Raw genomic sequence first — 113,750 nt, 5'->3', positions numbered from 1 at the left:
CTGAAGCCCTGCGCACTGGCAAGATCCCTTCGGGCGAATTCAGCGCCATGTAATTTGCGCGGGAGGTACTGCGGTCGTTGTCACGGCTGCAGCCCGATGCCGAAAGCAAAAGGCCGAGGCCCCGTGGGGGGCCTCGGCCTTTTTGCGTTTGAGAAACGCCCCCAACAACGGTCAAGGAATCAGCGTCACGCCCGTTTTGGCTTGTAGGGCATCAAACGTCACGCCCGGAGCCAGTTCCACCACCTTCAGGCCTTGGGGGGTGACGTCCATCACCGCCAGGTCGGTGATGATGCGGTCGACCACGCCCACGCCCGTCAGCGGCAGCGTGCACTGGGGCAGGATCTTCAGGTCTTCGGTGCCGTCCTTCTTCTTGGCAACGTGTTCCATGAGCACGATCACGCGCTTGACACCCGCCACCAGGTCCATCGCGCCGCCCATGCCCTTGACCATCTTCCCGGGGATCATCCAGTTGGCCAGATCGCCCTTTTCGCTGACCTGCATGGCGCCCAGGATGGACAGGTTGATCTTGCCGCCACGGATCATGGCAAAGCTGTCATGGCTGCCAAAGATGGACGAGCCCTTGATGGTGGTCACGGTCTGCTTGCCAGCGTTGATCAGGTCCGCATCCACCTCATCTTCGTTGGGGAACGGGCCGATGCCGAGCATGCCGTTTTCGGACTGCAGCCACACTTCCTTGTCGGCGGGCACGAAATTGGCCACCAGCGTAGGGATGCCAATACCCAGATTCACGTAAAAGCCGTCTTCGAGCTCATGGGCGGCACGCGCCGCCATTTGGTCTTGACTCCACGACATATGTATTTCTCCAGCTTGTTCGGTGACGGCAGGCTTGCACGCCTGCTTTTCGATAAACGCAGGCTTAAACGCCCGCCTTCTCAGTGATGGTGCGCTTTTCGATGCGCTTTTCCGGGTTCGGGTTGTGCACGATGCGGTGCACATAGATGCCGGGCAGATGGATCTGGTCGGGCACCATGGCACCGGTTTCCACCACCTCTTCCACTTCAACGATGCAGACCTTGCCGGCCATGGCAGCGGCAGGATTGAAGTTACGGGCCGTCAGACGGAACTGCAGGTTGCCCGACTTGTCGGCGCGGTGCGCCTTGACCAGCGCCACCTCGGGCACGAGCGAGCGTTCCATCACATAGGTTTCGCCGTCGAACTCGCGCAGTTCCTTGCCCTCGGCCACGATGGTGCCCACACCGGTCTTGGTAAAGAAAGCAGGAATGCCCGCGCCGCCTGCACGCAGCTTCTCGGCCAGCGTGCCCTGGGGCGTGAACTCCAGTTCCAGCTCGCCGGCCAGGTATTGGCGCTCGAACTCCTTGTTTTCACCCACGTAGGACGAAATCATCTTCTTGATCTGGCGGGTTTCCAGCAGCTTGCCCAAGCCAAAGCCATCCACACCTGCGTTGTTGGAAATCACGGTGAGGTTCTTGACGCCGGAATCGCGCAAGGCGTCGATCAGCGCTTCAGGGATGCCACACAAACCGAAACCACCCACAGCCATAAGCTGGCCGTCTGCAACCACGCCCTTGAGGGCCTCAGCTGCGGAGGGGAATAACTTGTTCACCACGATCTCCTTGTGAATTTGGATGCGCTACGATACTACGTACCCGATTAAGTAGTATCCCGTAAAGACTTGCACTATGGACGTTGCCAATGGACGTTGATTACCGACTCGCTTTTGACATGGCCCCCGTGGGCCTGGTGCTGTCGCGCAACCGCACCATGGTCGATTGCAACCGGCATGTGTGCGAGATGTTCGGCGCCTCGCGCGAGGTGCTCATCGGTCAGTCGTTCCAGATACTTTATCCAAGCGCCGACGAATACGAGCGCCTTGGCGCGCACATGGAACCTATCCTGAACGCCAAGGGCCACTACGCCGACAACCGCATCATGAAGCGTGCCAACGGCGAGGTCTTCTGGTGCCATGTGTCAGGCCGTGCACTCAACCGAGATGCCCCGCATGAATCAGGCATCTGGAGCTTTGAAGACCTGAGTTCGCAACGCCCCGTGAAGGCCGAGTTGACAGGCCGCGAACGCGAGGTGGCCGCGCGCCTGTTGGAGGGACTGACTTCCAAGGAGATCGGCCGGGCCCTGGAGATCAGCCACCGCACGGTGGAGATTTACCGGGCACGCCTCATGCGCAAGTACAACGCATCCACCGCTGCCGACCTAGTACACAAATTACTCGCTGGTTGAGCCCTACTTCGGGCCGTCGATCACGTCAGCAGCTGTGCGAAAAGCCTCGACTGCCGTCGGCAGGCCGCAGTAGATGCTGGCGTGCAGCAACACTTCCTGGATCTCTGCCGCTGTAGCGCCGTTGTTGAGCGCGCCGCGCACGTGGCCCTTAAGCTCATGCTGCTTGCCCAGCGCGGTAAGAAACGCCACCGTGATCAAGCTGCGCGTCTTCATGTCCAGCCCCGGCCGCTGCCATACATCGCCCCAGGCATTGCGGGTGATGAACTCCTGGATCGGCTGGGTGAACGCCGTGGCATTGCCAAAGGCATTGGCGACAAAGTCCTCGCCCATGACCTGCTTGCGTGTGGCCAGACCCTTGTCGAAGTCCTTGGTGGATGGGAGTTGTTGTGTCATGCGGGCTCTCCGGTTCAGTTGGGGCCGCCATCGTAGCCGCAGCGCCTGCACGAAAAACACAAAGCCACCTGCCATGCCCCGGGAAGGGCCAGGCAGGTGGCTTTATCAAAGTGCTGAGCCCCAGGTTTACGCTGCCGCGAGATCAAAGCGATCCAGGTTCATCACCTTGGTCCAGGCGCGGGCGAAGTCCTGCACAAACACGGCCTGGGCATCGCTGCTGGCATAGACCTCGGCCAGCGCACGGAGCACGGAATTCGAGCCAAACACGAGGTCGACCACGGTGCCGGTCCATTTCTTGGCGCCTGTGCTGCGGTCCACCCCTTCCAGCACACCGGTTGCGCTCGCTGACTTCTGCCATTGGGTGCGCATGTCGAGCAGGTTCACAAAGAAGTCATTGCTCAACGTTTCCGGGCGCTGCGTGAAAGCTCCGTGAGGCGCCTGGCCCATGTTGGCACCCAGTACCCGCAAACCGCCGACCAGCACCGTCATCTCTGGCGCAGTCAAGGTCAGCTGGTTCGCGCGGTCAATCAGCAGTTCGGCCACAGCGCCCTCCAGCCCGGGGCGCACGTAGTTGCGAAAGCCATCGGCCACGGGCTCCATCACTTCGAACGATGGCACATCGGTTTGCTCCTGCGAGGCGTCGGTGCGGCCGGGGGTGAAAGGCACGGTCACGTCCTGCCCGCCTCGCTTCGCGGCAGCCTCCACAGCGGCGCCACCGGCCAGCACGATGAGGTCGGCCAGCGAGATTTTCTTGCCGCCCGTCTGCTCGGCGTTGAACGCGCGCTGGATGACTTCGAGCTGGCCCAGCACCTTGGCCAGTTGTGCAGGCTGGTTTACGTCCCAGTCCTTCTGCGGAGCCAGACGAATGCGCGCCCCATTGGCTCCGCCGCGCTTGTCGCCGCCTCGGAAAGTTGAGGCAGAAGCCCAGGCCGTCGATACCAGCTCAGAGATCGAGAGGCCCGACGCCAACACCTTGGACTTGAGTGCCGTGATGTCTTGTTCGTTGACCAGAGCATGGTCCACTGCAGGAACAGGGTCTTGCCAGACCAGCACTTCGGCGGGCACTTCAGGGCCCAGGTAGCGTGCACGCGGCCCCATGTCGCGGTGTGTGAGCTTGAACCAGGCGCGCGCAAATGCGTCGGCAAATTGCTCAGGGTGCTCCAGGAAGCGGCGCGAGATCTTCTCGTAAGCCGGATCAAACCGCAGCGACAGGTCGGTGGTGAGCATCGTGGGTACCAGCTTCTTCGACGCATCGTGTGCGTGTGGAATCGTGGCCTCGGCACCCTTGGCCGTCCACTGGTGGGCACCGGCCGGGCTCTTGGTCAGCTCCCACTCAAAGCCGAACAGGTTTTCGAAGAAATTGTTGCTCCATTGGGTGGGTGTGGTGGTCCAGGTGACTTCCAGGCCGCTGGTGATGGTGTCGCCGCCCTTGCCAGAACCATGGCTGCTCTTCCAGCCCAGGCCCTGCTCCTCGATGCCTGCGCCCTCCGGCTCCTTGCCCACCAGCGCGGCGTCGCCCGCGCCATGGGTCTTGCCAAAGGTATGGCCACCCGCGATGAGCGCCACGGTTTCTTCATCGTCCATGGCCATACGCGCAAAGGTGTCGCGGATGTCGCGCGCGGCGGCGATGGGGTCGGGGTTGCCGTTGGGACCTTCGGGGTTCACGTAAATCAGGCCCATCTGCACAGCAGCCAGCGGGTTGGCCAAGTCACGCTCACCGCTGTAGCGCTTGTCCCCGCCCAGCCAGGTGTTCTCGGCGCCCCAGTACACGTTTTCATCGGGTTCCCACACGTCGGGGCGGCCACCGGCAAAGCCGAAGGTCTTGAAGCCCATGGACTCCAGTGCCACGTTGCCCGTGAGGATCATCAGGTCGGCCCACGAGATCTTGCGACCGTACTTCTGCTTGATGGGCCAGAGCAGGCGGCGTGCCTTGTCCAGGTTGGCGTTGTCGGGCCAGCTGTTCAGGGGCGCAAAACGCTGCTGCCCTGCCCCGGCGCCGCCGCGGCCATCGGCCAGGCGATAGGTGCCGGCGCTGTGCCAGGCCATGCGCACGAAGAGCGGACCGTAGTGTCCGAAGTCGGCCGGCCACCAGTCCTGCGAATCGGTCATCAATGCATGCAGGTCGGCCTTTACGGCAGCAAGGTCCAGGCTCTTGAATTCTTTTGCGTAGTCGAAGCCGTCGCCCATGGGATCGGTGAGCGGGGAGTTCTGGTTCAGGGGACGGATATTGAGCTGGTCTGGCCACCAGTCGGCATTGCCACGGCCCTTGGGCGCAGCAGCCTTGGTGTGGTCAAACGGGCACTTGTTGGTCTCTTGTGTCATGAGGCACTCCTGTTGGCGTTGGTGAGCAGCCGATGTTATGGAGTGCATTTCCGTATGAAAAGGCAATAGTTTTGATTAATTCAATAGTTTTTCTCTAATTTCGGCAAATGCAGCGGACTACCGGCCTCCTTGCACCCACACGTATCGAACAGCACCGAGCGGACCCAGCGGTGCCCCGGCGAGCGGTGGGTGCGTTCATGCCAGGCAGCAGTTTTAACGAAGCCAGGTATGGCCACTGGTGGCTCCAGCACCACCAGCCCGCGAGCATCAGCTACCACCCGCTGGGGCACCACCGCGATCAGGTCGCTGTTGCGCAGGATCTCCGGCAGCACCAGAAAGCTGGTGATCGACAGCACCACCCGCCGTGATCGGCCCAAGCGTGCCAACACCTCATCCGTCACGCCGCAGAAACCGCCACCCGTGTACGAAATGAGCGCATGGTCCAGCGCGCAGAAGCGGTCCAGCGACAGCGCGCCGCCCTTTGCATCCGGGTGCCCGGCGCGCATCACGCACACGTAGCGCTCGTCAAACAGGTGCCGGGCATACAGGTCTGGCGCCGTGTTCTCGGGGCTGATCAGGGCCAGATCGATATCGCCCCGCTCCAGCCGCTCGTACACCGGCAGATGCTGGGCCGGCACCACGGCCACACGCACGCCGGGCGCGTGGCGACGCAGCATGGCCAGGAATGGCACGACCACCGCCTGCAGCGCATAGTCGGTGGATGCGAGCTGCACCGTCATCTGCGCCGTGGCAGGGTCAAAGACCTGAGGTTGCAGCAGCGACTCGATCCCACCCAGCAGTTCCTTGACCGGCGCGGCCAGCTCCTGTGCGCGCAGCGTGGGCGTAATGCCACGCTGTGTACGCACGAATAGCGGGTCATCGAAGCTTTCGCGCAGCCGGGTCAGCATGCCGCTCACCGCAGGCTGGGTGAGCGACAGGCGCTGGGCGGCGCGGGTTACGCTGCGTTCGTCGAGCAAGGCATCCAGTGCCTTGAGCAGGTTCAGGTCCATGGCCCTGATATCAATTGCCATGATTTCAGAAATAAGAACTATCGATTTGGTTTATGGCCGCATCGTACCCACCATCTTCACTCTGCGTGGTCGTGGTGTCTTTGCCCCCGCCCTCAGACCGAAATTCCTTTTCTATTTAACCGACAAGAAAGCAAGCTGCATGTCTGCCCTGTTCACACCGTTCCAGCTCAAAAGCGTCACCCTGCGCAACCGCATCGCGATCCCGCCGATGTGCCAGTACAGCGCGGTGGATGGCTTCACCAATGAATGGCACCAAGCGCATTACGCCGGTCTCGCTCGCGGCGGCGCAGGCCTGGTGATCGTCGAGGCCACGGGCGTATCGCCCGAAGGCCGCATCACCCCGGCCTGCACAGGCCTTTGGAACGACCAGCACGTCGAAGGCATGGGCCGCATCGCCGCCAGCATCAAGGCCGCTGGCGCCGTGCCCGGCATCCAGATCGCCCACGCAGGCCGCAAGGCCAGCGCCCAACGCCCCTGGGAAGGCGATGACCACATTCCCGAGAACGACGCGCGTGCCTGGCAGCCGATAGCACCGTCCGCCATTGCTTACGGCGGCGGTCTGCCCCGGGTACCCCAGGCCATGACACTGCAAGACATTGCCCGCGTGCAGGCCGACTTTGTGGCCGCCGCACGTCGCGCACTGGCCGCAGGGTTCGAGTGGCTGGAACTGCACTTTGCCCACGGCTACCTGGCGCAGAGCTTCTTCTCGCCCCACAGTAACCAGCGCACCGACCAGTACGGCGGCAGCTTTGACAACCGCGCGCGCTTTCTGCTGGAAACCGTGGAGGCCGTGCGCAAGGTGTGGCCCGCGCACCTGCCACTCACGGCACGCTTCGGAGTCATCGAATACGACGGACGCGACGAGGAAACCGTGGCCGAGTCCATTGAGCTGGTGCGCCAGATGCGCGAACGTGGCTTGGATATGGTCAACGTCAGCGCGAACTTCGTGATTGCCGAGACGCAGATTCCCTGGGCAACCCCCGCCTTCCTGGCCCCGGTCGCACAGCGCGTGCGCAGCGAAGCCGACCTGCCCGTGGCCTCGTCGTGGGGCATCGATGACCCGAAAATCGCTGAACGTGCAGTGGCCGACGGCCAGATGGATTTGGTGATGATCGGCCGCGCCCACCTGTCCAATCCGCACTACACCTACCACCTGGCGCAGGTGCTGGGCGTGCAAAAGCCTGAATGGAACACGCTGCCCGCGCCCTACGCGCACTGGCTGTCGCGCTATCGCGGCGCCGCAAAGGTCGCCGCAGCCCAGTAAAGCTCTGAAAAACGCCCTTGCCCTTTGGCCCGACGTTTAGTCCGGGGTCGAGCGGTGCAGGGGTAGCCCCGGCGCATCCAGCTGTGCGTGCAGGATGTGGCCGTGGGTCGAATCGGTCACGAACACCGTTTGTCCGCCCTGCCCGCCATAAGCCAGATTGGTAGTGGAGGCTCCGGCAGGCCCCCGCAGCACCAGCACGGGCTCGGCCCGGTGGTTGAGCACCCACACATAACCCAGGCCCGGGTTGGCCACCAACAGGCGCCCCGCCCCATCCACCGCAAGCCCGTCCGGGCCGCTCGGGCCGTACGACGTGAAGAACTGCCCCACCTTGGCCACGCTGCCATCGGGGAGCAGCGGCACGCGCCACACGCAGTTGCCACGTGTGGCGGCCAGGTACAGCACGCGGCCGTCGGGCGACAGGGCCACGCCATTGGGGCTGGGCACGTTGGCCAGCAACAGGTCGAGCTGGCCATTGGGGCGCAGCCGGTACAGGCGCCCGCTCGGGTCGTGCAGGCCGCTCTGGCCCTGGTCGGTGAAGTACAGGTTGCCGTCGGCGTCGAAGATCAAATCGTTCACGCCCTTGAAGCGTTCGCTGTTGCGGCGCTCCAGGTACGGCGTGACCCTGCCGGTCGCGATATCGACCCGCATCAACCCGTTCTTGTAGTCGGTGATGAGCAGCGTGCCCGCATCCATGAACTTCATCCCATTGGGCTCGCCGTCGTACTCGGCCACCAGCGTCCACGCGCCCTGCGAGTCGATGCGGAAGATGCGGCCCCAGGGGATGTCGGTCACGTACAGGTTGCCCACGCCGTCGAACACCGGGCCTTCGAGGAACGAATCGGTGACAGTGCCGCCCCGGTTGGCATCGGCCCAGGCGCTGCGCTCGGGGCGGCGGAAAGTGTCGGGCATAGAGCTGAAAAACGCCAGCTCGCAGACCGCGGGGGATTGCAGCAGAAACATGGAAGAGGCTTTCGTTGTCAGGAGGTGGTGCCGAAACCATACAGCCGCGCCGGGTTGTCCACCAGGATACGGTCCATCGCGGCATCCGAGCCCGCCCAGGCGCGCAGCAGGTCCACCAGGTCGGCATCGTTCACCGTGCCCGGCGCCTCGGTGGTGTGGGGCCAGTCGCTGCCCCACACCAGGTGACTGGGGGCCGCCCGCACCAGGGCTTGCCCCAGCGGCAGGGTGTCGGCGTAGCTGGGGCCCTGCACGGCAGAGCGCATGTAGGCGCCCGAGAGCTTGACCCAGGTGTTGCCGCTGTCCAGCAAGCGGCGCAGCACGCCAAAGGCTTGGGCCGATGGGCCTTCGGCCGGATCGATGCGGCCCAGGTGGTCGATGACCAGCGGCACCGGCAGCGCCTGCAGCACAGGCGCCAGCGCCACGATCTGCTCCGGGTGCGCGAACACCTGGATGTGCCAGCCATCGCAATCCGCATGCCGTGCCACCTTGCCCGCCAGCGTGCTCAGCATCTGCGCCGTGGTGGTGCCCCACGATTGGAGCGAGACAAAGTTGACCCGCAGCCCGCACACGCGGCGCGCGGCCAGCCGGGCCAGCTCTGCATCGCTCACGCGGGGGTCCACCACAGCCACGCCACGTGCGTCGTCACCCAACTGGTCCAGCGCATCCAGCGTGCAGGCGTTGTCGGTGCCGTAGGTGGATGGCGTGACCACCACCGTGCGGGTGCTGCCCAGGCGCTGCTGCAGCTGCCGATAGGCGGCCACGGGCGCATCGGGCGGCGTGCGCGGCCAGTGGGCAGACGGTGCAAAACGTGCATCGAAGATGTGCATGTGGCTGTCGCACGCGCCGGGCGGCAGCAGGCGCTGCGGGCGGTTCAGGCCCACCGAGTGCGGCACGGGCGTGGTCAGCGCGGGCAAAGACATGGCTCAGTCGAGTTTGATGTTGCCCTTCTTCACCACCTCGCCCCACTTGCTGTCTTCCTTCTTGAGGAAGGCGGCAAACTCCGCAGGCGTGGAGCCGATGGGCTGGGCGCCCAGGTCGGCCAGGCGCTGCTTCACTTCGTCTTCCCTCAGCACCTCTTGCAGGGCCTGCTGCAGTTTGGTGGCCACGTCGGCAGGTACGCCCGCAGGCAGGAACACGCCGTTCCACTCATAGGCCTCATAACCGGGGATGGCCGCCTCGGCCACGGTGGGCACATCGGGCAGGCGCTTGGAACGCTCAGGCGCCGACACGGCCAGCGCGCGCAGCTTGCCGCCCGCCACATGCGGGTAGGTGGCGGCCACGGTGCCGAACATGAAGTCCACCTGGCCCGCAATCACGTCTGTGATGGCGGGGCCACCGCTCTTGTAGGGCACGTGCACCATATCGAGGCCCAGCTTCTGGGCCATCAGCTCCGCCGCTAGGCGCTGCACCGTGCCGCTGCCGCCCGAGGCAAAGTTGATCTTGCCAGGCTGGGCCTTGGCCTTGGCGATCAGCTCGCCCAAATTCTTGTAAGGCGCATCGGCCTTCACGATGAGCACATTGGGCGCCAGCAGCACCAGCGACAGTGGCTGCAGCGCGGTGCTGGCATACGGCATCTTGGGGAACAGGTGCGGGTTGATGGAGTGCGGCGTGGCGTCGTACAGCATGGTGTAGCCATCCGCCGATGCCTTGGCCACAAAACTCGCGCCAATGGTGCCACTCGCGCCCGCCTTGTTGTCCACAATCACGCTGCCGCCCAGCTTGGCACCCAGGCGGGTGGCCACCACGCGGGCCACCGCATCGGCCGCGCCGCCAGGGGCATAGGGCACGACGAGGGTGATGGGCCGCTCGGGGAAGGCGGCGTGGGCCAGGCCTGCAGCCAGGGCGCAGGCGGCGATCAAGGGTTTGAGAAAACGCAACATGAAGTCTCCTTATCTATTCAATCCATGAAGAACAAACAGGTATCGCTGGCCCATGGCCTGCGAAACTGGCGCTGACAAAGCGCAGGCAGCCGTGCAAGGGCCGCCCCGCCGCACTGGCTGCGTCCCCCTTCCCGCATCGCGCAGCGAGGCGAGAGAGAGGGGGGAAGGCGCAAAGCGCCTCAGGGGGGTCAATCCACTTTCAGATCAAGCTCGCGTGCAATCTGCGTATAGGCGGCCACTTCGCGGCCGACCTGGCTGGCAAACGCAGCGCCGCAGGTGGCATCGGCGTCCAGCCCCAGGCCGCGCAACTTGTCGTTGGCCGCAGGGCTTTGCACAAAGTCCCTGGCCACGCGCTCCAGCTGCTGGGCGATGGCGTCGTCCAGCCCCGCCGGGGCCAGCAGGCCATACCAGGCGTCGGCCGAATACTTGCCGCCACCGGCCTCGGCAAACGTGGCCACGTCGGGCAGCAGCGACGACCGCTTGGGCGATGCCACGGCCAGCGCGGTGAGCTTGCCGCTCTTGATCTGCGGCAGCACCGAGCCCAGCGTGGCAAACGAGCTGTCGAGCTGGCCGCCCACCAGGTCCGTGACCACTGGCGCGGCGCCCTTGTAGGGCACATGGTTCAGCTGCAAGCTGTTGGCGCGGGCAAACATCTCGGTGGCAAAGTGGCCTGAGCTCCCCACGCCCGCCGTGCCTGCGGACAGACGCCCCGGCTCCTTGCGCGCACGGGCCATGTACTCAGCCAGCGACTTCACGGGCAGGGCCTGCCCCACCACCAGCACCGTGGGGCTGGTGGCCACGGTGCACAGCGGCTTGAACGACTTCACCGCATCGAACTTCACCCGCCCGGCGTACAGCCCCGGGATCATGGTGTGGTTGGTGGCGCCAAACAGCAGCGTGTAGCCGTCGGCGGGCGCGCTGGCCACCGCCTGGGCGGCCAGGATGGTGTTGGCGCCGGGCTTGTTGTCCACCACAAAGGGCTGGCCCAGCGCGCGGCTGGCGTGGTCGGCAAACGCACGGGCCACCACGTCGGTGGGGCCGCCTGTGGCAAATCCCACCACCAGCTTGACGGGCTTGTGGGGGAACGCAGTTTGCGCCCCTGCTGCACCGGATGCTATACAAACAATAGCTATCAGCGCTTTATGGACGAGCGCAGAGGCCATTTTTCTTCTCAAAATAGTGTGCATGTCTTTGTCTCCATGGGCCGGGGCGCCCTGCCCCGTGCCTTTTTTCTCTTTGCTTTCAGGAAGGGGGCTGGCGTCAGGCCGCAGCCATCGCTGCGCCAGGCACCCGGGCCAGCACGGCCAGCAGGTTCTGCGCCGCGCCCACGCCCATGTTCACGTAGGCATCGCTGGTCACACCGCCGATGTGGGGGCTGAGGATGAAGTGCTTCTCGCCCTGGAAGGGATGGCCCGCCGTCATCGGCTCGACCGCAAAACTGTCCAGCCCTGCCGCCATCACCTGGCCCGAACGCACGGCCGCCAGCAGCGCGGCCTCGTCGATCAGGCCGCCACGCGCCGTGTTCACCACGATCACGCCGCGCTTGCACTGCGCCAGCGTGGTGGCGTTCAGCATGCCCCGGTTCTCGTCAGTCAGCGGGCAGTGCAGAGACACGGCATCGGCTTCGCGCCAGATCGCCTCCAGGCCCACGCTCTGCACATAGTCCGGCAGGTTCTTCGCAAACGGGTCAAAGCCGATCACGCGCATGCCCAGGGCGTCGGCCATCTTGGCAAACCGCAGGCCGATGGCACCCAGGCCCACCAGGCCCACGGTGCGGCCACCCAGCTCCAGGCTTTTGTGCGTGGCTTTGTCCCAGTGGCCCGCGTGCATGCGCGCGTCGAGCTGCACCACCGATTTGGCGCAGGCCAGCAGCAGCGCCAGCGCCTGCTCGGCCACGGCCGCAGCGTTGGCGCCTACGGCGGCCACCACCTCAATGCCCCGGGCCTTGGCCGCCACCTTGTCGATGGTGTCGGTGCCACTGCCGTGCTTGGAGATGACCTTGAGCGCCGGGGCCGCGTCCATCACCGCAGCGCCCACCTTGCCGTAGCGCACGATGATGGCCACGGGGTTGTGCGCACCGCACAGGGCCACCATGTCTTCTTCGGTAGGCGTCTTGCCTGCGTAGACGATGTCGTAGCCCGTGAGCAGGTCCAGGGCTTGCTGCGCCAGATCGGCGCCGGTGACGATGATGGTTTGGCTCACAGCGATTCCCCTTCCTTCAGCACGCCAGCAGCGCGCAGCGCGGCAGGCAGCCATTTCGATGCGGTGTCGCCGCGTGCAATGGCTTCGATGCGGGCGGCTTCGTCGGCCACCTTCTTGTCGGCCAGGGCCAGCATGGCGGGGGCTTTTTCGCGCTCGATCACCACCACGCCATCAGCATCGCCCACGACCAGGTCACCCGCGTTCACCACGGCACCACCGGCGCAGATGGGGTGGTTGATGCGGCCGGGCACGTACTTGGTGGGGCCTGCAGGGTTGAAACCCGCGCTGAACACGGGGAAGTCCAGCTCCAGGATCTCCAGCTTGTCTCGGATGGCGGCATCCACGATCACGCCGGCCAGGCCGCGCTTTTTGCAGGCGCTGAGCATCAGCGTGCCCATCAGCGCCGCCGTCTGGTCGCCCTTGCCGTCGATCACCAGCACATCGCCCGGCTGGGCCAGGGCGATGGCGGCGTGGATCATGAGGTTGTCGCCGGGGCGCACTTCCACGGTGAAGGCCGGGCCCGCCACCTTCATGTTCTGGTGCACAGGGGCCACACGGCCGTGCATGGTGCCGCGGCGGCCTGCCACGTCGGCCAGGATGGCGGCCTGGTAGGTGGCGGCTTTTTGCACTACGTCGGCGCTCACGCGGTCGATGGTGCGGATGATTTCAGGGAGTTGGCTCATGGGGAATCCTTGGAAAGAACGCGGAGATGCTGGGGAGCGAATGGGCGCGGCTGACTGGGATGCGCGTGCAAGGCGCCCATGCCGCAGCGCAACCAGCCCCGGACTCAGCGGCTGGCGAAGTGCAGACGAAATGCGAAGGTGAAGAAGTGGGGCGGGCAGATACGGGGGACAAACCGCTCCCCCCAGCGTGAGCCCGTCAGTCCAGGCTGGCGCCCGAGTCCTTGACGATCTTGGCCCAGCGCGGCACTTCGGCTTTGAGCAGCGCGCTGAACTGTTCGGCGGTGCCGCCCAGCACATCGCCGCCTTCGGAGCGCAGCTTGTCGGCCAAATCGGGTTGCTGCAGTGCCGCGTTGATGGCCTTGTTGAGCTGCGCCAGGATGGGTGTGGGCGTACCGGCAGGGGCCAGGATGCCGAACCAGGTCACGGCCTCGAAGCCCTTGTAGCCCGACTCGGCCAGTGTGGGCACATCCGGCAGTTGCGGCGAGCGCTTGGCCGAGGTGATGGCGATGACCTTGAGCTTGCCATTGCGCACCTGGCCCAGCAGCGTGGGCACCGACGACATGTACAGGTCGATCTGCCCGCCCACCAGGTCCGTCATGGCCTGGGCCGCGCCCTTGTAGGGGATGTGGCGCAGCTTGATGTCGGCGGCGTTTTCAGCCAGCTCACCGGCCAGGTGGGCCACGGTGCCGTTGCCCGAATAGCCCAGCGTGAGCGCGTCAGGCTTGCCCTTGGCGGCCGCCACCACATCGGCGTAGCTCTTGAAGGGTGAGTTGATGGGCGCAGCCATGACGATGGGCGAGGACGAGACGAGCGCCACGGGCACCAGGTCCTTGAGCGGGTCGTACGGCAGCTTGGGGTACAGCGTGGGGTTGATGGCCAGGTTGCTGGTCTGGCCAATGACGAGCGTGTAGCCGTCGGCGGGTGACTTGGCGGCGGCGTCCACCCCCAGGTTGCCGCCCGCGCCGGGGCGGTTGTCCACGATGACGTTCCACTTGTTCTGGTCCGTGAGCTTTTGCGCCACCGTGCGGGCAATCATGTCGGTGCCGCCGCCGGGCGGGAACGGCACGATGAGGCGGATGGGTTTGCTGGGGTAAGCGGCCTGCGCCAGAGCGGCCCCGGTGGGTGCGGCTGCGGCCGCAAAGCCCAGGAAGGCAGCGCACAGGGAGCGCGAAAGCGAAGTGAAGGCGGTCATGAATTTGTCTCCGTTGTGGTGGTTCGTCACGCCGGTCTGCAGGGCCTTTGTTGTGATACGTGTTCTGGTCCGGCGCCGTGGGTGCGACTGTACGCAGACGTTTCAACCCATACAATGCAGTTGCGTACCATGAAACGAATTGCGCCATGAGCAACCACCCCGCCAAGCCCTCCCAACCCCTCGCCCCCGCGCCCCGTCCCATGGCCCCGGCAGATGCAGAACCCGGTGGTGGTGTCATCGCCGTCACACGTGCCCTGCAGGTGCTGGAAGCCTTTGCACTGGGCGAATCCAGCCTGCCCCTGGCCGAGCTGAGCCGCCGCTGCGGCCTGCACAAGACCACCGTGCTGCGCCTGGCGCGCACGCTGGCGCAGTCGGGCTTCATGGTGCAGCGCGAGGATGGCGACTGGCGCCTGGGCCCGGCTGCAGGCTGGCTGGGCGCGCGCTACCAGGCCGGTTTTGACGTGCAGAACGTGCTGGAGCCCGCGCTGCGCGAGCTGACCCTTGCCACAGGCGAAAGCGCCGCGTTTTATGTGCGCGAAGGCAATGTGCGGACCTGCCTCGTCCGTGTGGAAGGCCCGCAGGCGCTGCGCCACCATGCACGCATGGGCGAAGGCCTGCCGCTGGACAAAGGATCGCCGGGCCGCGTGATCCTGGCGTTTTCGGGCGAGCCGGGCAAGGCCTATGAAGAGATCCGAAAAAAGGGCTACCACTGGTCGATTGGTGAGCGAGAACAGGGCGTGGCCACGGTGTCGGCGCCGGTGTTTGGCATGCACTGGCGGCTGATGGGCTCGGTGTGCATTTCGGGCCCGGCATCGCGCCTGCCCGCCGAAAAGCTCGAAGCGCTGGCGCAGACAGTGATGGCTGCGGCCACCCAGTTGTCGTATGCGCTGGCGGGCAATTCGGCCGCGCCCGCCCAGAGTCCGGTGCGAGCGACCCACTGGCACCCCTGAGGCATCCGTGATACTTGCGGCATCCACCACAACAACCCCAGGAGACCGCCGTGAGCCGCTACCCTTTTCCCGACCTGAACACCCTGCCCGAAGACATCCGCGCACGCATCGTGGAAGTGCAGGAGAAGGCGGGCTTCATCCCCAACGTGTTCCTGGCCTTTGCACGCCGCCCGGCCGAGTGGCGAGCGTTCTTTGCCTACCACGATGCACTGATGCTGAAAGAGGAAGGCAGCCTGACCAAGGGCGAGCGCGAGATGATCGTGACCGCCACCAGTGCCGCCAACCAGTGCCTGTATTGCGTGGTGGCCCACGGCGCCATCCTGCGCATCTACGAAAAGAAACCGTTTGTGGCCGACCAGGTGGCCGTGAACCACCGCAAGGCCGACATCAGCCCGCGCCAGCGCGCCATGCTCGACTTTGCGATGAAGGTCTGCCTTGACGCACACGAAGTCGAGGACGCCGACTTTGTGGCCCTGCACGCCCATGGTTTTGACGACGAGGACATCTGGGACATCGCGGCCATCACTGCATTCTTTGGCCTGAGCAACCGCATGGCCAGCTTTACGGGCATGCAGCCCAACCCAGAGTTTTACTTGATGGGACGGGTGCCCAAGCAGAAGTAAGTGCACTGGCGCATTTACTATCAATCTAATAGCTACTAGCGCTTACCCAATAAGCGCTATAGCCCAATTTCATTCAAATTCAATCCGCAGAGACCAGCGCCCGCATCCAGTCCGGCAAGGGCGCTGCCTTCTGCTGCGGGAAGTCCACCCAGATGGTGGTGGCACCACCTGCCGCGCAAATCACGCCGGGCTGGTCCGTGCGCTCCATGGTGCCCCAGGTCTCGAACGTCGTGCGGCCCGGGTCGCTCACGTAGAGCTTGAGCAGCACGTCAGCCGGGTATTCGAGCTGCTTGTAGAAATTGCAGAACGCATTGACGATGACCGGCCCCTGACCGCGCGGATCGGGGTTGCAGCCCACCGACACCATCCAGTCGATGCGCGCCGTCTCCAGGTACCTGAAATACACCGTGTTGTTGACATGGCCCATCGCGTCCATGTCGCCCCAGCGCACGGGGAAGCGCATTTCAAAAACCAGCTTCTTGACTTCGGGGATTTCAATCTTCATGGCTTCGCACACCCGAGGGATCAGACCCCAAAGCCGTCGTCAGCCGCAATCACCGCACCATTGATGAAATGGCTCTGGTCGCTGGCCAGCATCACCAGCAGCGCATCCAGGTCTTGCGCGTTGCCCACGCGCTTGCGGGGCAGCATGTCGATGAGCTTCTTGCCCTGCTCGGTCTGCCAGTGGTGGTGATTGATTTCAGTGTCGATGTAGCCCGGGCAGATCGCATTCACGTTGATGCCGAACTTGCCCCATTCCATGGCCATGGCCTTAGTCATCTGCACCACGGCGGCCTTGCTCATGCAATAGGCGCCGATCTGCGGCAACACCTTGAGGCCCGCCATCGAGGCAATGTTGATGATGCGACCGCCGGTGAAGCTGCCCGGCGCTGCACCGCGGGAGCGGGCCAGCATGCGCTTGCCCACCTCTTGCGCCACAAAGAAGGCACCCTTCACGTTGGTATCGAAGATGAAGTCATAGTCCTCGGGCGTCACGTCCTGGATGCGCTGCGTGGTGCTCACGCCCGAGTTGTTCACCAGAATGTCGATGGAGCCCATTTCGGTCTCGGCATGGGCCACGGCGGCCTTGATGGAGTCGTGGTCGGTCACATCCAGCTCGATCACATGGGCGTCACCGCCCTCGCCTTCGATGCGCGCGCGCAGCTCCTTGAGCTTTTCCACCCGGCGGCTGGCCAGCACGACGCCTGCACCCGCGCGGGCCAGCGTGCGGGCAAACTGCGCGCCCAGCCCGCTGGAGGCGCCCGTGATGAAGGCCACGCGGCCGGACAAGTCGATGCTGTATGCCATTTAGAGTCTCCCTACTGATCAAAATAGAACGGTCGTTCGATTGTCCATATTCCGTGAATACAATCAGTCGCCAGACAGACAGGGCGCGGTCGGCGCTCTGTAGAAAATAATCCATTATCAAACGCCCGACGAGAAGCCCATGACCAACGAAGAAATCCTCGCCCAATACGGCCCCCGTGAATCCATGGAATACGACGTGGTGGTCGTTGGCGGTGGCCCTGGCGGCCTTGCCACTGCGATCCGCCTGAAGCAACTGGCGGCCGAAAAAGGCCAGGACGTCTCGGTCGTGGTGCTCGAAAAAGGCTCCGAGCCCGGTGCGCACATCCTGTCGGGCGCCATCATGGACCCCAAGGCGCTCACCGAGCTGATCCCCGACTGGAAAAAGCGCGGCGCCCCGCTCAACCAGCCCGTCACCGACGACGCCTACATCTTCCTGTCTGAAAAATCGGGCTTTCGTGTGCCCAACATGTTCCTGCCGCCGTTTGCGCAGAACCATGGCAACTACATCATCAGCCTGGGCAACCTGACCAAGTGGCTGGGCGAGCAGGCAGAGGCCCTGGGCGTGGAAATCTTCCCCGGCTTTACCGCCGCAGAGGTCCTCTACAACGATAACGGCTCCGTCAAGGGTGTGGCCACGGGCAATCTGGGCATCGGCAAGGACGGCGAGCCCACCGAAAACTTCCAGCTCGGTATGGAGCTGCTGGGCAAATACACCGTGTTTGCCGAAGGCGCACGCGGCCACCTGGGCAAGCAGCTGATTGCCAAGTACCAGCTCGACAAGGACCGCGACCCGCAGAGCTTTGGCATTGGCGTGAAGGAACTCTGGGAAATCGACCCCAAGAAGCACCAGCCCGGCTTTGTGATGCACACCGCTGGCTGGCCCATGGAGAACGACACCTACGGCGGCGCCTTCCTGTACCACCTGGAGGGCAACAAAGTCGCCGTCGGTTTTGTGACCGGCCTGGGCTACCAGAACCCCTACCTCAGCCCGTTTGAAGAATTCCAGCGCTGGAAGACGCACCCGAACGTCCGCTATTACTTCGAAAACGAAAAAGGCGAAATCACGGCCAAGCGCCTGTCGTACGGCGCGCGCGCCATCAACGCCAGCGGCATCAACGCCCTGCCCAAGACCGTGTTCCCGGGCGGCGCACTGGTGGGCTGCAATGCGGGCTACCTGAACGTGGGCCGCATCAAGGGCAGCCACGCCGCCATCAAGACCGGCATGCTGGCCGCTGAAGCCGCCTACGACGCCGTGGTGGCAGGCCGTCAGCACGACGAGCTGACAGCCTACCCCGAAGCCTTCGAAAAGAGCTGGCTGCACACCGAACTGAACAAGGACCGCAACTTCAAGAACTGGTTCAAGTACGGCCTGACCACGGCCACGCTGATGAACGGTTTCGAACAATTTGTGCTGCGCGGCCACATCCCCTGGACGTTGCACCGCGACAAGCCCGACCACGCGTACCTCAAGCCTGCGGCCGAGTGCAAACCCATCGTCTACCCCAAGCCCGATGGCAAGCTCACGTTCGACCGCCTCTCCAGCGTGTTCATCAGCAACACCAACCATGAAGAGAACCAGCCCGCCCACCTCACGCTCAAGGACGCGAGCGTGCCGGTCAACATCAACCTGGCCAAGTACGCGGGCCCCGAGGCGCGCTACTGCCCGGCGGGCGTTTACGAGTTCGTGCCCGACACCACCAAAGGCGGTGATGCCCAGCGCCTGCAGATCAATGCGCAAAATTGCGTGCACTGCAAGACCTGCGACATCAAGGACCCCACGCAGAACATCGTGTGGGTCACCCCTGAAGGCGGCGGCGGTCCGAACTATGCAGGCATGTGAGCACCATCAAAATTCATAGCACCTTGTGCTTGAAGGGCCTGCGCTGCAGGCCCTTTTTTATTGATGTATCTGGCACTGGCGCTCACGCGGCTGCCCGCGTGAGTTGAAACTGCCCCATCGCACCCGCCAGCCGGTTGGCCTGGTCCTTGAGGCTCTGGGCCGCTGCAGCGCCCTGCTCCACCAGCGCGGCGTTTTGCTGCGTCATGTGGTCGAGCTGGTCGACCGCCTGGCTCACCTGGCCGATCTGCGTGCTCTGCTCGCTGCTGGCCTCGTTGATCTCGGACATCAGCGTGGTCACCCGCTCCACGCTCTGCACGATGTCGCCCATGGTGGAACCTGCGGTGACCACCAGCCGGGCGCCGTCACTCACCTTGTCCACGCTGGTGGAGATCAGCGCCTTGATCTCGCGCGCCGCATTGGCACTGCGCCCTGCGAGGCCCCGCACTTCGCTGGCCACCACGGCAAAGCCGCGCCCCTGTTCGCCAGCGCGGGCGGCCTCCACGGCGGCGTTCAGTGCCAGGATATTCGTCTGGAACGCAATGCCATCAATGATGCCCACGATGTCGGCGATCTTCTTGCTACTGGCGTTGATCTCTTCCATGGTCTTGACCACCTGGCTGACCACTTCGCCGCCTTTGCTGGCCACTTCGGTGGCGTTCAGCGCCAGGGCATTGGCCTGGCGTGTGCTGTCGGCATTGGCGGCCACCATCTGCGCCAGCTGCGCAATGCTGGCCGCCGTCTGCTGCAGGTTGCTGGCGGCATGCTCGGTGCGCATGCTCAGGTCAGTGTTGCCCGCTGCCACCTCCGAACTGGCCACATGGATGGATTCGCCCGAGTCACGCACCTCGGTCACCACGTAGTGCAGCGACTCGACCATCTTGTCCAGCGCCGTGAGCAGCTGGCCAATCTCGTCGGTGCGCTGGGTTTGCATGCGCACCGTCAGGTCGCCCCGCGCCACCAGATCCGCCGCCTCGCAGGCCTGGCGCAGCGGCAGCACGATGGAGCGCCGCAGCAGCCAGCCAAACAGCGCCGACAGCGCCACCACCACCAGCACCGCCACAGCACTGACCCATTGCGCACGGGACGCGTCGGTAATCATGCTGTCACCCGCTTTCAGGGATGACTGCTCGGAGGCTGCGAGCAACTGGTCAATGGAGCGCAGGTACTGGGTCAACGCAGCAGCGTGTTCCTGCAACTCCTTCTGGCTGATGATCTTGGCTTCGAGGGCGTTTTGCACCAGCGCATCCCGCAACACTGCATATTTCTGGCGTTGCTCCTGGGCTTCGGTCCACAGCGGCCCGGCGCTCTCGCTGGAGGACGCCTTGGCCATCGCTTCTTCAATGCGCTTGCGCATCGCGTCTTCAGCGGCGATTTGGCTGCGCATCTCAGCCACCAGCGGGAACACGTCGGACGACAACGTGGCGCGCAATGCAATCTGGCCGATATAGACAGACTGCGTTTTCCAGTCCCGCACCGTGCGCTCAATGGGCAGCTGCTCTGCAGTCAGCAGCGTAGCCTGGCGGCTGGTGTCCTGGCCCGTCAGCCAGGTGGTCGCGCCGAGCAAGGCCACCGCGAAGCCCAGAATGCCAAAGCTGGCCGCCAGCTTCTGCCCCACGCTCAGGGTGCGGCTGCGCCGCGCAGGCTCTGGGCTCTGGGCGGCAGAGTCTGTAGTGGCATGGCTGACATCCGCGTGTACAGGTGCGGCGGAGAAGGTGGCGCCGCCAAGCGCCCCGGAAGTGGCTGGCAAGTAATTCATGAGCGTTCTCCTGGTTCATTTCCCGCACCGTGCGGGGGTGGAAACCAGTGGTGGCAAGCGCTGTGCCCAGTGTGTCCCCGCAGGTACATCGCACACAGCACATGCCCCACTGGGGTCAGCGGCCCATCACGTCACGACGTGACGCATTCGCCAAAGCCGCCACCGCCGGGGGTAGCGATCTCGAACACATCGCCAGGCTCCATCAGCGCCGCGCCGATATGGCCCAGCTCTTCCACCTGGCCGTTGGCACGCAGCACGCGGTTGGCACCGGGCCGGCCGGGCTGGCCGCCTGCCATGCCAAAGGCGGGGTTCAGGCGCCCGTTGGACAAAATGCTGGCCGTCATCGCCTCCAGAAAGCGCACGCGCCGCACGCCACCATCACCACCCGCCCAGCGGCCTGCCCCGCCGGACCCGCGCTGGATCTCGTAGCTGTCGAGCACCACGGGGAAGCGGAACTCCAGCACCTCGGGGTCGGTCAGGCGCGAATTGGTCATGTGCGTCTGGACCACGCTGGTGCCGTCAAACCCGCGCACCGTGCGGCCCGAAGCATCGAACACCGCACCGGCACCGCTGCCGCCGGCAATGGTTTCGTAGTACTGGTACTGCGCATTGCCAAAGGTGAAGTTGTTCATGGTGGGCTGGCTGCCCGCCATCACGCCCAAGGCGCCGAACAGCGCATTGGTGATGCAGGTGGAGGTCTCTACATTGCCCGCCACCACCGAGGCCGGCGGGTTGGGGTTGAGCATGGAGCCCTGCGGGATGATGACCTGCAGGGGCTTGAGGCACCCGGCATTGAGCGGAATATCATCGTCGACCAGCGTGCGGAACACATACAGCACCGCCGCCATGCACACCGCACGCGGGGCGTTGAAGTTGTTGGTCTGCTGCGCACTGGTGCCTGCAAAGTCGATGACCGCGCTGCGCTCGGCCACATTGACCTTGACCGACACGCTGATCTGTGCGCCGTTGTCCAACTTCAGGGTGAACTGCCCGTCTTTGAGCTGCGTGATCACGCGGCGCACCGACTCTTCCGCGTTGTCCTGCACATGGCGCATGTAGGCCTGCACGACATCCAGGCCAAACTGCCCCACCATCTTCGAGAGTTCCTGCACACCCTTCTCGTTGGCAGCGATTTGCGCGCGCAGATCGGCCAGGTTCTGCTGGGGATTTCGGCTGGGGTATGGCGTGGTGCCGCCACCCGTCGTCAGCAGGTTGCGCACCTCTTCTTCCAGAAAGATGCCACGGTCCACCAGCTTCACGTTGTTGATCTGCACACCCTCTTCGTCGATGCGCGTGGAGAACGGTGGCATCGAGCCCGGCGTGGTGCCGCCGATGTCGGCATGGTGGCCCCGGCTGCCCACATAAAAGGTGGGCTCAGCGCCTTCGGCCACATACACCGGGGTGATCACCGTCACATCGGGCAGGTGGGTGCCGCCATGGTACGGGTCGTTGAGCATGTACACATCGCCCGGGTGCATCTTCCCCGCGTTCTCGCGGATCACGGTCTTGATGCTCTCACCCATGGAACCCAGGTGCACGGGCATGTGCGGCGCGTTGGCGATCAGGTTGCCCGTGGCATCGAAGAGCGCACAGCTGAAGTCCAGGCGCTCCTTGATGTTGACCGAGTAGGCCGTGTTCTGCAGCTGCAGGCCCATCTGCTCAGCGATGTTCATGAACAGGTTGTTGAACACCTCCAGCAGCACCGGGTCTACCGTGGTGCCTGCGGCGTACTGCACCTTGCGCGCGGTGACGCGGTCCAGCACCAGGTGATCCAGGTCCGTGAGGCGCGCAGACCAGCCGGGCTCCACCACGGTGGTGGTGTTCTTCTCGGCAATGATGGCCGGGCCTGGGATCACGTCGCCAGGGTGCAGGTCCTCGCGCACCACCAGGGCGGCATCGTGCCATGCGCTGCCCGAGTACATCTTCACCGTCTCGCGCTGTGGGTGCTTGCGATGCGGATGCACGGGAAGGCGCGGCTCGGCGGGGGCATCGCCCGCAATCATGGCCTCGACCGACACGGCCTCCACCACCAGACCCTTGCCGACCATCAGGAAGGCAAAACGCTGGCGATAGGCAGATTCGAAAGCGGCCTGGATGCTGGCCATGTCGCCAAACGGCACCACCAGGGCCGAATCGGTGCCTTCGTAGCGCACGTGCACGTTGTGGCGCACCTGCACCGGGTTGGCGCTGACCTGCTGGCGCTCCAGCTCGGCCTGGGCCGCAGAGCCCAGTGCGTCCAGGCGTTCCGCAATCAGCGGCAGCGATGCGGCGGCCAGCGGCATCTCCACCGCCTGTTCGCGGATCACCGTCTGGTCCGCCAGACCCATGCCATAAGCACTGAGCACGCCCGCCAGCGGGTGCACAAACACACGCGACATGCCCAAGGCATCGGCCACCAGGCAGGCATGCTGGCCGCCCGCGCCACCAAAACACTGCAGCGTGTAGCGCGTCACGTCGTAGCCGCGTGCCACGCTGATCTTCTTGATGGCGTTGGCCATCTGCTGCACAGCGATCTGGATGAAGCCTTCGGCCACTTCTTCGGGCTTGCGCTGGGTCTGCGCAGCAATTTCTTCAAAGCGGGCACGCACCGCATCGGCGTCCAGTGTTTCGTTGGCGGCGGGGCCAAACACGCTGGGGAAGTAACGCGGCTGCACCTTGCCCACCATCACGTTGGCATCGGTCACTGCCAGCGGGCCGCCACGGCGGTAGCTCACCGGGCCTGGGTTGGCGCCTGCGCTTTCGGGGCCCACTCGGAAACGGGCACCGTCGTAGGCCAATACCGAGCCGCCGCCAGCCGCCACCGTGTGGATGCTCATCATGGGGGCGCGCATGCGCACACCGGCGACGTGGGTTTCGAACTCGCGCTCGAACGCACCGGCGTAGTGACTTACATCCGTGGACGTTCCGCCCATGTCAAAGCCGATGACCTTTTCATGCCCGGCCAGGCCCGCCGTGCGCGCCATGCCTACGATGCCACCTGCGGGCCCCGACAGAATCGCATCCTTGCCCTGGAAGGTACCCGCATCGGTGAGGCCCCCCGAAGACTGCATGAAGAACAGCTTGACGCCCGGCATCTCGCTGGCGACCTGCTCCACATAGCGGCGCAGGATGGGTGAGAGGTAAGCATCCACCACGGTGGTGTCGCCCCGGCTCACGAACTTCATCATCGGGCTGGTTTCGTGCGAGGTGCTGATCTGCGTGAAGCCCACCTCTTTGGCGATGCGCTGAGCCGCCTGTTCATGCTGGGTGTAGCGGTAGCCGTGCATGAACACAATGGCCACGCTGCGCAGACCACGTCCGTAGGCGGCCAGCAGGTCGCCGCGCAGGCTGGGTTCGTCCAGTGCCTGCAGCACATCGCCATGGGCGCCCACCCGTTCGCACGCTTCGATCACCTCGGTGTACAAAAGCTCGGGCAACTGGATGTGGCGGTCGAACAAGCGGGGGCGGTTCTGGTAGGCAATACGCAGCGCGTCGCGAAAGCCGCGCGTGGTCACCAGCAGCGTGGGCTCGCCCTTGCGCTCCAGCAATGCGTTGGTGGCCACGGTGGTGCCCATCTTCACGCACTCCACCAGCGCGGGTGTCACGGGCTCGCCGGGCTTCAAACCCAGCAGGTGGCGGATGCCCGCCACGGCGGCGTCCTTGTACTGCTCGGGGTTTTCAGACAGCAGCTTGTGGGTGGTCAGCGAGCCATCGGGCCGCTTGGCCACGATGTCGGTGAATGTGCCCCCACGGTCAATCCAGAACTGCCAGCGGGGAATGTGGGTGGTGGGTGCAAGTTGTGTCATGGTGTGATGGTTTGCAAAGTGAAATGAAAGGGTTCGGTGCTCGCTCAGGCCGCCAGGGCCAGAGGGGAGCGGGCCGGGGAGCGCGGCGCGCGAGCCAGTGCCTCCAGCACCGCGCGCACAGAAGGAATGGAGGGCGCTGTGACCATGGCCTTGTCCGCTCCGCACCAGGGGCGGCCCAGTGCAGCGATCCAGGGCATCACGACATGGATGTCCGAGGGCGGCAGGGTTTGCATGCTGTCCACCACAATGCTCAGCTCCTGCGCCAGGCGCGAGCCCGGTGCAAAGCGCCAGTGGTACTGGCCGCAACCCAGGCGCACCGCGCGGCTGTCTTTTTCGGTCATGGCCACGAGCCAGGGGCAGTGAAACTCCGCGCACGCAGGATCGGGAGGATCGGCCAGACAGAAGCTGTACACGTTTTCATAAGTGCGGCCAAAGCGGCGTACCAGGGTTTCGGCAATGGCGTCGCGGCCGTGGGCCACCGGCGGAAAGTCCATGTCGCCCTGCCGCACGTCCATGCGCAGCAGCGCGCCGCCGGCAAAGGCCCGCTCGATCAGGTGAGGCCGGTTGCCATCCTTGGCCAGCAGATACGTCTCGATGGTGTCGGAAGGGGTTTGCATGGTGATTCCTTGGTGATGCCAACAATGCAATGGCCTAGCGCTGCGTGTAGTACGGGATGAAGAGCTGGTTGGCCTCGCTCCCCACGGACCGCACCCATTCGCGGGAAAACCGTTCGCCCAGGCGTTTGAGTTCGGAGTCCAGCACCGCGGTGGGGGGCTCGACCTTGATGCCTTTGCGCTGCAGTTCGATCACCGACTCCTCGGCCACGGCGGCGCTCATCGCCCAGCCCCGTTTTTCGGCGTCTGCTGCAGCCTGGCTCACGGCCTGGCGCACCGGGGCGGGCAGTGCGTCAAACGCCTGCTGGTTCACGAAGACGATGTTCTTGGGGAACCAGGCGTTGATACCGTAGTATTGCTTGATCTGGCCCCAGACCTGGTTTTCCACCCCGGTCAAGGCCGATGTGATCATCGAATCCAGCTTTCCGGCCGCCAGGGCCTGGTTGACCTCGACCATGGGCACATCCACGGGCGTGGCGCCCAGCAGCTCGGCAATACGCACCGTGCCGGGGTTGTAGGTGCGCATGCGGGTGCCCTTGAAATCCACCGACGAACGCACCGGGATCGTGGTGAACAGCCCCTGCGGAGGCCACGGCACGGCGTACAAGGCTTTGAGCCCCTTGCGCGCCATGTGCACTTCGATCAACGGTCGCTGCACATCCCACATGCGCCGTGCGTCAGCATAGCTGCGGACCACAAAAGGCACGGAATCGCCACCTGCCATGGGGATGTCACGCACCAGGCTCGTCATGATGGTTTCGCCCGCCTGGGCCTTGCCGTCCTGCACCGCCTGAGGAATCTCCGCCAGTTTGAACAAGGCGTTGTTGGCATGCACTTCAATGCGCAATGCACCGGCTGAAGCACGCTCCACGTCCTGCGCAAACTGGACGATATTGCGCGTGTGGAACGACTCCGCCCGGTAGCCCGTGGCCAGCTTCCACTGGGTTTGGGCGTGCAGCACCGGTGCCACGGCAAGCGCGGCCAACAACACGATGGTCTTCATGGTGAGCTCCTGTACGGACTTTTCGGCGAGGGGTGCTGCGGGGTCAGCCCTGCATCTGGCGTGGCAGCCAGAGCACGACGTCGGGCACGAAATACGTCAGGATGACCGCAACGATCATCAATGCGAACAAAGGCAGCGCAGTGCGGGCGATCCAGGTAACTTCGCGTCGCGTCATGCCCTGCAGCACAAAGAGGTTGAAGCCCACCGGCGGCGTGATCTGCGCCATCTCCACCACCAACACGATGAAGATGCCGAACCACACCAGGTCAAAGCCTGCAGCTTCCACCGTGGGCAGCAGCACCGCGATGGTCAGCACCACCATGGAGATGCCATCCAGGAAGCAGCCCAGCAGGATGAAAAACACGATGAGCAGCAGCATCAGCGCAAAGGGCGACAGGTGCAGGGCGCCAATGAACTCGGCCAGGTGGCGTGGCAGGCCGATGAAGCCCATGGCCAGTGTGAGGAACGCGGCGCCCGCCAGGATGAGGCCGATCATGCAGTACACGCGGCAGGCAGCGACCAGCCCGTCCTTGAAGCGCGCCCAATCGAGTGATCCCTCGATCTTCGCCAGAATCAGCGACCCGCCCACACCCAGCGCCGCGGCCTCGGTGGCGGTGGCAATACCGCTGTAGATGGCGCCCAGCACCACCACGATGAGCGACACCACAGGGATCAGGTGGCGCGACGCATAGAGCTTCTGCACAAAGCTCAGGCGGGCATCGGGCGCTGGCACCTTGTCCTTGTTGAACAAGGCCCACACGACGATGTAGCCCATGAACAGTGCTGCCAGCAGCAGGCCTGGAATCACGCCGGCCAGGAACAGCTTGGAGATCGACACATTGGCCGCCACGCCATAGACGATCATGATGATCGACGGCGGGATCAGCAGGCCCAGCGTGCCTGCGCCAGCCAGTGTGCCCACCGAGATGTCTTCGGGATAGCCACGCTGCTTGAGTTCGGGCAGCGTGATCTTGCCGATGGTCGCGCAAGTGGCCGCCGATGAGCCCGAGATGGCAGCGAAGATGGTGCAGCCCACCACGTTCACATGCAACAGGCGGCCGGGCAGACGGTCCAGCCAGGGCGCCAGGCCTTTGAACATGCTGCTCGATAGCTTGCTGCGAAACAGTATCTCGCCCATCCAGAGGAATAGCGGCAAGGCCGTGAGCGTCCAGCTGGAGGTAGACCCCCAGATGGTCAGCATCATGCTGTCGCCCACGGGGCGGCTGGTAAAAAGCTCCATACCGACCAGCGCCACCGCAAGCAGTGACAGGCCGATCCACAAACCCGAACCGAGCACTGCAAAGAGCACCACGATCAGGCCAAAGGCAATGATGACGTCCATGTTGATTTCTCCTGCGGGGGTTACTCGGAACGGGCCGATTCAGACACGGCCATGAAGGCCACGCCCTGAAAGCGCAGGATGAGCGCATGGGCAAACGACAGCGCAAAGCCGATGCAGCCCATGGCCATGCTGATCTGGGGAATCCACAGCGGCGAAGCATCGGCCGCAGGCGAAATGTCGTGCGTGACGTAGGAAATCCACACCGAGCGCACTGCGTAGCAGGCGATATAGGCCGTGAGCACCAGTGCACTGGACAGGCAGAACCATTCAAAGGCGCCGCGCCAGCGTGACGGCAGCCGGTCGAGCAACAGGGTCACCCGGATGTGGTCTCCGTTTTGCAATGTGCCGGGCAATGCAAAGAACAGCGCTGCGGCGATGGCGTAGCCTGCATACGCGTCGAGACCGTCGATGTTGACGTGAATGACCTCGCGGGCAAACACGCCCAGCGTGACTGCGGCGAACGCAGCCAGCATGGACAGGCCGGACAGCAACATCAGCAGCCTGTAGAAATTTCGGACGAGTTTGTCCATGGCGTACTCCGGTAACGCTTGAAAAAAATGAGGGGGAGTGGCGACGAAAGAACTGGGCAGCAGGCGCCTGTGCTACCCCGGCCCCACTGCGGGGGCCCGGAAAACGACGATTACTTCTTGCGGTAGGCGTCGATGATGGCCTGCCCCTCAGGCCCGGCAGACTTGATCCAATCGGCCGTCATGGACTCGCCAATGCTTGCCAGTTCCTTCTTGATGCTGTCGCTGGGCTCGGCCACGGTCATGCCTTTGGCGCCCAGCTCTTTGATGAACTCCTCGTCCACGCGCTCGCTTGTGGCCCAGCCGCGCTCTTCGGCGGCTGCCGCTGCCTTCAGCACGGCGTCCTGCAAAGGCTTGTCGAGGGCATCGAACGCCTTTTGGTTCACCACGGTGGCATTGCGCGGAAGCCATGCGCTGACGGGATAGAAGTGCTTCACCTGCTCATACAGCTTGGATTCCACACCGCTGGCGCTGGACGTCAGGAAGTTCTGCACGGTGTTGGTAGCCAGGGCCTGGCCCAGCTCCGACAGCTGGATCGTCACCGGTTGCGCCTTGAGCAGTTGCGCAATGCGCGTGGTGGCGGGGTTGTAGGCCCGCATCTTGGTGCCTGCAAAGTCCGCGGGCGTACTCACGGGCTTGAGCGAGTAGAGCGACTGGCCGGGCCATGGCACGCTGAACAGCACTTTCACGCCTTGGGACGCGAGCAGCTTCTCCTGGGCAGGCTTGGCGGCCAGATACAGGCGCTTGGAATCGGCATAGCTCGTGGCCAGGAACGGAATCGAGTCCACACCAAACAGCGGGTTCTCGTTGGATGCGCCCGAGAGAATGAACTCGGCCGAAGGCACCTGGCCGGTTTGCACCGCACGCTTGATTTCGTTGGCCTTGTACAGCGAGCCACCGGGGTGCAACACGATCTTGAGCTTGCCGCCCGTGAGCTGATCCACCTCGTTGGCGAACTGCTGCACGTTCTGCGTCTGGAAGCTGTTGGCGCCATAACCCGTGGGCAGGTCCCACTTGATCTGGGCCTGGGCGGCGCAGACGCTGAGGACTGCGGACAAACAAATTGTGATTTTCTTCATGGTGGAACTCCTTGTTGAAAGCGGATCAGAAACTGGCGAGCTGGTGGTTGAGAAGGTCGGTGACCAGCATGCAGCCCGGTGCATGCGTGATGCAGAACGCGGGTTGGGCATTCAAGATGGCCGATTGCGGGGTGACGCCGCAGGCCCAGAAAACAGGGATTTCGCCCGGCATCAGCGCTACGGCGTCCCCGTAGTCGGGATGGGCCAGATCAGCGATGCCGATCAGGGCCGGGTCACCGATGTGCACAGGCGCTCCATGCACGTTGGGAAAGCGAGAAGTGACTTGCACGGCGCGGATCACATCCGCTGCGGGCATGGGACGCATGGTCACCACCATGGCGCCGCCAAAAGGGCCGGCCGGCTCGGTTTGCACGTTGGTGCGGAACATGGCCACGTTCTTGCCTTCGTCGATGTGGCGCAGGCGGATGCCTGCCTCGATCAATGCGGACTCGAACGAAAAAGAACATCCCAGGATGAAGGTGACCAGGTCCGGCCGCCAGAGGCTGGCAATGTCCGCCACCTCCTCCGACATTTCACCGTGGCGCCAGATGCGGTACAGCGGCACATCACTGCGGATGTCGATGTCCTTGCCCAGCGAAGGCAGGGTGAACTGGCCGGGCTCGCTGACCGCCAGCACGGGGCAAGGCTTGGGATTGCGCTGGCAGAACCGCAGAAAGTCACTGGCAAGCACCTCGGGCAGGATGACCACGTTGCCTTGCACATGGCCGTCTGCGAGACCGCTGGTGTGCGATGTCCACAGGCCCTTGCGGATGGTGTCGCGGACGTGGTTCGGATTGCTGGCGCCCTCAGGGCCAAACACCGCGAGCGAATTTTCTTGAGCTAAGTCCACCGTATTTCCTTGCATTGAGAAAAGTCAATTGCATGACGTTGGACGGATTGTGTTGGGGTGTAACTGCGCTGGCAAATTCAAAAAATTTCTCTTAGCTCATCGATTTTTTCGATGCACTTCATTGGGGCGAAGCAAACCAATTTGGTGCTAAGGGTTAACCCTTGGACTTCTATTTAGGGTTAACCCGAGTCCTCGAAAGGAGAATTTGCACAAGCGCAGCCGCACCGAACTGCGCATGTCGCTTCAATGCGAAGTTCTCGGGGCTGCGCCGTAAACGCAGACAGCGCAACCGCAGTGCGCGCAGCGGAAAAAAGGAGCGTGCGTGGTCCCCGCGCTCAGGCGCGGGCCTTGCGGGGCTTGGGCGCTGGGGGTTGCTGCGCTTCGATGAAGCTGAGCGCCGAACGCACGATCGCCTCCATCGCGGGCGAAGACGGGTCTTCGCGGTAGCTCACGTGAATGGGCAGTGGACGCAGCGCAATGTCGCAGGCCAGCGCACGAAGATCCGGGAATGCCAGCATCCTCTGCACCGCCAGGCGCGGCAGCGTGGCAACGCCAAAACCGCCCTGCACCAGCTGCACCATGGCAGAGATTGAGGAAATGGTGTGCACGCAGCGCGGCTCCACCTGCGCCTGGCGCAGCGTGTCCAACAGGTACACATGGGGCTGAGAACCGCGCTGAAAGGTCAGGATGTCGGTGCCGGCAAAGTCTTCTGATGCATAGCGCCGCTTGCGGTGGATCTTGCTGTTGCCGACGAACACCATCTCCATCGGCGTCAGCGCCTGGCTGCGAATGCCTTCGGCCGATGCGGGCAAGGCCGCAAACACGGCATCCAGCGTGCCCCGGCGGATCTGATCCAGCAGCACCGGCGTGGATTCGACCGTGAGTTCCAGCTCCAGCAGCGGGTTGTCCTTGCGCAGTTGTTCCACCCAGGGGATGAGCCACGAGTGGAGCACCGACTCAATGGCGCCCAGTCGAATCGACACTTCCAGCGGGCCGCCCGAGCCCATCTCGGCCTTGAGCTGGCGTTGCAGCTCCAGCATCCGCTTGGCGTACGTCAGAAAGCGCGTGCCCGCCACTGTGAGCTTGAAATGCTTGTCGCGCCGGTCCAGCAGCAGCACGCCCAGTTCTTCCTCCAGCGCCGCCACGCGGCTGGACATGGCCGACTGCGTCAGAAAGAGTTTTTCCGCCGCGCGCGTCACGCTCTTGAGGGAGGCCACCCAGTAAAAGGCTTCGACAAAACGCAGGTTCATGGTGGTGGTTCTCCGGCCTTGCTGGCACGTTGCAAGCTCCTTGGCGGTGCACCGTGGTGGTGCAACATCCCCCAAGCCAGCGCCGAAAGGCGTGGCCATTCTGCCGTTGATCCACGTGCTCCACAGCCTTTGAGCCGCAAAAACAGAGCATCGCCGGGTTTCCTCGATGCCTGCGCAATGGAATTGCGACCGAATGCAAATGCTATAAAAACAATAGCTATTGGCGCTTTACAGATAAGCGCTAGAGTCCAATTTCATTCAAACCCACCCCACAAACAGGGGCAGATCGGCCTTCTTGAGCGTGCGCAGCACGAAGCTGGAGCGGCTGTGCCGGATGCCTTTGATCTTGTAGAGCTTCTCACGCAGCAAGCGCTCGTAGTCGCGCGTGTCCTTCACGACGATGCGCAGCAGGTAGTCGTAGTCGCCCGACACCAGGTGCGCCTCGATCACCTCGGGAATGCTGGCGAGTGTTTCGCCAAATTTTTCGAGCGTGTTGTCGGAATGGCTGTCGAGCGTGACCTGCACCAGCACCGTGTCGGCCAGGTCCAGCGACTGCGGGTTGATGCGCACGGTATAGCCCTGGATCACACCCGCCTCTTCCATCTTCTTGATGCGGCCCCAGCAGGGCGATGCGCTCAGGCCCACGGCCTGCCCGATCTCTTGCAGGCTGGCGCGGGCGTTGCCCTGCAGCACAGCGAGAATTTTTCTATCCAGTCGATCCATCGGATGGATTATTCACCAATATTCGCCAACACAGAAAATTATTCTGCAATTCACTCCATTTGAAGCGAATTCAGCAAATTCATCTCATCCGCCCCGCGCATACTTCTTCCATCAAGGCGCTCTTACCGGAGCGCACAAACTGACAAGGCCCCGGCTGGTTACCGCCAGCACGGGGCCCTTGGCATTTTTTGGCGTCGCCCATGGCCGCCAGAAGCGTCTTGGCTAGCGCCCTGGTGGGTAGTTAATAAGCACGCTTACCAGCACAAACCCCGATGCCTGCGCCGATGCTGCACCGCCATAATTTGGCAGAGGCTGGGGTCCGCTCTGCAAGGAGCAACCGTGCATCCCCACCAACCCAGCCCACCATTAACAGGAGACAGCATGCAACTGACCAAACTCGTCGTCGGCCTGAGCCTTGCGCTCGGCTTTGTGGCCACCGCTGCCGCGCAGACCACCATGCGCATCAGCATCTCGACAGCCCAGAATTCCCACCAGGGGATTGCCATCGACACGTTTGCCAAGGAAGTCGAAAAGCGCACGGCCGGCCGCTATAAGGTACAGACGTTCTACAACGGCGCCCTGGGTGGCGAGCGCGAGTCGATTGAAGCCGTGCAGCTGGGCACGCAAGAGCTGGCCTTCAGCTCCACCGGCCCCGTGCCCAACTTTGTGCCCGAAGCGCGCATCTTTGACGTGCCCTTCCTGTTCCGCGACAAGGCCCATGCGCGTGCGGTGCTGGATGGCCCCATCGGCCAGGAGATGCTGACCAAGTTCGATAGCAAGGGCTTCAAGGCCCTGGCCTGGGCCGAGAACGGCTTTCGCCACATGACGAACAGCAAGCGCTCGGTGAACACGCCTGAAGACCTCAAGGGCCTGAAGATGCGCACCATGGAAAACCCCGTGCACATCGCCGCGTACAAGGGCTTCGGCATCATCACCACGCCCATGGCCTTCCCCGAAGTGTTCACCGCCCTGCAGCAAGGCACCGTGGACGGCCAGGAGAACCCGCTGCCCGTGATCATCTCGGCCAAGTTCGACCAGGTTCAAAAGCACCTGACGCTGACCGGCCACGTGTATTCGCCTGCCATCTTCGTGATGAACAAGGCCTCGTTCGACAAGCTCTCGGCCGCCGACAAGCAGGCCTTCATCGACGCCGCCAAGGAAGGCACCAAGGCCAACCGTGCACGCGTGGATGAAGACGACGCCAAGGGCGTGGCCGACCTGCGCGCCAAAGGCATGACGGTGGTGGACAATCCGGACAAGTCCAAGTTTGTGGCGGCGCTGGCGCCTGTGAACGCCGAGTTTGAAAAACAGTTTGGCAAGGCCACCCTGGACAAGATCCGCGACGTCAAGTAGTTGCATGCGCATCAGCTACTATATTTTTAGTAGCACACAACGCCCGTAGAATAAGCGCTACGGGCGTTTTTTATCTTCAATCTGATTCTCTCCACCGAATCTTCTGAACCCATGGCGTTGTCCGCCCCATGAAAAAAGCCTTTCTGATGTTTGAACGCGGGGCCACGTTTGCAGCGTTGCTCGGCGCGTGCGCCATGCTGGTCATTGCCGCATCGCTGGGCATGTTCCAGATCGTGACCCGCTTTGTGCTGGAGCAGCCCGCCGAGTGGACTGAAGTGCTGATCCGTTTCAGCCTGATCTGGATGGTGTTCCTGGCCATCCCCAGCGCGTTCCGCCAGGGCGCGATGGTCAGCGTGGATGTGCTGTACCGCTGGAGCCCCCCGCGCGTGCGCCGGGTGCTGGACTATGTCGTGGCAGTGGCGGCGCTGGCACTGATTGGCGTGATCGTGTGGTGGGGCTGGGACTATGCCCAACGCGGCGGCGTGCAGTCGATGGCGGGGCTCGAATCCGTCTCCATGTTCTGGGCCTACGTGGCCATGCCGGTGGGTGGCGTGTTCAGCGCCATTGGCATCGTCGGCAACCTGCTAGACCCTCAACGCCTTGAGCTGGAGACCGCGCAATGACGCCCGTCATGATCACCACCATGGTGCTGTGTTTTGCACTCACTGTGTCCGTGGCCGTTTCCATCGGCCTGGCCTCCATCCTGGGCATCCAGGTAGCCAATGCCAACATGCTGATCTCTGTGAAGGAGATGTTTGGCTCCATCAACAAATTTCCGCTGGCCGCCATTCCGTTCTTCATCCTCGCGGGCAACCTGATGGAAACGGGCGGCATATCCCGCCGCCTGGTGGAGTTTGCCAAGAGCATCGTGGGCGGCGTGCAGGGTGGCCTGCCCATGACCTGCGTGCTGACCTGCATGATCTTTGCGGCCGTGTCGGGCTCGTCGGTGGCCACCACATTTGCCATTGGCGCCATCCTGATCCCCGCGCTCATCAAGCATGGCTACCCCACGAGCTACGCCGCATCCCTGCAGGCCACCAGCGCCGAGCTGGGCGTGATCATCCCGCCCTCCATCCCCATGATCCTGTATGGCGTGAGCGCCGAAGTGTCGATTGGCGAGCTGTTCATCGCCGGCTTTGGCCCGGGGCTGCTGATCAGTGGCGCGCTGATGCTTTTTGTCTGGGCGTACTGCAAGTACAAGGGCTGGGGCAAAAACGACGGCGACGGCCGCATGTCTCTTGGCAAGGCCACGCTGCAGGCGGGCTGGGCGCTGCTGATGCCGGTGATCATCCTTGGCGGCATCTACGGTGGCGTATTCACCCCCACTGAAGCATCGGCCGTGGCGGTGTTCTACGCATTGATTGTGGGGGTGGTGATATACCGCGAGATCCGGCTCAAGGACCTGTTTGCCATCCTGCGCAAATCGGCCATCTCGTCCGCAGTGATCATGTTCATCATTGCCAATGCGGGCCTGTTCGCCTTCCTCATCACCCGTGCTGGCGTGCCGGATGCCATTGGCCGCTGGCTGGAGGCGGTGCTGCAATCTCCCACCCTCTTCCTGCTCGGGGTGAACGCGGCGTTGTTCGTGATCGGCATGTTCATCGAGACCAGTGCCGCCATCATCGTTCTGGCGCCCATCCTGGCTCCCGTGGCCATCCACTTTGGTGTGGACCCGGTGCACTTTGGCCTGATCATGGTAGTGAACCTGGCCATGGGCATGATCACGCCGCCGTTTGGCGTGAACCTGTTTGCAGCCTGCACCGTGGCGCGAATATCGCTGGACCGCATCGTCGGGCACCTGATTCCGTTTGTGCTTGTCATCATGGCCTGCCTGATGGTGGTGACCTATGTGCCGCAGTTGTCGCTGGGTTTGCGCGATCTGGTCTACGCAAAGTAGTTAGAATCCCTCGGTCAGGAGAGAGTGCCAAGCCCCACAGGCCACCGCACCGCCGAAGGCGCAGGCAGCAGCCGAACGCTCAGGCAAAAGGACTGACAACCGCCCGCAGTGATGTGGGCGTTCCCTTGCTGGAGAGAGATGGCCCACCGCACCGCGTGTTGAGGCCATCCACCGAAGGAGCAAACCGCATGGCCAGCCAGGGCGCTGCGGTGAATCTCTCAGGTAAAGCGGACAGCAGGGCAAATCCCGTAGCCACCTTGTGGCTGCGGCCCTCATTTGCCCCGGAGTTCCGCCATGTCAGCCACCGCCCCCCTGCTTACCACGCCCCTGAACGCCCTGCACATCGAGCTGGGCGCCCGCATGGTGCCGTTCGCCGGCTACTCCATGCCCGTGCAATACCCCGCTGGCCTGATGGCCGAACACCAGCACACGCGCAGCGCGGCGGGCTTGTTTGACGTCTCGCACATGGGCCAGCTCAAGCTGGTCGGCTCTGACGCCGCAGCGGCGTTTGAAACCCTGATGCCGGTGGACGTGATCGACCTGCCCGTGGGCAAACAGCGCTACGGGCTGCTGCTCACCGACGAAGGCACGGTCATCGACGACCTGATGTTTTTCAACCAAGGCGTGGTGGATGGCAAGCCCACGCTGTTCGTGATCGTGAACGGTGCCTGCAAGGTGGGCGACATTGCCCATATCCAGGCGCGCATCGGCCAGCGTTGCAATGTGATCCCCATGCCCAACCACGCGCTGCTGGCGCTGCAGGGCCCGCAGGCCGTCACAGCACTTGCGCGCCTGGCGCCCGGCGTGGAAAAGCTGGTTTTCATGACGGGCGGCGATTTTTCCATTGCAGGCTGCGACTGTTTTGTGACCCGCAGCGGCTACACCGGTGAAGACGGTTTTGAAATCTCGGTGCCCGCTGCGCAGGCCGACACCCTGGCCCGCGCCCTGCTTGCTCAGCCCGAGGTCAAACCCATCGGCCTGGGCGCCCGCAACTCGCTGCGGCTCGAAGCGGGCCTGTGCCTGTATGGCAACGACATCGACACCACCACCACGCCGCCTGAAGCCGCGCTGAACTGGGCCATCCAGAAGGTGCGTCGCATGGGAGGCGCCCGCGCAGGGGGTTTCCCCGGATCAGACAAGGTGCTCGCGCAGATCGACAACCCCGCCAGCCTGCAGCGCAAGCGCGTTGGCCTCGTCGCGCTGGAGCGTGTGCCCGTGCGCGAACACACCGAATTGCAGAGCGAAGACGGCCAGAAGATTGGCGAAGTGACCAGCGGCCTGCTGGGCCCCACGGTGAACGAACCCGTGGCCATGGGCTATGTCACACCCGCCTTCGCCGCCATCGGCACGCGGGTGAACGCCATCGTGCGCGGCAAGGCCGTGCCCATGGAAGTGCGTGCCATGCCCTTTACCCCCGCGCGCTACTACCGCGGCTGACCGTCTGAAACTGCGCCAGCCCGGCTACAGTCTTGGCTGGCATCGGCACTTTTGTTTGTTTCCCCCCTTTTTTTCTGGAGCCCCCATGACCGTCAAGTTTTCCAAGGATCACGAGTGGATCGACATCTCCGACCACGAAGCCGCCACCGTGGGCATCACGGTACACGCCCAGGACGCGCTGGGCGATGTGGTGTTTGTGGACCTGCCCGAAGTCGGCAAGACCTTCACCCAAGGTGAAGTCGCCGGCGTGGTGGAGTCCGTCAAAGCCGCCGCCGACGTGTACATGCCCGTCAGCGGCGAAATCGTCGAGGTGAACGAAGCCCTGCGCGCCGACCCCTCGCTGGCCAACACCGACCCGCTGGGCGCTGGCTGGTTCTTCAAGGTCCACGTGACCGACATGATGCAATTCGACGCGCTCATGGACGAACCTGCGTACGCAGAGTTCGCCAAGAACGCCTGATCTCCGGATCTTTTGTTCCCCGAGGCCCGGCGCCCTGCCGGGCCAATGTGCCTCCTTGTTGTCCCACGCCGCCGCCGATGACCACCCTCGCCCCCCTGACCACGCTCGCAGCGCTTGAAAACGCCACCGAATTCCTGCCACGCCACATCGGCATCGATGCGGCCGATGAAGCGCACATGCTGTCGGTGATTGGCGAGGCCTCGCGCCGCGCCCTCATCGACTCCATCGTCCCGCGCTCCATTGCACGCAGCAGCGCGATGGACCTGCCCCTGCCGATCACGGAAGCGGCGGCGCTGGCCGAACTCAAGGCGATGGCATCGAAGAACCAGGTCCTGAAGAGCTTCATCGGCCAGGGCTACTACGGCACCCACACACCGGGCGTCATCCTGCGCAACATCCTGGAGAACCCCGCCTGGTACACGGCCTACACGCCGTACCAGGCCGAAATCTCGCAAGGCCGCATGGAGGCGCTGGTCAATTTTCAGACCATGGTCTGCGATCTGACCGGCATGCCGATTGCCAATGCGTCGATGCTGGACGAAGCCACGGCCGCCGCTGAGGCGATGACGCTGGCCAAGCGCTCCGTCAAGAGCAAGAGCAATGTGTTTGTGGTGGCCGGTGATGCCCACCCGCAAACCATCGAAGTGATCCAGACCCGTGCCAAGCCCCTCAATATCGAAGTGGTGCTGGCCAACTCCGCCGCCGAATGGGATGCAGCGCTGAATGGCGAGTATTTCGCCGTGCTGGCCCAGTACCCTGCCACCAGCGGCCGCATTGACGACCTGCGCGCTGATGTGGAGAAGGCGCATGCCAAACAGGCGGCCTTCATCGCAGCGGCCGACCTGCTGGCCCTCACGCTGATCACCCCGCCCGGTGAATGGGGTGCCGACATCGTCGTGGGCACCACGCAGCGCTTCGGCATGCCCATGGGCGCGGGTGGCCCGCACGCTGCCTACATGGCCTGCCGCGACGAGTTCAAGCGCAGTCTGCCCGGCCGCCTGGTGGGCGTGAGCGTGGATACACATGGCAAGCCCGCCTACCGCCTGGCCCTGCAAACGCGCGAGCAGCACATCCGCCGCGAAAAGGCCACGTCCAACATCTGCACCGCGCAGGTGTTGCCCGCCGTGATCGCCAGCATGTACGCCGTGTACCATGGCCCCGATGGGCTCAAGCGCATTGCACAGCGGGTGGCCAGCTACACCGCCATTCTGGCCAAGGGGCTCGCCCAACTGGGCGCACCGGTGCGCCCGCAGGCGTGTTTTGACACGCTGACGCTCAAAACCGATGGCGCTACTAAATCCATAGCTGCTCGCGCAGTACAGCTGGGCGCCAACCTGCGAATTTATTTCGGAAACTACCTGTGCATCTCCTTGGACGAGACCACCACGCGCGCCGACATCGAGCTGCTGTGGAAAGTCTTTGCCCAGGACGGCCAGGCGTTGCCCACGTTCGATGCTTTTGAGAAAGGCGTGGAGTTGCTGATTCCGGCCGAGCTGCGCCGCACCAGCAGCTACCTCACGCACCCGGTGTTCAACACCCACCACTCCGAAACCGGCATGCTGCGCTACATCCGCCAGCTGTCTGACAAGGACCTGGCGTTGGACCGCAGCATGATCCCGCTGGGCAGCTGCACCATGAAGCTCAATGCCACGAGCGAGATGATCCCCATCACCTGGCCCGAATTCGCCAACGTGCACCCCTTCGCACCCGCTGACCAGTTGCAAGGCTACAAGGAGCTGGACGAACAACTGCGCGCCTGGCTGTGCCAGGCCACGGGCTACGCAGGCATCAGCCTGCAGCCCAACGCCGGATCGCAAGGCGAATACGCGGGCCTGCTGGCCATCAAGGCATACCACGAGGCCCAGGGCGATAGCCACCGCAACATCTGCCTGATCCCCAGCAGCGCACACGGCACCAACCCCGCCAGCGCCCAGATGGTGGGCATGCAGGTGGTAGTGACCGCCTGCGACGCCAACGGCAACGTGGACATGGCCGACCTGCAGGCCAAGTGCGAACAGCACAGTGCCAACCTGGCCTGCATCATGATCACCTACCCCAGCACGCACGGCGTGTTCGAAACGCAGGTGAAGGAGCTGTGCGCCCTGGTGCACAGCCACGGCGGCCGGGTGTATGTGGACGGCGCCAACATGAACGCCCTGGTCGGCGTGGCCGCCCCTGGCGAGTTCGGCGGCGACGTGAGCCACCTGAATCTGCACAAGACCTTCTGCATTCCGCACGGCGGTGGCGGCCCCGGCGTAGGTCCCGTGTGTGTGGTGGCCGATCTGGTGCCCTACCTGCCTGGTCATGCTACGGCCGGTGTGGCCGGCGGCGTGGGTGCCGTGTCGGCAGCGCCTCTGGGCAATGCCGCCGTGCTGCCCATCAGCTGGATGTACTGCCGCATGATGGGCGCCGAAGGCCTGCAGGCCGCGACCGAAACCGCCATCCTCTCGGCCAACTACATCAGTGCACGCCTCAAGGATCACTACCCCACGCTGTACGCGAGTGCCAATGGCCACGTGGCGCACGAGTGCATCCTGGACCTGCGCGGCCTCAAGGACACCAGCGGCGTGATGGCTGAGGATGTCGCCAAGCGCCTGATCGACTACGGCTTCCACGCGCCCACGCTGAGCTTCCCCGTGCCCAACACGCTGATGGTGGAGCCCACCGAGAGCGAAACGCTGTTCGAGATCGACCGCTTCGTCGACGCGATGATTGCCATCCGCGAAGAGATCCGCCAGATCGAATCCGGCGCCTGGCCGCAGGACAACAACCCGCTGAAGAACGCACCCCACACGGCCGAGAGTCTGCTGGGCAGCGAATGGGCTCGCCCTTACGCCCGCGAAGCCGCCGCTTACCCGGTGGCCGCCCTGCGCCAGGCCAAGTACTGGTCTCCTGTTGGCCGCGTGGACAACGTATGGGGTGACCGCAATCTGAGCTGCAGCTGCATCCCGGTGTCTGACTACGCCTGAGACACCTGAATTGCCTGAACGCAGTGACCTCGACCACCAGCGCCTGCACTGTCTGCCAGCCGCCTGCGCTGGACGCGCTGGTCCGGTCTGAGCCTGCCCTGGCCGCTCTGTGGCAGGCCCTGCCTCGTCGTCAGTTCGGCGCAGGCACGCTGCTGCAGCCCGCGGGCGAGACCAGCACGCGCTGCTGGCAGGTGCGCAGCGGTGTGGTTCGGCTGTTCTACCTGAACGAACAAGGTACCGAACGCAACCGGTCGTTTCACGGCACCGGCAGCTGGGTGGCTGGCAACCTGCCGCCTCTGGCGCTGCCCAGCCCTTATGCCATCGAGGCCCTGGCACCCGTAGAGGCTGTGGAGCTGGCCTATGCCACCTTGCAGCAGTGGCAAAGCAGCTTTGCCCACATCGGCCCCTTGCTGGAAGAGGCCCTGGGCTATGTGTTTCAGCAGCACGCACAGCGCGAAGCCGAGTTGTTGAGCCACCCGCCCGAGGTGCGCTACCAATCTTTTCTCGCTACACACGGTGATTTGACGCCCCACCTGCCGCAGCACCATGTGGCCAGCTACCTGGGCATCTCGCCGGTATCGCTATCACGCATCCGGGCACGGCTGGGCATGCTGGAAGCGTCACGCGGCGTTTGAGAATATTCAGCGTTCCTGTGGCCACGCGCTGACCGTGCGATCCCGCCCTGGCATCACCACCTGGGGCAAATTTTCCTTGTCCATGAGGGCGTCACCTGCCACCAGCCCGTTCAGATGCAGCAGGTGCGCGGTGATGCCGTACACCTCGTCATCGGTCAGGCTCTTGGGCGCGTGCATCGGCATGCCCCGACGCACATAGTCGAACACCGTCGTGGCATAAGGCCACATCGCGCCCACCGACAACACCTGCAGCGGGTACTTGCGCACGCGCAGGGGGCGCAGCGGGTCGCTCCAGCCGATAAAACCATCTGTGCCCGCCAGCCGTGCGGCAGGCCCTTCGATGCCCTGTGCGCCGTGGCAGGCGGCACAGTGCATGGCATACAGCCGCGCGCCCTGCTCCACGCTGCCCCGGCCCGGTGGCAGATTGCGGCCGTTGGGGAAGACGGTGATGGCATAGCGATCAATGTCGGCAGGCGAGAGCGGTTGGCCTAAGCCGATGACAAGTGGCGGCGCTGCTGGTGCAGGAGCCGCAGCGGATGGCGCCTGGACCTCGCTGGCTCTGCCTGCACTCAGCAGTCCCACCACCATCGCCACGGCCACGCCCCGCCGCAGGGTGGCGCGTGCTGCGGGCAGCAACTGGCTGCACAGGTCTTCACGCATAGACGTTCTCCACGCGGCCATCGGCCTGCACGCGCCAGGCCTGCACCGCGTTGTAGTGGTTGAACGAGTGCATGGCATAGCGCCGCTTCCATTCACTGCGCAGTGGCTGTGTACGACCGTGCTCGTCGGTGGCGCGGCTCATCAGGTCGGCCTTGCGGCCGTTCCACTGCCAGGGCAGCGTGAAGCGCGTAAAGGCCCGGTCCAGTACCGGGCTGTGCAGCTGCGCCGCAGCCCAGGTGCGACCTCCGTCCACGGACACATCCACACGCGCTATGCGCCCCCGGCCCGACCAGGCCAGACCAGCGATTTCGCAAAACCCATGGGGCTCAGGCAAACGCTGCTGGCCGGAGGGGTGCGTGATCACCGACTTCACCTCCATGTGGAACGCGAAGCGCTCGATCCGTCCATCGGCCAGCACTTGCGTGTACAGACCCGACTCGTCCTTGGTGTAGGCGGGCGCGTCGGTCACTTCGAGCCGGTGCAGCCATTTCACGTTGACGTTGCCCTCCCAGCCCGGCATGAACAGGCGCATGGGGTAGCCCTGTGAAGGCCGCAGCCGCTCTCCGTTCTGGTACAGCGCCACCATGCCGTGCTCCAGCAAGGCCTTCAGGGGCAGGCTGCGGCTGTGCGATCCACCGTCGGCGCCTTCGGCCACCACCCACTGGGCACTGTCCTTCACCCCCGCTTCGTTCAGCAGATAGGCCAGCGGCACGCCCGTCCACTCCGAACACGACACCTCGCCCGCAATCTCGCCCAGCGTCTGGTCCAGAGCCGTGGGCGATAGCGCGTTGGCGGCTGAGTTGCCCGCGCATTCCAGAAAATGCACGCGGCTGACCATGGGGTAGCGCAGCAGGCGTTCCAAGTCAAAGCGCAGCGGTTTGTGCACCAGCCCATGCACCTTCAGTGTGTGGCGCTCCGGCGCAATGTCGGGCACGCCGTTGTGGTGCACGGCAAAGTGCAGGCCGCTGGGGGTGATGATGCCGCGCTGGTGCTGCAACGGCGTGCGCCACACCGGAAAGCCTGCCGCAGTGGACAAGGTCCGCTCCACCTGCGCCTCCTGTGCTGCGGGCAGGCCGTACGGCAGATCGGCCCCACCGGGGCGGGTCATCGCATCGGGCAAGCGGGCGGCCAGTGGCTGTGGCGGCGCTGCCTGCGCCACCGCCATACCCACGCCCCCCGTCGCAAGCCCCCCCAAAAAAGTCCTCCGAGCCAGTCCGCTGTGGCCGTTGAATGAACGCATCCGTCATCTCCGCAAAAACAAGCACTCGGCACCCATTGGCCGCAGCTGCAGTGTTGCCATCCGCATGCCGCTGCGCATTAACGTTGGTTAACGCGCCCACAGTGGATTGGCACCAGCCACGGCGCCACGCCCTTTACACTGGCGCGCCGCTCTCAGCCCAACCGTTGCTGACGAGCAAAATGGCGTTCTGACTTTTCCCCCCTTTCTTTTTGTTTCAAGGACTCCCCGTGCGCATTTCTTCCGCCCTTGTGCTCATTGGCCTTCTGGCTGCCCCCTTTGCCTCTGCCCAGGCCGCAGGCCCCGTCACCACGGCCAGTGGCCTGGTTTATGAATCGCTCAAGGACGGCACCGGCGATTCGCCCAAGGCCACCGACACCGTCAAGGTGCACTACAAAGGCATGTTTCTGGACGGCAAGGAGTTCGACAGCTCCTACAAGCGCGGCGAGCCGACGTCGTTCCCGCTCAACGGCGTGATCCCCTGCTGGACCGAAGGCGTGCAACGCATGAAGCCGGGTGGCAAGGCCAAGCTGACCTGCCCGCCCTCCATCGCTTACGGCGCCCGGGGAGCCGGTGGCGTGATCCCACCCAACGCCACGCTCAACTTCGAGATCGAACTCATCTCCATCGGCCGCTGACCCCATGCTGCTCAAGGTCGGTGATCTCGCGCGGCGCACCGGCCTGACGGTGCGCACGCTGCACCACTATGACGAGATCGGTTTGCTCAAGCCTTCAGGCCGGTCCGAGGCGGGCTACCGCCTCTACAGCCAGGCCGATGTGCAGCGACTGCACGGCATCCAGACCATGCGCCAGATGGGCCTGGCGCTCAGCGACATCGGGGCGCTGCTGGCGGGTGACGGCATGGCCCCCGAACGCATCATCGGGCAGCAGATCCGCTCGCTGGACCAGCAAATCGCGCAGGCCACCGAACTACGCGGACGCCTGACCATGCTGAGGGACGGCCTGATGGCCGGTGCCGAGCCAGACATGGGCAACTGGCTGGAGGCCCTGGCGCTGATGACGACCTATGGCAAGTATTTCAGCTCGGCTGAACTCAAGCACATCTTTCAGAACTGGAACCTCATTGAGGCTGACTGGCTGATCGTCAAAGACCTGGTGCGCAGCGCCATGGACCGCCAACTGGCACCCGACACACCCGAGGTGCAGGCGCTGGCCTACCGCTGGATGGCGCTCATGCTGCACTGGATGAAGGGCGATCTGGACCTGCTGGAGCGCTGGGGCCATATGTTCCGCACCGAACCCAGCACCCAGGGGCGCAACCATGCACCGCCGGGTGAAATGATCGAGTACATCGAAACGGCCATCAAGCTGCGCATGGCGCTGCTGGAAAAGTACCTGACCCGCAACGATCTGCGCACACTGGGCCATGTGCCCCATACCGACTGGGCAGCGCTGGAGCAGGACGTTCAGCAGCTTCTGGCCCGCGCCCTTCCTCCCCACCACCCCGATGCGGTGGCTGCCGCTTTGCGCTGGAACGCACTGTTCGACACACTCACGCGGCGCAGCCCCGAGTTGCGCCAAAAGCTGCTCATGGCCTCGGCCAATGAACCGCTGCTGCAGGCAGGCTCGCCCCTGAGTGCTCCCGTGCGCGCCTATCTGCAGGCAGCGCTGGCGCATGCCATGCCAGCACCTGCGGCCGCTGTGGTATCCCCACACCGCTGACAACAACACCGCCCCAAAAAGTCGGAAAAGTGCTTGACCCTCACGCAACGTGAGGCTTCACAGTCGGTCCCTATGAATGGACCGACTCACACCCCAGAATCCGCCGCCCCGGGCCGAAAGCTGCATGCCCTGGACAATCTGCGCGCCGCCATGATGTGGCTGGGCATCGTGCTGCATGTCTCGGTCATTTACATGAGCCGGCCGTCTCCCCTGCCCTGGCACGACGATTTGTCCACGTCGGTGGCCGACTTGCTGGTAGCGGTGATCCATGCGTTCCGCATGCCCCTGTTTTTTATCCTGGCCGGTTTTTTTGTGTCGGCACTGGTGCAGCACCGAGGGCTGGCGGGCATGGTGCGCAACCGGCTGCGCCGCCTGGGCCTGCCTTTTGTGGTGTTCTGGCCGCCCTTGTTGGCGGTCAGCGCCCTGCTGGGCCTGTTGTTCCTGCACCGCATGGCCCATGGCACCTGGGGCGTGGACCGCAGCCTGCTGCCCCACGGCCCCAACGTACCCAAAGGCCCGCCGACCATGCACCTGTGGTTTCTGTGGATGCTGCTGTGGCTGGCCGTGTTCACGCCTGTGGTGTGGGCTGCAGCACGTGCGCTGCCCGGCGGCGTACAAAAAGCCCTGGGGCGCTTCACCGCCTGGCTGGGCGGTTCGGCCCTGGGCATTGTGGCGCTCACACTTCCACTCGCCTGGATCGGCGCCCACTACGACCACGGAATCGTCACGCCCAGCGGTTCCTTTCTGCCTCCCTTGGCGGAATGGCTCCACAACGGGCTGTTCTACGGATTCGGGCTGTGCCTGTATACGCAGCGCATGGACTTGATGGTGCGCTACGCAAGGCACTGGCCCGTGCTGGCGGGTCTGGGGCTCGTGTGCTTCCTGATCACTGCATTCTTGTCGGAAGTGCTGGCCCAGCCTGAGGCTTTGGCCTTTGCTCTGGTCCTGGTCACCGGTGCCTTCACCGAGATCCTGGCCGAGCCCGTCTCTGCCACCCGGCACCTGCAGTTCTGGATGGCACTGGCTTACAACGCCGCGTCCTGGTTGTGGAGTTTTGCGCTGATCGGACTCTTTCTGCGCCACGTCGGACAGCCCCGTGCCTGGCTCGCCTACCTGGCCGACAGCTCGTACTGGGTGTACCTCGTGCACCTGCCGCTGACGATTGGTTTTGGCGCGCTGCTGTATGGGGTGCCGATTCCCGTCCTGGCCAAGATGGCTCTCAATGTGCTGGCCACCACGGCCCTGTGCCTGGCCAGCTACCACCTGTGCGTGCGATTCACTGCCGTGAGCCAGTGGCTCAACGGGCGCCGGCACACCCGCAAATCTTTTGGAGACCCTGTTCATGCGACCTGAAATGCCCCATCACCCTTCGCCCCCCCAACCAAAGAGCGCACCCCAAGACCCACGCGCCGCGCTGTTCAAGGACCCCAACTTTCGCTGGATGACGAGCGGCTCCTTCCTGTCCATGCTGGGCGACCAGTTCACGCTGATTGCACTGCCCTGGCTGGTGCTGCAGATGACGGGCGACACCCTGGTGCTGGGCACCGTGCTGGCCCTCATCAGCGTGCCGCGCGCACTGTTCATCCTGATCGGCGGAGCACTGGTAGACCGCCACTCGCCCAAGCAGGTGCTGATGATCACCAAATACATCAACCTGGTGCTGCTGGCCGTGCTGGCGGGGCTGGTGCTTGCAGGCACCCTGACGCTGTGGATGGTGTATGCGCTGTCGCTGGGCATTGGCCTGGCCACGGCCTTCAGCATTCCTGCCGGCACGGCCATGATGCCGCACGTGGTGGCGCGCTCGCAGTTGCAGGCCGCCAACGGCATCAGCCTGGGCCTGCGCCAGCTGACCATGTTCCTTGGGCCCCTGCTGGCAGGGCTGCTCATTGCGCTGTTTGGTGCGGGCGACGCAGTCAAAGAAGTCGCCAGTGCACCGGCTCATGCCAACGCCACCGGCATCGGCTTGGCCTTCACGCTGGATGCCCTGAGCTTTGCGGTGTCCGCCTGGACGCTGTCCAAGGTGCAGACCCATGCAGGCAACTCGGCCCCGGCTGCCGCACCCCAGGCGGTGCTGGCATCGGTGGCGCAGGGCCTGGTTCACTTCTGGCGCGATGGAGAACTGCGCACCTGCTTTCTCTACTGGAGCGCCATCGCCCTGTTCATCATGGGCCCCATCCACATCGCCATCCCCGTGCTGGCCAGCAGCACGCCAGCGCTGGGCGCGGCAGCGTTCGGCACCATGGTGGGCGCCCATGGCGCGGGCACGCTCCTGGGCATGGTGGTGTCGGGCATGTTGCCGAAGCTGCGTTTTGGCAGCCTGGGCATGACCATCCTGGCGTTCGACGCCATCATCGGTGTACTGTTCATGCCTCTGGGGCTGATCACGGCCGTGTGGCAGGGCGCAACGCTGATGCTGGTCATCGGCCTGCTCGGCGGCTTCATGCAGGTGAGCGTGTTCACCTGGATCCAGCAACGTGTGCCGCCGGCCCTGATTGGCCGGGCGATGAGCCTGTTCATGTTTATCTTCATGGGCCTGGCCCCCATCTCCGCAGCCGTCACGGGCTGGGTGATGAAAAGCATCACGCTGACCCAGCTGTTTGCGGCCAGCGGAGGTACGCTGGTGGTGCTGGCCGCGCTGGCTTTTGTACTGACGCCCATGCGCCGCGTGACGGATGCAGCACCCGCCACACGCTGAGGCTCCCCACGCAAAAAAGGCTGGACCACTGTCCAGCCTTTTTTGTGCCTTAGGAGGAGATCCTCAGACTTCAGTCACGAACTGCTCGCGGGGGCGGCGCACCTTCTTCAGGTTCACCAGCCAGTCGCCTTCATCGGCGCGGTAACCCAGCGGCAGGATCGACACGCTGCGCAGGCCACGTGCCCGCAGGCCCAGGATCTCATCGAGCGCGTTGGGGTCAAAACCTTCCATGGGGGTGGAGTCCACCTCTTCAAACGCAGCGGCGATCAGTGCGGCACTCATGCCAATGTAGGCTTGGCGGGCTGCGTGCTGGAAGTTCACCTCGGCATCGCGCTGGGGGTAGCTGTTCAGCAGCATCTGGCGGTAGTTTTCCCAGCCTTCGTTCTTGAAGCCACGCTGGTCATTGGTCAGATCGAACATCATGTTGATGCGGTCGGCCGTGTAGTTGTCCCATGCAGCAAATACCAGCAGGTGCGAGCCGTCGGTGATCTGGGCCTGGTTCCAGGCGATGGGCTGGATCTTGGCGCGCACAGCGGGATCGGTCACCACGATGATTTCAAAGGGCTGCAGGCCACTGGAGGTGGGCGCCAGGCGCGCGGCTTCGAGAATGCGCTCCACCTTCTCCTGCGGAACCGCCTTGGCGGGGTTCATCTTCTTGGCGGCATAGCGCCATTGCAGTTTGTTCAGCAGGGGTTGGGCAAGGGAGGTGTCGTCGATGGGGTTCATGGCAAAAATTCCTGACAGTCAGTAGCGATCGGGTTGGATCTAAAAAAATGCGGGATGGTGGAACTGTAGGGATCCGAATCTCCTTCGGTAAGCCCCGTGAGAGAAAAGGATTGTTCGCAATTGATCAACAATCGCCCCTTGAAAGAGGCGCTGAAGCCGTTCACCCCGGTCTCTGCGTGTACGAGCCCCCGGGGCCTGCAGGATCCGCAGGCTTGCGGGCGTACACTCGTGGCCATGCTTTCTGGCCCACAGCATTGCGCAGCGCGCGCACTTTCCTCGCGCCAAAACCCCTGGCCGCGCCCCTCCCATGAGTGAACCCGACCTGTCGTTTCTGGACCCTGCGGGGCGGCAGCCCGCTCCCACAGGTCACGCGCCCGGGACTCCCACCCCGCGTGCCACGCCCCCCAGCACAGGAGCCGAGGGCCTGGTGGCTGAGCTGCGCGCCTACCAGGCAGAGCTGGAGAGCCAGAACAAGGTCCTGCGCTACAGCCAGACCGTGGCGGAAAGCGCCTACGAACGCTTCGAGACCCTGTTTGCCAGCGTGCCGCTGGCCCTCATGGTGGTGGACGAACACGACATGGTGGTGCAGGCCAACTCGATGGCGCACCGCTCGTTCCAGCCCACCGAACGCGACCGCCCGCTCACGGCGCTGATGCCCTTTGTGCGCCCGCAGGACGCCCGGCGCGTGCGCGAGGCCTTCGCGCTGGCGCAGGACCTGGGCCGCAGCGAGGTCAAGGAGGTCGTTTTTTCCATCAATGCAGATACGCCCATCACGGGCGACCTGCACATCGCGCACATTGAGGCCCCGCAAAGCAGTGGTCCACCCCTGTCGCAGTTTCTGTGTGCAGTGATCGATCAAGGCCCGCTGCTGGCCGAGCGCCAGGCGCTGCAGCACAGCGCCATTACCCTGCAGCAGCGCAACGAACAGATCCGCGCCAGTGAGAAGCGGCTGGAGGCCATCATCAACTCCGCGCTGGACGCCATCATCTGCGTGGACAAGCACCAGCGCATCACCGTGTTCAACCCTACGGCGGCAGCGCTGTTCCAGTGCAGCGCCAGCGACGCGCTGGGCAGTACGCTGGACCGCTTTTTGCCCGACGCGGCGCAGGCCCTGGCGTTTGCCCAGCTCACCACCCAGGCCTTGCTGGGTGAAATGACGGCGCTGACCGCCAGCGGCAAGGAACTGGCGGTAGAGGTGAGCGTGTCGTTCGAGCGCCATGCCGAAGGCGAAACCACCACCGTGTTCGCCCGCGACCTGACCGGCCGCAAGAAGGCCGAGGCGCACCGCAGCGAGCTGGAAGCCCAACTGCGCGAGTCGCACAAGATGCAGGCCGTGGGCACCATGGCGGGCGGCATTGCGCACGACTTCAACAACATCCTGGGCGCCATCCTGGGCAATGTCGAGCTGGCCAAGGCCGACTGCGCACCGGGTTCACCAGTGCTGGAAAGCCTGATGGAGATCGACAAGGCCGGCCGCCGCGCGCGCGACCTGGTGCGCCAGATCCTCACTTTCAGCCGCAACGAGCCACCGCAGCGCTCCGCAGTGTCGTTGGCCGAAGTGGTGCACGACACCGAACGCCTGCTGCGCGTCACCCTGCCCCCCGCCATCGAGCTGCACATGCAGTTGCAAGCAGGCCTGCCCCCCGTGCTGGCCGATGCCACGCAGGTCGAGCAGGCCCTGCTCAACCTGTGCACCAATGCGGTCCACGCCATCCAGAGCCAAGGCACCGAGCGCGGCAGCATCCATGTGGAAGCCGCTGCCGTGCAGCCCGACCAGCGCCTGAGCGAACGGCTGGGCCTGGCCCCCGTGGACTATGTCGCACTGACCGTGCGCGACAGTGGCCCCGGCATGGACGCTGCCACGCTGGAACGCATCTTCGAGCCCTTCTTCACCACCAAACCCGTGGGCCAGGGCACGGGCCTCGGCCTGGCGGTGGTGCACGGCGTGATGCGCACACATGAAGGCGGCGTGGACGTGCACAGTGCCCCCGGCCAGGGCAGCCGGTTCACGTTGTACTTTCCGGTCGCCCACAGCGCGGCGCAAAGCACCCTGGATGCGCAGCCCACTCAAGCGGTGCAGGCCGCACCAGCATCCTCCGCACCCTCGACGCCTCCCGCCACCGATACCCCCGGCAGCGCACCGCGCAAGAAGCACCACGTGATGTACGTGGACGATGACCAGGCCCTGGTGTTTCTGGTGCAGCGCCTGCTGCGCCGCCGGGGCTATGAGGTCAGCGGCTACACCGACCCGCACGAGGCCACGGCCGCGCTGCGCGCTGCCCCGCAGGCCTTTGACCTGCTGGTCACCGACTACAACATGCCCGGCTTCTGTGGAGTGGACCTCGTGCGCGAAGCCCGCCTGATCCGCCCCGACCTGCCCGTGGCCCTGGCCTCGGGCTACGTCACGGCCGAAATCGAACAGGCTGCGCTGGCCGAAGGCGCACAGGCATTGATCCACAAGCCCAACGACGTGGAAGAGCTTTGCGCCACCGTGCAGCGCCTGGTGGGCGGCGACAGCCATGCCGCAGGCTGAAACCAGCGCGCTGGCTGCGGACACTGCCGGCCTCCCCGCCCCGGTGGCACTGCATGAGGATGCGGACCTGCTCGTGCTCTGCAAGCCCTCAGGCCTGCTGTGCGTACCAGGGCGCGGCCCCGACAAGCAAGACTGCCTGAGTGCCCGCGCTCAGCAGCACTGGCCCGGCGCACTCATCGTGCACCGGCTGGACCAGGCCACCTCAGGCCTGGTGCTGATGGCCCGGCATGCCGAGGCACAACGGCGCCTGAGCCTGGCGTTCGAACAGCGGCAGATTCACAAGCGCTACGTCGCAATCGTGCAAGGCCTGGTGGCCGAACCGACCGGCTCCTGGGCAGACATCCATCTGCCCATCGCTGCCGACTGGGAGCGACGCCCCCTGCGCGTGATTGATGCAGAGCACGGCAAGCCCAGCCACACCCGCTGGCACCCCCTGGACCACAACACGGCGGCAGGAACCACGCGGGTCGAGCTCGAACCCGTCACTGGCCGCACGCACCAACTGCGCGTGCATCTGGCCGCCCTGGGCCACCCGATCCTGGGAGACGCGCTGTACGCCAATGCCGCCACCCAGGCCCAGGCGTCACGCCTGCTGCTGCATGCCGGGGAACTGGCCTTGGCCCACCCCACCACGGGGCAGGCCATGCGGTGGGAGCTGGCAGCTGATTTTTGAAGTTATCTGCCACCCAGCGCTTGACGGGTGTCATTTATAGCTATATTTTTAATAGCAAGCCATGCTCAATGACTGGGCAGCAGGGCCGTCACCGAATGGCTCAATTGTTCCTGCCAGGGCAAAGCGTCCACCACCGTGGACAGCAGTTCCAGGTTCTTGTGCCACCCGGTGTCGTTGCCCGTGGAATACACCAGCATCACGTTGCTGCGGGGCTGGCCCAGCCGTGCCCAGGCAAAGGGCCGTTGCGCTGTCCAGAGACTGATGTGCCAGTCCCAGCCAATGGAAACCACGGGGCAGGACGCGCTCACCCATTCGGTATAGCCGCTGATGGTGGTTTCGCAGCCGCACACGGCGGTGCGCGGCACCACCAGGTCCAGGTCTACCGCCGACATCAGATGGTGGATGGGCAGGGACAGCAACTCGTCAATCGACAGGCGCAGCAGGCCATCCGGCGACACCTGCATGGCGTTCACGCCCGCTCCCCACAGGCCGCCCAGGTTGCAGCCCATCCCAGCTTGGTGCGGTCTGGCTGTGCGCAAGGGCCTACAGCGCCCCCGGGCCGCTGCATCAGCCCAGCAGCCCCAGCATGGCGGCACGCACGGTGGCAGCCGTCTTGTTGGTGGTTTGCAGTTTGGTCACGGCATTCTTGACGTGGAAGTTCACGGTGTTTTCCGACACATCCAGCAGCGAGGAGATGTCGGCAGAGGTCTTGCCGTCGGCGGTCCATTTGAGCACCTCGATTTCTCTGGCCGTCAGATGCGGCTGCATCTCTTCGGCCTGGCGTGTCGTAAAGATGCGCGACAGGATCAGGTGCGCAATGTGCGCCAGCCAGCGCATCTTCATCTCGCTGTGGGCAATCTCGTCGGGTGTCAGGGCATCGGACGAACGCGCCAGCGTCAGCATGCCGCGCACCCCGCCCCCATCAATGCACGATTGCGCCCATCCAAAGCGCAGGCCAAACGATCGCGCGTCCTCCCAGAAATCCTGGGCTGATGCAAACACGTCGTCCGACCAGACCAGCGGGGTCTGCTTGCGGCACCCATGCTGCACCGTGGGGTCCACCTGCACATAGCCCTGCTGCACATACCGCTCCTGCCAGGCCGGCGGGTAGTTGTTCAAGAAAATGGTCTTTGGGTTGGACAGGGGCATGGGTACCCGCAGGCCATAGGCGCAGTACTCAAACCCCAAGGCGTGCGCAGCAAGCTCGATTTTGCAAAAAACCTCTTGCTCAGACTGCGCGCGGTCCATCACCCCCAAAAGATCTTCTTGCCAGCTTGTCATAGGACTCCAACACCGAGCACCACCCCACAGAGACTGACCATCCGCATGCGAATTACGCACCATCAACCGCCGTTACGTTTTTCCACATTCTGGCGGCATTGAAGCCCTTTGGCGAGTTGATTTTGAGAGGGACGGGGTCAGGCAACACCTACCAGAGTTGGTAGTTACAAATATTTTCGGGTGATTTTCTAATGGGGAAAACTCATGAGGGAATCTCCGATGCGCATCACCTCTGGCTGCTCTGCGGAACTGCGTCCACCACTGATGACCCGCATGGCCCGGTACCGGCACCGCGTTTTTGTGGAAAAACTGGGCTGGCAGCTGCACTGCCGCGATGCCCTGGAGCTGGACCAGTTCGACCGGGACGACACCGTCTACGTCATCGCCCAGAACGAAGACGGCGAGGTCATCGGCACCGCCCGGCTTCTACCCACCACCCGCCCCTACCTGCTGGCCGAGGTGTTTCCGCAACTGCTCAACGGTGCCCCGGCCCCCGACGCGCCGGAGGTGTGGGAGCTGTCCCGCTTTGCATCCATGGATTTTTCAGGTCCCACGGGCTCTGCGCTCGACCAGTTCTCCTCGCCCATCACCACCGGCCTGCTGCAGGCGGCCAGCCGGTGCGCCATGGCACACGGGGCCCAGCGCATGGTCACTGTCTCGCCACTGGGGGTGGAGCGCCTACTGCGCCGCACGGGTTTTGAATCGCATCGCCTGGGCCCGCCCACCGTGGTCCAGGGCCATCCGCTTTTTGCCTGCTCCATTCGGTGCAAGTGACAACACGAACCCGCCTGCTGACACGCTCGCCGCCCACAGCCTTTGCCTGACATGACCATGCCGCAGCCTTCTTCGCTCCAGCACCCGGCCCATGGCCCGACCCCTGCGGCTGCGGCTGGTTCTCCAAGCCTGACGCCCCACGGCCTGCGGGTGGTGATCCCGCATGCCGGACGGGTCACAGGCCCCCTGCGCGAGGACCTGCTGCAGCAGCGCCCCGTCACCCTCTGGCTCACCGGCCTGAGCGGCGCGGGCAAGTCCACCCTGGCCTATGCGCTGGAGGAAGAACTGCATGGGCTCGGGTTTGCGAGTTTTGTGCTGGACGGCGACAACCTGCGGCACCGGCTCAACCGCGACCTCGGTTTCAGCGCCGCCGAGCGCTCGGAAAACATTCGGCGCGTGGCCGAAGTCGCCGCCCTCATGAACGACGCCGGGCTGATGGTGTTCACCGCACTCATCTCCCCCCAGCGCAGCGACCGTGCCATGGCCCGTGCGCTCATCGGAGAACACCGCTTTCTGGAGGTGCATGTGAGCACCCCACTCAACGTGTGCGAGGGCCGCGACCCCAAAGGCCTGTACACCCTGGCGCGAGCGGGGCACATCCCACAGTTCACAGGGGTTTCCGCCCCCTACGAGGCACCCGAATCGCCTGATTTCAGCATCGACACCGCCCACCTGAGCCTGCCCGATGCCTGCGCGCAGGTGCTCGCGCTCCTGCGTCAGCGCGGGTACATCCGCTAGGGCTGTCTTTTTTGCACGTTTCTTTCCATGTCTACCGACCACGCCCCAGTCTCCGCCCCGGCGCCAGCCCCCACGGCCCATGGGGTGCACGCCTATGACCTCTTCAACGGTGATGCCGACGGGCTGTGTGCCCTGCACCAGCTGCGCCTGGTAGAGCCCCGCGACAGCTTTCTCATCAGCGGGGTGAAACGGGACATTGCCCTGTTCGACCAGCTGCCCTCGGGGCGGCCACTGCAGGTGACGGCGCTCGACATCTCGTGGGACCGCAACGCGCAGGGTGTGTGCCGGGTTCTCAATGGCGGCGGCAACGTGACTTATTTCGACCACCACAGCGCAAAAACCCTTTTCCGCCACCCGCAACTCACCGCCCACATTGACACCGGCCTGGACGTCTGCACCAGCATCCTGGTAGACCGCCACCTGGGCGGCGTTTTGCGCCAGTGGGCCATCGTGGCGGCCTACGGTGACAACCTGGACGCCGTGGCCGACCGCATGGCGCGCGAGTATGGCTGCACGGCGGCCACACGCGGTGCGCTGGCGCAGCTGGGCTACCTGCTCAACTACAACGCCTATGGCGAAAGCCGCGAAGACCTGCACTTTTGCCCCGTGCAGCTGTACCGGTCACTCCATCGCTTTGAAAGCCCGCTCGACTTCATGGCCAAGGCCTACGAATTCCGCCGCCTGCAAGAAGGCCATGCCAGCGACCAGCAGGCCGTGCAGGACCTGGCCCCCTACACCGCCAACGACCGGGCCACCGTGTACGTGCTGCCCGACCGCGCATGGGCCCGGCGCCTGTGCGGCACCCTGGCCAACCAGCTGGTGGCGCGCAACAACGGGCGTTCGGTCGCCGTGCTCACGCCCCGTTCGGACGGCGACTTTCTGGTGAACCTGCGTATCGGCAGCGCCAGCGCCAGCCGTGCCGACATTTTCTGCAGCCGCTACCCGGCGGGTGGCGGTCGCCATGGCGCGGGCGGCATCGACCGGCTGCCCGACCAGGATATGGATCGCTTCATCAACGAGTTCTTCGCGCACCTGGAGTCAGACACACCATGAACCAGCCAACCCACACTACGCGCCCGCTTCCGCTGTTGATGATTCCGCTTCGGCGCTGCGGCAGCCATGCGCTGCGCCTGCGCCTGAACGCCAGCCCACAGTTCCACTCCCCCTACCCCCTGCACATCGTGGACTTCATGCCCCTGGTGCCGCTGTATGGCGACCTGCGCGACGACAGCGCGTACCGGCAGATGGTCAAGGACGTGGTGGGACTGCAGCAATCCAGCATGGTGAAGTGGCCGGGGGTGCATTTCGACGCCGAGGAGATCTTCACCGCGCTGGAGAACGAACCCCGCAGCGTGCACCGCATTGTGTGGGAACTGCTGCTGCGCAGCGCGGAGCAGCACGGGGCCAGCGTGGCCATGGACAAGTCGCTCGACAGCGTCCACTACGCGCACGACCTGATGGCCCTGTTTCCGGAAATGCGTTTTCTGAACGTGGTCCGCGACCCCCGGGCGCAGGTGGCTTCGATGAACCGGGCGATCATTCACGACTTCGACACCACACTCAACGCCCTGGCCTGGGTCAAGGCCCACGCCACAGGCCGCGCACTGGCATTGCGCTACCCGGACCGCGTGCTCACCATCCGCTACGAAGACTTCCTGGGCGACCAGGAACACACGCTGCGGCGCATCTGCCAGTTCATCGGCATCGAGTTTCTGCCACAGATGCTGGACATCGCAGCATCGCAAGAGGCGCAAGACCTGTCCCGCATGTCCGCCCTGTGGGAGTCCAACTGCTTTGCCCCCCTGCCAGCGAACAAGGACAAGTTCAAGACCCAGCTGCAGCCCCATGAGATCGAGACCATCGAAAGCCTGGCGTGGGAAACCATGCACTACTACGGCTACGAATGCATGACCGAGGCCCAGGCCCTGCCCCCCACGCCCGTGGTGCTGGCGCAGTGCCACCAGCAGTCAGAAAAACGGCGCGTCGAGGCCTGGGAGCAGTTGCTGCGCAGTGCGCCGCGCGACTATGCGGCCCGCCGCGTGCGGGCCGACTACCTGGAGCGCGTGCGCCAGCGCCTGCAAAGCACCAGCTCCCTGGAAACCGGGGCAGCGGCCTTGTCCTGACCAGCGCGACAAACCAACCTGGTCCACAGGCACCCGACCCCAGCCCCTTCACACACCTTCGCCACTGCACCCTCAAGGAACCGCCATGCGCATCAAAGACCTGAAACTGGGCATTCGACTTGGAGTGGCATTCGGGCTGCTGCTACTGATCACCATGGTCATCGCTGTACTCGGCGTCATGAGCGTGACCGCCCTGCAGCACAGCAATGAGCACATTGCCACCTCGGAACTCAAGCGCCAGGGCATCGTGCACCAGTGGCAGACCGACATCCAGATGAACTGGTTGCGCACCGAGGCCTTCCTCAAAGCCAACGACGCCCAGTACGCCGGCAAGCTCAAGAAAGACATGTCTGCCGTGGTCGAGGTGCAAAGCAAGCGCATGCAGGAGGTGCACAGCTACCTGTTGCCCGGCAAGGAAATGCAGCTTTACGACCAAGCTATTGCCGCGCGCGATGCCTACCGCGTCAAGCGCACCGAACTCGTCAAAGCCAAGGAGGCGGGACAGGACGTGGCCGCGCAGGCCGATACCGTGCTGGCGCCCGTCTTTCAGAGTTACGCGGCCGTGCTGCAAGAGCTGACCCACACGCTGGACGAAGGCGTGGCCAGCACCCTGAAGGACACCACGCGCAAGGCCGAGGCCAGCACCGCCTGGGTGAGCGGCAGCACCGTGCTGGCCATCCTGGTGGGGTTGTTCCTGGCCTGGTGGACCACCCGCTCCATCACCGCCCCTGTGCGGCAGGCCGTACAGGCCACCACGGCCATCGCGGCGGGTGACCTGGCCACTCCCATTCCCCAGGGGGCCAAGGACGAGCCGGGCCAGTTGCTCACCGAGCTGGCACACATGCGTGCCAAGCTGGCCGACATCGTGGCCAACGTGCGGCAAAGCGCCGAAAGCGTCTCCACCGCCAGTGCAGAAATCTCGCAGGGCAACCACGACCTCTCAGCCCGCACCGAACGCCAGGCCAGCGCGCTGCAGCAAACCGCTGCTTCCATGGAGGAGCTGGGCTCGACCGTGAAGCAGAACTCCGACAGCGCCCAGCAAGCCAACAAGCTCGCCCGCAATGCCAACGACGTGGCCGTGCAGGGTGGCGAAGTGGTGGCCCAGGTGGTGGAGACCATGAAGGGCATCAACGACAGCTCCAAGAAAATTGCCGACATCATCAGCGTGATCGACGGCATCGCCTTTCAGACCAACATCCTGGCACTCAACGCCGCCGTGGAAGCCGCGCGTGCGGGCGAGCAGGGCCGGGGCTTTGCCGTGGTGGCCACCGAAGTGCGGGGGCTGGCGGGCCGGTCGGCCGAAGCTGCCAAGGAGATCAAGGAACTCATCTCGGCCAGCGTCAGCCGCGTGGACCAAGGCACGGCCCTGGTCGACAAGGCCGGGCAGACGATGACGGATGTTGTCCAGTCGATCCGGCGTGTGACGGACATCATGAGCGAGATCAGTGCCGCCAGCGCCGAGCAGAGCGACGGCGTGGGCCAAGTAGGTGAAGCCGTGATGCAGATGGACCAGGCCACGCAACAGAACGCAGCCCTCGTCGAAGAAATGGCCGCCGCCGCCAGCAGCATGAAGAGCCAGGCCCTGGATCTCGTCCAGCTGGTCTCGGTGTTCCAGTTGGATGCAGCAGGCAGCAGCACCCCGCTGCCAGCCGCGAGTCGGGCGCCCACGCCATCGGCCCACACGGCCCACCCAGCCCTGGCACCGGTTGCACGCGTCGGCGCGCCCCGCGCCATCGCCGCAGCCTGAGGCGCCGCAAGGCAAGGCGATGGTTCAGGGCCTTTTGAGGCCCTGGCGCATGATGATTCTCATTGTTAGCTATACAAAATATAGCAACCAAGACCGCCTCCCGGCGCGACCAACGAACCTACCCTTGCACCTGCCTCGACATCGCCCACTGCACCGCCAAAATGCTGGCCAGCACCACCAGCATGCCCCCCAGCGCCACCCCTGTCATGGCCTGCCCCAGCAACACCCAGCCCAGCAGCACGGCCGTGACCGGACTCAGCAGCCCTAGCGACGACACCGCCACCGACGGCAACCGCGCAATGCCACGAAACCACAGCGCGTAGGCCAACAGGGCACCCGCCAGACTCAGGTAGACATAACCGCCTACCTGCGTGGCCGAGAGCGCGGGCAGCGGCGGGTCGACCACCCAGGCCACGGGCGCCAGCATGATGCCACCCGCCAGCAGCTGCCAGCCCGTGAATGCCAGCACCGGCAGGTCCGACCGCCAGCGCCGCGACCAGAACGTGCCCGCTGCCATGCACACTGTGCCCACCAGCGCCGCAGCCACGCCAACCATGTCCCACCGCGCCCCCGGCGACAGCAGCAGTGCCGCCATGCCCAGCACGCCCAGGGCACCCGCCGCCAACGCCAGGCCGGGCGGACGCCGATGGTCCAGCGCCCAGACCAGCCCCATCACCACCAGCGGACCTATGGCGCCCACCACAGCCGCCACGCCCCCCGGCAACCGGTAGGCCGCAACAAACAGCAGCGCCTGGAAGACCCCGATGTTCAGCGCCGACAGCACCAGCAGGCGCCGCCACCCCACCCAATCGCCCCACGCCGGCCAACGGCGGCACCACAACACCAGCAGCAGGCCTGCAGGCAGCGTGCGCAGCAGCGCCGCAGTGAAGGGCCGGTCGGGCGGCAACAGCTCGGTGGTGACGATGTAGGTAGAGCCCCAGATCACCGGGCCCAGGGCCGTGGTGAGCGCATCCAGCCAGGAAGAGGTACGGTGGTTTTGCATGGCAATCTATCTTCAATTCAAGATAAATAATCCTACCACGCCTGTGCCCTACAATCTTGAATTCAAGATAATTTCATCACCAATACCATGGCCACTCAACGCCAACCCGACGCCGTGGACGCCATCCTGGCCCAGTGGCACCGTGAGCGCCCCGACCTGGACGTGAGCCCCATGGGCCCCATCGGCCGCATCAAACGCTGCGCCGCGCTGTTGCAGCGCAGGCTCGACGAGACCTTTGCCGAATTCGGCCTGAGCTATTGGGAGTTCGACGTGCTGGCCACGCTGCGCCGCAGCGGCGCTCCCCACTGCCTGGCACCGACCACGCTGTTTTCCACGCTCATGGTCACCTCGGGCACCATGACGCACCGCATGGGCAAGCTCGAAGCCCAGGGCTGGATCACCCGCCGGCCCAACCCCGACGACGCGCGCAGCTCGCTGGTACAGCTCACGCCCGAGGGGTTGGCACTGATCGACCGCGCCGTGGAAGCCCATGTGGCCAACGAGCACCGCATCCTGGCGCCACTGAAGGCCGCCGACCTCGCGGCACTTGACGCCCGGCTGGCACTGCTGCTGACGGCGCTGGAGTCGCCCACGGGCCAGTAATTACCCCCGGCCATGGGTACTGCGCAGTAACATGGCGGGATGCCCCAAAACCACCTCACCATCCTCACCGGCGCATCGCGCGGCATGGGCCTGGCCATGGCCCAGCAGCTTTTGAAGAGCGGCAACACCCTGGTCTGCATCGCGCGCAGCACCAACGCCGACCTGGCCATCGAAGCGAAAGCGGCAGGCGTCACCATTGAACAGTGGCAGCAAGACCTGTCGCAGGGCGAACAGGCCGCCCACAAGCTGCAGGCCTGGCTCTCCGCACAAGGCCCACAGGCGTTTGCCAGCGCCACGCTGATCAACAACGCCGGCATGATCCCGCGCATTGCACCGCTGTCGCACAGCGATGTGGACGACCTGGCCACTGCCCTGCGTGTGGGTCTGGAGGCGCCCATGCAGCTGACCGCCGCGTTTTTAGGCGCCACTGACAGCTGGACGGTGCCGCGCAAGGTGCTCAACATCTCCTCAGGCCTGGGCCGCCGCGCCATGGCGTCACAGGCCGCCTACTGCGCGGCCAAGGCGGGCATGGACCATTTCACGCGCTGCGTGGCGCTGGACGAGGCCCTCAAGCCCCACGGTGCCAAGGTATGCTCGCTGGCGCCTGGTGTGATCGACACCGACATGCAGGTCCAGCTGCGCGGCGCCGACCCGGCCGCCTTCCCGGACCGCCAGAATTTCGCCAACCTCAAGACGGGTGGCCAACTCACATCGCCCACCGATGCCGCTATCCGCGTGCTCGCCTGGCTGGAACGCGCAGACTTTGGCACCAACCCGGTGGCCGATGTCAGAGATGCCTAAAGCCCCGAAACTCCTGTTTTTATAGCTGCTCGCGCTTTCTGGATAAGCGCTAGCGGCCAATTTAGCCTCAAATTCATCTGAAAGGACCTCCCCATGACCCGTGAAGTCGTCGTCGTCAGCGCAGTGCGCACCGCCATTGGCACCTTTGGCGGCAGCCTCAAGGACGTGCCTCCCACCGAACTGGGCGCACTCGTGGTGCGCGAATCGCTTGCACGTGCCAACGTGGAAGGCAAGGACGTGGGCCATGTGGTGTTCGGCCATGTGGTCAACACCGAGCCCAAGGACATGTACCTGTCGCGCGTGGCGGCCATCAACGGCGGCTGCGGCGAAGGCACGCCCGCCTACAACGTCAACCGCCTGTGCGGCTCGGGCCTGCAGGCCATCGTCAACGCCAGCCAGTCCATCCTGCTGGGCGACACCGACGTGGCCATTGGCGCGGGCGCCGAGAACATGAGCCGTGTGCCCTTTGCCAGCCTGAACATGCGCTGGGGCGCCCGCATGGGCGACACCAAGATGGTGGACATGATGATCGGCGCGCTGCACGACCCCTTTCACAACATCCACATGGGTGTGACGGCCGAGAACATCGCCGCCAAGTGGGGCATCAGCCGCGAAGACCAGGACAAGCTGGCGGTTGAAAGCCACAACCGCGCCGAACGTGCCACGCAGGCGGGAGTGTTCAAGGACCAGATCGTGCCCGTCACCCTGAAGAGCAAAAAGGGTGACGTGCAATACGCCACCGACGAGCACTTTCGCCCCGGCGCCACGATGGAAGACCTGGCCAAGCTCAAGCCCGTGTTCGTGAAGGAAAACGGCACGGTGACGGCGGGCAATGCCTCCGGCATCAATGACGCTGCCGCCGCCGTGGTGCTGATGGAAGCCGGTGCCGCCAAGGCCCGTGGCGCCAAGCCCCTGGCACGCCTGGTGGCCTACGCCCACGCAGGTGTAGACCCCAAGTACATGGGCATCGGCCCCGTGCCTGCCACGCAGCTGGCGCTGAAAAAGGCGGGCCTCACCGTCAACGACCTTGACGTGATCGAAGCCAACGAAGCCTTTGCCGCCCAGGCCTGCGCAGTGACCAAGGACCTGGGCCTGGACCCTGCCAAGGTCAACCCCAATGGCTCGGGTATTTCGCTGGGCCACCCCATTGGCGCGACCGGCGCGCTCATCACCGTGAAGGCCATCCACGAGCTGCAACGCATCCAGGGCCGCTATGCGCTGGTGACGATGTGCATCGGCGGCGGCCAGGGCATTGCAGCGATTTTTGAACGCATCTGACCTCCCTGCGGGTGGGAACACTGCCATCGCCACCCGCGATGCTGCCACCCGCCATTGGCAAGGCGGGCGCCTCCGGTCATCAGCGATCATTGGCGCCCGCTGACCCAGATCAGCCAGGTGGCGTGTGCCCAGCCACCGCCTGCACATTCCATGAACCGACGGAGACAAACCACACCATGATTCGCACCCTGCTTTCCTTCACCGCGATCGCTTTTGCCGTGGGCGCCACCGCGCACGCGCAGGCACCCGCACCGGCTGCGGCCTACCCCACCAAGCCCATCCGCCTGATCGTGCCCTTCCCGCCCGGCGGCGGCACCGACATTCTCTCGCGCCTGGTGGCCACCAAGCTCACCGAAAGCGCCAAGTGGACCGTGGTGGCCGACAACAAGGCCGGCGCGGGCGGCACCATCGGCATTGGCGAAGCTGTCAAGGCCGCGCCCACGGGCTATGACCTGGTGATGGGCCAGAAGGACAACCTCGTGATTGGCCCCTGGCTGTACAAAAACCTGCCCTGGGACCCCACCAAGGATCTGACCGCCATCGCCCATGTGGCCTACACGCCCGTGGTCATCGCCACCAGCGTCAACTCCAAGTACAAAACGCTGGCCGACGTGGTGGCCGCCGCCAAGGCCTCGCCCGGCACCATCACCTATGGCTCGCCCGGCAACGGCACCTCCATCCACCTGGCGGGTGACCTGTTCGAGAAGGCGGCAGGCGTCAAGCTGAGCCACATCCCGTACAAAGGATCGAACCCCGCGTTGATGGATGCGCTGGCGGGCAACGTGGACCTGCTGGTCTCGTCCCTGCCCTCGGCCATGGGCCAGATCAAGGCAGGCAAGCTGCGTCCGCTGGCCGTCACGTCGGCCAAGCGCAGCTCGTCGCTGCCCGAAGTGCCTACCGTGGCCGAGTCGGGCTTCAAGGACTTTGATGTGAGCACCTGGTACGGCGTATTTGCCCCTGCCGGTACGCCCGCAGCCGTGGTGACCACCGTGAACGCCGAAATCAACAAGCTGCTGGCCACGCCCGACATGAAGGCCGCCATCCAGGCCCAGGGCGCCGAGCCCGAAGCCATGTCGCCCGCTCAGTTTGGCACCCTGCTCAAGACCGACTACGCCAAGTGGAAGGGCATCGTGGAAGCCTCCGGCGCAAAGATTGAGTGACCCCCTGAGGCGCTTCGCGCCTTCCCCCTGAAGGGGGACGCACCCGGTGGCCTGGCGGAGCCAGATCCACGGGTGCACTGGTACGGGGCGTGCCTGTTCCGCGAGCTGTGGGAAGCGGATGCGCAGCGTTGTCGAGAACCGCCATGAAAAACGGCCCCGTAAGGAGCCGTTTTTTTATGGAGCAACTCGCTCAGTCGCGCACCACCAGCACGGGGATATGCACCACACCCAGCACGCGCTGCGTGACGCTGCCCAGCACCAGCTTTTCAAGGCCGCGCCGACCGTGGGAACCCATCACGATGAGATCGGCGCCTGTGCTCTCCAGCGCGCGCAGGATGCCGTCGTGCACGGCATGGCCCTCGCCCACCACGGTGGTCACAGCCACACCGGCTTCGGCCATGGCTTTGCGCGTGGCTTCCAGGGCCGCGTTGGCTTCGGAGGTAGCGGCATTGATGTACTGCGCCTGGCCATACGCAAAATCGGCCCCCACGCCCGTGAAGGGATAGGGGTCTACCACATAGACCGCCGTCACGGCGCTGCCAAAGGTCTTGGCCAGCCCGGCCGCCTTGGACACGGCCAGCATCGAGGTGTTGGAACCATCGACTGGAACCAGAATGTGCTTGAACATGGTGCTCTCCTTGGGTTGATGGGTGAGTCAAGCTTGTGGCCCGACTTCTTGAACCAGAGTGTGAACCGCCACCATACCCCGCATCTTGATTCGCATCAAATCGGCTGCACACATGCGCTGCTGCAGGCGCTTGTGTTCAGGCTGCCGGGGTCTGCCCCACCACGTCCGCCCCCTGAAAGTTGCCTCGGCGGCAGGTGACCACCAGGGTGTCGCGGTACCCGCCTTCGGCCAACGGCTGAATGGGGGTGGACTCGTGGATCATGCGAGCATCGTCCAGCAGCAGCAAAGACCACGACTCGGTCAGCGTAAAGCGCTGGCCGCTCGGGCCTGCGGCCTCGAACACGCGCGTCTCGCCGCCCTTGACGCCCTCGCGCCCCACCAGGAAGACGGCCACCAGGTCCACGCCATCTCGGTGCGCCCCCTCGGGCGTGGGCCGGCCAATGCCGTCGGTGGTGTCGATGCGGAACTGGTGCGCCTCGATGAACCAGGGCACGGGCGCCTCGGACGGGACAAACACGGCATCGGATACCCCGGCCAGCGCAGCCAGCAGCTGCTGCCACACCGGCTGGGCCACGGTGGCAGCCTCCATGGGCGCAAACCAGCGCTCCATGCCGCCATGCAGCGCGTTGTATTCCACAGGTTGCCAGTGCGCCCGGTGCGGTGCCTGCTGCAGTTGCCCGCCCTGCACCACAAAACACGCATGGCGACGGCGCCGGTAGCGGCCACCGTCCTTCAGAAAATCATCGGGCGGCAACGCCGCCCAGTCGCCATTCAGGGCCATCAGCGACGAAAGATCGCAGCCCACCCAGCGGGCCACATCGGCAGGCGACAGAACGGCGTAGCCCGCCTGGCGAAGCTGGCTCGCCACATCGGAGGGAGCCGTGAACGGAGGAGAAAAAGTGACTTGGGCCATAGAAGCCCGAGCTTAACCGCTGGCGCCGCAGGTCTTCTGCGGTGGCTCAAGCAAGATGTGGCAGGGCCTGCCACCTGCGTGGCACCCCGCAGCACTGTGATATCGGCCTTCCCCCTCAGTCGTTAGCCGCTCGCCGTTAGCCTTCAATCGCGGTTGCCGTGGCCCTTGCCGTTGCCATGGCCGCGCCCCCGGTCATGGTCACGGTCGTGCTTGCCACCGTGGCGGTGGTCGTCGTCCCAGCGGCGGTCATCGCGGCCGTGGGCACGGGGTGGAGGGCCACGGCGTGGTGGTGGCTCCTGCACAAAATACACCGGCTGGTTGCAGGCGTTGTAGCGGCCACAGTGTTTGCCCCAGTTCTTGGCATGGCCGGGCGGCACATACAGGTAGATGGGTGCCCGTGGCACCACCACTGCCGGGCGGTGGATGATGACCGGCTCGGCGTAGATGAGCGGCGGCGGTGGCGCATTGCCGATGTTGATGCGGCCGTACACGCCGGGCGCCAGTTCGCCGCCCACGGTGGCGTTGACATAGGCCTGCGCGTGGGCGCCGCCAGCGGCTGCCAGCAGCAGCGCGGCCATCGCGCCAGACAGGAGAAGACGGAGTGAGTGCATCGTGGTCATGGTGGTGTTTTTCATGGGGGACTCCTTGTTTTTGCCAACCGGAGCCGCCACCTGTTGGGCGGCTGCGGTAGGCTGGCCCTGGTTTGTAACAAGGCCTGCCACACCCTACACCGCGCAGGGTGCACAGGATGTAAGGAAATGGCGACAGAACCCCTTGCCGGCCTCGCAGGGGTCAATTTTACAAGCAAAATTTGCACCTAGCGCTTACCTATCAAGCGCCAGCAGCTATCAAAACAGAAGCACCCTCCAACAACAGACGGCCCTACACCACCGCCCCTGCCGGCGCCTCCCGCAGTGCGCTGGCAGGTCCGGGCCGCCCAAACAGGTAGCCCTGCCACATGTGGCAGCCCAGGCTGGCCAACATGTCGCGCTGCTCGCAGGTTTCCACGCCTTCGGCAATCACGCCCAGGTCCAGGCTCTGGGCCAGGGTGACGATGGTGCGGGCAATGCTGGCGTCGTTGGCATCGGTGAGCAGGTCGCGCACAAAACTCTGGTCGATCTTGAGCTGGTCCAGCGGCAGGCGCTTGAGGTAGCTCAGGGACGAATACCCGGTGCCGAAGTCGTCGAGCGAAAACCCCAGGCCCAGCGCCCGCAGCGTGGTCATGCGCTCGACCGTGTCCTCCACGTCGTCAAGCAGCAGGGTCTCGGTCAGCTCCAGCTTCAGGCGCTGCGGGTTGGCCCCCGTCTCTTCAAGCACGCCCAGCACCTCGTCCACAAAGTGCGGGTGGCGGAACTGGCGCGCGCTCACGTTGACGGCCAAGGTCCAGGGGGCGGTGGCCGGGTCTTTTTCCCACTCCACCAGCTGCAGACAGGCAGTGCGCAATATCCACGCCCCCAGCGGCACGATGAGGCCCGAGGCCTCGGCCACCGGAATGAACTCGGCCGGCGACACCAGCCCCCGCTGCGGGTGCTGCCAGCGCACCAGCGCCTCGGCCCCCACCATGCCGTGGGCTTGGCTGATCTGGGCCTGGTAGTGCAGCAGGAACTGGCCGTCACGCAAGGCCTCGCGCATCCCGGACTCCAGGGCCGTGCGCGCCGTGACGGCGGCCTGTGTGCGCGGATCAAAGAACCGCATCGTGTTGCGCCCGGCACCCTTGGCCTGGTACATGGCCATGTCGCCCCGCTTGAGCAGTTCGTCCACTGAGCCCTGCGCATCGGCATACAGCGCCACGCCGATGCTGCACGAGCTGTGGTACGTGTGCCCCCCGAGCGGATAGCCTTGCGCCAATGCGAGCAGCACCGCGCGCCCCACGGTTTCTGCCTGGGCGGCGGCTTCGTGGGCCTGTGGGCTCAGCCCCTCGATCAGCAGCACAAATTCGTCGCCCCCCAGCCGCGCCACGGTGTCGCCGCTGCGCACACAGCCGCCCAGGCGGGCCGCCACCTGGCGCAAGAGCTGGTCACCAAACTCGTGGCCCTGCGTATCGTTCAGATCCTTGAAGTTGTCCAGGTCCACAAACAGCAGCGCCCCGCCCGCACCGGAGCGCGCCGAGGTGGCCAGGCTGTGCTGCAGGCGGTCGTTCATGAGGCGGCGGTTGGGCAGACCGGTGAGCGGGTCGTAGAACGCGAGCAGGCGGATCTCCTCCTCGGCCGCCTTGCGGTGCGAGATGTCGGTCAGCGTGCCCACATAGTGCGTGACCTCGCCTTGTGCAGAACGCACAGCCGTCACCGTGATCCACGCGGGGTACACCTCGCCGTTCTTGCGCCGGTTCCACACTTCGCCCTGCCAGGCACCGGTGCTGCGCAGCGCACTGTGCAGGCCTTCGTAAAACTGCGCATCGTGGCGGCCAGACTGCAGCAATGCGGGGGTCTGGCCCACGAGCTCCTCCACCGTATACCCCGTGAGGCGTGCATACGACTGGTTGGCCTTCAGGATGCGCTGGTCCGGCCCCGTAACCACCATGCCCTCGAACGACTCGAACACGGATGCCGCGATCCGCAGCGACTCCTCGGCCCGGCTGCGCTCTGTGATGTCGGTGGAGATACCGCACAGCGCGTGGATGCTGCCGTCGGGCAGGCGAAGGGGAATCTTGACCGACAGGTAGGTACGGGTCACGCCATCGGCCAGGTGGGTATTGGCCTCTTCCACCTCCAGCCGCTCGCCGTGCTCCAGAACGCGCCGGTCGTTTTCCTGGATCTGTACGGCAGTGGCCTGGTCAAAAAAAGCCGTGTCGTCCTGCCCCACCACCTCGCTCGCGGGCCGCCCGAACAGCTCCAGGATATGGTGGTTCGCATACTGGTAGCGATAGTCCCGCCCCTTGATGTAGATGAAGGCACCCACGCTGTCGAGGATGGCCGCCAGCTTCTGCTCGCTGACCTGAAGGTGGCGTGTGCGCTCCTGCACCTTGCGCTGCAGCACCACGGCCGAGAGCGCGGCCAGCAGCCCGAACAACGCCAGCCCCGCCACACCCCACCACACCCAGGGGGGAATGCGCGCGCCCTGCTCTTGCCCGCCCCAGCGGCGCAGAACCTGGGTGTACTGCGCGTCGGCACCGCTGCGCCAGTCCTGCACTGATCGATCAATGGCATCCAGCACATCGGCGTTGCGTCCGAGGCCGGTGGCAAAGTACAAGGTGGCGGGCTGGAACACGATGCCCGAATCCGCCAGCCCATACTGGGCCGCATGAAAGTTGCCGAACAGGTGGTTGGCAATCACCGCATCCGCATCGCCGTTCTGTACAAATTCGAAAGCCTCGGTCAGTGTGGACGCGTCGATCAGCAGCACCGCGATGCCAAAACTGTCCATCATGCTCTGGAAGGTTGCGCGCTGCACCGAGCCCTTGAGCACCGCCACGCGCTTGCCCGCCAGGTCGAACATCGACTGGATGGAACTGCCCCGCGCGCGGTAGACCTGCGACCAGCTGTGCAGCACAGGCGAGGAGTGAAAGTCGAACAGCCGTTCGCGCTCGCTGGTGCGGGCGACGTCGGGCATCAGGTCAATCTGCCCGGCTGCCAGCGCATCCAGACAGTCCTGCCAATCGCAGGGCACATAGCGCAGTGTCCACTGCTCTCGGGTGGCCACCAGCTGCAGCAGGTCCACAAAGATGCCTGAGGGCTTGCCCTCCGCGTTCACAAACACCTTCGGTTCGTTGGAGTACACCCCCACGCGCAGTTCGCGCGGAGCCGCCATCGCAACGCCACATGCCCACAGCAACGCCAACAGCACTGCCCATCGCAGCCAGCCGACGCAATGGCTCCCGAACCGGTACACGCATGGACTCACAGCTTGGCCCTATCGAAATCAGGGAAATAAGACCCATGGTAACGAAAGCTTGCAAAAACATCCAAATGCAATCTGCCACCGCCGGGCTTGGAGTAGCATGTGCCCACCCCCGCTTCGCCCAGGAGACAGCGATGCCCCACGAACGCCGCCACTTTGTCCGCGTCGGCTTTGACGCACCGGCCCTGCTGACCACATCCACCGACGCATTCAGCGTGCATGTGCTGGACCTGTCCCTCAAAGGCGCGTTGATCATGGTGCCCGCGCAGGCCGACCTGGAGCCGGGCATGCTCTGCCAGCTGACCATTCCCCTGGCCGAAACCGGCAACCACATCGCCATGTCCACCGAAGTCGCGCATACCGAAGGCCTGCACACCGGCCTGCTGTGCCGGGGCATCGATCTGGACAGCGTGACCCACCTGCGCCGCCTGATCGAACTGCAATTGGGCGACCCCGCCTTGCTGGAGCGCGACCTGGGCGAGCTGACGCTGGCTACGCCATCCCACTGACCCGGGGCATGGAAAAAAGGGCTGCCAATGGCAGCCCCTGACTCCGATTCCCGGCCTGGCCACACGCCCATGGGCCACAGCCACTGCAACTGCAACTGCTACGGCCCGTACTGAGCCTCCTGCTCCTGCAGCGCCCGCCACATCACCTTGCCACTGCCACTCTTGGGCAACGCCGCCACAAACTGCACGATGCGCGGCACCTTGTAGACCGCCATGTTCTCGCGGCACCAGTCGATGATCTGCTGCTCGGTCGTGTCCTGGTGCGTGGCGCGCAGCACCACCACGGCCTTGACCGTCTCGCCCCGATAGCTGTCTTTGGCGGCGATGATGCAGGCCTCCTGGATGGCTGGGTGGCGGAACATCAACGCCTCCACCTCGGCAGGCCAGACCTTGAAGCCGCTCGCATTGATCATGCGCTTGAGCCGGTCGGTCAAAAAGAAATAGCCGTCCTCGTCCATGCGCCCCAGGTCCCCCGAGCGGAAGAACCGCTTGCCCTCGAACTCGATGAAGGCCGAGGCCGTGGCATCGGGCCGCTTCCAGTAGCCCTCGAACACCTCGGGGCCATGGATGATGATCTCGCCCTGCTCGCCCACGGGCAGCTCCTGCAGCGTGTCGGGGTCGATCACCCGCGCGTCGGTGCTCATGAACGGAATGCCCAGGCACTGCTGCTTGGGGTGGTCGGGCGGGTTGGCGTGCGACGGAGCGGCTGTCTCGGTCAGGCCATAGCCCTCGGAATACCGCAGGCCATACTGCTCCAGCAGGCGCTGCGCCACGGCCTGCGGCATGGCGGCCCCACCCCCACCGATATAGGCCAGGCTGGACAGGTCATAGCTGGCAAAGTTCGGGCTGCCCAGCAGGTCGATGACCATGGTGGGAATGTTGGTCCAGGTGGTGACCTGGTAGCGCGATATGAGGCGCCCGGCCAGGTCGCGGTCCCACCGGGGCATGATGACCAGCGTGGCGCCGCAGTAGATCGACGTGTGCATCACGCTCACCATGCCGGTGATGTGGAACATGGGCACCACCGCCAGCGTCACATTGTCGGCTGACCCATTGCCCCACAGGCTGGCGGCCACCGTGTTGTGCATGATGCTTTTGTGCAGGTGCATACAGCCCTTGGGCAGACCGGTGGTGCCACTGGTGTAGGGCAGCAGCGCCAGGTCGGCCGGGCCTACCGACAGGGCGGGTGGCGCTTCCGCACAGGCCAGGGCGTCCGTCCAGGCGTGGGTCTGCCCGCCCTCCAGTGCAGGCAGCGGGTGGCGCGTGCCCAGCCAGTCCATCCATGCTTCGGGCGGCGCATCGATGCCGGTCACGTTCACGTCGAACGCATCCGAAAACTGCGTGACCACCAGATGCGCCAGGCGCTCACCAGGGGCCAACGCATTGCTGGCCTTGGCCATCTCGGGGGCCAGATCACCCGTGGTGATCGCCACCTTGGTGTCGGGATCGGTGATGTAGTGCTTGAGCTCCTCGGCCCGGTTCATGGGGTTGACCGGCACCACCACCGCATTGGCCCGCAGGATGGCGAAATGCGCCATCACCAGCTGCGGGCAGTTCTGCATGCACAGCACCACACGGTCGCCGCGCTGCACGCCCAGCTGGGCCAGCCGCGCAGCCAGGCGCTCCGCGCCTTCCATCAATTGCCGATAGCTGACCGTGGTCCCAAAAAACACCAGCGCCGCCTTGTCAGGGTAGCGGCGTGCATTGGTGGCCAGGTTGTCCCACAGCGAGGTGGACGGCAGGGTGATGGACTTGGGCAGCCGGCGGGGCCAGAACTTGTAGTGAGCGCGCATGGAGCAGGGATTCCTTTGAAGAACACAGCCTAGTTCGCATGGTGCCCCACGGCATTGGGGATGGCACTGATGCTGCGTCGCGCATGTGACGCCGAGGTACCGGTCGCACGCGGCGCAGTGGCCACAGGCTGGCGGCGCAGCGCCAGCGCTTCTGGGGCAGCTGTGATCGAGATGCGTCGGCTACCATCGTCGCCACGCCGCTTGTTCCTCCTACCTACCAAGACTCGACGACATGCTGACCCTCGTCTACTACGCCCTGATGCTCCTGGTCGGTTACTTCTTTTACCGGTACGGACAGAAGTTGCTCAACCAGGGCTTGCGCGACGAGAACGATGAGTTCACCAAACCACCTGTCGGGCCCATCGGCTTCTTGCTCGTTGCCGGTTTGGGGTGCTACCTTTTGTTCGAAGCCCTGCGCGCAGTGGTGCTGCGCGAAATTCCCTGCGTTGGAAAGGGCTGCGCCGGGCAGGTCTACACCCTGGCAGAGCATTCCGGCCAGTACTGGGCCAACCTGTTTTTTGTGGTGTGGATGGTGCTCGCCCTGGGCTACACGATGTACGTGACGATCAAGATCTGGACCAGGGGGTAAGGCGCAGGCCTCCACCCCGGCCATCAGCTATTGACCTGCGCCCACAGCTTGTCCAGCCGCTTCACGCTCACCGGCTGGGGCGTTCGCAGCTCCTGCGCAAAGAAGCTCACGCGCAGTTCCTCCAGCAGCCAGCGCAGTTCTTGCATGCGCGCATCCACCTGCCCCTTGCGCTCGGCCACCAGGCGCCAGTAGCGCTGCTCTTGCGGGCGCAGCTCGGCCAGCTTGGCAGCGTCACGGGCGGGGTCGGCGCGGTATTTATCAAGCCGCAGCGTGATGGCTTTGAGGTAGCGGGCGTAGTGGGCCAGTTGCGTCCACGGGGCCACGGCAATGAAGTTCTTGGGCACCAGGCGCTGCAGCTGCTGCAGTGCGTCCGCAGTGGCTTCGGGGGCGTTTTTGGTGTCCTTGATCTTGCGGGCGGCGGCTGCGTATTCGGTGAGGATGGTGGCGGCCAGGCGCGCCACCTCATTGGCGATCAACGTGAGGCGCCCCCTGCCCTCTTCTACGCGGCGTTTGAAGGCGTATTCGTCGGTGGGCAGCGGGTCGAGCAAAAAGGCCCGGTCCAGCGCCACGTCGATGATCTGGGTGCGCAGCTCTTCCTGCGTGCCCAGGGGCATGTAGGCCACGGCCATCTTCTGCAGGTCGGGGATGTTTTTTTCCAGGTACTTGAGGGCGTCCTTGATCTGCAGCGCAAACAGGCGGCGCAGGCCCGCGCGGTGTTTGGCGGCGGCGACTTCGGGCTCGTCAAAAACCTCGATGGTCACAGCGTCGCCGCCGTCGATGAGTGCCGGAAAGCCGATCAGCGTCTGCCCGGCCTTTTTGATCTCCATCAGCTCGGGCAGCTCGCCAAACGTCCAGGTGGTGTAGCGCTGGCCTGCGGGGGTCGATGGGGTGACGCTCGCAGGTTTCGCGGTGGCGGGCGCTGCCCCCTTTACTCCTGATTTAGTAGCTGCTTGCGCTTTACCATCAAGCGCTGGAGGCATTTTTGACTCATTTTTTTCACTCTCTGCCGCCCCGCCACCGAGCTTGAGCCCTGCCAGCGCCTGGAATGCGCCGCGCGCCTTGGCGCCCCATTCGGCCTTGAGCGCGCCCAGGTTGCGGCCGTGGCCCAGCTGGCGGCCGTGCTCATCCACCACGCGGAAGTTCATGAACAGGTGGGGGCTGAGCATGTCGAGCTTGAAGTCCGCCCGCTTCACATCCAGCGAGGTTTCGTCGCGCACCTGCTTGAGCAACACATCGGTGAGGCTGCCGGTGCCAAAACGCTCGGGCGTGCCCAGCAGCGCGGCCAGACGGGTGGCGGACTCGGGCAGCGGCACAAAGCGGCTGCGTGGGCGCTGCGGCAGGCTTTTGAGCAGCGCCTGGATCTTGTCCTTGAGCATGCCGGGCACCAGCCATTCGCAGCGCTCGTCGCTCACCTGGTTGAGCACAAAGAGCGGGATGGTCACGGTGATGCCGTCGCGCGCATCGCTGGGCTCATGCAGGTAGCTGGCGGCGCAGTCCACACCACCGAGGCGCACGGTGCGTGGGAAGGCATTGGTGGTGATGCCTGCGGCCTCGTGGCGCATCAGCTCATCGCGGGTGAGCTTGAGCAGATCAGGCTGTTTTTTACTTTCTTCGCGGTACCAAGCCTCAAAGCTGTGGCCGCTGCATACCTCGGGCGGCAGCTGCTGGTCGTAGAAGGCGTAGATGAGTTCGTCGTCCACCAGCACGTCCTGGCGGCGCGACTTGTGCTCCAGCTCTTCGACCTTGGCAATGAGCTTCTGGTTGGCGGCCAGGAAGGGCAGCTTGGTCTCCCAGTTGCCGCCCACCAGCGCCTCGCGGATGAACACATCGCGCGCAGCGTGCGGGTCTACCTTGCCAAAGTTAACGCGGCGGTTGTTGTAGACGACGATGCCGTAGAGCGTGGCGCGCTCCAGCGCCACCACTTCGGCAGACTTTTTCTCCCAGTGCGGGTCAAGCAGCTGCTTGCGCAGCACATGCCCGCCAATCTGCTCCAGCCACTGCGGCTCAATGGCCGCGATGCCCCGGCCAAACAGGCGCGTGGTTTCCACCAGTTCCGACGCCACGATCCAGCGGCCGGGCTTCTTGTTCAGGTGCGCGCCGGGGTGTTTGTAGAACTTGATGCCGCGCGCGCCCAGGTACCAGTCTTCCTCGTCGCTCTTGGCGCCCACGTTGCCCAGCAGCCCGGCCAGCATCGACAGGTGCAGCTGCTCGTAGCTGGCGGGCTGGGTGTTGATCTGCCACTTGTGCTCGGTGACCACCGTGAGCAGCTGGGTGTGGATGTCGCGCCACTCGCGCAGGCGGCGGATGCTGATGAAGTTCTGGCGCAGCAGCTGCTCGTACTGGCGGTTGCTGAGTTTGTGAGTCGCAGCGGGGACGGCGGCGGGTACAGCAGCAGGCGCTGCGGCAGGGCTGCCCCCGCCACTGCGCTGCGCCACCGGCAAGTAGGCCTGCGAAGGCGCTTTCTGCGCGGCCATCGCCTTCTGGGCACGGGCCGATGGCAGGCTGGGTGCTCCGCCCCGCGCTTCGTTGATCCATTTCCACAGCTTGAGGTAGCCGCTGAACTCGCTCTTGTCGTCGTCGAACTTGGCGTGCGCCTGGTCAGCCTGCTGCTGCGCCTCCATGGGACGGTCGCGCACGTCCTGCACGCTCAGGGCGCTGGCAATCACCAGCACTTCATCGAGCGCCTTGCGGTCGCGCGCCTCGATGATCATGCGGCCCACGCGCGGGTCCAGCGGCAGGCGCGACAGTTCCACGCCCATGGGGGTCAGCTCGTTGGCGTCATCCACCGCGCCCAATTCGGCCAGCAGCTGGTAGCCGTCGGCAATCGCGCGGCCCGAAGGCGCCTCGATGAAGGGGAACTGCGTCACGTCGCCCAGGTGCAGCGACTTCATGCGCAGGATGACGCCTGCCAGCGATGACCGCAGGATTTCGGGGTCGGTAAAACGGGGGCGGCCATTGAAACCGGCCTCGTCATACAGGCGAATGCAGATGCCGTTGGCCACTCGGCCGCAGCGGCCAGCACGCTGGTTGGCGGCGGCCTGGCTGACGGGCTCGACCAGCAGTTGCTCGACTTTGCTACGGAAAGAATAGCGCTTCACGCGCGCTGTGCCTGCGTCAATGACGTACCGCACGCCTGGTACGGTGAGCGAAGTCTCGGCCACGTTGGTGGCCAGCACGATGCGGCGGCCCGTGTGGCCGTCAAAGATGCGGTCCTGCTCCGCCTGGGATAGGCGCGCAAACAGCGGCAGCACCTCGGCGTTGCGCATCACGGGCTGGTGCGACAGGTGCTTGCGCAGGTGGTCGGCGGCCTCGCGGATCTCGCGCTCGCCGGGCAAAAACACCAGGATGTCACCGGCCGCATTGCCTTGCCAGAGTTCGTCCACGCCATCGGCAATGGCCTCGTTCAGGCCGTAGTCGCGGCTTTCTTCAAACGGGCGATAGCGCTGCTCCACCGGGAAGGTGCGGCCCGACACCATGATGACGGGGGCCGGGCCCTTGGCCGACTCAAAGTGCTTGGCAAACCGGTCCGCATCAATCGTGGCCGAGGTAACGATGACCTTCAGATCAGGCCTGCGCGGCAGGATCTGACGGATGTAGCCCAGCAGGAAGTCGATGTTGAGGCTACGTTCGTGCGCCTCGTCAATGATGATGGTGTCGTAGTTCTTGAGCAGCGGGTCGGTCTGCGTCTCGGCCAGCAAGATACCGTCGGTCATGAGCTTGACGGAGGCATCGCGGGAGAGGCGGTCCTGGAACCGCACCTTGAAGCCCACCACATCACCCAGCGGCGTGTTCAGCTCTTCGGCAATGCGCTTGGCCACGCTGCTGGCCGCAATGCGGCGCGGCTGGGTGTGGCCGATGAGCTGGCCCTTGGTGCCTGGCTTGGCGTTGCACTTGCCCCGGCCCAGCGCCAGTGCAATCTTGGGCAACTGCGTGGTCTTGCCTGAGCCCGTTTCGCCGCACACGATGATGACCTGGTGCTTCTTGATGGCCTCCATGATCTCTTCGCGCTTGCCCGATACGGGCAGGGACTCAGGAAAGGTGATGCGCAGCGGCGCAGTGCGCGGGGCGGTTGGCAAGGGGTGGGGAGGCGCGGATTCGGTCATGGAGGGCTGCATTATCCGAGCCGGGCGTTGGCCGCGTGCAACACGGGCCATGCGCGCGGTTGCCAGCCCGGGTGCGGGGCTTCCACAATCGCGCCTCGACTGGCGATGCCTCCGCGGCCAATGCCCCCAGGAATACCGAATGCCCCGACAGCCATCCGCCCAGAACCTTGTTGATCAGCCCCGCCTTTTTCCTGCATCGCGCCGTGGTTGGCTGACCTGGGCGGGCACCAGCGCGATGGCTTCGCTGCTGCCCGGTTGTGGTGGCAGCAGCACTGCGTCCCCCACCCTCACAACGACCATTGCCTGGGGTCGCAAGGAAATTCGCGAAGCCATGCAAAGCAGCAAGATGCGGGCGGCCTCCGTGGCACTGCTGCACAACGACCACATCGTCTGGCAAGAGGCCTTCGGGGCGCTGGATGCAAACGCCACCACGCCCGCCACGCCCGACACACGCTTTAACGTCGGATCCGTCAGCAAGGTGCTCGCGGCGCTGGCCATCATGGTGCTGGTAGACCGCAGGCTGGTGCAGTTGGATGCCCCGGTGGTGGGCTACCTGCCGCAGTTCGCGATGCTGTCGCCGGGCTACCGCGACATCACCGTCCGGCACCTGCTGAGCCATGCCTCGGGGTTGCCCGGCACCTACCTGCACAACATGTTTGCCTTTGCGCCGCTGCCGGGCTATGCCGCCGAGGTGGAGACAGCCATGGCCAATGTGCACCTCAAGCACGCCCCCGGCGCCATGGCGGTGTACTGCAACGACGGTTTCACGCTGATCGAGCGCATCGTGCTGGCCGTCACCGGGCAAACCTACCCGGCGTTTGTACAGTCCGCCCTGCTCAACCCGCTGGGCATGGCCCGATCAGGCTACACGCTGCAGCCGTTGCCACCGGGCAACTTTGCCCCCGGCAGCATCAACGACGCGCCGCAGGGCCAGGAGTTCGTGATGGGCTACGCCACGGGCGGGCTGTGCACCACACCCGGCGACATGATGAAGCTGGCCGCCATGCTCATCCAGGGCGGCGAGCACGATGGCCAGCGCATCGTGTCGAAAACCAGCGTGGCCGAGATGGGCAGGATTCAGAACCAGGGCATGCACCCCAGCCTCACCCCCGACTGGCAGTCGGGCCTGGGCTGGGACAGTGCGCGGCACCCGGGCCTGAATGCTGCGGGCGTGCTCGCGTGGCAAAAGAGCGGCGGCACCATGTTTTATTCCAGCGACTTCTGCGTGCTGCCCCAGGCGGGCATGGCGGTCATGATCACCGGCAACGCCGCCAGCTTCAAGCCGGGCCCGATTGCCGAGGGCATTGCGCTGCGCGCCTTGCAGGAGACGGGGCAACTGCGTGTGCTGCCGCCCCGGGTCTCGAGCGCCGCCCCCGCCATGGCCACCGCATCCTCCAGCGCGGTGGATGCCCTGCTCGGCATCTATGGCAACTATTCCGCGCCCATCAAAGCCGTCTCGCCCGACCGCCAACAGGTTGACCTGTGGTCGTGGAACCCAAAACTGCAGGACTGGAAAAACCTGAGCACCGGGCTTCGCCTGCGCAGCGATGGCTGGTGGTGGTCAGACGCCCAGCCTGGCACCCACTACCGCTGGGAGCAGTCCGAAGGCCGCCGCTACCTCCTTGCGCGCGAGGCCGCCACGGCGGGGCACTACTGGATCACCGTGCCCATCGGCCAACAAATGCCGCCCGCACCCGGCCCCCTTGCCGCCCCCTGGACTGCGCGGCTCGACAGCACCTGGCTGCTGACCAACGAAGCACCCACATCCATTCCGCTGGCCATTGGTGTGGGGGCCTCCAGACTTCGGGAGCTGCCCGAACTGCCCGGCTACCTGTTCTGGGACGAGAGCCAGTTCCTGCTGCCCTTGTCGGCGGACCGGGCCGGCATGACCGTGCAGGTGCCGCTCAACGCGGGCCGTGATCTGGTGGAACTGGTGGTGCAGACGCGCGACAAGGACGAATGGATGCACGCCGCTGGCTGGATCTACCGGCGCCAAGCCTGAAAACTGCGCTGTTCACCCCCCACCGCACTGTTCTTTTCAAGCGACAAATTCAGCCGATTGCGGCGCCTTCGGCTTGCCAAGCGCCGGGGGCATCGCCACAATTCGCGCTTCTTTCAGGCCGCGCCCGCCGCAACGGCAGCCCCTGAAAACACTGGAGGTCACCACCATGTTTGTTCCCTTGTTCGCTCCCGCCTGACCACAGTCCACCGCCCCGGCTGGATTGTGCATTCACAGCAATTCCAGCCACGGCAAGCGCGTTTCTGCACCTTTCATTGCAGCGCCCCACAAGCCCTGGCTCTATTGCCGGGGTTTTTTGTTTGTGGAGTGCACATGAGTGCCAAAAAACTGTCTCGGGCCTTCGCCCAGGGCGAGCTTAAGAAGCTGCGCCGCATGAAGGCGCCCCTGGTGTTGAAGCTCGAAGCCTCGGGCCCGCCCCGAAATCCTGTGGCCGTCGCACTGGCCCAACGCAGCCTGTCCAGTGCGGCAGGCAAGCACATACGAACCCGTGGGGCCCAGCGCCGCGCGGACAACGTCGCCCTGCGCAAGGCGATCCAGACATCCCGCTTCACCGAAAGCGACTGATACAAAACGATTGAAAACCATGGACCTTTCTACCCTTCAAGAAACCACGCCGCGCGAGCGGCACACACCGGGCGCTGCCCACCGGGAGCTGCTGGCCGAGCGGCAGCAGGCGCTGGCAAATGCCGCAGCACAGCTCAAGGCCGAGCTGTTTGGCATCGACGACGTGATCGACCGCGTGATCGATGCCATCCGCGCCTGGTACGTTTTGCCCCAGCTCATCACCCGCCCCGTCATCGTCTGCCTGTGGGGCCTCACGGGCACGGGCAAGACGCAGCTCACGCGGCGCCTGGCGCAACTGCTGGGCTTTTACGACCGTTTTGTCGAAGTGCAGATGGATGGCTTCAGCCACGGCGCGAGCTACCGTAGCTCGTCCATCTCGGGCATGCTGGGCGACTCCGGCATCCACGAGGGCGCACCGGGCATGCTGGTGCTGGACGAGTTCCAGCGCTTTCGCACGGTGAGCACCAAGGGCGAGGAGGTCAAGGTAGAGCGCTACCAGGATGTGTGGACGCTGCTGTCCGACGGGCGACTGCCGCCCGCTTTGAGTGCACTGACCAACATCGAGCGCAAGCTGGCCGACGCGCACTACGAAGCCGAGCGCGCCGACGACAACGAGGAGGAGCGCGCCGGCAAGAAACCCTACCGCTTTCAGCTCGACGCCTGGGACGCGCAGGAACTCAAGCGCATGCTCAAGCTGCAAGAGCCACTTGCCGAGATCATGCAGTGGCCTCCCGCACAGGTGCAGGCCCTGTTCACACGGTTCCAGCAGTCGCTTTCTTCCTGGGAGACCGACTACAGCAAGCTGCTGGTGTTCGTCTGCGGCAACCTCGACGAGATGTACCACGAGACCGCGCAGCGCGTGGAAGACTGCGACACCGATGCCGACATCTTCCACCGCCTCACGCGCAAGCTCTCCCTCATCGATGTGAAGAAGGCGCTCAGCGAACGCTTCAAGCCTGAGCAGATCGCGCGGCTGGGCAACGAGCATGTGATCTACCCATCGTTCAACAAGGCCACCTACGAGCAGCTCATCCGCAACCTGTGTGCGCGGTATTGCGACGACATTGCCGCCCAGTGCGGCGTGCGCTTTGCCATCGGGCAGGACGTGCGCGATGAGTTGTATGCCAACGCGGTGTTCCCGGCCCAGGGCACGCGGCCACTGTTCTCGTCGGTGCACGCCATCCTGAGCGCCAACCTGGTCAACGCCGCGCTGTGGGTGCTGGAGCAGCAGTTGCCCCTGGCGCAGGACTTTGGCATCACGCTGGCGGCCGACAAACGCCATCTGGTGGTTCAGGGCGCCGGCGCTAACGGAGCCGTGCAGCAAGCGCAGTTCGCGGTGACGCTGGAGCTCAACCGCCTCAAGCAGCGCGCCAATGCCGACTTCCGCGCCCTGCTGGCCGTGCACGAAGCAGGCCACGGGCTGGTCTACTGCCTGCTGTTCGGCCAAGCCCCGCAAGAGGTGAAGATCAACATCGCCTCGTTCGAGGGCGGCTACAACAGCTTTGCGGGCCTGAAGGTAACCACGCGCCAGAACGCGCTCGACATGATGTGCGTGGGCCTGGCGGGCCGCGTGGCCGAGGAGCTGGTGTTTGGTGAAATGGCCTGCACGACCGGCGCGGAGCAGGACTACAAGCAGGTCACGGCCGAGGCTGCGCGCTTCATCCGCCACCATGGATTTGGCACGCGACTGTCCCGCACCGACGTCACGGTGGAGCTGGACAACCACCTCAACACCGACGTGGAACCCAGCAACGCCGCCATCGAGGAACTGCTGCAGTCCCAATACCAGCGCGCCAGCGCCCTGCTGGGCCAGTACCGGGGTGCCCTCACCCGCCTGGTAGAGGCCCTGCTGGACCACGGCATGATCGCCCAGCCCGAGATGCAGGCGCTGATGGCCCAAAGTGGCGTGGCCATTGCGGTGGCAGCCCAGACGGGGCCTGACGAAGCTTTGATCCTGGAGCCCTTTGCGGCCCGGCTGGCGGCGTTTCGGCAACAAACCGGGGGCCAGGCTGCAACTGCACCAGACAGCGAAAGCCCTGCATGCTTATGATGCGCGACTTGGCGGCCCTGCTCAGCTGCCTTTCATTGCCAGTTTTTCCGTAGCTCCAAGGCCACCCACCGCTCTCCACTGCCATGTCCGCCGTTTTCAACTTCACCTTCGTCCCCTGGTTCCGCTCGGTGGCGCCTTACATCCACAAGTTCCGCAACCAAACGTTTGTGATCGGGCTCACGGGTGAGGCCATTGCGGCCGGCAAGCTGCACAGCATTGCGCAAGACCTGGCACTGATCCAGGCCATGGGCGTAAAGATTGTTCTGGTACACGGTTTTCGCCCACAGGTGAACGAACAGCTGGCCGCCAAGGGGCATGCAGCCAAGTATTCGCATGGCATCCGCATCACCGACTCGGTGGCGCTCGATTGCGCGCAGGAGGCTGCGGGCCAGTTGCGTTATGAAATCGAGGCCGCCTTCAGCCAGGGGCTGCCCAACACGCCCATGGCGGGTGCCACCGTGCGGGTGATCTCGGGCAACTTCCTGACCGCGCGGCCCGTGGGCATCGTGGATGGGGTGGATTTTCAGCACTCGGGCCTGGTGCGCAAGGTAGACGTTGCGGGCATCCAGCGCACGCTGGACATGGGTGCACTGGTGCTGCTGTCGCCGTTTGGCTTCTCGCCCACAGGCGAGGCTTTCAACCTGAGCATGGAAGAAGTGGCCACCAGCGTGGCCATTGAGCTGCGGGCCGACAAGCTGATCTTCTTGACCGAGGTGCAAGGCATCCGCATGTCGCCCACCGAGCCCGAGAGCGACGACAACCCCATCGACACCGAGCTGCCGCTGGCCGCCGCGCAAGCCTTGCTGGCGCAGCTACCACCCGCACAGCAGCCCACGGACACGGGCTTTTACCTGCAGCACTGCGTGAAGGCCTGCAAGGCTGGCGTGGAGCGCAGCCACATCCTGCCGTTTGCGGTGGATGGATCACTGTTGCTGGAGGTGTATGTGCACGATGGCATCGGCACCATGGTCATTGACGAAAAGCTGGAAGAGCTGCGCGAGGCCACGATTGACGACGTGGGCGGCATCCTTCAGCTCATCGAGCCGTTTGAGAAAGACGGCACGCTGGTCAAGCGCGACCGCACCGAGATCGAACGCGACATTGCCACCTACACCATCATCGAGCACGATGGAGTGATCTTTGGCTGCGCAGCGCTCTACCCCTACCCCGAGGCCAAGACGGCCGAGATGGCCGCCGTGACGGTGTCACCGCAAAGCCAGGGCACGGGCGATGGAGAAAAGCTGCTCAAGCGCATCGAGCAACGCGCGCGGCTGCAAGGGCTGGACAGTATCTTTGTGCTCACCACCCGCACCATGCACTGGTTCATCAAGCGCGGCTTCCAGCCTGTGGACCCGGACTGGCTGCCCGACGCACGCAAGCGCAAGTACAACTGGGACCGCAAGAGCCAGGTGCTGGTCAAGAAGCTCTGAGACCCTCGCGGGCCGTAGCCACGGCGCGCGCCACCTGTGCAATCGCCGCATCGCGCTGCTCCGGCCTGACGGTAGACCGCGTGAGATAACACGTCACCAGCACCGGGGCGCCTCCAGCCGGAGGCCACATCACCGCCACATCATTGGCCGTGCCGCTGTCACTGGCAGTGCCCGTCTTGTCCCCCACCTTCCAGCCCGGCACACCCGCGCGCAGGCGCTTGTCGCCCGTGCTCGTCTCTACCAGCCAGCGCTGCAGCCACGCGCGCGACGGGGGGGTGAGTACATCGCCCAGCACCAGTTTATGCAGGGTCTGCAGCATGGCCTGCGGCGTGGTCGTGTCGCGCGGGTCGCCCACCTTGGCTTCGTTCAACGTGGGCTCGGTGCGGTCTAGCCGTGTGATGCTGTCGCCCAGTGATCGCACAAAGGCCGTGAACCCCGCCGGACCGCCGTGGCGCGCCAGCAGCACGTTGGCGGCGGTGTTGTCGCTCAGGCTCACGGTGGCAGAACACAGCTCGCCGACCGTCAACCCGCCCCCATCGCCCGCACGGGGGCCGCTGACCGGTGAATACGCCACCACATCGCCTGCAGCGTAGTGCACGCGGGCATCCAGCCGCTCCTTGCCCTGGTCCACCAGCGCCAGCATCCAGCCCGCCAGCACCGCCTTGAAGGTGCTGGCCATTGCAAAGCGCTCGTCCTGCCGCCAGCCCAGCGCCAGGCCCGAGCCGGTGTCCAGCATGGCCACGCCCAAGCGGCCTTGGGCAGTGCGTTCGATGCTGGCGAGGGTCTCGTTCCATTCGCGGGTGGTCTTGTCGCGGTTCGCTGCGTTACTGGCGGCCGCACAACCCCAAAGAGGCATGGTGGTAGCGGCCATCAAGCCCAAGGAAAACTGTCGTCTTTGCATAAAAATTGGAGGTGAGTGAAGACAAGGCCTGAACGATAAAGAGCTTGAGCCCAAAGCACCATCGACAATAATTGCCGCCAGCCCCTAGAAAAACTTATGCATCTCCCGCTCAATGCCCTGCGCGCGTTCGAAGCCTCGGCGCGCCACCTCAACCTGACGCGGGCGGCCCAGGAGTTGCACGTCACGCAGACAGCGGTCAGCCAGCACATCCGCAAGCTCGAAGAGCGCCTGGGCAAGCCACTGTTTCGCCGCCTGCCGCGTGGCCTGGCGTTGACGGACGAAGGCCAGGCGCTCCTGCCGGTGGTGACGGAAGCGTTCTCCAACCTGGCGCGTGCCCTGGAAAAACTGGGCGACACCCGCCCGCGCGAGGTACTGACCGTGGGCGCCGTGGGCACCTTTGCCGTGGGCTGGCTGCTGCCCCGGCTGCGCGACTTTCAGCAGGCCTGCCCGTTTGTGGACCTGCGCCTGCTCACCCACAACAACCGGGTGGACATGGCGGGCGAAGGGCTGGACTATGCGATCCGCTTTGGTGACGGCGCCTGGCACGGCACCCACGCCGAACGCATCATGGACGCGCCCATGTCGGTGATGTGCACCCCGGCCCTGGCCCACGGCCTGCGCTCCGCCGCCGACCTGGCACGGCAACCGCTGCTGCGTAGCTACCGGGCAGATGAGTGGGCCGCCTGGTTCGAGGCCGCAGGTGCGCCCTGCCCCGTGGTGCGCGGCGCGGTGTTCGACTCGTCCCTCACGCTGGCCGAGGCGGCGGCACAAGGCGCCGGCATGGCGCTGCTGCCGGTGAAGATGTTTACACGCGAACTGCAGCAAGGGCGGCTGGTGCAGCCCTTTGCGCTGGAGTTGCATCGCGGTGCCTACTGGTTGACGCACTTGCAGTCGCGCAGCGAAACGGCGGCCATGCAGGCGTTCCGGCAATGGCTGCAGGCCCAGGCCAGCATCCCCCTTGCGGCGGACGCTGTGGCTGAGGCTTCAGTCCAGAAAATTAAATCAAACTAGGCCCTGGCGCTTATAGATGAAGCGCTCATAGCTATCAAATATATAGCAAACTCCAAAGCACGCGCCAGGAAGGGCTTCACATTCAAGACTGTGCAGCCGACCAGCCACCTCCCAGCGCCTTGTACAGCGTCACACCATTGGTCAGACGTGCCAGCCGGGTGGCGATGAGCGTCTGGCGCGCGCCGTACCACGAGCGCTGGGCGTCCAGCACATCGAGGTAACTGTCCACGCCCCGGTCAAACCGGGCCTGCGACATCTGCAGCACCTCGCCACTGGCTTGCACCAAGGCGTTCTGCGCCTGCAGCTGGTCACCCACGGCGCTGCGCTGGGCCAACGCATCGGCCACTTCGCGGAAGGCGGTCTGGATGGATTTTTCGTACTGCGCCACGGCAATGCTTTGTGCGGCGTTGGCGCTGTCGAAGTTCGCCTGGTTGGCCCCGCCATCAAAGATAGGCAGGCTGATCTGCGGCATGAAGCTCCAGGCGCCCGAGCCGGCCTTGAACAGGCTGGACAAATCTGCACTGCTGCTGCCCGCTGCGGCGGTGAGGCTGATGCGCGGATAAAACGCCGCCCGCGCCACGCCGATGTTGGCCGTGGCGGCCTTGAGCAGGTGTTCGGACTGCAGCAGATCGGGCCTGCGCAGCAGCAGGTCGGACGGCACACCGGCAGGCAGATCGGGCAAAGCATTCAACGTATCGCCCAACGCATCGGGCGCCAGAGCCTCGGGAACCGGCGTGCCCAGCAACAGGGCCAGGGCGTTGCGGTCTTGCGCCACCTGGCCGGTATAGCGGGCGACATCCACACGCGCGCTTTCCACGCTGGTTTGCAGCTGGCGCAGCGTGAGGGCCGAAGCGACGCCCAACGCATACCGTGTCTGGGTGAGCCGGTACGACTCGCTCTGGCTGCGCAGGGTTTCTTGTGCCAACGCCAGCCGTTCCAGGTCGGCGGCCAAGTTCAGATAGGCCGTGGTCACCTCGGCCACCAGGCTGATCTGCGTGGTGCGGCGGGCCTGCTCGGTGGCCAGAAACTGCTCCAGCGCCTGGTTGCTGAGGTTGCGCACACGGCCAAACAGGTCCAGCTCATACGCACTCACGCCCAGGTTGGCGCTGTACTGGTGGCTGGTGACGACGGTGCCCGTGCCGGACACGCTGGCTGGCGTGCGCGCTGCCGTGCCGCTGCCCGTGGCGTTCACAGTGGGCAGGGTTTGCGCGTCTTGCACGCGGTATTGCGCGCGGGCTTGCTCGATGTTGAGGACGGCCACGCGCAGGTCGCGATTGTTGGCCAGGGCCAGCTCGATCAGGCCGCGCAGCTTGGTGTCGGCAAAGAACGTGCGCCAGTCGATGTCGGCAGCAGAGCTGCTTTCAGGCGCCGCATCAGGATATGCCGCTGGCACAGGGGCGGCAGGCCGCTCGTAGGTGGGCGCTAGGTTGGCACAGCCCCCCAGCACCAAGGCAGCGGCCACCAGGGACAAAGTCAGGGAACGAGGCATCTCAATGGCCCTCCAGCAAAACAGGCGAAGTCATGGGTGCGGCACTGTCCGTGGCCCGCTTTTGGCGCCCGAACAGCTTTTGCACCACCACAAAAAACAGCGGCACGAAGAAGATGGCCAGCACCGTGCCGGACACCATGCCGCCCACCACGGCCGTGCCCAGCGCGTTTTGTGCGCCAGCGCCCGCACCCTTGCTCAGCATCAGGGGCAACACGCCCAGGATGAACGCGAGCGAGGTCATCAAGATAGGCCGCAGTCGCATGCGCGCCGCCGTGATGGCCGCCTCCACCAGCGGTACGCCTTTGGCGTAAAGCTCCTTCGCAAACTCGACGATCAGGATGGCGTTCTTGGACGCCAGCCCCACCGTGGTGAGCAGCCCCACCTGAAAATAGACGTCGTTCATCTTCCAGGTCAGCACGGCCGCAGCCAGCGTGCCCAGCACACCGAGCGGCACCACCAGCAGCACCGAGAACGGAATCGACCAGCTCTCATACAACGCCGCAAGGCACAGGAAAACCACCAGGATCGACACGGCATACAGCAGCATGGCCTGGCCGCCCGCCTCGCGCTCCTGGCGCGAGACTCCCGTCCACTCAAAGCCAATGCCTGCAGGCAACTCGGCCGCATGGCGCTCGACCAGGTCCAGCGCCTGGCCGCTGGACAAGGCGCCCGGCAAGGCCATGCCCAGGATTTCGACCGAAGGCACGCCGTTGTAGCGCTCCAGGCGGGGCGAGCCCGTGGTCCAGCGCGAGGTAGAGAACGCGCTGAACGGAACCATGGTGCCGCTGCTGTTGCGCACAAACCATTTGTTGATGTCTTCAGGCACCATGCGGTGCGGCGCGTCGGCCTGCAAGAACACCTTCTTCACCCGGCCCTTGTCCAGAAAGTCGTTGACGTAGCTGCTGCCCCATGCCACCGAGAAGGTGTTGTTGATGTCGGCCATCGACAAGCCGAGCGAACCCGCCTGGTGCTCGTCAATCTCCAGCCGGAACTCGGGCGCGTCTTCCATGCCGTTGGGGCGCACCGCCACCAGGCCGGGTTCTTTCATCAGCGCGCCCAGCAACTGGTTGCGCGCGGCCATGAGGGCATCGTGGCCCAGGTTGGCGCGGTCTTGCAGCATCAAATCAAACCCGCTGGCGTTGCCCAGCTCGGACACCGCAGGCGGCGCAAACGCAAACACCGAGGCATTGCTGATCTGCGACAGCGCGCCCATCGCCTTGTTGGCCACGGCCTGGGCCTTGAGACCCGGGGCCGTGCGATCCCCCCAGGGCTTGAGCTTGACGAACGCAAAGCCGGTGTTCTGCCCGCTGCCCGCAAAGCTGAAGCCCGCCACGGTGAAGATGGCGTCCACCGCGTCCTTTTGCTCTTCCAGAAAGTGGTGCTGCACCTGGTCCAGCACCTTCACGGTGTTGCTCTGCGTGGCGCCGGGCGGCAACTGCACGATGGCAAACAGCGTGCCCTGGTCTTCATCAGGCAAGAAGCCCGCAGGGATCTTGGTGAACACAAAGCCCACGGCCACCACCACGATGGCGTAGCCCACCATCCAGCGCCCGCTGCGCTTCAGCATGCGCTGCACCACGCTCTGGTAGCCACGGTTGCTGCGGTCAAACGCGCGGTTGAAGGCGCCAAAGAAGCCCTTGGTCGCCAGGGCGTGGCCCTTGGGCACCGGCTTGAGCAGCGTGGCGCACAGCGCGGGCGTGAGGACCATGGCCACCAGCACCGACAGCGTCATGGCCGACACGATGGTGACGGTGAACTGGCGGTAGATGACGCCGGTGGAGCCCCCAAAGAACGCCATGGGTACAAACACCGCCGCCAGCACCAGGGCCACGCCCACCAGCGCGCCAGTGATCTGACCCATGGATTTGCGCGTGGCCTCCAGCGGCGACAAACCCTCTTCGCTCATCACCCGCTCCACGTTTTCGACCACCACAATGGCGTCGTCCACCAGCAGGCCAATGGCCAGCACCATGGCCAGCATGGTCAGCGTGTTGAGCGAGTACCCAAACGCCGCCAGCACACCAAACGTGCCCAGCAGCACCACCGGCACCGCAATGGTGGGGATGAGCGTGGCGCGGAAGTTCTGCAAAAACAGGTACATCACCACAAACACCAGCACCACGGCCTCGATCAATGTCTTGACCACTTCTTCGATGGAGATGCGCACGAAAGGCGTGGTGTCATACGGCTTGATGACCTTCATGCCCTGGGGGAAGAACTTGCTGAGTTCGGCCAGCTTGGCATCGACGGCCTTGACGGTGTTAAGCGCATTGGCGCCCGTGGCCAGCTTGATGGCCAGACCCGCAGCGGGTTTGCCATTAAAGCGCGCCACGGTGTCATAACTCTCACCCCCCAGCTCGATGCGCGCCACATCGCTCAGGCGCACGGCAGCGCCGTTGGCCTGGGTGCGCAGCAAGATGCCGGCGAACTCTTCGGCCGTCTTCATGCGCGTCTGTGCGGTGATGGTGGCGTTGAGCTGCTGGCTGGCGGTGGACGGCAGCCCGCCCAGTTGCCCGGCGGAGACCTGCGCGTTTTGCGCCTGGATGGCGTTTTTTACATCCAGCGGAGTGAGGTTGAAGCTGTTGAGCTTGCTGGGGTCGAGCCAGATGCGCATGGCGTATTGCGAGCCAAACAGCATGGTGTCGCCCACGCCCTCCACGCGGCTGATGGGGTCTTGCACGTTGGCCGCCACGTAGTCAGACAGGTCCGAGCCATTGAGCTTGCCGTCTTCCGACACAAAGGCCAGCACGTTCAAAAAGTTGTTGGCCGACTTGGTCACGCGCACGCCCTGCTGCTGCACCTCTTGCGGCAAGAGCGGCGTGGCCAGGGCCAGCTTGTTTTGCACCTGCACCTGGGCGGTGTCGGGGTCGGTGCCGTTTTCAAAGGTCAGCGTGATGGTCACGCTGCCCGAAGATTCGCTGGTGGAGGCGATGTAGGACAGCTTGTCCAGCCCCTTCATCTTCTGCTCGATGACTTGGGTGACGGTGTCTTCCAACGTTTTGGACGACGCACCCGGATAGCTGGCCGAGATGGCGATGGCGGGCGGCGCAATGCTGGGGTATTGGGCGATGGGCAGCGTCAGCACTGCCATCACGCCGGCCAGCATCGTGATGATGGCGAGCACCCACGCGAAGATGGGGCGGTCGATGAAAAAACGGGCCATGGGAATGTCTCGCTGGGTGCTCAGTGGGAAGATGTGGCAACGGCGGCGGCGGCGACGGCCGGGCCCGAAGGCTTGGCCTCGCTCGCGGCTGCTGTCTTGCGCACGGCAGGTGACTTGGATGCATCCGCAGCAGCAGGAGCAGGAGCAAAGGGCTGTGCCTGCACTGGCTGGCCGGGGCGCGCCTTCTGCTGGCCTTCCACCACCACCACGTCACCGGGCTTGAGGCCTTCGCTCACCAGCCACTGGTCGCCCACGGCGCGGTCGGTGGTCAGGGTGCGCTGCTGCAGCTTGCCCTCGCCGTCCACCACAAAGGCGTACGGCTTGCCGGTGGTGTCACGGCCCACGGCGGGCTGGGGCACCAGCAGGGCCTGCTCCAGCACGCCCTCTTCCAGCACGGCCCTGGCATACATGCCGGGCAGCAGTTCGGCGCGGGGGTTGGGAAACTCGGCGCGCAGGGTGACGGCGCCCGTGGTCTGGTCCACCGTCACGTCAGAGAACTGCAGCTTGCCGGGCTGCGCGTACACCGTACCGTCCTCCAGCACCAGCCGCACCTGCGCCGCGCCGCCCTTGACGGTGCCCGCGCTGACGGCCCGCTTGAGCGCCAGCAGCGTACTGGTGGACTGCGTCACGTCCACATAGATGGGATCGAGTTGCTGCACCGTTGCCAGAGCGTTGGCCTGGTTGGCCGTGACCAGCGCGCCCGGCGTGACGCTGGAGCGGCCAATACGGCCCGCGATGGGTGAAGTGACGCGGGTGTAGTCCAGGTTGATGCGCTGGGTCTGGAGCGCGGCCTTGGCGGAACTGACCTCGGCCTCGGCCTGCTGCAGCGCCGCAGCAGCGTCGTCCGCGTCCTGCTGGCTCACGGCCTTGATGGCGGCCAGCTCCTTGAACCGGCCGGCCTTGAGCCGCACGGTGACCAGGTTGGCCTCGGCCTTGGCCAGCGTGGCCTGGGCGCTGTCCACGCTGGCGCGGTAGATGGCGGGGTCGATCTGGTAGAGCAAATCACCCGCCTTCACGTCACTGCCCTCTTTGAAGCGGCGCTGCAGCACCAGCCCAGTGATCTGTGGGCGCACCTCGGCAATCAGTGCGGGGGCCACGCGGCCGGGCAGCTCGGTGGTCAATGCCAGCCGCTGGGGCTGCACGGTGACCACGCTGACCTGGGGAGTGCCCTGCGCTCCGGTGACCGGAGGCTGGGGCGCCTCGCCACAGGCAGCCAGGGCTAGTGCGGAGACAACGGCCAATACGGCCCCACGTCGGGAAGAAACAATTGGCAGACGCATGACAACACTCCTGGGCCGGGGTGCTGCACATGCCCCCTGGCGAGATTGGGAAAGGAAAGACTTGGTTGATAAATGTACCGAACGGTTCGGTATTGATGATTATCAAATTGACACTTTCCCTTTGTCAAGCAAAAATGGACTCAAAGGTACACTTAAGGAGACTCTGTGAAAGTTCGTACAGAAGCACGCCGCGAGGCCATCCTGGAAGTTGCTTCGCAGGTTTTTGTGGAATTCGGGTTCAAGCGCGCGTCCATGATCGAAATCGTGCGCCGCCTGGGAGGCTCCAAATCCACCATCTACGGCTACTACCCCTCCAAGGAGGCGCTTTTTCAGGCCGTGACGCGTGCGGCTGGCGAAAAACAGATCCAGACGGCTTTTGATGAACTAGCCTCACCGGATGCGATTGACCGCATCGACGCAGTTCTCTCGAAGTTTGGGCAGGAGCTGGCGCAGTTCTTGTGCCGTCCGGACCTGATGGCGACCCATCGCATGGTGCTGGCCGAAGCGGGACACTCGAATGTGGGCGAGCTCTTTTATGAGGCAGGCCCCAAACAAGGGGTCTCTGACCTGGGGGCATTTTTGGGCCGCGCCATGGAAAAAGGCCGCATGCGCAAAGAAGATCCCACCGTGGCGGCCCTGCAGTTTTTTGCCTTGCTGGAAGCAGAAATCCAGTTGCGCTGGTACTACAGAGACCCGCCGCCCCTTTCTGACACGCAGATCACGGGCATCGCGCAACGGGCTGTCGCCACGTTTTCGCGGGCTTACGAATTGCAGCCCGCCCCCCCATCCGGCACAAGCAGCCCATCACCATCCACCGCGCCGAGCGGCACTGCCCCAAACGCCGAATCGCAGCCTGCGCTTGGCTGATGCAGCCAGTCGGCTCAAAGATCGAGCTGGGCGGGGTCCAGAAACTCCTGCCCGTAGCGCAAATGGACGCCTTCGCGCACAAACACCTCGAACAGGTCCGGGTCGATGTGCCCGTTGTCGCGCATCCTGCACATGATGGCAATCGCCTCTGACAAGGACATACCACTCTTGTAGGGCCGATCAGCCGCTGTCAGCGCCTCGAAGATGTCGGCAATGCCCATCATGCGGGCCTGCAGCGACATCTGGTCACGAGTAAGGCCGCGGGGGTAGCCCTTGCCGTCCATGCGTTCGTGGTGGCCGCCCGCATACTCCGGCACGTTCTTGAGGTGTCGTGGCCAGGGCAGCGTCTCCAGCATCTTGATGGTGGCAACGATGTGGTAATTGATGGTGTCGCGCTCGGCCTGGTTCAGGGTGCCGGATCGGATGGTAAGGTTCTCCACCTCCTCGGCCGTAAGGAAGCTTGTCTGCACCCCCTGTGGGTTGCGCCAGTGCCGCATGGCGGCGATGTCACGCACGCGCTGCTGGTCCTCGGGGCGCATGGCCTCGGTGCCGGTATTGCAGCGGCGCAGAAACTCGCGGTCTTCTTCCAGTGTGTGGATTTCGTGCAGCAGGGCTTGCAGCTCCTGCCCCTCGGCACGCGCATCCACCACCGGGCGCAGCGCCAGCTGGCGGCGCAGTGCGGCCAGCTCGGCATCGCGCTTCAAGACTTCAAACCGCGTGTCCACCAGCCCAATGCGGTCGTACAGGGTCTGCAGCTTGGTGGCCTTGTCCACCACGTGCACGGGCGTGGTGATCTTGCCGCAGTCGTGCAGCAGGCCGGCCATCTTGAGTTCGTAGCGGTCCCGGTCACTCATGCGAAAGCCCGCCAGTGGCCCCTGATTGGTGGCATTCACCGCCTCGGCCAGCATCATGGTAAGGGCGGGCACCCGCTGGCAATGGCCACCGGTGTAGGGCGACTTTTCGTCAATGGCCAGGTTGATCAGGTTCACGAACGACTCGAACAGGCGCTCCAGCTGCGTGATGAGCAAGCGGTTGGTGAGGGCAATGGCAGCCTGCGAGGCCAGCGACTCGGCCAGGCCCTGGTCGGCCTCGGAGAATGTGGTGACCTCGCCGGTCTCCCAGTGCCGCGCGTTGATGAGCTGCAGCACGCCGATCAGTTCATGGTCGTGGTTCTTCATCGGCACGGTCAGAAACGACTGCGAGCGGTACCCCGTGCGCGCATCGAAACTGCGGGTGCCTGAAAAATCAAAGCCCTCGGCGCTGTACGCATCGGCAATGTTCACCGTGCGGTCGTGGATGGCGGCATACGCGGCCACCAGCGAATCGTTGGGGCTGCCATCTGCGTTGCGCAGCGGCAGGTGCGGAAAATCAATGGGCTTGCCCGTGGTGCCACCGAGGCGAATGTCCAGCGAGTCGGTGCGCAGTATCTCGAACTTGAGCGACTTCCCGTCCTCCGTCACGCTGTAGAGCGTTCCGCCGTCCGCGCCCGTGATGGCCTTGGCAGCCTCCAGAATGTTCTCCAGCAGGCGGTCGATGTTGCGCTCGCGGGAGAGCGCAGCCCCAATACCGTTGAGCTGCTCCAGGCGGCGAAACAGGTTGAGGGAGGGTTCCTGGGCCATAAAACACCTTGGGCGCATGTTGGAGACGCCTGCATCGTAACGAAAAGTGACCGCTATCATCACCCCTTCTTTTCCGCTCTCTCCCCCATTTCGTGGACTCGGTCACACCCCGCTTTCTCACTGTTGCGCTTTACCAGTTTGTCGATCTGCCCGACTGCGCCACACTGCGCGCGCCCCTGCAGACCCTGTGCGACGAGCGCGGCGTGCGCGGCATGCTGCTGCTGGCGCCCGAGGGCATCAACGGCACCATTGCGGGCGCACCCGCCGATGTGCTGGCGGTGCTCACCTGGCTGCGCAGCGATGCCCGCTTTGCGAACCTGCAGCACAAAGAAGCCCCCACCGACCGCCAACCGTTCTACCGCATGCGCGTGCGTCTCAAGCGCGAGATCGTGACCCTGGGCGTGCCCGGCCTGAACCCGGCTCGCAATGCGGGCACCTATGTGAAGCCCGAGAAATGGAACGCACTCATCGACGACCCCAGCGTGGTGGTGGTGGACACGCGCAACGACTACGAAGTTGGTATCGGCACGTTTGAACGCGCCATCAACCCCCACACCAAGAGCTTTGCCGAGTTCCCGGCCTGGGTGGCGCAGCAGTCGCAGCCCGGCGGCGTGCTGGCGGGTAACCCGCGCGTGGCCATGTTCTGCACGGGCGGCATACGGTGCGAGAAATCCACCGCCTACCTCAAATCGCAGGGCTTTGACGAGGTGTACCACTTGGAAGGCGGCATCCTCAAATACCTGGAAACCGTGCCCGAAGAAGACAGCCTGTGGCATGGCGACTGCTTCGTGTTTGACGAACGTGTGTCGGTGGGCCACGGCCTGGCTCCGGGGCACCACCAACTGTGCCGCTCTTGCCGCATGCCCCTGGGCGAGGTCGAGCTGCAGTCGCCGCATTACGTGCGCGGCGTGAGCTGCCCGTATTGCCACGGCACGCGCACACCCGAGCAGGAACGCGCGCTGGCAGAGCGGCAACGCCAGATGGACCTGGCGGATCAGCGCGGGCAAGCGCATATCGGCGCGCGGCAACCGGGCAACCGAGCGCGATTCAGCTCCAGCGACGAAAAAAATGATCGCGAGGACGACTCCGCGTGAGCGCTGCCCTGCCCGTCCTCTATTCCTTTCGTCGCTGCCCCTACGCCATGCGCGCCCGGCTGGCGCTGGCTGTCAGTGGCCAGGCCTGCGAACTGCGCGAGGTGGTGTTGCGCAACAAGCCACAGGGCCTGCTGCACGCCTCCCCCAAGGGCACTGTGCCCGTGCTGGTGCTGCCGACTGGCCAGGTGCTGGAGCAGAGCCTGGAGATCATGCTGTGGGCGCTGGCGCAGCACGACCCCGAGGGCTGGCTCATCCCCAGCCACGGCAATCTGCAGGCCATGCTGGCGCTGATTGCCGAATGCGATGGCCCGTTCAAGCAGGCGCTGGACCGGTGCAAATATCCCAGCCGCTACCCCGATGCCGACACGAATGCAGAACGCGCCCGCGCCGTGGCCTGGCTGGGGGGGCTGGAGGCGCGTCTCTGGCCGGACCAGCCCTATCTGTTCGGCACCCATGCGGCCCTGGCCGATATGGCGATTGCGCCTTTTGTACGGCAGTTTGCAGGCATTGATGCCGATTGGTGGGCTGCACAGCCCTGGCCCCGCCTGCAAGCCTGGCTGGCGCAGTGGCAGGCCAGCGATCTTTTGGCCAGCGTGATGCACAAGCTACCCGCATGGGTGGATGGGACAGAGGGCGTGCTGTTTGCGCGTCCGGCAAAGAGGCTCGCGCCTGGGGCCGACACCGCACTGCCAGACTCCGAAGGACGCTGACATGGTGGGGTCTGTTCTCGTCGGCATGCTGTGTGCTCACCTGCTGTGCTTCGCGGTGATGTTTTTGCTCATCAGCAAGCGCTTGCAGGGCAAGAAGATGGGCATGGATTTTTTTGCCATGGGCAACTTGCTGCTAGGGCTTGCCTATGTACTGCAGTTGGTGGAAGGCGGCCCGGCCTGGAGCATGATGAGCGTGGTTAACCACACCCTCACCCTGGCGGCCCCGATCACCTATGGCCTCGGGGTCATGCGGTTCTTTGGATTTCCCGCGCCGCTGTGGCGGCCGCTGGCGGCATTTGTACTCGCCTACTCCACCGCACAGGCACTGATTCAGTGGAGCTTGGGGCCGGTCGCCCGCTACGCCATGCTGTCCGGGATGTCTGCGCTGCTGTTCCTGGTCATGACGCTCGCGGCACTCTATGGTGTTCGCACATTCGCCAAGCACCTGTACCGCGAAATGGCATTTTTCGCGCTCCTGATCAGTGGCATCTGCATTCTGAACGCAATCAAGTTCATAAGGCTACTCCAGGGCGGACTGGAAGTGCTGCACATGGACAGCAGCTTTCAGATGGTGTTCTACATCTATATGTCGTCCCTGGCGACGGTGGTGCCACCCTTCATGATTTGGCTGGTGTTCCGGCGCCTGACCGATGATCTGAGCCAGATGGCGGCGCGCGATCCCATGACGCAACTGCTCAATCGCCGGGGGCTTTCAGAAGCGCTGGAGCAACACTTCAACCTCCACAACGTCGCGCCCGCTTACTTGCTGCTGCTGGACGTGGACCACTTCAAACGTATCAACGACACCTACGGACACCAGGCTGGCGACACCGTGCTGCGCCATGTTGCAGATGTGCTGCGCACCACCGTGCGCCGAGGCGACCTGACGGGCCGCATAGGAGGAGAAGAGTTTGTGGCTGTCTGCCTCGACAGTGATGATGTCGGCGTCGTGCAGTTGGCAGAACGACTGCGCGCAGCGGTCGAAGAACAGGCCATTCACGTGAGCGGCCACGACAAACCGCTGCACTGCACCGTCACCATTGGTGTGTCACCCCGGTTCGCCAACGGCCACGCCTTGGAGAAGGCCCTGCGGGCTGCCGATGTCGCGCTTTACCAGGGCAAGGCAGCTGGGCGCAACCGGATCGAGAAGGCCCATGCATTCGCTGATATCGCACCATTGCCAGGCGCTGGCGCCTCTGCGACCACCTGATCGAATGCTCCCGAAACCTGGATTCTCAGCGTGAAGACCTGTCATGCCAACGCAAAAAAAAATGGCGCTCACAAGGAGCGCCTTTTTTCTGATGCAAGTTACGGGCTACGACAAGCGAGCCGACCCCGGCGCATCAAGCCATCGAGTAACCGGAACCCCGACGATTGCCGCTGGTGAACCCGCGCACCAACAGCGCCAGCAGCACCACCGCAAACCCCACAAAACACACAAACGACCAGTTGGCTATCGAGCCGCCCAGGAAGGTCCAGTCAATCGCAGCGCAGTCACCGGAGCCCCGGAAGATCATGGGGATGGCGCGGCTGATGGGATAGTTTTCGATCATGCCGTAGAAGTCGCGGCCGCAGGTGGCGACTTCGGGTGGGTACCACTGCAGCCAGCTCTGGCGGGCCGCCACGAAGGCGCCGAAGCCGGATGCGATCAGGGCCAGCGCGCCCCAGCCCATCCACCAGCCTTTTGAGCCCCTAGCGCTTGCCAGACCTGTGAAGATTGCTACACCAATGAGAGCATAGCGCTGCACGATGCACATGGGGCATGGCTCCAGGCCCACCACATGCTGCAGGTACATGCCAAACGCCAGCATGGCCACGCAGGCCACACTGATCAACGCCAGCACGCGGCGCGGGGCCTGATCGATCCAGTTCAACACCATCATTCTTATCCCTCATCCAACAGTAACCGCCCAGGGCATTGCCTCTGAAACCGTCACAGCCCAAACGCGCGGACGGCCAGCAAGGGCCGTCCCACAGCAAAGGCCGTCGTCCCCCTCAGGGGAAGACGCGAAGCGGCTCAGGGGGAGTCAAATCCCAGCAGCGTGATCCAAGAACACTCGGGCGCGGCGTGGTGTGACCACCAGCGTTTCGCCCTCTTTGAAACCCATTTCCTTGAATTGCTGCGCAGGGATCTGCGCTTCAATCAAGGATTCTGGGGACGCATTGTCCGCTGGTTTGTGGTCGTCGGAGGGAATAAGTTCCAGCCTTGCAATCGGGCCCACCACAATGGCGCGGCTGAGCTGGGCCACGATGCCGCGCGGGCGGCCTTCGGCGTCGAGCCCTGCACCGGGCGAATAGCGCTCCACATCTAGGTCGTGCGGGCGCACGTAGGCAAAGGCCTTGGCGTTCTGCGCCTGGCTGTGCTCGGGCGAGTCGATCTGCATGCCGTCCAGGTGCACCAGGCCTTCATGGGCGCGACCGTGGAACAGGTTCACATCACCCAAAAAGCCATACACAAACGGACTGGCTGGCTGGTCCCATACCTGCTGGGGCGAGCCGCTTTGCTCAATGCGGCCCTGGTTGATCACCACCACGCGGTCGGCCACTTCCAGCGCTTCTTCCTGGTCATGGGTCACGAAGATCGAGGTGACATGCAGTTCGTCGTGCAGGCGGCGCAGCCAGCGGCGCAGTTCCTTGCGCACCTTGGCGTCCAGGGCGCCGAAGGGTTCGTCGAGCAGCAGCACCTTGGGCTCCACCGCCAGGGCACGGGCCAGGGCGATGCGCTGGCGCTGGCCACCGGACAGCTGCGAGGGGTAGCGCTCGGCCAGCCAGTCGAGCTGCACGAGCTTGAGCAGGTCAGTCACCTTTTGCTTGATCTGCGCCTCGCTCGGTCGCTCTTTGCGGGGCTTCACGCGCAGGCCGAAGGCCACGTTCTCGAACACCGTCATGTGGCGGAACAGTGCGTAGTGCTGGAACACAAAGCCCACGTTGCGCTCGCGCACGTGCACATCGGTGGTGTCTTCGCCGCTGAAATGGATGGTGCCCACATCGGCCGTCTCCAGGCCCGCGATGATGCGCAGCAGCGTGGTCTTGCCGCAGCCCGAGGGGCCCAGCAGCGCGATGAGTTCGCCCGACGCGATATCGAGGCTCACATCGCGCAGCGCCTGGAAGTCGCCGAATTGCTTGCTGACGTTACGGATTTCAATGCTCATGGTCTTCTTCCTTCAGCGGGCGGTTGGCAAAGGCGCGGGCCGCTCGGGGGGCAATTCGGCAGCCGCCTTCAGCGCCTGCTCGTTGCGGTGCTCTGCAATGGTCTTGATCACCAGGGTGACGAGCGCCAGCAGCGCCAGCAGCGAGGCCGCCGCAAACGCAGCCACCGACTGGTATTCGTTGTAGAGAATCTCGACGTGCAGCGGGATGGTGTTGGTCTGCCCACGGATGTGGCCCGACACCACGGATACCGCGCCAAACTCGCCCATGGCCCGCGCATTGCACAGGATCACGCCGTACAGCAGGCCCCACTTGATGTTGGGCAGCGTCACGTACCAGAAGGTCTGCCAGCCGGTGGCGCCCAGCACGATGGCGGCCTGCTCCTCGTCGTTGCCCTGCGCCTGCATCAGCGGGATCAGCTCACGCGCGATGAACGGGAAGGTCACAAATACGGTGGCCAGCACGATGCCCGGCACGGCAAAGATGATCTTGATGTCGTGTGCCTGCAGCCAGGGGCCAAACCAGCCCTGTGCGCCGAACATCAGCACATAGATCAGGCCCGCCACCACGGGCGACACCGAGAACGGCAGGTCCACCAACGTGGTCAAGAACGCCTTGCCCTTGAACTCGTACTTGGCAATACACCAGGCCGCTGCCACGCCAAACACCAGGTTCAGCGGCACCGCAATCAGCGCGGTGATGAGTGTGAGCTTGATGGCTGACCAGGCGTCGGGTTCACGCAGGCCGTCGAGGTACGCGCCAAAGCCTTTGCGCAGCGCCTCGGCGAACACGGCGGCCAGCGGCAACACCAGGAACAGCAGCATGAAGGCGAGCGCGACAGCAATCAGGGTGTAGCGCACCCACGGCGATTCGGTCGTGCCCGCTTGGGCGCGGCGTATGGTTCGGGAGTTGTTGCCGCTCATGCTGGAGCCCCCGCATGGCGACGCTGCCATGCCTGTAGTGCGTTGATGACCAAGAGCAGGATGAACGAGATCACGAGCATCACCACGGCCACGGCCGTGGCGCCTGCGTAGTCGTACTGCTCCAGCTTGCCGATGATGATCAGCGGCGTGATCTCCGACACCATGGGCATGTTGCCCGCGATGAAGATGACCGAACCGTACTCCCCCACCGCCCGCGCAAATGCCATGGCAAAGCCAGTGAGCAGTGCAGGGGTGATGGAGGGCAGGATGACCTTGGTGAAGGTTTGCAGGCGCGTGGCACCCAGGCAGGTGGCGGCTTCTTCCAGCTCTTTTTCAGCGTCTTCCAGCACGGGCTGCACGGTGCGCACCACAAACGGCAGGCCGATGAAAATCAGCGCAATCACGATACCCGCAGGCTTGAACGCGAGCTGGATACCCATGGGCTCCAGAATGCTGCCCACCCAACCATTGCCTGCCAACAGTGCGGTCAGCGAGATGCCGGCCACAGCGGTGGGCAGCGCAAACGGCAGGTCCACCAGCGCATCGACGATCTTCTTGCCCGGGAACTTGTAGCGCACCAGCACCCACGCGATCAGCAGGCCGAACACCAGGTTGACCAGCGCCGCCAGGAACGAGGCTCCGAAGGTAAGGCGGTATGAAGCCATCACGCGCGGCGCGCTGATGGCAGCCCAGAATTGCTCCCAGGTCAGTGTGAAGGTCTTGAAGATCAGTGCCGACAACGGGATCAGCACGATGATGCTCAGATAGAAAAGCGTGTAGCCCAGGGTCAGCCCAAAGCCGGGCAGCACGCGTTTGGGCGCGCGCCGTCCGGCCGGGGCTGCGGCCACTGCAGTCGCGGTGGTCATAAGTGAGGAGGTAGAAACGAAACGCGCTGGCTTACTTGGCGCCGGGCGTGTAGAGCTTGTCGAACTGGCCGCCATCATTGAAGTGCACCTTCTGCGCTTCGGTCAGCGAGCCGAAATACTTGGCCACCGTGAACTGCTTGAGCGGCTTGAACGTGTCGGCGTATTTCTTGAGCACGGTTTCCGAGCGGGGACGAATCGCATGCTTGGCCGCGATCTCCTGCGCTTCGTCAGAGTACAGGTAGTCCAGGTAGGCCTTGGCCAGCTGGGCGGTGCCTTTCTTGGCCACGGTGCGCTCCACCACGGCCACGGGGTTCTCGGCCACCACGCTCACCGACGGGTAGATCGCATCGACCTTGCCGGCGCCGAATTCGCGGTCGATGGAGACCACCTCGGATTCGAACGTGATCAGCACATCGCCCTGGTTGCGTTGCAGGAAGGTGGCCGTGGCGTCACGTCCACCCTTGGCCAGGATGGGCACATTCTTGTAGAGCTTGCCCACAAACTCGGCGGCCTGCGCCTCGGTGCCACCCTTTTCACGCACGGCGCCCCAGGCAGCCAGATAGGCATAACGGCCGTTGCCGCCGGTCTTGGGGTTCACCACGATCACCTGCACGCCGGGCTTGATGAGGTCTTCCCAGTCCTTGATGCCTTTGGGGTTGCCGTTGCGCACCAGGAACAGCATGGTCGAGGTGGTGGGCGATGCATCGTGCGGAAACTTCTTGGCCCAGTCCTTGGCCACCACGCCGCTGTCGGCCAGGAACTGCACGTCGGTGGTGGTGTTCATGGTCACCACGTCGGCGGCCAGGCCGTCGTTCACGGCACGCGCCTGGGCGCTGGAGCCGGCGTGCGACTGGTCGATCTTCACGTCCTGGCCAGTGGTCTTCTTGTAGTGCGCGGCAAAGGCGGCGTTGTAGTCCTTGTAGAACTCGCGGGCCACGTCATACGACACGTTCAACAGGGAATTCTGTGCGGCAGCCATGCCGCTGGCGGCCAGGGCCAGGGAGGCAAGAAGGGTCTTGAGTTTCAAAGAAGTCATGGAGGTGTCGCCCAAAAAATACTGGAGATGGCGCATTGTGCGGAGGCGCCCTTAAAACTCAAAAGAATATATTCTTGTTAATTAATCGTATATTGGCATATGGATTTTTCATCGACCGCCGCAGGTCGATTGCATGCCTGCCCGGGTAGCCACCCCGTACGCGGCGCTTCAAGCCAAATAAGCCGCTAGCGCTTTAATATCAAGCGCCAATAGCTATTAAAATTATAGCAATCAGGCCGCTGCAGACGTTACGTGTGTTGGGGCGGCAGGCTGCTGCGGCACGGCGTGGTCGCCTTCCAGCGATTGCAGCAATGCCCAGCCCAGGGGCCATTCGCCATGGCCGGAGTCGATATTGATATGCCCGGCGTTCTGCATGCGCACAAACTCGCTGCCCCAGGCCCGCGCATAGGCGCCCGCCAGGCGGATGGGACAAAACGGGTCGTTGCTGCTGGCCACCACGAAGCTGCGATAGGGCAGCGCGGCATAGGGCACGGGCGCAAAGTCGCTCAGGATGGCGCGGCGCTCCGGGTCTGCCGGGGCCACCAGCAGCGCGCCACACACGCGGGCCGCTGCCTCGGGGCCCATATGAGAGGTAGCGATGCAGCCCAGGCTGTGCGCCACGATCACCACGGGGTTCGGCGCGGCCAACACGGTCTTTTCCAGTTGCCCCACCCAGGCCGTCCGGGTGGGCGTGATCCAGTCGTCCTGCACCACGCGGCGCGCATTGGGCAGGCGCTCGGCCCACAGGCTTTGCCAGTGTCCGGGGCCAGAGTCGCGCCAGCCGGGGACAATGATGATGGAGATGGTAGAGGTCACAGCACTTGCATTCTGCGAGCCGCACCTTAAAACCCAAACGACTTAATTCTTGTTATTTAATCGCCAAAACATCTAAAAAAAGCCTCAGCTCCTGCCCAGACAAACAAGCATTGACTATCGAGTAGATAAATTAAACCAAACGGTTTAATTTACAACCAGTCAGTACAATGTAACTAAATGCAAACAATTTGCTGTGGTCTGCCCCTCCAACGGGGACGCCTGGCGGTTTGTATGGGCAACGTCGCCCCAAGACATCTTCAAGAGGCACCTTCAATGCACACATGGAAAATCAGCCAGCGCCTGATGGCGGGCTTCGGCCTGGTCATCGTGGCTTTGCTCGGCATGTCGGTCTACAGCGTGCTCATTGCACGGGGCATCGATGGCGCATTGACCGCCAATGCCACGCAAAACGCTGTCATTCAGCGCGCTGCCATCAACTTCCGGGGTTCGGCCCACGACCGCTCCATCGCGGTGCGGGATGTGGTGCTGGCGCCCAACGACGAGGCGCGCAAAAAAGAGATTGAATCCATCGCGCGGCTGGCCGACTTTTATGCCCAGTCCGCCACGCAACTCGACAACGTGCTGAAAACCGTAAAAGAGGTCCCACCCGAAGTGGGCCCCATGGTGCAAGCGCTCAAGGACATCGAAGCACGCACGGTGGCCACCACCAGCAAGGTGGTTGCACTGATGCAGGCTGGCGACCGCGCGGGCGCCGAAGCCCTGCTCTGGGCCGAGGCCAAACCGCAGTACGAGCAATGGCTGGCCGCAGCCAACAAGCTCATCGACTACGAGGAAGGCCGCATCATCAAGAACAGCCAGACGGCCAACCAGGACGCCAGCCAGTTCACCGGCGTGATGCTGACCATCACCCTGCTGGCCGTGCTGATCAGCGTGGCGGTGACAGTGCTGGTATCGCGCAGCATTGGCCGCGAGCTGGGGGCAGAGCCGAGCGAAGTGCGCGCCGTGGTGCAGGCCATCCAGCAAGGCAACCTGACGGCGCACGTGCAGGTCAAGGCGGGCGACACCGGCAGCGTGATGGTGGCCGTGCGCGACATGCAACAGCGCTTTCATGAACTGGTCTCGGCCGTGCGCGACAACATTGCGCAGTTGCGCACCACCAGCGACGACATCAGCAGTGGCAACCAGAACCTGGGCCACCGCACCGAACAAGCCGCCAGCAGCCTGGAGCAAACCGCCGCCAGCATGGAAGAGCTGACCGCCACCGTGCGCCAGAGCGCCGACTCGGCCCGCCAGGCCAACCAACTGGCCACCACCGCCGCCAGCACCGCCACCAAGGGCGGCGAGGTGATGCAGCAGGTGGTGAGCACCATGCAGGACATCCACCACAGCAGCCAGAAGATCGCCGACATCATCGGCGTGATCGACGGCATTGCGTTCCAGACCAACATCCTGGCGCTGAACGCTGCCGTGGAAGCAGCGCGCGCGGGTGAACAGGGGCGCGGCTTTGCGGTGGTGGCCACCGAGGTGCGCAGCCTGGCGCAGCGCAGCGCCGAGGCCGCCAAGGAGATCAAGGCGCTGATCCAGTCCAGCGTCGAAAAAGTGGACTCGGGCACCCAGCTTGTGGCCAATGCCGGTGACACCATGAACGAGATCGTGCAAGGCGTGCAGCGCGTGAACGGCATCATCGGCGAGATCAGCACCGCCGCTGCCGAGCAGAGCGACGGCATCTCGCAGGTCAACGTGGCCGTGACCCAGCTGGACCAGATGACGCAGCAAAACGGCGCGCTGGTGGGTGAAAGCACCGCTGCCGCAGAGAACCTGCGCCAGCAGGCCCAGCGCCTGGCAGAGCTGGTGGCCGTGTTCCAGGTCAGCGGCAGCGCTGCAGCAGGCATGGGCACGCCCGCCACAGCGAGTCACCGGGGCAATGCCCTGCCCACCACCAGCGTGCGACGCCTCGCTCACTGAGACCGCAGTGCGAACGGTAGGCCCGCAAGCTTGGGTGCGATGCGGTGCTGAAAACTATTTTTGATTTTTTTCGGCACCTCTCAACCCCATTGACCCACCCCGTTCGTTTCATACAGCACCACCACATTTTTTTGATGGAGCTGCTATGAAACCCCGTTCGCTCATCCTGCCCGCCCTCGCCGCCCTGACGGCATTGCTGGGCCTGGCCCACCTTCCTGTCCAGGCCATTGGCCGCCTGGCTGATGTCACCATCGTGGACCGTGACACCGGCGCCACGCTGCCGGTGCACTACGCCCGGGGCGAATACTGGGTGGCAGGGCGGCCCGGGGCACGGTATGCCATCACGGTGCGCAACCGGCTGGGAGAGCGGGTGCTGGCCGTGCCTTCGGTGGACGGCGTGAATGTACTCAGCGGCGAGACTGCGGCCTGGGACCAGCGCGGCTATGTGTTCTCTCCTTATGAGCGTTACCAGATCACCGGCTGGCGCAAGAGCGACAGCCAGGTGGCGGCCTTCGAGTTTTCCCACATTGCCAACTCGTATGCCGCCCGCACGGGCCGCCCGGCGCATGTGGGCGTGATTGGCGTGGCACTGTTCCGCGAACAGCCGCCGGTGCCCCAGCCTGCCCCCGCCATCACCCCCGAGCCCTACAGCCAGCGCCGTGACAACGGCCACGGCCTCGGGCGCCTGCGGGAGGAACCCGCGTCACCCGCTGCCGCTGCACCGGCGGCCCCTGACCCATCGGCCGAATCCTCTGCCCGCTCGCAATCTGCCGACAGTGTGGCCAAGGCCGCCCCCATGCCGTCGGCCAAGCTGGGCACGGCGCACGGCCAGCGCGAGACCTCGGTCGTCACCCACACCAGCTTCACGCGCCTGCAGGAGCAGCCCAATGAAATCATCAGCATCCGCTACGACAGCCGCGAGAACCTGGTGGCCAGCGGCATCATCCGCGAACGGCCGGCGCGCATGCCGGTGCCCCGGGCATTCCCGCAATCGGACAACCTGTCCTATGTGCCGGACCCGAATTGACTGGGCCCGGGATAGCGGACCGGCCATGCGCAGCCGTCCCGCGCGCAGGTGAACGGGCGGCTCGCACAGTGCGCGGCGGCCGAATGCCCCTGATCCGACCCAGCCATTCCGCTCGTTTCACTCAGCACCAATAACATCGTCAAAGGGCCGCTATGAAAACCGGTTCCCCCACACTCCCTGCCCTCATCCATACCACCGTCACCGCGCTGGCCGTACTGCTCGCGCTGACCAGCTTGCCCGCCCAGGCCATCGGCCGCCTGGCCCAAGTCACTATCGCCAACCCCAATACAGGCGCCAGGCTGCCGATGTACTACGCCAAGGGCCAATACTGGGTCGCTGGCCGACCTGGGGCCCAGTATGCGGTCACATTGCACAATCGCAGCGGCGATAGGGTGAATGTCGTGCTAATGGTGGATGGCGTCGACGTACTCACCGGTCAGACCGATGAGTTCACCGGTCAGAACGACGGGTGGAGACGGAGCGGCTATGTGTTCTTGCCCCATGCGCGCGATCGAATTGCCGGCTGGTACAAATCCAGCGGCACGTTGCCTCACTTCGAGTTCGCAAACGTTGCAAACTCCCACGCTGACCTCACTGCGCGCTCAACCAAGGTGGGCCTGATCCAGATTGCATTGTTCCGCCAGCGGATCATCGACCCCGTTGCACAGGTGAGGCCTGAACTGTCCGGCCAACGCCGCAACAAAGTTAGCAACGCAGACCGTCTGAGCGAGGAAGCCCCGCACGGGCAGCGCCAGACCCCGGTTGTGTCGCACCTCCTCGAAGAGGTCATCAGCATCCGTTACGACAGCCGCAAAAACCTGATTGCAAAAGGCGTGATCCGAAAGCGGCGTGCGCACCCGCCGGTACCGCAAACCGTGCCTCAATCGGACAACGTGTTTTACGTACCAGATCCGAGGTAGGCCCTGAATGCAACCCCAGAGGATCTGTCCGCGAGCGCATGAGTCCCTCCCATAATGCGCGGGTGCCATCCACCCCATTCCCCGCCACCATGGAGGACTCCGACGAAGCGCTGATGTTGCGCTACGCCGCAGGAGACCTCGGCGCGTTCGATGTACTGTATGGGCGGCACGAACTGGCGGTGTGGCGGTTTGTGTTTCGCAGCGTCAAGGTGCAGGCCGAGGCCGATGACCTGCTGCAGGACGTGTGGTTTGCCGTGGCGCGCAATGCTGCCCGCTACGAGGTGAAAGCCAAGTTCCGCACCTGGCTGTTCACCCTGGCGCACCACCGGCTGGTGGACCACCTGCGCACCGCCAGGCACCACACCAGCCTGGATGCGAGCGACGACGATGCGCGCAGGCTGGCCGACACACTGGTGGCCGACTCGGGCTTTGGGCCCGTGCGGCAACTACAGTCGCGCGAACAAGCGGCCGCGCTGATTGCGGCGGTGGAACAGTTGCCGCTGGAGCAGCGCGAGGCCTTCCTGCTGCAGGCCGAAGGCGACCTGGGCGTGCAGGAGATTGCCGAGGCCACCGGCGTGAATTTCGAAACCGCCAAGAGCCGCCTGCGCTACGCGCGGGCCAGCCTGCGCCAGCACCTCAAGGAGTTTGTATGAACCTGCAGGACGACGAGCTGGTCCGGCGCTACCACGAAGCCAGCGCGCAGGAAGGCGCCCGCCCCGGCGCGCATGTGCGCGAGGCCGTGCGCGCGCATGCACAGATGGTGGCGGCCGCCCACACTGCAGGCCCCGCTCCAACGCCTGAAGCCCCCGCCGCCAACCAGGCACGCTGGAAGATCTCGGCCCTGGCCACCGTGGCCGTGGTGGGCCTGACCGGTTTGCTGATGCTGCAGTTCGAACGCGGCACGCCCGAGGAGCGGGACACCGCATTCAGCCACCGCCGGGCCGAGGCGCCCGCACCTGCAGCCCAAACCGCCCCAGCCCCCGCGCCCTCGGCCGCCCCCGCACCCAAGCCCCTGCCAGAGGCCCTCCCCTCGCCTCCGTCGGCCGCATTGCCAGCCCCCCCCGACAGCGCACAGGAGCAGGAGCGCGCCCGCAACACCACCAGCCCGGCCACCGGGGCCGTGGCCCCCAAGTCCACCACGGCACCTTCGCCTCTGCACGCACCGACCCCCGCGCAGCCCTTAGCCAAGACCGCGCCAGCACCAACCCCGGCACCGACTCCAGCACCTGCCACGGCTGTGGCCCCCGCCCCCGCGTCTGCCTCCACAGCAGCCGCAGAAACTGAAACCCTGCACGCCCCCCGCGCAGCCGGAGCCATGTCTGGGTTCCCCGCATCGCCCTCCCCGGTCGCCGCCCCCAACGCCGAGAGCCGCGAGCACGCGGCAACAGCTCCCACAAAACAGCCCCCCCCACCAGCCGCGCCCGAGCCCCAGGCAGCGGCCGCTGCTGCAGCCCCGGCCGCCCGCAGCCCGCTGGCCGACTCTGTGGCCCGCGACAGCAACGGAGCAGCCACCGCCTCCATGCAAAAACGCCTCGGGGCATCGTTGCCAGGCCACGTGTGGGACGCTGCCCGTGCGGGCAACCCCCAGCAGATAGAAAGCCTCGTCCGCCAGGGAACGCCTGTGGACGCCCGCGACAACGAGGGCAGAACCGCCTTGATGCTGGCAGCGATGAACGGCCACACCGCCACCGCCCAGAAGCTCCTGGCCCTGGGCGCCAACCCCCGGCTGGTGGACCGCGAGGGCCTGAATGCGGCGCAGTGGGCTGCGCAGCGGGGGCATACGCGCCTGGCCGAGTTGCTGGAGGCGGTGCGCTGAGGGCGGCGGTGATGAACTCAGCCCGAACGGTCTTCTGATTGATCAGCCGCGCATCGGCATCAGAACCGCACCGCCTCAAACGCCGGGTGCAGCGCGTCGATCCAATGGTCCAGCTCGTCCTGCGTTACATGCAGGTGGTCCATGCAGGCCTGCCCATGCTGCTGCCATTCGCGCGTGGGCGGCAGGTTGTCATGCTGGTTGACCAGAAACTCGGCCAGCAGGCCCAGGGCCACCAGGTGGCGTACGGTAGGGTCAAACCGCTCGTCATCGAGGCAGGCAAAGTCGTGGTGCAGCCAGATGGCTTGCGCTACGTCGCCTGGCAGGTGCCAGGTGCGCGCGACGATGGCGCCCATCACGGCGTGGTCGGTGCGGTGGCTGGCGTTTTCGGTCTGGGTGAAGGTGCGGTCCTTGCGCGCCAGGGCCTCGGTCACGGTGCCAGCATAGCCGCGCACCGCCTTCACCAACACCGGCATGCCCACATGGCAGAACAGACCGAAGCTGTAGCCCAGGCCCGGGTCAAAGCTGTAGAGCTGGTGGCCGATGTGTTCGCAGGCGATGGCGCGGCGCTGCGAGCTTTCCCAGAAATGCTCCAGCAACGGGGACCGCACCTGCAGCGCGTTGCGCGTGATGAAGGCCGATAGCAACTGCACCGCTGGCTGCAGCCCCAACACCGTGAGCGCCATGCCCACGGTCTGCACCGGCTGGGCCAGGCCATACAGCGGGCTGTTGGCCAGCCGCATGACGGCAGCGGCCAGGGCCACGTCGGAGGACGCCAATTGTTCCAGGGCCGCCGAATCCAGCTCGGGCTCCGCCATGATCTGCTGCAGGCGCAGCAACGATTCGGGGCACGGCGGAACCACGATGGCCCGCACGGCGGGGTGCACACGGGCCTGCCGGATGTCTTGGTCGATGGGGTGTGGAGCAGTCACAAAAAATCCCCGGGCCGCCGCGTGTGCTGAACACAGGGACGGGGGCAGCCCGCACAGTTGCAATTCGTTGCATTGTGGGGCCAAAAAGCGTGCCGCCCATTGAACCCGTGTACAAGCGCAGTCTTTGCGCTGAGCAACTCAGATATTCGCGCCGTCGAGCCCCTGCAGGGCCTGCCGCGTGCTCAGGCTGCTGCGCCCGGGCATGGCCTCGCCCAGGTAGTCCAGAAACCGCCGCACGGCGGGCGACAGCCCCCTGCGCGAGGGGAACACCGCATGCACGATGGCGGGCGCGGGCGCCCAGTCAGGCAGCACCCGCACCAGCTTACGCTCGCGCATTTCTTCCTGGCACATGTAGTCGGGCATCCAGCACACGCCGGTGCCCGCCACGGCGGCGTATTTGAGCGTGAGCAGGTCATCGGCCACATAGCGCGGCGTGTGCTGCACCATCTGGTGCACGCCGCCAGGGCCGATGAGATTCCAGATGGACCGGCCCTCGGGTGCCGACATGGCAATGCTGTCAAGCTTGGCCAGATCGTCCAGCGTCTTTGGCGTGCCCTGGCGGATCAGCAGCTCGGGGCTGGCCACCAGGATCTGCGTGGTGTGGTCCAGCCGCTTGACGACCATGCTGCCGCTGTCGTCCACAGAGGGGCGCACGCGAAGCGCCACGTCGATGCCCTCCTCCACCAGGTTCACCGCGCGGTTGCTCACCAGCATGTCGATACGCACCTCGGGGTACTGGGCGAGAAACCGGGGCATCAGCTCGGCCACCACGGTCTGCGCCAGCGTCACCGGGCAACTCACGCGGATGGTGCCGCGCGGTGTGGTCTGCACCTGGGCCACAGTGTCGGCAGCAGCCTGGGCCGACTCGCGCATGGCCTGGCAATGGCGCAAGTAGGCCTCGCCCACTTCGGTCAGCGACAGCTTGCGGGTGGTGCGTTGCAGCAGACGCACACCCAGCTGCGCCTCCAGGTCGGACACGCGCCGCGACAGGCGCGACTTGGGGATGCCGAGGGCGCGGCCCGCAGCGGCAAAGCCACCGCGCTCCACCACTTCGGCGAAATACAGCATGTCGTTGAGGTCTTGCATGGTGGAAGTGCGGGTTGTAGCCACGCGCGATTCATTCGATGGATGGAACAATCTATCTCAAATTAACCACCTTATCAACAAACGGATGAACAACCACAATTCATCCCATGGCCACACGCTGTGGCTCCATCCACAGAACCCCAGGAGTTTTTCATGCAACTGCTTCACGTTGATTCCGCCATCACCGGTGCCAACTCCGTTTCGCGACAGCTCACGGCACAGATCGTGGCCGCCTACAAAGCCAGCCATCCAGCCACCGAGGTGACCTACCTCGATCTGGTAGCCAACACCCCCGCACACTTCACCATGGACGCAATGACTCCGCGCACGGGCCAGACCGAAGGCTTGAGCGAAGCGCAAAAGCGCGAGAACGCGGTGTCCGAGCAACTGGTCAGCCAGTTTCTGGCAGCCGACGTGGTGGTGATTGGCGCACCGCTGTACAACTTCAGCATTCCCACCCAGCTCAAGGCCTGGATCGACCGGCTTGCCCAACCCGGCCGCACGTTCCAGTACACCGCCAACGGGCCCGAAGGCCTGGCCAAAGGCAAGACTGTGATCGTGGCCTCTACCCGGGGTGGCGTGTATTCCACCAGCGAAGGCGGCCAGGCCATGGAGCACCAGGAGAGCTACCTGAAGGTGGTGTTCGGCTTCTTCGGCATCACCGACGTGCGGTTTGTGCGCGCTGAAGGCGTGGCCATGGGCCCTGATGCCAAGGCCGCAGCCCTGGCTTCCGCCGAAGTGGAAATCACCAACCACACCGGCGCCGCAGCCAACCAAGCCAGCGTAGCGCAAGCGGCCTGAACGGCAACTGCTGGACACTAGGCCCGCCAACATTGACAAACCCGGCTCCCTGCCGGGTTTTGTTTTTATGCTGAAAAGTGACTCCAGCGCTTATTAAATAAGCGCTAATAGCTATAAATTAAATAGCAAATCCGCATTCAAACGATTGTGTGGCTTGTCGACTGCCGCTGCAGCCACTGCCGGGCCAGTTGCTCCGGCGGCAGCGCCGGGGCAAACAGCCAGCCCTGAAAACGCTCGCAGCCCATCTTGATCAAAAGCTGCAGCTGCTCCTCGGTCTCCACCCCTTCTGCCACCACCGAAAGGCCCAGCGTGCGGGCCAGCGCATTGATGGTGGCGCAGATCTCGCGGTCGTTCACATCCACCACGATGTCGCGCACAAACACCTTGTCGATCTTCAGCTCACCCACTGGCAGGCGCTTGAGCTTGATGAGCGACGAGTGCCCGGTGCCAAAGTCGTCGATCGACAGCGCAAAACCCGCGTTTTTCAGGTCGAGCGCAATGGCGTAGAGCGATTCGTCCAGCAACTGCGACTCGGTGATCTCCAGCACCAGGTCCGCAGGCTCCACCCCCGCGCGCTCGGTGACGCCCAGCAAGGTCTTGGTGAACCCTGGTTCGCGTAGCTGGATGGTGGAGACATTGACCGACACCACCGGCACCTGCCAGCCCTCGGCGCGCCACTGCGCCACCTGGCGGCAGGCGGTGTCGAACACCCACAGGCCCATCGGCACGATGAGCCCACTCTCCTCGGCCAGCGGAATGAACTCGTCCGGCTGCACCGCCTTGCCGTCTACTGACCAGCGCAGCAGCGCCTCGGCGCCCACCGTATGGCGCTGCTGGTTGAGCTGGGGCTGGTACACCAGCGTGAACTCGCCACCCTGCAGCGCGCTGTGCAGGCGGCGGCGCAGCTCCAGCCGACTGCGCGTGATCTGCGTGAACTCCTCGATGTAGAAACGGTACGAGCCGCGCCCTGCGCTTTTGGTGGCGTGCAGCGCCGAATGCGCGTGGCGCACCAGCTCCACACTGTTGGCAGAGTCGTCCGGGTACAGGCTGATGCCCAGGCTGGCACCCATGTACTGCGCCCCCACCTCCGACAGCTCCCAGGGTCTCCCCAGCCCTTCAACCAGCGATGCGGCCAGTTGCGCCAGCTCGGTGCGCGAGGCGGGGCGCAGCAGCATCACGGTGAACTGGTCATTGGCCAGCCGCGACACTAGGCCCTGCCCCGCCAGCAGCTGGGTGATACGCTGGGCCACCTCACTCAGCAGCGCATCGCCCACGCGGTGGCCGTAGGTTTCGTTCACGCTCTTGAAGTGGTCCAGGTCGATCAGCAGCAGCGCCACACGGCGGTTGGTGCCCTGCGTGTCGCGCGCGGCCTCGGCCACGGCGCGCTCCAGCGCATCTTCAAAGTAGCGGCGGTTGGGCAGGCCGGTGAGCGCGTCAAAGTGCGCCACCCGGTACAGCTGCTCTTCGTTGCGCAGCACGGCGGCCTCGGCCGTGCGCAGTCGGTTGAGCAGGCTGACCACAATGGTCTGGCGCAGTGCGGCCAGCAGCAGCACCAGCAGGCAGCACACCAAGATGAGCGCCTGCACCCCGGCACGCCCGTCGGGCGCGACAAACAGCAGCACCAGGGTGATGGCCGCCAGCGTCATCGACACCAGCGGCACATAGTTCATGGCCCGGTCACACTGGCGGCGGTAGTCGGCATCCACCGACATCTCAAAGCGCAGCCAGCGCGCGCCCCAACCCAGGGCGAGCGCCGAGAGGCTGAAGCTGGCGTTGAACCAGACACCCGGCTCCACCGTGCTGCTGATCACCATCAGGTTCCACTGCATCCAGCTCAGGCCATAGCCCAACAGGCCCATCAAGACCAGCAGGTGCGAGCGCGCCACCCGCACCCCCACGGTAGGAATGGCCAGCGCCGTGACTCCCGCCGCCGTGAGGAACCCTGCCGGGTACAGCACCAGAACCGTACCCACCGCCGCCGACCCCACCCCGCCCGAGGGCAGATAGATCACCAGGGTGAAGGCCAGCAGCGCCAGCACGGCACCGCCAAAGTCCAGCGCCGCCGGGTAGGCGCGGTCACGCGAGAGGCGGGCAAACGTGGCGCGGATGACGGTGGCCGCCCACAGCGGGCCCCCTGCCAAAAAGAACAGGTCGGCAGGCGCGGGGAACGGGTTCCAGTCCAGCGCCACCTGCACGTTCCACACCATCTGCCCCACAGCCACCAGCAGGGCAAAGGCCAGCAGACCGGCGTGCAGCGCGCGGTCGGCAGGCGGCGCCTGCACCCAGCCGCGCCAGGCCCAGAAGGCCGACAGCCCAAACGCCAGCGTCCACGAGGCGTTGTCCAGAAACACCCGCACGCTGACGTCCGGCACCCACAGCGACGCGGCGAACAACAGCGTGGCTGCGCTCAACCAGACCGCTGAGAGGATTCGTTCCGCGAAGGACATGGGTGGGGGCCGTGGTGGAAGGGGTGTGCTGGGCGTAATTGCTACAGAACGTTAACCCTCCCATTGTGGACGCAAGCGTGGCCCGCCTGTTTCCCCTCAAAGCAGCCGGGGCACTGGGCCAGCCAATAGCTACCAAAAAAATAGCATCCAGCGCCTGCTGGACAAGCGCTGGATGCCAATGGAATCTGAATATTTGCCGTTCTTCGACAGCGCTTTTGGGCTCCCGCTCCCCTCGCGGGAGCAAGTCAAACCAGGGCACCGCAGCGCCCACCCATTACAGGGTGCGCTCAGCGTGAAGCCTTAAAACCCTGGCAGCACCGAGCCCTTGAACTCGGTCTGGATGAACTTCTTCACTTCTTCCGAGTGGTAGGCCTTCACCAGCTTGGCCACCCAGGGCTTGTCCTTGTCGGCTTCGCGCACGGCGATCAGGTTGACGTAGGGGCTCTTGGCGTTTTCTTGCGCAATCGCGTCCTTGCCAGGGTTCAGGCCAGCCGACAGCGCAAAGTTGGTGTTGATGGCCGAGGCGTCCAGGTCGTCCAGCGAGCGCGGCAGCTGGGCAGCGTCGAGTTCCACGAACTTGAGCTTCTTGGGGTTGCTCACCACGTCCAGCGGCGTGGCCTTGAGGCCCGCGCCCTCACGCAGCTTGATCAGGCCCTTGTCCTGCAGCACCAGCAGCACGCGGCCACCGTTGGTGGGGTCGTTGGGGATGCCGAACTTGGCGCCTTCCTTCAGGTCTTCCAGCTTCTTGACCTTCTTGGAATACAGGCCGATGGGGAAGTTGACGGTGTAGCCCACCGACACCAGCTTGTAGCCACGGTCGGCCACCTGCGCATCGAGGTAAGGCTTGTGCTGGTAGCTGTTGGCATCAAGATCGCCTGCAGCCAGCGCGGCGTTGGGCTGCACGTAGTCGCTGAACTCGACGATCTGGATCTTCAGGCCGTCCTTCTCGGCAACCTTCTTCACCTGCTCGAAGATCTGGGCGTGGGGGCCGCCGGTCACGCCCACCTTGATGGGCTTGTCCTGGGCCATGGCGCCGGACGAGAAAGCGGCGGCAGCGGCCAGAGCCAGGGCGGATTGCAGGAGAAGGCGCTTGTTGTTGTTCACAGGGAAAACCTTTCGTTGAGAGATGGTCGCATCCTAGGGTTTTCCCGATAAAACAGGAACAACTAAGTTTTCATTTCATTAAAACCAATTCGAATAAGAAGACAAGGCCCGCGCCCCCACCCCACCTCACGAAACTGGCGCGCGCCCAACGAGGGCAGCCGAGCAAGGGCCGCCCCGCAGCGAGGGCTGCGTCCCCCTTCCCGAATCGCGCTGCGATTCGAGAGAAGGGGGAAGTGGCGCAGCCACTCTGGGGGATGTTCCAAGTCACCCACGCAGTGCCACGTTGTTCAGCTTGTCCAGCCGCTCGGGCCAGGTGCCCTCCACCGTCGCGCCCTGCAGCAGGATGCGCGTCCAGGCCACCCAGGCGTCCCACTGCACGCGCTTGTCCCACGCATTGCCCCAGGCGCTGAACAGGTGCAGCGCGCTCTCGGCGGCGGCCTTGGCGTCGTCCTTGCGGCCGGCCGACAGATACAGCTGGGCCAGCACCATCTGCGGCTCGCCCACCCAAGGGTTGTGGCGCACGGCGCTTTCCAGCACGCCGGTGGCCACGTCCAGATCCACCAGCGGCTGGTCTTGCTGGATGACCGACCAGTACAGCGACGTGGCCGCCGCCTCGTTGGCGGCCGACAGGTACTGCGAGCAGTGCGCAAACACGGGCGGCATGGGCAGCACATCCTTCAGCCCCGGGTGCTGCAGCGCCTTGGCCAGGCCATTGATCTGGTGCACCATGCGCCCCGACGGCCGCATGGGCCCGGGCCACAGCGATGCGGCCCAGTGCGCCTTCTGGCTGCGGTGCTGCACGTCCGGAAAGCGCGAGAAGATATCGTCCTGCCAGCTGAACCACTGCTCGATGGTGTCGGCCATGCTCACGATGATGAAAGCCGCCACCTCGTAGGGTGTGAGCACATGGTCCTGCCCATCTTTTTGTAGCACCAGGCTGCCGTCCGCCTCCAGCGCATGGGCCAGCACCTTTTGCACAAACTGTGTGCGCGACTGGGTACAGAACAAATACACCAGGTGCTCGGCCGACTCGCCCGCAATCTCGCGCACACGGGCGCGCTCCTTGGCGGGGTCGAACTTCACCAGGTCCACAAAGGCATTGCCATACACGCTGTGCAGCAGCCCCAGCAGGCGCACATCGCGCGGCTGCTGCCACACCGTCAGCGTGCGCGTCACGCCCACCAGGTGGTGGCGAAACGTGCCCGCCTTGTGCCAGTCCTGCCCCACATTGCGCGCGAGCACCGTGGGCAGCACGGGCGCCAGTTCAGGGTCGCGGGTCAGCCACTCTTCGTCCAGCAGCGGCAATGCGCGGGCAAACAGGTCAGGGTCCAGGGGGTGAAGCGGCAGGGTCATGGTGTTGTGTCTCCGGCGTTGATCGTGCAGGTAATGCAATGTACACACAGTATCTGCCCACACGGCGGGTGTGCAAGCACCGGGGTGACCCGGCCCTCACACCCAGCACGCGCCTGCACGACGGCTCGGTCAGCCCCACTGCGTGCTGCGGGGTTTCAGGCTCAGAGGCTGAGAGTTTTTTAGCCGGGCCCGAAAGGCGCGCAAATACGCCTCGGATCTAGGCGCAAAGCACAGCCATAGCTCAGGCTATGGCGAGCATTTGTAACGACGAGCCGGGGCGTATTGGCGTGCAAGGCGGGCATGGATAAAGGACTCTCAGCCTCTCAGACCAGCCGTACTTCAAAGTACGCGCCCTCTCCTTCCCCCAAATCCCGGAACCCGGCCTGCCGGGCCGCCACGCTGGCCTTGCCCCAAGCCTTGAGCAAAGTGAGATCGCCAGGGGACACCACCTCGGGGGGCGACTCCTCCAGGCTCTGCATGGTGTCCAGCGCAGCTGCTACCTGTTCAGGGCCGCCAAGCTGCTTTTCCAGGGCCCTGGCATACCGGGTTTCTGCGGCAATGCGCTCTTTGGGCGGAAGCTCCTCGGGATAGTCGCGGAGGTTGACGACGAAAGTGGATTCGATGACTTGCATGGCACTGCTACTCCTGTGGTTTGATGCTGTATGAATATAAGGGGTATCCACTTAGCTCCAGTGGCACCCTGGATGCTGTGTTTTTATA

At 64.7% G+C, this 113,750-nt stretch carries 98 protein-coding genes and 2 riboswitches; of the genes, 44 read left to right on the top strand and 54 right to left on the bottom strand.

Translation table 11 applies throughout. The features are described from left to right. Positions 1-171 precede the first annotated feature (171 nt). On the bottom strand, positions 172-813 hold the full coding sequence (locus tag ACODS0_RS21395; RefSeq protein ID WP_055402417.1) for a CoA transferase subunit B: 642 nt from the start codon (positions 811-813) through the stop codon (positions 172-174). Positions 814-877: 64 nt separating this feature from the next. Beyond that, positions 878-1,585, bottom strand: coding sequence for a CoA transferase subunit A (locus tag ACODS0_RS21390; protein WP_055402415.1), 708 nt, complete (start codon positions 1,583-1,585; stop codon positions 878-880). Between the two features lie 89 nt (positions 1,586-1,674). On the opposite strand from ACODS0_RS21390, the gene ACODS0_RS21385 reads away from it, so the two are divergent. Beyond that, positions 1,675-2,217, top strand: a complete 543-nt coding sequence (locus ACODS0_RS21385; protein WP_055402413.1) for a PAS and helix-turn-helix domain-containing protein — start codon at positions 1,675-1,677, stop codon at positions 2,215-2,217. 3 nt (positions 2,218-2,220) lie between these two features. On the opposite strand, the gene ACODS0_RS21380 is transcribed toward ACODS0_RS21385, so the two are convergent. The 3 genes from ACODS0_RS21380 to ACODS0_RS21370 all read right to left on the bottom strand — a co-directional run bounded on the left by ACODS0_RS21380 (position 2,221) and on the right by ACODS0_RS21370 (position 5,963). Next, entirely contained in the window at positions 2,221-2,610 is a 390-nt protein-coding gene (locus ACODS0_RS21380) for a carboxymuconolactone decarboxylase family protein (RefSeq protein ID WP_176885831.1), read from the bottom strand. Between the two features lie 126 nt (positions 2,611-2,736). After that, positions 2,737-4,932 (bottom strand): catalase/peroxidase HPI, encoded by a 2,196-nt coding sequence (gene katG, locus ACODS0_RS21375; RefSeq protein WP_488837047.1) that lies wholly within the window; start codon positions 4,930-4,932, stop codon positions 2,737-2,739. A gap of 80 nt (positions 4,933-5,012) precedes the next feature. Further along, positions 5,013-5,963 (bottom strand): LysR family transcriptional regulator, encoded by a 951-nt coding sequence (locus ACODS0_RS21370; RefSeq protein WP_431152873.1) that lies wholly within the window; start codon positions 5,961-5,963, stop codon positions 5,013-5,015. 139 nt (positions 5,964-6,102) lie between these two features. Between ACODS0_RS21370 and ACODS0_RS21365 the strand changes: the two genes are divergently transcribed. Then, on the top strand, positions 6,103-7,227 hold the full coding sequence (locus ACODS0_RS21365) for an NADH:flavin oxidoreductase/NADH oxidase (RefSeq protein ID WP_487262774.1): 1,125 nt from the start codon (positions 6,103-6,105) through the stop codon (positions 7,225-7,227). 36 nt (positions 7,228-7,263) lie between these two features. Here ACODS0_RS21365 and ACODS0_RS21360 read toward each other — a convergent pair whose 3' ends face one another. The 7 genes from ACODS0_RS21360 to ACODS0_RS21330 form a co-directional block, all read right to left on the bottom strand. Further along, a complete protein-coding gene (locus ACODS0_RS21360; RefSeq protein WP_488837045.1) occupies positions 7,264-8,187 on the bottom strand; it encodes an SMP-30/gluconolactonase/LRE family protein in 924 nt (307 codons plus the stop codon). 17 nt (positions 8,188-8,204) lie between these two features. Continuing rightward, on the bottom strand, positions 8,205-9,107 hold the full coding sequence (locus ACODS0_RS21355) for an amidohydrolase family protein (protein ID WP_488837043.1): 903 nt from the start codon (positions 9,105-9,107) through the stop codon (positions 8,205-8,207). A 3-nt stretch (positions 9,108-9,110) separates the two neighbouring features. Beyond that, positions 9,111-10,067 carry a tripartite tricarboxylate transporter substrate binding protein gene (locus ACODS0_RS21350; RefSeq protein ID WP_488837041.1) on the bottom strand — a complete coding sequence of 319 codons (957 nt, stop codon included), beginning with the start codon at positions 10,065-10,067 and terminating at the stop codon, positions 9,111-9,113. A 188-nt stretch (positions 10,068-10,255) separates the two neighbouring features. Further along, complete coding sequence (locus ACODS0_RS21345; protein ID WP_488837052.1) at positions 10,256-11,230, bottom strand: Bug family tripartite tricarboxylate transporter substrate binding protein; 975 nt, start codon at positions 11,228-11,230, stop codon at positions 10,256-10,258. Positions 11,231-11,327: 97 nt separating this feature from the next. Beyond that, positions 11,328-12,269 carry an NAD(P)-dependent oxidoreductase gene (locus tag ACODS0_RS21340; RefSeq protein WP_488837039.1) on the bottom strand — a complete coding sequence of 314 codons (942 nt, stop codon included), beginning with the start codon at positions 12,267-12,269 and terminating at the stop codon, positions 11,328-11,330. Beyond that, the gene (locus tag ACODS0_RS21335) at positions 12,266-12,952 is read right to left on the bottom strand and encodes an RraA family protein (RefSeq protein ID WP_228895083.1); all 687 of its coding nucleotides are present in this window, start codon (positions 12,950-12,952) and stop codon (positions 12,266-12,268) included. The genes ACODS0_RS21340 and ACODS0_RS21335 overlap by 4 nt, the downstream gene beginning before the upstream one ends. A gap of 196 nt (positions 12,953-13,148) precedes the next feature. Next, positions 13,149-14,144, bottom strand: coding sequence for a tripartite tricarboxylate transporter substrate binding protein (locus ACODS0_RS21330; RefSeq protein ID WP_488837037.1), 996 nt, complete (start codon positions 14,142-14,144; stop codon positions 13,149-13,151). A gap of 146 nt (positions 14,145-14,290) precedes the next feature. On the opposite strand from ACODS0_RS21330, the gene ACODS0_RS21325 reads away from it, so the two are divergent. Together ACODS0_RS21325 and ACODS0_RS21320 are read left to right on the top strand one after the other, a co-directional pair. Then, positions 14,291-15,094: an IclR family transcriptional regulator gene (locus tag ACODS0_RS21325; protein ID WP_488837035.1), complete on the top strand. Its 804-nt coding sequence runs from the start codon at positions 14,291-14,293 to the stop codon at positions 15,092-15,094. Positions 15,095-15,144: 50 nt separating this feature from the next. After that, complete coding sequence (locus tag ACODS0_RS21320) at positions 15,145-15,717, top strand: peroxidase-related enzyme (RefSeq protein ID WP_488837033.1); 573 nt, start codon at positions 15,145-15,147, stop codon at positions 15,715-15,717. 79 nt (positions 15,718-15,796) lie between these two features. On the opposite strand, the gene ACODS0_RS21315 is transcribed toward ACODS0_RS21320, so the two are convergent. After that, positions 15,797-16,222 carry an acyl-CoA thioesterase gene (locus ACODS0_RS21315; protein WP_488837032.1) on the bottom strand — a complete coding sequence of 142 codons (426 nt, stop codon included), beginning with the start codon at positions 16,220-16,222 and terminating at the stop codon, positions 15,797-15,799. Positions 16,223-16,242: 20 nt separating this feature from the next. After that, positions 16,243-17,025: an SDR family oxidoreductase gene (locus ACODS0_RS21310; RefSeq protein ID WP_488837030.1), complete on the bottom strand. Its 783-nt coding sequence runs from the start codon at positions 17,023-17,025 to the stop codon at positions 16,243-16,245. A 139-nt stretch (positions 17,026-17,164) separates the two neighbouring features. On the opposite strand from ACODS0_RS21310, the gene ACODS0_RS21305 reads away from it, so the two are divergent. After that, on the top strand, positions 17,165-18,865 hold the full coding sequence (locus ACODS0_RS21305; protein WP_055402390.1) for an electron transfer flavoprotein-ubiquinone oxidoreductase: 1,701 nt from the start codon (positions 17,165-17,167) through the stop codon (positions 18,863-18,865). An 82-nt stretch (positions 18,866-18,947) separates the two neighbouring features. Here ACODS0_RS21305 and ACODS0_RS21300 read toward each other — a convergent pair whose 3' ends face one another. The 10 genes from ACODS0_RS21300 to ACODS0_RS21255 form a co-directional block, all read right to left on the bottom strand. Then, the gene (locus tag ACODS0_RS21300; protein ID WP_488837028.1) at positions 18,948-20,621 is read right to left on the bottom strand and encodes a methyl-accepting chemotaxis protein; all 1,674 of its coding nucleotides are present in this window, start codon (positions 20,619-20,621) and stop codon (positions 18,948-18,950) included. A gap of 131 nt (positions 20,622-20,752) precedes the next feature. Continuing rightward, on the bottom strand, positions 20,753-24,406 hold the full coding sequence (locus ACODS0_RS21295) for a hydantoinase B/oxoprolinase family protein (protein ID WP_488837026.1): 3,654 nt from the start codon (positions 24,404-24,406) through the stop codon (positions 20,753-20,755). 44 nt (positions 24,407-24,450) lie between these two features. Then, entirely contained in the window at positions 24,451-25,023 is a 573-nt protein-coding gene (locus ACODS0_RS21290) for a hypothetical protein (RefSeq protein ID WP_488837024.1), read from the bottom strand. A gap of 34 nt (positions 25,024-25,057) precedes the next feature. Continuing rightward, on the bottom strand, positions 25,058-26,023 hold the full coding sequence (locus tag ACODS0_RS21285) for a TRAP transporter substrate-binding protein (protein WP_488837022.1): 966 nt from the start codon (positions 26,021-26,023) through the stop codon (positions 25,058-25,060). 43 nt (positions 26,024-26,066) lie between these two features. Beyond that, positions 26,067-27,365, bottom strand: coding sequence for a TRAP transporter large permease (locus ACODS0_RS21280; RefSeq protein ID WP_121419955.1), 1,299 nt, complete (start codon positions 27,363-27,365; stop codon positions 26,067-26,069). A 20-nt stretch (positions 27,366-27,385) separates the two neighbouring features. Continuing rightward, on the bottom strand, positions 27,386-27,895 hold the full coding sequence (locus ACODS0_RS21275) for a TRAP transporter small permease (RefSeq protein WP_055402379.1): 510 nt from the start codon (positions 27,893-27,895) through the stop codon (positions 27,386-27,388). Between the two features lie 110 nt (positions 27,896-28,005). Beyond that, on the bottom strand, positions 28,006-28,971 hold the full coding sequence (locus ACODS0_RS21270; protein ID WP_488837019.1) for a TRAP transporter substrate-binding protein: 966 nt from the start codon (positions 28,969-28,971) through the stop codon (positions 28,006-28,008). A gap of 25 nt (positions 28,972-28,996) precedes the next feature. Further along, positions 28,997-29,836 carry a putative hydro-lyase gene (locus ACODS0_RS21265; RefSeq protein ID WP_370641343.1) on the bottom strand — a complete coding sequence of 280 codons (840 nt, stop codon included), beginning with the start codon at positions 29,834-29,836 and terminating at the stop codon, positions 28,997-28,999. Positions 29,837-30,156: 320 nt separating this feature from the next. Then, positions 30,157-31,071 (bottom strand): LysR family transcriptional regulator, encoded by a 915-nt coding sequence (locus ACODS0_RS21260; protein WP_121419953.1) that lies wholly within the window; start codon positions 31,069-31,071, stop codon positions 30,157-30,159. 258 nt (positions 31,072-31,329) lie between these two features. Beyond that, positions 31,330-31,794, bottom strand: coding sequence for an Lrp/AsnC family transcriptional regulator (locus ACODS0_RS21255; RefSeq protein WP_488837016.1), 465 nt, complete (start codon positions 31,792-31,794; stop codon positions 31,330-31,332). 381 nt (positions 31,795-32,175) lie between these two features. Here ACODS0_RS21255 and ACODS0_RS21250 point away from each other — a divergent pair, with 381 nt between their 5' ends. The 7 genes from ACODS0_RS21250 to ACODS0_RS21220 all read left to right on the top strand — a co-directional run bounded on the left by ACODS0_RS21250 (position 32,176) and on the right by ACODS0_RS21220 (position 40,545). Continuing rightward, positions 32,176-33,147, top strand: coding sequence for a TRAP transporter substrate-binding protein (locus ACODS0_RS21250; RefSeq protein WP_121419952.1), 972 nt, complete (start codon positions 32,176-32,178; stop codon positions 33,145-33,147). Positions 33,148-33,275: 128 nt separating this feature from the next. After that, positions 33,276-33,770, top strand: coding sequence for a TRAP transporter small permease (locus ACODS0_RS21245; RefSeq protein WP_055397396.1), 495 nt, complete (start codon positions 33,276-33,278; stop codon positions 33,768-33,770). Continuing rightward, positions 33,767-35,044 carry a TRAP transporter large permease gene (locus ACODS0_RS21240; RefSeq protein WP_488837013.1) on the top strand — a complete coding sequence of 426 codons (1,278 nt, stop codon included), beginning with the start codon at positions 33,767-33,769 and terminating at the stop codon, positions 35,042-35,044. The genes ACODS0_RS21245 and ACODS0_RS21240 overlap by 4 nt, the downstream gene beginning before the upstream one ends. 5 nt (positions 35,045-35,049) lie before the next feature. Then, positions 35,050-35,149, top strand: a riboswitch (glycine riboswitch). Between the two features lie 13 nt (positions 35,150-35,162). After that, a riboswitch (glycine riboswitch) is annotated at positions 35,163-35,289 on the top strand. 49 nt (positions 35,290-35,338) lie between these two features. Beyond that, the gene (gene gcvT, locus ACODS0_RS21235; RefSeq protein ID WP_488837011.1) at positions 35,339-36,481 is read left to right on the top strand and encodes a glycine cleavage system aminomethyltransferase GcvT; all 1,143 of its coding nucleotides are present in this window, start codon (positions 35,339-35,341) and stop codon (positions 36,479-36,481) included. 85 nt (positions 36,482-36,566) lie between these two features. Beyond that, positions 36,567-36,941 carry a glycine cleavage system protein GcvH gene (gcvH, locus tag ACODS0_RS21230; protein WP_055397402.1) on the top strand — a complete coding sequence of 125 codons (375 nt, stop codon included), beginning with the start codon at positions 36,567-36,569 and terminating at the stop codon, positions 36,939-36,941. Between the two features lie 77 nt (positions 36,942-37,018). Further along, on the top strand, positions 37,019-39,910 hold the full coding sequence (gene gcvP, locus ACODS0_RS21225; protein WP_488837009.1) for an aminomethyl-transferring glycine dehydrogenase: 2,892 nt from the start codon (positions 37,019-37,021) through the stop codon (positions 39,908-39,910). Between the two features lie 23 nt (positions 39,911-39,933). Further along, positions 39,934-40,545, top strand: a complete 612-nt coding sequence (locus ACODS0_RS21220; protein ID WP_488837007.1) for a Crp/Fnr family transcriptional regulator — start codon at positions 39,934-39,936, stop codon at positions 40,543-40,545. A gap of 6 nt (positions 40,546-40,551) precedes the next feature. Here ACODS0_RS21220 and ACODS0_RS21215 read toward each other — a convergent pair whose 3' ends face one another. Together ACODS0_RS21215 and soxC are read right to left on the bottom strand one after the other, a co-directional pair. Next, complete coding sequence (locus ACODS0_RS21215; RefSeq protein WP_488837005.1) at positions 40,552-41,205, bottom strand: c-type cytochrome; 654 nt, start codon at positions 41,203-41,205, stop codon at positions 40,552-40,554. Then, a complete protein-coding gene (gene soxC, locus ACODS0_RS21210) occupies positions 41,198-42,445 on the bottom strand; it encodes a sulfite dehydrogenase (protein WP_488837003.1) in 1,248 nt (415 codons plus the stop codon). The genes ACODS0_RS21215 and soxC overlap by 8 nt, the downstream gene beginning before the upstream one ends. A 233-nt stretch (positions 42,446-42,678) precedes the next feature. Between soxC and ACODS0_RS21205 the strand changes: the two genes are divergently transcribed. From ACODS0_RS21205 to ACODS0_RS21190, 4 genes are all read left to right on the top strand, one after another. After that, positions 42,679-43,080: an FKBP-type peptidyl-prolyl cis-trans isomerase gene (locus ACODS0_RS21205; protein WP_369801340.1), complete on the top strand. Its 402-nt coding sequence runs from the start codon at positions 42,679-42,681 to the stop codon at positions 43,078-43,080. A 4-nt stretch (positions 43,081-43,084) separates the two neighbouring features. Beyond that, entirely contained in the window at positions 43,085-44,125 is a 1,041-nt protein-coding gene (locus ACODS0_RS21200; RefSeq protein WP_176885804.1) for a MerR family transcriptional regulator, read from the top strand. Between the two features lie 72 nt (positions 44,126-44,197). Continuing rightward, complete coding sequence (locus ACODS0_RS21195) at positions 44,198-45,478, top strand: acyltransferase family protein (protein ID WP_488837000.1); 1,281 nt, start codon at positions 44,198-44,200, stop codon at positions 45,476-45,478. Then, positions 45,468-46,820, top strand: coding sequence for an MFS transporter (locus ACODS0_RS21190; protein WP_488836998.1), 1,353 nt, complete (start codon positions 45,468-45,470; stop codon positions 46,818-46,820). The genes ACODS0_RS21195 and ACODS0_RS21190 overlap by 11 nt, the downstream gene beginning before the upstream one ends. Before the next feature lie 63 nt (positions 46,821-46,883). Here the strand turns inward: ACODS0_RS21190 and ACODS0_RS21185 are convergent, their stop codons facing one another. Beyond that, the gene (locus ACODS0_RS21185) at positions 46,884-47,546 is read right to left on the bottom strand and encodes an NAD(P)H-dependent oxidoreductase (protein ID WP_121506582.1); all 663 of its coding nucleotides are present in this window, start codon (positions 47,544-47,546) and stop codon (positions 46,884-46,886) included. A 307-nt stretch (positions 47,547-47,853) separates the two neighbouring features. On the opposite strand from ACODS0_RS21185, the gene ACODS0_RS21180 reads away from it, so the two are divergent. Both ACODS0_RS21180 and ACODS0_RS21175 read left to right on the top strand, forming a co-directional pair. Next, complete coding sequence (locus ACODS0_RS21180) at positions 47,854-50,079, top strand: PAS domain-containing hybrid sensor histidine kinase/response regulator (protein ID WP_488836996.1); 2,226 nt, start codon at positions 47,854-47,856, stop codon at positions 50,077-50,079. Continuing rightward, the gene (locus ACODS0_RS21175) at positions 50,066-50,752 is read left to right on the top strand and encodes an RluA family pseudouridine synthase (RefSeq protein WP_488836994.1); all 687 of its coding nucleotides are present in this window, start codon (positions 50,066-50,068) and stop codon (positions 50,750-50,752) included. The genes ACODS0_RS21180 and ACODS0_RS21175 overlap by 14 nt, the downstream gene beginning before the upstream one ends. A 65-nt stretch (positions 50,753-50,817) precedes the next feature. Here the strand turns inward: ACODS0_RS21175 and ACODS0_RS21170 are convergent, their stop codons facing one another. Together ACODS0_RS21170 and ACODS0_RS21165 are read right to left on the bottom strand one after the other, a co-directional pair. After that, entirely contained in the window at positions 50,818-51,261 is a 444-nt protein-coding gene (locus ACODS0_RS21170) for a DUF4902 domain-containing protein (RefSeq protein WP_488836992.1), read from the bottom strand. Between the two features lie 58 nt (positions 51,262-51,319). Beyond that, entirely contained in the window at positions 51,320-52,000 is a 681-nt protein-coding gene (locus tag ACODS0_RS21165; RefSeq protein ID WP_121506585.1) for an autoinducer binding domain-containing protein, read from the bottom strand. A gap of 252 nt (positions 52,001-52,252) precedes the next feature. On the opposite strand from ACODS0_RS21165, the gene ACODS0_RS21160 reads away from it, so the two are divergent. The 5 genes from ACODS0_RS21160 (at position 52,253) to ACODS0_RS21140 (ending at position 57,415) form a co-directional block, all read left to right on the top strand. Then, positions 52,253-52,807, top strand: coding sequence for an acyl-homoserine-lactone synthase (locus tag ACODS0_RS21160; protein ID WP_055397429.1), 555 nt, complete (start codon positions 52,253-52,255; stop codon positions 52,805-52,807). 57 nt (positions 52,808-52,864) lie between these two features. After that, positions 52,865-53,545, top strand: coding sequence for an adenylyl-sulfate kinase (gene cysC, locus ACODS0_RS21155; protein ID WP_488836989.1), 681 nt, complete (start codon positions 52,865-52,867; stop codon positions 53,543-53,545). Between the two features lie 27 nt (positions 53,546-53,572). Next, complete coding sequence (locus ACODS0_RS21150) at positions 53,573-54,598, top strand: hypothetical protein (RefSeq protein ID WP_488836987.1); 1,026 nt, start codon at positions 53,573-53,575, stop codon at positions 54,596-54,598. Next, positions 54,595-55,668 (top strand): sulfotransferase family protein, encoded by a 1,074-nt coding sequence (locus ACODS0_RS21145; RefSeq protein WP_488836985.1) that lies wholly within the window; start codon positions 54,595-54,597, stop codon positions 55,666-55,668. The genes ACODS0_RS21150 and ACODS0_RS21145 overlap by 4 nt, the downstream gene beginning before the upstream one ends. An 85-nt stretch (positions 55,669-55,753) precedes the next feature. Then, positions 55,754-57,415, top strand: a complete 1,662-nt coding sequence (locus tag ACODS0_RS21140) for a methyl-accepting chemotaxis protein (protein WP_488836983.1) — start codon at positions 55,754-55,756, stop codon at positions 57,413-57,415. A gap of 118 nt (positions 57,416-57,533) precedes the next feature. On the opposite strand, the gene ACODS0_RS21135 is transcribed toward ACODS0_RS21140, so the two are convergent. Then, on the bottom strand, positions 57,534-58,418 hold the full coding sequence (locus tag ACODS0_RS21135; RefSeq protein WP_488836981.1) for an EamA family transporter: 885 nt from the start codon (positions 58,416-58,418) through the stop codon (positions 57,534-57,536). Positions 58,419-58,505: 87 nt separating this feature from the next. Between ACODS0_RS21135 and ACODS0_RS21130 the strand changes: the two genes are divergently transcribed. From ACODS0_RS21130 to ACODS0_RS21115, 4 genes are all read left to right on the top strand, one after another. Further along, positions 58,506-59,021 (top strand): MarR family winged helix-turn-helix transcriptional regulator, encoded by a 516-nt coding sequence (locus tag ACODS0_RS21130; protein ID WP_055397437.1) that lies wholly within the window; start codon positions 58,506-58,508, stop codon positions 59,019-59,021. Between the two features lie 39 nt (positions 59,022-59,060). Next, on the top strand, positions 59,061-59,822 hold the full coding sequence (locus tag ACODS0_RS21125) for an SDR family NAD(P)-dependent oxidoreductase (protein ID WP_488836979.1): 762 nt from the start codon (positions 59,061-59,063) through the stop codon (positions 59,820-59,822). Positions 59,823-59,915: 93 nt separating this feature from the next. Further along, positions 59,916-61,100 carry a beta-ketothiolase BktB gene (gene bktB, locus ACODS0_RS21120; protein WP_488836977.1) on the top strand — a complete coding sequence of 395 codons (1,185 nt, stop codon included), beginning with the start codon at positions 59,916-59,918 and terminating at the stop codon, positions 61,098-61,100. Positions 61,101-61,276: 176 nt separating this feature from the next. Then, complete coding sequence (locus ACODS0_RS21115; protein WP_488836975.1) at positions 61,277-62,260, top strand: tripartite tricarboxylate transporter substrate binding protein; 984 nt, start codon at positions 61,277-61,279, stop codon at positions 62,258-62,260. 190 nt (positions 62,261-62,450) lie between these two features. Here ACODS0_RS21115 and ACODS0_RS21110 read toward each other — a convergent pair whose 3' ends face one another. From ACODS0_RS21110 to ACODS0_RS21095, 4 genes are all read right to left on the bottom strand, one after another. Beyond that, entirely contained in the window at positions 62,451-62,888 is a 438-nt protein-coding gene (locus tag ACODS0_RS21110; protein ID WP_055397444.1) for a universal stress protein, read from the bottom strand. 136 nt (positions 62,889-63,024) lie between these two features. Then, positions 63,025-63,801: a 2OG-Fe dioxygenase family protein gene (locus ACODS0_RS21105; RefSeq protein WP_488836972.1), complete on the bottom strand. Its 777-nt coding sequence runs from the start codon at positions 63,799-63,801 to the stop codon at positions 63,025-63,027. A gap of 143 nt (positions 63,802-63,944) precedes the next feature. Beyond that, positions 63,945-64,436 (bottom strand): hypothetical protein, encoded by a 492-nt coding sequence (locus tag ACODS0_RS21100; protein ID WP_228895041.1) that lies wholly within the window; start codon positions 64,434-64,436, stop codon positions 63,945-63,947. A 247-nt stretch (positions 64,437-64,683) separates the two neighbouring features. Continuing rightward, on the bottom strand, positions 64,684-67,548 hold the full coding sequence (locus ACODS0_RS21095; RefSeq protein WP_488836970.1) for an EAL domain-containing protein: 2,865 nt from the start codon (positions 67,546-67,548) through the stop codon (positions 64,684-64,686). 224 nt (positions 67,549-67,772) lie between these two features. Here ACODS0_RS21095 and ACODS0_RS21090 point away from each other — a divergent pair, with 224 nt between their 5' ends. Beyond that, positions 67,773-68,147: a PilZ domain-containing protein gene (locus ACODS0_RS21090; RefSeq protein ID WP_055397452.1), complete on the top strand. Its 375-nt coding sequence runs from the start codon at positions 67,773-67,775 to the stop codon at positions 68,145-68,147. Positions 68,148-68,245: 98 nt separating this feature from the next. Here the strand turns inward: ACODS0_RS21090 and ACODS0_RS21085 are convergent, their stop codons facing one another. Then, the gene (locus tag ACODS0_RS21085) at positions 68,246-69,940 is read right to left on the bottom strand and encodes a long-chain fatty acid--CoA ligase (RefSeq protein WP_488836968.1); all 1,695 of its coding nucleotides are present in this window, start codon (positions 69,938-69,940) and stop codon (positions 68,246-68,248) included. 232 nt (positions 69,941-70,172) lie between these two features. Between ACODS0_RS21085 and ACODS0_RS21080 the strand changes: the two genes are divergently transcribed. After that, positions 70,173-70,529 (top strand): hypothetical protein, encoded by a 357-nt coding sequence (locus tag ACODS0_RS21080; RefSeq protein WP_488836966.1) that lies wholly within the window; start codon positions 70,173-70,175, stop codon positions 70,527-70,529. Positions 70,530-70,552: 23 nt separating this feature from the next. Here the strand turns inward: ACODS0_RS21080 and hrpA are convergent, their stop codons facing one another. Then, the gene (hrpA, locus tag ACODS0_RS21075) at positions 70,553-74,632 is read right to left on the bottom strand and encodes an ATP-dependent RNA helicase HrpA (RefSeq protein ID WP_488836964.1); all 4,080 of its coding nucleotides are present in this window, start codon (positions 74,630-74,632) and stop codon (positions 70,553-70,555) included. Positions 74,633-74,771: 139 nt separating this feature from the next. On the opposite strand from hrpA, the gene ACODS0_RS21070 reads away from it, so the two are divergent. Continuing rightward, the gene (locus ACODS0_RS21070; RefSeq protein ID WP_488836962.1) at positions 74,772-76,634 is read left to right on the top strand and encodes a serine hydrolase domain-containing protein; all 1,863 of its coding nucleotides are present in this window, start codon (positions 74,772-74,774) and stop codon (positions 76,632-76,634) included. Positions 76,635-76,670: 36 nt separating this feature from the next. On the opposite strand, the gene ACODS0_RS21065 is transcribed toward ACODS0_RS21070, so the two are convergent. Beyond that, positions 76,671-76,802 (bottom strand): hypothetical protein, encoded by a 132-nt coding sequence (locus ACODS0_RS21065; RefSeq protein WP_488836960.1) that lies wholly within the window; start codon positions 76,800-76,802, stop codon positions 76,671-76,673. Between the two features lie 162 nt (positions 76,803-76,964). Between ACODS0_RS21065 and ACODS0_RS21060 the strand changes: the two genes are divergently transcribed. The 3 genes from ACODS0_RS21060 (at position 76,965) to argA (ending at position 80,696) form a co-directional block, all read left to right on the top strand. Continuing rightward, on the top strand, positions 76,965-77,216 hold the full coding sequence (locus tag ACODS0_RS21060; RefSeq protein WP_055397472.1) for a hypothetical protein: 252 nt from the start codon (positions 76,965-76,967) through the stop codon (positions 77,214-77,216). Between the two features lie 19 nt (positions 77,217-77,235). Continuing rightward, positions 77,236-79,266 (top strand): AAA family ATPase, encoded by a 2,031-nt coding sequence (locus ACODS0_RS21055; protein WP_488836958.1) that lies wholly within the window; start codon positions 77,236-77,238, stop codon positions 79,264-79,266. A gap of 83 nt (positions 79,267-79,349) precedes the next feature. Next, positions 79,350-80,696, top strand: a complete 1,347-nt coding sequence (gene argA, locus ACODS0_RS21050; RefSeq protein WP_142145573.1) for an amino-acid N-acetyltransferase — start codon at positions 79,350-79,352, stop codon at positions 80,694-80,696. On the opposite strand, the gene blaACA is transcribed toward argA, so the two are convergent. Further along, positions 80,683-81,597 (bottom strand): ACA family class A beta-lactamase, encoded by a 915-nt coding sequence (gene blaACA / locus ACODS0_RS21045; RefSeq protein ID WP_488836956.1) that lies wholly within the window; start codon positions 81,595-81,597, stop codon positions 80,683-80,685. The two genes, argA and blaACA, sit on opposite strands and share 14 nt — an antisense overlap. A gap of 96 nt (positions 81,598-81,693) precedes the next feature. Between blaACA and ACODS0_RS21040 the strand changes: the two genes are divergently transcribed. Further along, complete coding sequence (locus ACODS0_RS21040; RefSeq protein ID WP_488836954.1) at positions 81,694-82,608, top strand: LysR family transcriptional regulator; 915 nt, start codon at positions 81,694-81,696, stop codon at positions 82,606-82,608. An 82-nt stretch (positions 82,609-82,690) separates the two neighbouring features. Here ACODS0_RS21040 and adeC read toward each other — a convergent pair whose 3' ends face one another. Genes adeC through ACODS0_RS21025 form a run of 3 tightly spaced genes read right to left on the bottom strand, consistent with a single transcriptional unit; the run spans position 82,691 to position 88,540 of the window. Further along, positions 82,691-84,097, bottom strand: coding sequence for an AdeC/AdeK/OprM family multidrug efflux complex outer membrane factor (adeC, locus tag ACODS0_RS21035; RefSeq protein WP_488836952.1), 1,407 nt, complete (start codon positions 84,095-84,097; stop codon positions 82,691-82,693). Between the two features lies 1 nt (position 84,098). Further along, positions 84,099-87,260 (bottom strand): efflux RND transporter permease subunit, encoded by a 3,162-nt coding sequence (locus ACODS0_RS21030; protein ID WP_488836950.1) that lies wholly within the window; start codon positions 87,258-87,260, stop codon positions 84,099-84,101. Between the two features lie 20 nt (positions 87,261-87,280). Beyond that, the gene (locus ACODS0_RS21025; protein WP_488836948.1) at positions 87,281-88,540 is read right to left on the bottom strand and encodes an efflux RND transporter periplasmic adaptor subunit; all 1,260 of its coding nucleotides are present in this window, start codon (positions 88,538-88,540) and stop codon (positions 87,281-87,283) included. A gap of 165 nt (positions 88,541-88,705) precedes the next feature. On the opposite strand from ACODS0_RS21025, the gene ACODS0_RS21020 reads away from it, so the two are divergent. Next, on the top strand, positions 88,706-89,407 hold the full coding sequence (locus tag ACODS0_RS21020; RefSeq protein ID WP_488836946.1) for a TetR/AcrR family transcriptional regulator: 702 nt from the start codon (positions 88,706-88,708) through the stop codon (positions 89,405-89,407). 14 nt (positions 89,408-89,421) lie between these two features. Here ACODS0_RS21020 and ACODS0_RS21015 read toward each other — a convergent pair whose 3' ends face one another. Beyond that, positions 89,422-91,026, bottom strand: coding sequence for an HD domain-containing phosphohydrolase (locus ACODS0_RS21015; RefSeq protein WP_488836945.1), 1,605 nt, complete (start codon positions 91,024-91,026; stop codon positions 89,422-89,424). Between the two features lie 92 nt (positions 91,027-91,118). Between ACODS0_RS21015 and trhO the strand changes: the two genes are divergently transcribed. From trhO to ACODS0_RS21000, 3 genes are read left to right on the top strand one after another with little or no spacing between them, the layout of a single operon-like run. Beyond that, on the top strand, positions 91,119-92,120 hold the full coding sequence (gene trhO, locus ACODS0_RS21010) for an oxygen-dependent tRNA uridine(34) hydroxylase TrhO (protein WP_055397492.1): 1,002 nt from the start codon (positions 91,119-91,121) through the stop codon (positions 92,118-92,120). 47 nt (positions 92,121-92,167) lie between these two features. Further along, positions 92,168-92,830 carry a glutathione S-transferase gene (locus tag ACODS0_RS21005; protein WP_255577646.1) on the top strand — a complete coding sequence of 221 codons (663 nt, stop codon included), beginning with the start codon at positions 92,168-92,170 and terminating at the stop codon, positions 92,828-92,830. A gap of 1 nt (position 92,831) precedes the next feature. Then, a complete protein-coding gene (locus tag ACODS0_RS21000) occupies positions 92,832-94,040 on the top strand; it encodes a GGDEF domain-containing protein (RefSeq protein WP_218299680.1) in 1,209 nt (402 codons plus the stop codon). Between the two features lie 133 nt (positions 94,041-94,173). Here the strand turns inward: ACODS0_RS21000 and ACODS0_RS20995 are convergent, their stop codons facing one another. From ACODS0_RS20995 to ACODS0_RS20970, 6 genes are all read right to left on the bottom strand, one after another. Beyond that, positions 94,174-94,710: a disulfide bond formation protein B gene (locus ACODS0_RS20995; RefSeq protein ID WP_199731376.1), complete on the bottom strand. Its 537-nt coding sequence runs from the start codon at positions 94,708-94,710 to the stop codon at positions 94,174-94,176. Positions 94,711-94,857: 147 nt separating this feature from the next. After that, complete coding sequence (locus tag ACODS0_RS20990; RefSeq protein ID WP_055397497.1) at positions 94,858-95,982, bottom strand: sulfate/molybdate ABC transporter ATP-binding protein; 1,125 nt, start codon at positions 95,980-95,982, stop codon at positions 94,858-94,860. A 12-nt stretch (positions 95,983-95,994) separates the two neighbouring features. Then, positions 95,995-96,903: a sulfate ABC transporter permease subunit CysW gene (gene cysW / locus ACODS0_RS20985; protein WP_431153087.1), complete on the bottom strand. Its 909-nt coding sequence runs from the start codon at positions 96,901-96,903 to the stop codon at positions 95,995-95,997. Next, positions 96,900-97,769, bottom strand: coding sequence for a sulfate ABC transporter permease subunit CysT (gene cysT / locus ACODS0_RS20980; protein ID WP_056168448.1), 870 nt, complete (start codon positions 97,767-97,769; stop codon positions 96,900-96,902). The genes cysW and cysT overlap by 4 nt, the downstream gene beginning before the upstream one ends. A gap of 31 nt (positions 97,770-97,800) precedes the next feature. Continuing rightward, on the bottom strand, positions 97,801-98,805 hold the full coding sequence (locus ACODS0_RS20975; RefSeq protein WP_029413810.1) for a sulfate ABC transporter substrate-binding protein: 1,005 nt from the start codon (positions 98,803-98,805) through the stop codon (positions 97,801-97,803). Positions 98,806-99,036: 231 nt separating this feature from the next. Continuing rightward, entirely contained in the window at positions 99,037-99,621 is a 585-nt protein-coding gene (locus ACODS0_RS20970) for an RBBP9/YdeN family alpha/beta hydrolase (RefSeq protein WP_488836940.1), read from the bottom strand. Positions 99,622-99,894: 273 nt separating this feature from the next. Here ACODS0_RS20970 and ACODS0_RS20965 point away from each other — a divergent pair, with 273 nt between their 5' ends. From ACODS0_RS20965 to ACODS0_RS20945, 5 genes are all read left to right on the top strand, one after another. Continuing rightward, positions 99,895-101,547 carry a methyl-accepting chemotaxis protein gene (locus ACODS0_RS20965; protein ID WP_488836938.1) on the top strand — a complete coding sequence of 551 codons (1,653 nt, stop codon included), beginning with the start codon at positions 99,895-99,897 and terminating at the stop codon, positions 101,545-101,547. Between the two features lie 145 nt (positions 101,548-101,692). Next, positions 101,693-102,574 (top strand): hypothetical protein, encoded by an 882-nt coding sequence (locus ACODS0_RS20960; protein WP_488836936.1) that lies wholly within the window; start codon positions 101,693-101,695, stop codon positions 102,572-102,574. Positions 102,575-102,726: 152 nt separating this feature from the next. Next, entirely contained in the window at positions 102,727-103,494 is a 768-nt protein-coding gene (locus ACODS0_RS20955) for a hypothetical protein (protein ID WP_488836934.1), read from the top strand. A 38-nt stretch (positions 103,495-103,532) separates the two neighbouring features. After that, entirely contained in the window at positions 103,533-104,147 is a 615-nt protein-coding gene (locus tag ACODS0_RS20950; protein WP_488836932.1) for a sigma-70 family RNA polymerase sigma factor, read from the top strand. Continuing rightward, positions 104,144-105,310, top strand: coding sequence for an ankyrin repeat domain-containing protein (locus ACODS0_RS20945; protein ID WP_488836930.1), 1,167 nt, complete (start codon positions 104,144-104,146; stop codon positions 105,308-105,310). Before ACODS0_RS20950 ends, ACODS0_RS20945 begins: the two co-directional genes overlap by 4 nt. A gap of 59 nt (positions 105,311-105,369) precedes the next feature. Here ACODS0_RS20945 and ACODS0_RS20940 read toward each other — a convergent pair whose 3' ends face one another. Together ACODS0_RS20940 and ACODS0_RS20935 are read right to left on the bottom strand one after the other, a co-directional pair. Then, the gene (locus tag ACODS0_RS20940) at positions 105,370-106,239 is read right to left on the bottom strand and encodes an HDOD domain-containing protein (protein ID WP_055397514.1); all 870 of its coding nucleotides are present in this window, start codon (positions 106,237-106,239) and stop codon (positions 105,370-105,372) included. A gap of 138 nt (positions 106,240-106,377) precedes the next feature. Next, entirely contained in the window at positions 106,378-107,325 is a 948-nt protein-coding gene (locus tag ACODS0_RS20935; protein ID WP_055397516.1) for a LysR family transcriptional regulator, read from the bottom strand. 153 nt (positions 107,326-107,478) lie between these two features. Between ACODS0_RS20935 and ACODS0_RS20930 the strand changes: the two genes are divergently transcribed. Further along, entirely contained in the window at positions 107,479-108,126 is a 648-nt protein-coding gene (locus ACODS0_RS20930) for an FMN-dependent NADH-azoreductase (protein WP_121419901.1), read from the top strand. A gap of 137 nt (positions 108,127-108,263) precedes the next feature. Here the strand turns inward: ACODS0_RS20930 and ACODS0_RS20925 are convergent, their stop codons facing one another. The 4 genes from ACODS0_RS20925 to ACODS0_RS20910 form a co-directional block, all read right to left on the bottom strand. After that, positions 108,264-110,573 carry a putative bifunctional diguanylate cyclase/phosphodiesterase gene (locus ACODS0_RS20925; protein ID WP_488836927.1) on the bottom strand — a complete coding sequence of 770 codons (2,310 nt, stop codon included), beginning with the start codon at positions 110,571-110,573 and terminating at the stop codon, positions 108,264-108,266. A gap of 300 nt (positions 110,574-110,873) precedes the next feature. Next, the gene (locus tag ACODS0_RS20920; RefSeq protein WP_488836925.1) at positions 110,874-111,677 is read right to left on the bottom strand and encodes a MetQ/NlpA family ABC transporter substrate-binding protein; all 804 of its coding nucleotides are present in this window, start codon (positions 111,675-111,677) and stop codon (positions 110,874-110,876) included. Positions 111,678-111,941: 264 nt separating this feature from the next. Beyond that, positions 111,942-113,030: a DUF6817 domain-containing protein gene (locus ACODS0_RS20915; RefSeq protein WP_121419898.1), complete on the bottom strand. Its 1,089-nt coding sequence runs from the start codon at positions 113,028-113,030 to the stop codon at positions 111,942-111,944. A 323-nt stretch (positions 113,031-113,353) separates the two neighbouring features. Further along, the gene (locus ACODS0_RS20910) at positions 113,354-113,662 is read right to left on the bottom strand and encodes a hypothetical protein (RefSeq protein WP_055397526.1); all 309 of its coding nucleotides are present in this window, start codon (positions 113,660-113,662) and stop codon (positions 113,354-113,356) included. Positions 113,663-113,750 lie beyond the last annotated feature (88 nt).

The organism is Acidovorax sp. FG60 (genome assembly GCF_057808995.1).
This window is presented reverse-complemented; position numbering and strand designations above follow the sequence as displayed.

Coding starts and splice junctions, on each gene's coding strand:
- argA (WP_142145573.1), top strand. CDS start 79,350: ATGTCCGCCGTTTTCAACTTCACCTTCGTCCCCTGGTTCCGCTCGGTG.
- ACODS0_RS21030 (WP_488836950.1), bottom strand. CDS start 87,260: ATGGCCCGTTTTTTCATCGACCGCCCCATCTTCGCGTGGGTGCTCGCC.
- ACODS0_RS21275 (WP_055402379.1), bottom strand. CDS start 27,895: ATGGACAAACTCGTCCGAAATTTCTACAGGCTGCTGATGTTGCTGTCC.
- ACODS0_RS21060 (WP_055397472.1), top strand. CDS start 76,965: ATGAGTGCCAAAAAACTGTCTCGGGCCTTCGCCCAGGGCGAGCTTAAG.
- ACODS0_RS21140 (WP_488836983.1), top strand. CDS start 55,754: ATGCGCATCAAAGACCTGAAACTGGGCATTCGACTTGGAGTGGCATTC.
- ACODS0_RS20960 (WP_488836936.1), top strand. CDS start 101,693: ATGAAACCCCGTTCGCTCATCCTGCCCGCCCTCGCCGCCCTGACGGCA.
- ACODS0_RS20910 (WP_055397526.1), bottom strand. CDS start 113,662: ATGCAAGTCATCGAATCCACTTTCGTCGTCAACCTCCGCGACTATCCC.
- hrpA (WP_488836964.1), bottom strand. CDS start 74,632: ATGACCGAATCCGCGCCTCCCCACCCCTTGCCAACCGCCCCGCGCACT.
- ACODS0_RS20995 (WP_199731376.1), bottom strand. CDS start 94,710: ATGGTGTTGAACTGGATCGATCAGGCCCCGCGCCGCGTGCTGGCGTTG.
- ACODS0_RS21125 (WP_488836979.1), top strand. CDS start 59,061: ATGCCCCAAAACCACCTCACCATCCTCACCGGCGCATCGCGCGGCATG.
- ACODS0_RS21330 (WP_488837037.1), bottom strand. CDS start 14,144: ATGACCGCCTTCACTTCGCTTTCGCGCTCCCTGTGCGCTGCCTTCCTG.
- ACODS0_RS21115 (WP_488836975.1), top strand. CDS start 61,277: ATGATTCGCACCCTGCTTTCCTTCACCGCGATCGCTTTTGCCGTGGGC.
- ACODS0_RS20925 (WP_488836927.1), bottom strand. CDS start 110,573: ATGTCCTTCGCGGAACGAATCCTCTCAGCGGTCTGGTTGAGCGCAGCC.
- katG (WP_488837047.1), bottom strand. CDS start 4,932: ATGACACAAGAGACCAACAAGTGCCCGTTTGACCACACCAAGGCTGCT.
- cysW (WP_431153087.1), bottom strand. CDS start 96,903: ATGAGCGGCAACAACTCCCGAACCATACGCCGCGCCCAAGCGGGCACG.
- ACODS0_RS21245 (WP_055397396.1), top strand. CDS start 33,276: ATGAAAAAAGCCTTTCTGATGTTTGAACGCGGGGCCACGTTTGCAGCG.
- ACODS0_RS21355 (WP_488837043.1), bottom strand. CDS start 9,107: ATGTCTTTGCCCGCGCTGACCACGCCCGTGCCGCACTCGGTGGGCCTG.
- ACODS0_RS20935 (WP_055397516.1), bottom strand. CDS start 107,325: ATGCAAGACCTCAACGACATGCTGTATTTCGCCGAAGTGGTGGAGCGC.
- ACODS0_RS21175 (WP_488836994.1), top strand. CDS start 50,066: ATGCCGCAGGCTGAAACCAGCGCGCTGGCTGCGGACACTGCCGGCCTC.
- ACODS0_RS21130 (WP_055397437.1), top strand. CDS start 58,506: ATGGCCACTCAACGCCAACCCGACGCCGTGGACGCCATCCTGGCCCAG.
- ACODS0_RS20915 (WP_121419898.1), bottom strand. CDS start 113,030: ATGACCCTGCCGCTTCACCCCCTGGACCCTGACCTGTTTGCCCGCGCA.
- ACODS0_RS21365 (WP_487262774.1), top strand. CDS start 6,103: ATGTCTGCCCTGTTCACACCGTTCCAGCTCAAAAGCGTCACCCTGCGC.
- ACODS0_RS21305 (WP_055402390.1), top strand. CDS start 17,165: ATGACCAACGAAGAAATCCTCGCCCAATACGGCCCCCGTGAATCCATG.
- ACODS0_RS21095 (WP_488836970.1), bottom strand. CDS start 67,548: ATGGCGGCTCCGCGCGAACTGCGCGTGGGGGTGTACTCCAACGAACCG.
- ACODS0_RS21350 (WP_488837041.1), bottom strand. CDS start 10,067: ATGTTGCGTTTTCTCAAACCCTTGATCGCCGCCTGCGCCCTGGCTGCA.
- ACODS0_RS20955 (WP_488836934.1), top strand. CDS start 102,727: ATGAAAACCGGTTCCCCCACACTCCCTGCCCTCATCCATACCACCGTC.
- ACODS0_RS21285 (WP_488837022.1), bottom strand. CDS start 26,023: ATGAAGACCATCGTGTTGTTGGCCGCGCTTGCCGTGGCACCGGTGCTG.
- gcvP (WP_488837009.1), top strand. CDS start 37,019: ATGACCACCCTCGCCCCCCTGACCACGCTCGCAGCGCTTGAAAACGCC.
- ACODS0_RS21280 (WP_121419955.1), bottom strand. CDS start 27,365: ATGGACGTCATCATTGCCTTTGGCCTGATCGTGGTGCTCTTTGCAGTG.
- ACODS0_RS21085 (WP_488836968.1), bottom strand. CDS start 69,940: ATGCGCGCTCACTACAAGTTCTGGCCCCGCCGGCTGCCCAAGTCCATC.
- ACODS0_RS20990 (WP_055397497.1), bottom strand. CDS start 95,982: ATGAGCATTGAAATCCGTAACGTCAGCAAGCAATTCGGCGACTTCCAG.
- ACODS0_RS21090 (WP_055397452.1), top strand. CDS start 67,773: ATGCCCCACGAACGCCGCCACTTTGTCCGCGTCGGCTTTGACGCACCG.
- ACODS0_RS21145 (WP_488836985.1), top strand. CDS start 54,595: ATGAACCAGCCAACCCACACTACGCGCCCGCTTCCGCTGTTGATGATT.
- ACODS0_RS21005 (WP_255577646.1), top strand. CDS start 92,168: ATGCGCGCCCGGCTGGCGCTGGCTGTCAGTGGCCAGGCCTGCGAACTG.
- ACODS0_RS21290 (WP_488837024.1), bottom strand. CDS start 25,023: ATGCAAACCCCTTCCGACACCATCGAGACGTATCTGCTGGCCAAGGAT.
- cysC (WP_488836989.1), top strand. CDS start 52,865: ATGCCGCAGCCTTCTTCGCTCCAGCACCCGGCCCATGGCCCGACCCCT.
- ACODS0_RS20975 (WP_029413810.1), bottom strand. CDS start 98,805: ATGACTTCTTTGAAACTCAAGACCCTTCTTGCCTCCCTGGCCCTGGCC.
- ACODS0_RS21325 (WP_488837035.1), top strand. CDS start 14,291: ATGAGCAACCACCCCGCCAAGCCCTCCCAACCCCTCGCCCCCGCGCCC.
- bktB (WP_488836977.1), top strand. CDS start 59,916: ATGACCCGTGAAGTCGTCGTCGTCAGCGCAGTGCGCACCGCCATTGGC.
- cysT (WP_056168448.1), bottom strand. CDS start 97,769: ATGACCACCGCGACTGCAGTGGCCGCAGCCCCGGCCGGACGGCGCGCG.
- ACODS0_RS21270 (WP_488837019.1), bottom strand. CDS start 28,971: ATGAAGAAAATCACAATTTGTTTGTCCGCAGTCCTCAGCGTCTGCGCC.
- ACODS0_RS21385 (WP_055402413.1), top strand. CDS start 1,675: ATGGACGTTGATTACCGACTCGCTTTTGACATGGCCCCCGTGGGCCTG.
- ACODS0_RS21315 (WP_488837032.1), bottom strand. CDS start 16,222: ATGAAGATTGAAATCCCCGAAGTCAAGAAGCTGGTTTTTGAAATGCGC.
- gcvT (WP_488837011.1), top strand. CDS start 35,339: ATGTCAGCCACCGCCCCCCTGCTTACCACGCCCCTGAACGCCCTGCAC.
- ACODS0_RS21395 (WP_055402417.1), bottom strand. CDS start 813: ATGTCGTGGAGTCAAGACCAAATGGCGGCGCGTGCCGCCCATGAGCTC.
- soxC (WP_488837003.1), bottom strand. CDS start 42,445: ATGCGTTCATTCAACGGCCACAGCGGACTGGCTCGGAGGACTTTTTTG.
- ACODS0_RS21080 (WP_488836966.1), top strand. CDS start 70,173: ATGCTGACCCTCGTCTACTACGCCCTGATGCTCCTGGTCGGTTACTTC.
- ACODS0_RS21160 (WP_055397429.1), top strand. CDS start 52,253: ATGCGCATCACCTCTGGCTGCTCTGCGGAACTGCGTCCACCACTGATG.
- ACODS0_RS20930 (WP_121419901.1), top strand. CDS start 107,479: ATGCAACTGCTTCACGTTGATTCCGCCATCACCGGTGCCAACTCCGTT.
- ACODS0_RS21370 (WP_431152873.1), bottom strand. CDS start 5,963: ATGGCAATTGATATCAGGGCCATGGACCTGAACCTGCTCAAGGCACTG.
- ACODS0_RS21105 (WP_488836972.1), bottom strand. CDS start 63,801: ATGGCCCAAGTCACTTTTTCTCCTCCGTTCACGGCTCCCTCCGATGTG.
- ACODS0_RS21150 (WP_488836987.1), top strand. CDS start 53,573: ATGTCTACCGACCACGCCCCAGTCTCCGCCCCGGCGCCAGCCCCCACG.
- ACODS0_RS20965 (WP_488836938.1), top strand. CDS start 99,895: ATGCACACATGGAAAATCAGCCAGCGCCTGATGGCGGGCTTCGGCCTG.
- ACODS0_RS20945 (WP_488836930.1), top strand. CDS start 104,144: ATGAACCTGCAGGACGACGAGCTGGTCCGGCGCTACCACGAAGCCAGC.
- ACODS0_RS21170 (WP_488836992.1), bottom strand. CDS start 51,261: ATGGGCTGCAACCTGGGCGGCCTGTGGGGAGCGGGCGTGAACGCCATG.
- ACODS0_RS21065 (WP_488836960.1), bottom strand. CDS start 76,802: ATGGTGGTGACCTCCAGTGTTTTCAGGGGCTGCCGTTGCGGCGGGCGC.
- ACODS0_RS21070 (WP_488836962.1), top strand. CDS start 74,772: ATGCCCCGACAGCCATCCGCCCAGAACCTTGTTGATCAGCCCCGCCTT.
- ACODS0_RS21165 (WP_121506585.1), bottom strand. CDS start 52,000: ATGGACCGCGCGCAGTCTGAGCAAGAGGTTTTTTGCAAAATCGAGCTT.
- ACODS0_RS21100 (WP_228895041.1), bottom strand. CDS start 64,436: ATGAAAAACACCACCATGACCACGATGCACTCACTCCGTCTTCTCCTG.
- ACODS0_RS21195 (WP_488837000.1), top strand. CDS start 44,198: ATGAATGGACCGACTCACACCCCAGAATCCGCCGCCCCGGGCCGAAAG.
- adeC (WP_488836952.1), bottom strand. CDS start 84,097: ATGCCTCGTTCCCTGACTTTGTCCCTGGTGGCCGCTGCCTTGGTGCTG.
- ACODS0_RS21110 (WP_055397444.1), bottom strand. CDS start 62,888: ATGTTCAAGCACATTCTGGTTCCAGTCGATGGTTCCAACACCTCGATG.
- gcvH (WP_055397402.1), top strand. CDS start 36,567: ATGACCGTCAAGTTTTCCAAGGATCACGAGTGGATCGACATCTCCGAC.
- ACODS0_RS21310 (WP_488837030.1), bottom strand. CDS start 17,025: ATGGCATACAGCATCGACTTGTCCGGCCGCGTGGCCTTCATCACGGGC.
- ACODS0_RS20950 (WP_488836932.1), top strand. CDS start 103,533: ATGAGTCCCTCCCATAATGCGCGGGTGCCATCCACCCCATTCCCCGCC.
- ACODS0_RS21360 (WP_488837045.1), bottom strand. CDS start 8,187: ATGTTTCTGCTGCAATCCCCCGCGGTCTGCGAGCTGGCGTTTTTCAGC.
- ACODS0_RS21380 (WP_176885831.1), bottom strand. CDS start 2,610: ATGACACAACAACTCCCATCCACCAAGGACTTCGACAAGGGTCTGGCC.
- ACODS0_RS21200 (WP_176885804.1), top strand. CDS start 43,085: ATGCTGCTCAAGGTCGGTGATCTCGCGCGGCGCACCGGCCTGACGGTG.
- ACODS0_RS21180 (WP_488836996.1), top strand. CDS start 47,854: ATGAGTGAACCCGACCTGTCGTTTCTGGACCCTGCGGGGCGGCAGCCC.
- ACODS0_RS21250 (WP_121419952.1), top strand. CDS start 32,176: ATGCAACTGACCAAACTCGTCGTCGGCCTGAGCCTTGCGCTCGGCTTT.
- ACODS0_RS21040 (WP_488836954.1), top strand. CDS start 81,694: ATGCATCTCCCGCTCAATGCCCTGCGCGCGTTCGAAGCCTCGGCGCGC.
- ACODS0_RS21240 (WP_488837013.1), top strand. CDS start 33,767: ATGACGCCCGTCATGATCACCACCATGGTGCTGTGTTTTGCACTCACT.
- ACODS0_RS21300 (WP_488837028.1), bottom strand. CDS start 20,621: ATGAATTACTTGCCAGCCACTTCCGGGGCGCTTGGCGGCGCCACCTTC.
- ACODS0_RS21345 (WP_488837052.1), bottom strand. CDS start 11,230: ATGGCCTCTGCGCTCGTCCATAAAGCGCTGATAGCTATTGTTTGTATA.
- ACODS0_RS21190 (WP_488836998.1), top strand. CDS start 45,468: ATGCGACCTGAAATGCCCCATCACCCTTCGCCCCCCCAACCAAAGAGC.
- ACODS0_RS21255 (WP_488837016.1), bottom strand. CDS start 31,794: ATGGATCGACTGGATAGAAAAATTCTCGCTGTGCTGCAGGGCAACGCC.
- ACODS0_RS21265 (WP_370641343.1), bottom strand. CDS start 29,836: ATGCAAGGAAATACGGTGGACTTAGCTCAAGAAAATTCGCTCGCGGTG.
- ACODS0_RS21015 (WP_488836945.1), bottom strand. CDS start 91,026: ATGGCCCAGGAACCCTCCCTCAACCTGTTTCGCCGCCTGGAGCAGCTC.
- ACODS0_RS21135 (WP_488836981.1), bottom strand. CDS start 58,418: ATGCAAAACCACCGTACCTCTTCCTGGCTGGATGCGCTCACCACGGCC.
- ACODS0_RS21025 (WP_488836948.1), bottom strand. CDS start 88,540: ATGCGTCTGCCAATTGTTTCTTCCCGACGTGGGGCCGTATTGGCCGTT.
- ACODS0_RS21295 (WP_488837026.1), bottom strand. CDS start 24,406: ATGACACAACTTGCACCCACCACCCACATTCCCCGCTGGCAGTTCTGG.
- ACODS0_RS21215 (WP_488837005.1), bottom strand. CDS start 41,205: ATGCGTGAAGACCTGTGCAGCCAGTTGCTGCCCGCAGCACGCGCCACC.
- ACODS0_RS21185 (WP_121506582.1), bottom strand. CDS start 47,546: ATGAACCCCATCGACGACACCTCCCTTGCCCAACCCCTGCTGAACAAA.
- ACODS0_RS21260 (WP_121419953.1), bottom strand. CDS start 31,071: ATGAACCTGCGTTTTGTCGAAGCCTTTTACTGGGTGGCCTCCCTCAAG.
- ACODS0_RS21055 (WP_488836958.1), top strand. CDS start 77,236: ATGGACCTTTCTACCCTTCAAGAAACCACGCCGCGCGAGCGGCACACA.
- ACODS0_RS21335 (WP_228895083.1), bottom strand. CDS start 12,952: ATGAGCCAACTCCCTGAAATCATCCGCACCATCGACCGCGTGAGCGCC.
- blaACA (WP_488836956.1), bottom strand. CDS start 81,597: ATGCAAAGACGACAGTTTTCCTTGGGCTTGATGGCCGCTACCACCATG.
- ACODS0_RS21000 (WP_218299680.1), top strand. CDS start 92,832: ATGGTGGGGTCTGTTCTCGTCGGCATGCTGTGTGCTCACCTGCTGTGC.